Origin of the sequence: Paenibacillus sp. 1001270B_150601_E10 (assembly GCF_015558675.1) — a bacterium.
Classification (GTDB): Bacteria; Bacillota; Bacilli; order Paenibacillales; family Paenibacillaceae; genus Paenibacillus_B.
This window is the reverse complement of the sequence record NZ_JADMOL010000002.1, coordinates 334988-450330: the sequence shown is the minus strand read 5'-3', so window position 1 is coordinate 450330 and position 115343 is coordinate 334988. Positions and strand designations below refer to the sequence as shown.

Sequence of the window (115343 nt, the reverse complement as noted above, 5' to 3'; positions counted from 1 at the left end):
GAGCAAGATGAAATGTTTGATCAGTTCCAATTCGTATTCAAGGATGGTACGATCGCTGCCGTAGGCGAACGTGAAGGATTGCGCGTGTATGTGGATGGCACATATACGATAGAAAATGAACCGGAGCATGCGATTCGATTCCACGTGGAACGGCTGCAATTCAACGGTTTAGAGCTGTCAGAGTCCACTCGTAAGGAGCTCGAGAAACAATTCGACTTGAATTTCTATCCGCAGCAGCTTGTCTCGTTTATTGTCGCCAAAGAAGTCAAGCTAGAGCAGCATCAATTAACGGTAAAGCTTGCCGTTAAGCTAAAATAATGAGGATATCACGCACTTATCACTCTATTTATTCGTAAGCTTTGCATATCGCAATGTCGATATACAAAGCAATAGACCCATCTATACAGCGAAAGAGCCCGCTCCTATACTTGAGGAGATACGGGCTCTTTCTCTTTTTCCTGTTCTTTATCATGCTCTGAGGGCTGCATGAGCCATAGTTCATCCCACTGCTTCAACAGTGATTCAGTGGTGATACCACTCTGAAGCCAGCGACCAAGCTGTTTGCCGAATTGGAGCAGCTGTTCTGTTCTCAACCGCAAAGCAAGCATTTCATCGTTGCGATTCAGAAAGACTTCCGACAGGTATCGACGCTGAATCGTCCCCTGCAGTTCGAGAACTCTTCCATCTGCTGGCAGCAAAGAAACCATCTCCCACATTTCTTGAAGCTGCTCATGCTCGGTCATGAAGCTGATCCACGTCTTCGCTTCCTCTTCAAGCGCAGAATCAGCGGAAATAACATAACTGCTGCCTCTTGCGAACGTACCATAGGGATACTTTACCTCTCGCTGTTCTTCATAGGAGAAGGGTTCCTTCATGCCTTGCATCGCTTCTGAATACGGAACCATAGCGAACATGGCCTTTCCCTGTTCTAAAGCATCCCATACATGCTGCCACTGCACATCCTGCATCGAATGAAAAGCGCTATCATATTCTTCGACCTGAACGAATGCCTCCAACCATTGATAGGGACTGTTCTCATTCCCCGCATCACTTTCCTTCTCCTGTGAAGGAGAGGACAAGCTGCTGCCTGCTGTCGATGTTATGGTCCGACTCGAATTCGTCACGACAGGTGGTCGCCATGAGGATAGATCAGGCTCGCCTAGACGTTCTCCAGGCAGGTTTGGCTGTATGAAGCCGATCCGCCACATAAAAGAGAGAAGAGCTGCGGGATCCTCCTCCTGCCAGGAAAATAAGAACTCTGGCTGCTGTGTCGACGCCGTTTGACTTTCCGTTTGCCCTCCAGCTGCTTCCTCAAGCGAATGAGCCGTAAACCATGTGGTCATCAAATTCATCCATTCTGTATTTGTAGCTGGCGGAGCGTCATTGTGAGTAAATGAGCTTAACGTCTTCTTGTTCCATACAAGAACATAAGGATCCACATACGCGGGAACTCCCCATGTCAACCCATTCCAACGCACATCCTCTTTCATCCAGAACGGGACGGTTTCTAAGTTATTAATGGCAGACTCATATGGAAGAAGCCAGCCCTTTTGAGCAAGCCTCTGCACAGATTCGCTATGTACAAGCAGCACATCAGGAGGTTGTCCCAAGCGGAACTGGTCCTCTACCGTCAATCTGCCATTTGCTTCCTCATGATTGATAAGCTCTACTTGAATGCCGTAGCGTTCCTTAAAGGTCTCATTGAGCTTCTGCAAGCTTAGGAAGGAAAGTCTTGGCATCGACACTTCTACCCGTAGCACCCGCTTCTCGGTATCCAAATCAAGGCGGCTCCCGCCAACATTTTGCATTTCTTTTGGATCACGGGGATTATTCAACTTAACAAACTTATTATTCAATTGTGAGAAGAGCAGCACTGAGACGAATACCATCATAACCGCGACCATCAATTTCTTCGTGCTGGGCATGTGATACTCCCTTCCAACCGTGTAATGGAAAAGTGGGTACGACTTAAATCACACCATACGCATAAACCGGGCTGTCTTTTCATTTCACTATTTTAACACTAAAGATATAGCCCTGTCTGTTACATTTCCATTACCTAGATAGTATCCCTCAGCGTGACGCCTCTCTTGAAATCACCTTATTAGGCCTGCTTATGAAAAACACTTTCACATAAGAGGCATTCCTTTCTATTGCCCTAGTGAACATCAATTGATTGCTTCATGAAAAGCCAATCCTCCTTCCAGGCAACAAAAAAAACGCCTTGCAGCGTTTTTTTGTGAGCATCTATTGCTGTGTCATACGACTATTTTTTATCTTCGCAATATACCAATAGGACATTCCGACAAATAGGATCCCTCCTACCATGTTCCCTAAAGACACCGGAATCAAGTTTGCAGCAAGTCCTGCCCATGATACAGTGTCTGGATGAGGGACCAGAAGCGAAATGGAGAGAAGCGTCATATTGGCAACGCTATGCTCAAAGCCAGAGGTGATAAAAGCGAATAAGCACCAGAAGATCATAATCAGCTTCGCTGTTTCTTCCTTCAGCTTCACCGAGCACCATATCGCTAAACATACAAGGATATTACATAGAATCCCCCGCATGAACAGTTCCATAAATGGAGCGTTCATTTTCGCGCTTGCCACCGATTGAATGAATTCAGCAACACTGCCTGTTACAAGTCCTGTGAGGACAAAGATCAAGGCAACCAAGAATGAGCCAGCAAAATTTCCGACATAGCTGTATAGCCATATCTTGAGCGTGTCGAGCCACGTCGTCTTCTTCTCTAACGTACTAACTGTCATAATAAAATTGTTTCCCGTAAACAATTCCCCGCCAGCCATAATGACAAGACTCAAGGCGATTCCAAACGAAACACCCATAATAATCTTGGTGCTTGGAACTTGAGCAGGCGTCAGCAGTCCTCCTATCGTAAAGATAAGAATAATGCCAAGTCCTACGAATAACCCTGCAAGCATGGAAGAGACGACATATTTGCCCTTGCTCTGATTAAGCAAGTTTACTTTGCCAAGCCCCGATCGGTTGATTTGCTGAATGATCTCATTCATCTACCTGGCACCTCCGACATAGACATAGCCATCGATGATTTCTGTCTCGTAGGTTTGAATACACCCGTCATCTGGCTTCTGCACTTCACCTGTCACAAGCGATATCTTCCAGTCGTGAAGCGGACAGAACACGAACTCCCCAGATACAATCCCCTCAGCAAGAGGGCCGTTCTTATGAGGACAGCGATTGCTTACTGCACGAATATCTCCATTCGATAAACGAAAGATCGCGATCGACTGGCCATTTACCTGTACCTCCTTCCCAATCTGTACAGGCAGTTCATCCAGCTTCATTACTTTCACCTTATCTGTCGTCATGCTCATCGTGATCTCCTCCCTTATCGCTTCTCAACTGTATAGAGCTGCTTACGCTGCTTGTTCACTAACGCTTCGCCCCATGCCTCTTTATACGTGTCTCTTGCATGCTCGAATCTCGCAGCGAGTGAGGCTGCTTGCGCTTGATCAGCAAGCGTCGTCCGAACGGTGTCCACTCCGACACGCTCCACCCAAGGCGCGGTACGTTCCCCATAAATACCGGTCTCGCGATACATTTGCACATAGGCTTTCGCCATGAGGATGACTTCGTCCTCCGTTGTTACCGTCGTGAGGCTGTCGCATTCACGCACTTCCGTTCCGCCATTGCCTCCAACATAAAGCTGATAGCCATTCTCGACGCAGACAACGCCAAAGTCCTTTGTCAGCACCTCCGCACAGTTGCGTGGGCATCCCGATACCCCCATTTTCATTTTGTGCGGGGTATCTACCATTTCAATCTCTTTCTCCAAGCGAATGCCAAGACCAAGTGAATCCTGCGTGCCGAAGCGGCAGAACTGCGAGCCGACGCATGATTTCACATTGCGAAGCGATTTGGAGTAAGCATAGCCTGAGCGCATCTCGAGATCTGCCCATACTTTTGGCACATCTTCTTTCTTAACCCCGTAGAGCCCAACACGGGCAGCACCTGTAATTTTCACGAGTGGAACATTGTATTTCTTCGCGACTTCGCCTATTCGGATCAGATCCTCTGGTGTTGTCGTACCGCCATACATGCGAGGGATGACCGAGAAGGTGCCATCCTTTTGAATATTCCCTTCCATTCGTTCATTCACAAAGCGCGACGCTTTATCATCCTCATACTCGTCAGGATGGAGCATGCGCAAATAATAATTCAGTGCAGGCCGACACTTGGAGCAGCCCTCTTCATGCTTGAAGCCAAGCACGTTGCGTACCTCTCTAGGCGTATGCAGGCCTTTCTCTTTAATGGCAGCTACAACCTCATCCCTTGACAGCGATGTGCATCCACACATCCCGGTCGCTTCTGCAGATGCATCGAATTTATCGCCAAGGGTATGGGCAAGAATCGCTTCAACCATACCGCGGCATTTTCCGCAAGAACCGCCTGCCTTTGTGATTGTCTTCACTTCATTGAATGTCGTAAGTCCATGTTCAAGGATCGCGCCTACGATTGTTCCTTTGGTTACCCCATTACAGCCACACACCGTCTCATCAGCACTCATGGTGGCTACGTCAAGCCCGCTTTCCTCGCCAGCCTTATGAAGCACTGACGCGTTTGTAAATTCAGAGATGTCAGATTGCTTTTTCAGCATACTGAATAGCCGTGTACCCTCGGAAGCATCGCCGTACAGCACCACGCCAACAACCTTGTTGTCGCGCACCAGCACTTTTTTATACGTCCCTAAGCATTCGTCCTGCACAACGATTGCCTTCGTGTTCTCACAAGGATGAATCTCTCCTCCAGAAAATAGATCGCAGCCGGCAACCTTAAGCTGTGTCGACAAAATGCTTCCTTGATACCCTGTTGTCGGCTTGCCGGTTAAGTGATCGGCCAACACAGTGCCTTGCTCATAGAGGGGCGCGACCAGCCCATAAGCAATCCCACGGTGCTCCGCGCACTCGCCCACTGCATAGATAACAGGGTCTGACGTCTGCATCAGATCATTTACACGAATCGCACGGTTTACATCTAAGCCTGCTTCTCTTGCAATGGCAACATTCGGGCGTATCCCTACAGCCATCACGACTAGATCGCACTCGACACTCGTTCCATCCTCGAACCGAATCCCTTGCACACGACCCTCGCCATAGATTTCGGTTGTCTTTTTCTCCATGAGGAATTTCATGCCCTGCTTCTCCAGATCACGCTTTAACAGGGTCGCTGCCGCATGATCGAGCTGCATCTCCATCAAGTCACTCAGCAAATGGACAACATGAACATCCATCCCACGATCAAGCAAGCCGCGAGCAGCCTCTAATCCAAGCAGTCCTCCACCAATGACAACAGCCTTTTTGTACGTTTTCGCCGTCTCCATCATTGCCTCTGTATCCGCGATTGTACGGAAGCCTACTACACCTTCCAAGCCATGTCCTGGAACGGGAAGAATGAAGGCGCTTGATCCCGTTGCAATAATGAGTGTATCATACGACATAATGGTTCCTTTATCCGTCTCAACCTGCCGATCTTCACGGCAGATGCGTGTGACATGCTCATTCGAGATCAGGCGGATATGGTTTGCTTCGTACCAGTCCCAATCGTTAATGTTTATTTCATCAAAGGTCGTCTTGCCCTGCAGTACGTTTGAGAGCATAATTCGGTTGTAGTTTGGGTAAGGTTCATCCCCAATCATCGTGATGTCATACAAATCGGGATTTCTCTTTATAATCTCCTCGATACAACGCGCACCCGCCATGCCATTGCCGATCATCACCAAATGATTTTTCATCCCTACTCCTCCAATAATTTTGTGAATTAAATCACATATATTTAAAAAGTATATTACCTAATATTCGGATATTTTAGAGTGATTAGGATCACTTTTTATATGGACATTTTTCTAATTTTTTCATTCGATGAATCGAATGAAACTTGCTTTTATAACTCTCCTTTTAATTCCAAACATACAATTTGCCGATATAATTCGCCGATCATGGTATCCGGGATCAAGCAAAAGTCTTTTATACACAAAGACGCTTATCGCCCTCTATGAGCAATAAGCGTCTTGCAGCATTAATGATCGCACTGCCATTAATACTCGCTTGCCTAAAGTATGATTAATACCTCAATCACTCGTTCATTATCGTGCCGATGATCGCTAAACGATAATATAAATGATTCGTCTCTGTTTAACCTGCTTTTACGTTGAGAACCTTATAATAAATCCGCCGCCACTTGAGCCAATTTCGACCGTTCTCCACGTTCTAAGGTGACATGGCCGCTTATCGACTCCTGTTTGAAGCGCTCGATCAGATACGTTAAGCCATTGCTTGTGGAATCGAGGTATGGGTGATCGATCTGCGCAGGGTCCCCCATAAGCACAATTTTACTTCCCTCCCCAACCCTGGACACGATCGTCTTCACCTCATGCTTGGAAAGATTCTGTGCCTCATCGATAATGATAAATTGACCTGGAATTGATCTTCCTCGGATATAGGTTAACGCCTCCACTTGGATGCTGCCCATTCCAAGGAGAATCTTGTCGATATCCCCTGACTTCTTCGTATCAAACAAATATTCTAGATTATCATAGATCGGCTGCATCCACGGCCGGAGCTTTTCTTCTTTCTCCCCAGGCAAGTATCCAATATCCTTCCCCATCGGGACCACCGGCCTTGCAATAAGCAGCTTCTTATATTTTCGCTCGTCTTCCACCTTTAAAAGACCGGAAGCAAGCGCCAAGAGTGTCTTCCCTGTGCCCGCCTTCCCAGACAACGTGACAAGTGGGATATCATCATTAAGCAATAGTTCAAGCCCCATGCGCTGCTGCGCATTGCGGGCTGTAATTCCCCACACGGGATCATTGCTTAGGTATAACGGCTCAAGCTTCGTTCCATCAGCACTCACTTTAAGCAGCGCTGATTTGCTTGTGCCCATCTCATCCTTTAAGATGACAAACTCGTGAGGATAAAGCTTCATTTGGATCTGAAGATGTTTAATTTGCAAATACCGATAGGTGTAAAACTCATCGATAATTGCCGGGTGCACGAGAATCGTTTGGTGGCCGGAATAAAGCTCATCTCCAGACCGTACCGTGCGGTCGGATAAATAATCTTCGGTCATCAGGCCAAGTACATCTGCCTTTACCCGGACCAGCACATCCTTGCTCACCAGAACAATGGACTTGGCCATCCCTGCCTCTTGCTGCTCCATATTATAGTTAAGTGCAACCGCAAGTATGCGATTGTCATTGGACATCTCTCCGAACATTTCCTGCACCTTCAAAAAGCTGCGATGATTCAGCTCAACCTTTAACGTGCCTCCATTCGGCAGCGGTACCCCGCTATGCAAATGACCAAGCTCTCTTAATCCATCAAGAACACGCGAGACGGTTCTTGCATTGCGGCCAATCTCGTCCGCATTTCGCTTCTTCGAATCGATTTCTTCGAGAACAACAGCTGGGATAATGACTTCATTGTCTGCAAATGCGAAGAGCGCATTTGGGTCATGCAGGAGCACATTCGTATCCAATACAAAGATCTTATTCATGAATTCCCCTCCGCTTTTATGCGGCATCACACAAGCACAATCGTCTCGCGAACCATCTATTAGCGCGTACATAAAAGCCGAGTTCGTCGCTCACACTATGGTTTGAGTAATGCCGCAAATGTTGTTTCATGAATGGATGTGAAAGGATTGATTCTACATGCGCAAGATATTCATCATTCTCCTTGTTGTAGGTGTTATTGCTGGATGCGGTACTGCCAATAAGAACGCCTCTCCTAAGGCTCAAGCGAAGACACCTGGGACCATCATGCAACAAGATACAGGGGCAAGACAGCCTATTTATGATCGTGAATCGGTCAGAGCACATCTTGTTGATATTACCAAGCATGTTCCTGGAGTGCAGGGCGTGAACTGTGTGGTCTTCGGCAATACTGCGATCGTCGGTATTGATGTTGATGCACGCTTAGATCGCTCCAGAGTTGGAACCATTAAGTATTCCGTTGCTGAAGCACTCAGTAAAGATCCTTATGGCGCGAATGCCTATGTGACAGCCGACATGGACCTTAACCAGCGCCTTAAAGAAATTGGCGAGGATATGCGAAACGGACGACCGATCGGTGGATTAGCCGATGAGCTCGCTGATATCATCGGGCGAATCGTTCCACAGATCCCAAGTGACGTTAAGGATCTCCAACCCTCTAAGGACACTGGAATACCAAAGCAGCAAAGCAGCACTCAACCCCCATCTACGAAGCGTTAAATCTCTGCCTACCGATAAGGCTCCTTACTCCTCCATGGACATATGAACAAGTACCAAAGGAGCACGAAAAGCCTAGTGAGCAACTCACTAGGCTTTTTTCTGTGACTTGATATACAGCTCAATAGGAAGGTCAGATATAGCAACCTTCCCCGGCATTTCTTTAACCACTGGACCATCTGCAGTCATAACCATACGCTCGCCATAGAAGCACCGCAATGGTAGGTTGAGGCGCATCTTCATGCTATGGAAAGGATGAATAACAGCTGCAAAGGTTACAGGCATCTTGTGACCTCCTACATAAGTTCATGGTTACAATTCATTGTATTAAGACAGGACCAAAAAATTGCATGAACTTTGAGCCAAACTCTCTAGGTTGTCTCTTTTGCCTAAATCCATTTTTCAAAAAAAGCGCTATACATTACTCTCCTTCTGTCGATGAGGAGCCTGACTCTCCATCCTGATTCGTGCTATCCAGAGGCGGAGGATTCAAACTTTTCCCATCAAGTACATCTTGAATCATTTGCTTCGCTTCTTCAAGCTTATTTTCATCGACATAAATGTAAGGACTTACCCAATTGCCATCGACAGAAAGATAATGGATATTGTCACGGTCAATCATCAGATAGGTAGTCAGCACCGAACGAATCTGATCTGGTGTCATATCAACGCTGAAGTTGTCAGCAACCGCATCAATCAACGAGGTAACCTTTGTGATACCGCCGAACGATTGCATCTTGCCAACAAGTTCCTGCAGGACCGCATTCTGACGAACATTGCGATCAAAGTCAGTCGTACCCTTTGTCATTGGACTGCAATTGGACTTGCGATAGCGAACAAAGTCAAGCGTCTGTTGACCATTCAGTGTTTGCTGGCCTTTTTTCAAATTAATATTGGTACCGTCAGCTCTGTCGCGATAGCACATATCCTGATCGACATTTACATTTACGCCGCCAAGTGCATCTACGACATCAACAAAGCCCTGGAAGTTAATAACGGCAGCATGGTCGATATCAATTCCTATATATTGACCAAGCATGATCTTCATCTCATCCTCAGGCGATGCGCTATCCAGCTTCCCATTTTTCATTAAAGTATGGAAATTCGGATAGAAGTGATTGAGCTTATCAGGCCCATATCCCGGAATCTGGAAATACGTATCGCGCGGCAGGGATACGAGAACCGCTTCTTGCGAATCAGGGTGAATCGCGCCGACCATCACAACGTCTGTTCTTAACCCTGGAAGCTCCTTACGATAGTCAATCCCCATCAGTACGAAGGAAAAAGGTTCTTCCTTGACCGTTACGGTCGGTTTTTCCGTCTTTCCTCCACCCATTGTCTGAGTCACTTTTGAGATCTTGCCTAACGAATCATTTCCATACTTGATCAAGTAGCCTGCATAAGCCAAAATGCCAATCAACAAAATGAGAATAACCGTAAATAATACCTTAACCCAGGTTGCCATTCCTTTTTTCTTCTTTGGCTTGGTCTTGCGTTTACTTTGAGTGTGCCTAGCATGTCGCGGTGGGTAGTTTGCTTGATGATTCATGCGTAACCTCACTTACTCGTTATATTTCGGATTAGATTCAATATCATGCCAGAGCTGTTCAGCGCTTACGCGGTCAATTCTGACATGAGTTTGCTGTCCGTCCAGCTCATAAGTGATCGTATAAGTGTCATCTTGCTTTGAATCTTCTTTTGTTTGGATATGGGTTAGTCGATGATCCTCTGCTAGCATCGAAGTAAAAAAATGAAGCGTATCCAAAGCAGCTTGGTCATGAGGTCTTTTCTTCGCCACAATATCCATCTGCAACCAGTTAAACAATGCATCTTGAAGCTTCATTAATTCGAAACCTCCCCCAACATCATGATCCTCTTACGAATGCTGTTCCTTCTTCTTTTGCCGCGCCTCTACAAAGTAGCGAATGCGAACCATAAACATAAGTCCCACAGCTACCAGCAGGCATTGAAGAATCGGAAGCTTGTCGATTTGGAATATCAACAGCAAAAAGCAGCCGAGTGCCATGAGAACATGGACAGCGACTTCTTGTAAGATAGGCAGCTTACGTACTCGAAAGACCTTGTTGAATATGTAAAGCACACACAGAAAAATGAGTACGTAACTGACAAGCGGGTGTTCAGCCAACCAGGTTTGCATGATCTTTACACTCCTTTGAATTCAAAAGTGTGATCTCTCTAGGATGCCTGGCGACGTTAAAGGAGGGATTGCCCCTCCTTTGTCGCACCTCATGATGTCTGTTGTTAAAATGGTTTCGTTGCGATTCTAAACAGCCCTTGGATCAGGAAGCACGTAATCGTTACGCGCCTGCGTTCTTGCGATTCTTCTCAGCGCGCTCACGCTCACTCTTATTTAGAATCTTTTTGCGAAGTCGAATAGACTTCGGCGTAATTTCACAATACTCATCATCGTTCAAATATTCAAGCGCTTGTTCCATAGAGAACAGACGCGGAGTCTTCATTTTGACCGTATCATCCTTAGTGGCAGAGCGAACGTTCGTGAGCGCCTTCTCTTTACAGATGTTGACTACGATGTCATTATCACGAGTATGCTCACCCACGATCATTCCTTCATATATCTCTGTACCTGGATTCACGAACAACGTACCGCGGTCTTCTACGGACAAGATGCCGTACAGCGTGGTACTACCTGTCTCGGTGGACACAAGCACACCTTGATGGCGTCCGCCAACTTGGCTTCCCACATAAGGACCATAATGATCAAATGCGTGGTTCATAATGCCATAGCCGCGAGTCAGGGTAAGGAACTGTGTGCGATACCCGATCAGGCCGCGTGCCGGAATGATGAATTCAAGACGCACATTGCCATTGCCTTGGTTAATCATATTGACCATTTCCGCTTTGCGAGTTCCAAGGCTCTCCATAACGGCGCCCACAGAATCTTCTGGAACGTCAATCAGCAAGCGTTCCATCGGCTCGGACTTCTGTCCATCGATTTCTCGAATGATAACCTCTGGCTTCGATACTTGGAGCTCATAGCCTTCACGACGCATATTTTCAATCAGAATACTAAGGTGAAGCTCGCCGCGTCCTGATACAACGAACGCATCCGGGCTGTCCGTCTCGTCTACACGAAGTGATACATCTGTCTCAAGCTCCTTGAACAAGCGCTCGCGAATCTTGCGGGATGTAATCCACTTGCCATCGCGTCCGGCGAAAGGACTGTTGTTTACAAGGAACGTCATTTGAAGCGTCGGCTCATCGATATGGAGAACAGGAAGCGCCTCAGGCTTCGCTAAGTCTGCAATCGTTTCACCAATGTTAATATCCTTGATGCCTGCGATCGCGACGATATCCCCAGCCGCTGCCTCTTCACGCTCAATGCGCTTCAAGCCTTGGAAGCCGAACAGCTTCTCAATGCGGGCCTGCTTCACTTGACCTTCACGATTAATAACCGCCACTGGCTGTCCTTGACGAATCTTACCGCGATTGACGCGACCAATTGCAATACGACCAAGATATTCATTGTAATCAAGCAATGTGACAAGGAACTGCAGCGGTTCTTCCGGATCTTCTGTAGGAGCTGGGATATGCTCGACAATCGTTTCATAGAGTGCCTGCATGTTATCATCTTGCTTCTCTGGATCAAGACTTGAAGTCCCGTTCAAGGCAGAAGCATATACGACGGGGAATTCCAACTGCTCTTCGTTCGCATCAAGTTCGATGAATAGATCAAGCACTTCATCAATAACTTCATTTGGACGAGCATTTGGACGGTCAATTTTGTTAACAACAACGATCGGAGTCAAATTGTGTGCAAGCGCCTTACGAAGAACGAACTTCGTTTGCGGCATACAGCCTTCAAACGCATCTACAACGAGGAGTACACCGTCTACCATCTTCATAATACGTTCAACCTCACCGCCGAAGTCGGCGTGGCCTGGTGTATCCACGATATTAATCAAATGGTTTTTATACGTAATAGCTGTGTTTTTGGCAAGAATGGTAATTCCGCGTTCGCGCTCCAAATCATTGGAATCCATTACGCGCTCTTGTACCGCTTCGTTGTCACGATAGGTTCCGGACTGCTGAAGCAACTTATCGACAAGTGTTGTTTTGCCATGGTCGACGTGAGCGATAATGGCGATATTACGAATATGATCTCTCTGATGCATACAATCAATCTTTCCTTTCTTCTACTTACAAAATGAATGGAGCTCTAACCACCGGGATTGTTATCTTCGCCAAAGTCCGAATCGGTTTCCAAATACAAGGAAAACACCGACCACAATGAGGAAAATAGCAATCAGATAAACGCTTAGACTAACAAAGAGCGTAAATAGCAGCAGCACGATGCTGATTCCAGCCAGCGCAATTGCAAACATATAAACTCTTCGATCAGCATATGGATCCAGTTGACAGTAGCCAAATAATCCAAAGGCTAGTCCAAACGGAATAAACGGCCACAGGTAAGCAAACATCCCCCAGCTTATCCAATGACAGAGCATGAATAGCAATCCGTAAACCAATAAAGCACCTGCAGGCACGAAGGCTACCGCGGGCAGCATTCTAAACCGAATCAGCACAAAAAGCGCCACACCAGCTAAGAATACGAACAACGGCCACAATGTCCCTCCCAGGAAGGAGAAGAACCCCCACTTCCCAAGCAAAATAAACAAGCCAGCTGCAATAATGACGATACCAATTGCTGGTTCTCTTCTGTTCAAGCGTAGATCACCTCTTACATCCATGACAGAAATGGACAAGGATGAAAGGGCGCAACCGACGTTTTTCGCGCCCATTTTACTTTTACTAGTGTATATGATCCATTAAAAAATTACTACCTTCCACAAAAAAAACTTCCCGCTGCCACGTAACACGGCTCAAGACGGGAAGCTTCCTTATTATACAAGCATACGCGCTATCCAATTTCGTACGTTTGCTAAGAAACAAGCCAAGTCAATCTTTTACCGATGACGTGTTGCCGTCATTTGCCGCTTCATCCACATGCCAAGCAGGAGAACGAGAGCGGTCATCATCCACGGCAACGTTCCGTGCATGGACTGCCATAGATGAGGCATCCATAAAGCCAGCCTCGTGTCTCCTAGAATCATCTCGCCTGCAGTATAGCCGAGAATCCCTGCACCTGCATAAACGAGAATCGGATACTTCTTCAGCCACGTGCTAATAAGGGTGCTTCCCCATACAATAATCGGAATGCTAAGCGCGATACCGATGACAAGATAAGGAAAGTGTCCTTTTGATATTGCCGCGATCGCGAGTACGTTGTCTAGACTCATGACGACATCAGCCACAAGGATCGTGCGAATGGCACTGAACAGACTTCCCGTTGCTTCTCGTTGATTGGCAGCATGCCCACTGTCAGCGAGCAGTTGGACGGCGATGACAAACAGCATCACGCCTCCCGCCGCTTGTAGAAGCGGTATACCCATCAGCTTCATCGCAACGACCGTAAGCAGAATCCGTAGAAGAACGGCTCCAAATGCTCCCCACCACGCGGCACGCTTGCGGTCCTTTTCCTCAAGATGCTGGGTCGACATCGCAATCACAACGGCATTATCTCCGCTTAGAACCATATTGATGACCAATATCTCTGCTAATAACCAGATCGATTCCACAGCCCGTCCCTCCTCTGTTGTACAGGTGTATGACAGCAAAGGCTAAGGTATGACTATGAAATCCATCCGATTTGTTGCATGCATGAATCCAAACACGCTTGACGATTCAATTCAACATTAGAACCAATCGCCAACCTCTTGTTTCTGTGCGGATGAATTCGCGTCCGTCTCTTCTTTCGAAGAAGGCATGTCCATAAGCTCATCAATCTCTGCAGAAGATGCACTTGCATCTTGGATCAGCGCATGAGGTGATTTCTGGCCCGCGTAAAGGGTGATCATCTCCGTACGATCCACGGCGTCTTGAATCAAGTCATCAAGCTCAGGAATGCGCTCCTCAATACGCTCTACGACTCTTAGATTGGGATTGGTTGCTGGAGACTTCGCAACAAACAAGGTGCAGCAATCCTCATAAGGCAGAATCGACGTCTCAAAGGTGTCAATCTGATGGGCAATCTGAACGATTTCTTCCTTGTCCATCGTAATTAATGGACGAAGCAGCGGAAGCTCGGTTGCTCTCCCGATCACATTCATGCTGCCAAGCGTTTGGCTTGCTACTTGTCCAAGGCTGTCGCCTGTTACAATCGCCAGAGCTTTTCGCTTATCGGCAAGCATAGACGCAATGCGCAGCATGGAACGACGCATCAAGGTGATTGTAAGATGCTCTTCGCCAGCCTGGTGAAGCTTGGTCTGAACCTCGGTAAAAGGTACCATATGCACGCGTATACGACCTGCATAATTGGACAAGATCTGTGCAAGATCAATAACCTTCTGCTTTGCACGCTCGCTGGTGAATGGATAGCTGTGGAAATGAACCGCCTCTATCTCAAGCCCTCTCCGAAGAGCCTGATACCCTGCAACAGGGCTGTCTATACCTCCTGATAATAGAAGCATCGCCTTGCCATTGGAGCCAAGCGGAAAGCCTCCTGCTGTGTGAATCACTTCGTGAAACACATAGGTGCTCTCCTCACGGACTTCCACATGCAGGTTGAACATCGGTTCACGAACATTAACGGACAAGTTCGGGAAGCGCTTCAGGATTGGCGACGCTACTAGATGATTCAGTTCCTGAGAAGTGTGCGGGAACTTCTTCCATGCTCGTCTTGCCGTTACCTTAAACGTTGTTCCTGGCTTCGGGTCGTACTCCTCAACCATCTCGATTGCGGTCTGCAATACCTCATCGAAGGAGGACGGTGCGCGCTTTACAGGACTCAAAGACACAATCCCAAATACATGGCGCAGCACTTTTATCATTTGATCAAGCGGCTCGCCATTGACTTCTACGTACATGCGCCCAAATTCTTTAATAATGCGAACATTAGGAAATGGAGCCAATACCGCCTTTACATGATCATAGGCCGCTTTTTCAAATCGATGGCGGTTTCTTCCTTTTATCGTAATTTCGCCGTAGCGAAGCAATATCATATCGTATTCCATAATTACAGACACCCTTTCTTAACGAATAAGCCCCTTTAGCTCTTCTACCGTATTACGCAGCGCCGTACATATCTGTTCCATATCCTGAAGGGACATCTCCGCTGCTAGGCTGATTCGGAGCCCGCTGGAAGCCCTTGTTAGGTCGTTCGTTGCCGCCATTAGCACACGGCTTGGCTTATCAAGCTTTGACGAACAGGCAGACTGGGTCGAGAGCACAATACCCTTTCGCTCCATCGCATGCACCACGACCTCTGGCTTCATGCCAACAAATGATACATTTATAATGTGCGGAGCAGCATTTGACTCCTCTACAGGGCTATTCAGCGTGAGCTCTGGAATCGCTTGAATGCCTTCAATCAGCTTATTCCTTAATTCCCATAGCTGTTTATAGGCCGTTAGCTGTCCTTCGGCTGCAAGCCGTACCGACTTAGACAGCGCCACGATGCTTGGAACATTCATCGTCCCTGGGCGAAGCCCATTTTCTTGAGATCCGCCGTGCAATAAGGGCTTCATTGGGAATTTGCCCCTGCGTACCAAAATGCCCGCTCCCTTGGGACCTCTAATCTTATGGCCGGACAGGCTGTACAAATCCACCTTCCAGCGTTCTAAATCTATCGGAAGCTTGCCTAAGCCCTGAACACCATCCACATGGAAGATGGCGCGGCTATGATCTTTAATGATTGCCCCCAGCTCTTCAAGCGGCTGGATGCTTCCTATCTCATTATTAACATGCATAATACTTACCAAAACCGTATGTGGCCTTAATGATGCCTTAAGCTGATCCGGCTCTACAACACCTTGTGCGTTTACCGGGAGAAAGGTGACGTCTACTCCTTCTCGCTTAAGTTCTTCATAGCAGCCATATACAGAGGCATGCTCCACCTGGGATACAATGACATGCAGGCGCTTGTCCGGTGCTTGCAGCGCTCTAACAACCCCGAAGATCGCCAGATTGTTGCTTTCTGTTGCACCTGATGTAAACATGACCTCACTTGGCTTTACGCGAATCGCTTGTGCAATGATCTCGCGTGCACGCTGTACGAGCTGGTCTGCCTGTCCTCCAAATTGATGGATGGAAGACGGATTCGCATATATGCGCTCAGTAACCTCAGTCAATGTTCGGATCACCTCAGGATGAGGAGGTGTTGACGCGCTATGATCGGCATAGAGCAGGGATTGACTCATGGAATGCCCTCCTATCTTCATGATGACCTTATTATCAGCATGGCTCAAAAATAACAGAAAAAAAGATCAAAACAGTGCAGATGCTGCAGCCGTTGTTGATCCATCATTAGAATCAATATAACAGTCCTATTGTACACGTTTTTGTACTAAATCTCCATCTTTTTTGCCTGCCAATGCTTATGTAGAAAAAGAGCGCAAATGACATCTGCCTCATCCGCGCTCATATCCCTTTGCTATAACAGAATGATGCCAACCATAAAAGCAACGAGTCCAAGGACGGCACCTGTCATTCCTGCCAAGCGGCTTCCTTGTAAATATGCATACAGTCCAAACGCAATACTCGTTACCCCCATGACAATTGGAAAATAAAAAAAGGAAACGACGGCAAAGATAACCGCTACAATGCCGATGATCCTCGCAAAGCCTGTAACGGGGGTATCTTCATCTACAGCCAAGCGATCAATGACCGGAGTAACTGGGGCAACAAACTCCTGGGCAATCTCTTCGTTAAAGTCTTGTTCAGGGTGCTGACGGACCCTGACACGCTTTACTCGTCGATCGCGGAATCGGTAATCATGCTTCATATTTGATCACACTCTCAGCAGCCACTGTTGCTTTTCGGTTTAAAGGTTTGACAGCAGGTCACAGACGAGGTTGATGCACAGTCTTGATGAGAGCCGCCCAACTCGTCAGCATACTCTTCTAGCCAACTGCTTGCATGAGCATCAATATCAATGGCTATGGCCTCTGCACGGCACTTATTGCCCTCGCCCCAAAAATGACAATTCGACACACTGCATTTCACGTTCGTATCCTTTGTCATATTATCACCTCCACTAAGAGGTTCTCCTGAATGACCTTCCTCTACTCAAGACAACTGATTCCAAACCCAAAACAGCAAAAAGAGCCGCCAACATAGGCAGCTCTCTACATACGAATATCGCTATCGTTCAATTAGCTTGCATGATTTTTATTTGGTGCCCTGCATCTTGCGCTGGGTCAAATAATCGCTTTCATAATAAGAAAGCTCATCACGCAGCTCTTCAAAGATTTTGTTGATGTCCAGGATAATGTCTCGCACCGAACGAATCGGTTTCATCCGAAAACGAATCGCGTCCTGCCCTGTATAGGCATAGCGTCCGTCCTCCGAATAGCACTCATTTTTGGGATAAAAGTAAGCATTCACAACCTGATGATACACATCGTACAAAGCACGTTCTGCAAAGTCAGCATCAAACTTGGCTCTGCGCAGCGTAACCCCTAATTTCTCATAGCTTACTTCTGAGAACACAAGCAGATGACGAAGATCACTTAAGAATCCTTTATAGAAGCTTACCGTTTCTTCCTCGTTAACGTCTTGAACGAGCTCCGGCAGCGTGTGAGCATTAAGGAATAATTCCAATTTTTCATTCACATATTTCAGTTTCTCTCTTGAGACTTCACAAAGCTGCTTCGCATTGGATGCTGGCATGTCTGCTCCCCCTTAAACGGTCCTAAAAAATGTTCAATAAACGTTTATGTAGCGCTAAGTCAGAATGATTGCTCGACAACACCATCCTACCACAATTTTATAGGAAAGGGTACTCCTTTCCACCCAAACTTTCCCTAATTTATACACCTGCATAATCTGTATCTCTTCGTTTAAACCTACACATTAAGTAATGGTTTACGCCCCTTGTAAACAAATTGAAGAATCGATGGAGGGATACGCAATGCGTCGAGGAACCGTCGTTGGCCTAACTGCCTTAGGAATTGCCTTTTTAGCTGTTCCCCTGCTTTGGAATGGATCAGGCCAGCACAATCAGCAAACGAAGCTTCAAAGCGCTTCGGCTGAACGCTATTCCAAGCAGCACATTTTGCAGCAAGACGTCAACATCACAAGAAAGCTTTCGCAGCACGATGCATCCAATGATGTTCAAAATTCATTAGCTAAATGGTCGAATCTTAACACGCAGCAGTTGACAGCCAAGATCCAGTCCTTTGTTGCAGCGCATCCTCATGTTGAATATATGTATTGGATCAATCAGCCCAAAAAGCAAGCCATTGTAAGCGGCAGCATTCCGCATAAGGACAAGCCAGAGGTTTACAAACAGCTCACGACCTATATTCGTGCAGCAGAACGCCATATTCGTCAAGGACAGGAATACCGCTCGCCCAACCTTGGAATCAATGGCAAGCAGCATGTCGTGCTGGGCATTCCTAAGAAGGACAGCGCTGGAACACAAGGACTTGTTACTTTAGTCAACCATGAAGTCGTTGATCATATCCGCAATCATCAGCTTCGGAATCTGAGGATGGTTCCCTATCCTCGCGAGCAAAAATTCCAGGTAAAATCTGTTGACACCAATTCCATGCAAGATATTACAGTTAAAAATGGTGAGGACAATCAAGGGACGAGCCATTATTACAAAGATGAGCTTGTTGTCCGGTTCAGCACGCATCCTACTGAGCAGCAAATGAATCAAATCAAGCAGGATATCTCCTGCAGTCATGTGCGAAAGACAGGATACACCTACATTTTCAAGTCAAAAAATATGGGAATGGAGCAGTTAAGACAATACTTTTCCAAGTATAAGCCTATGTATATGGAGCCGCATTATCTGTACATGACCAATGATGTGAAGCGGCCTGACGGTACGCCTACCAGCTTGAATGCCCGTACGATACGTCCAATGGCAGATACGGCGAACAACGAGCCTAATGACGTGTTTTACAAGCCGTATCAATGGAATCTACCCTTGATTAAAGCCAATCAAGGCTGGACCCTGACTAAGGGAAGCGGCGATGTCGTAATTGCTGTAGTGGATACCGGTGTAGATACATCACATTGGGATTTAAAGTCCAAGCTTCTTAAAGGATACAATGTGATCGATACGAACGCTGCTCCTAAAGACGATGTGGGCCACGGCACGCATGTTGCAGGCATTATTGGGGCAGAAGTCAACAATCTTGAAGGCATCGCAGGCATGACATGGAACAATCCGATTCTCCCTGTAAAGGTGCTGGACAGCACAGGTGCGGGAACCTCCTACTCTGTCGCAGAGGGCGTGATCTGGGCGACCGATCAAGGGGCGAAGGTTATTAACTTAAGTCTTGGCAACTATGCAGATGGGGCCTTTCTCCATGACGCCATCAAGTACGCCTATGACAGAGATGTCGTGTTGGTAGCGGCTACAGGGAATGACAATACAAGCCAGCCAGGCTATCCTGCAGCTTACCCTGAGGTGTTCGCCGTGTCTGCTACCAATCAGGATAACACAAAGGCCTCTTATTCCAACTATGGGGATTATGTCGATGTTGTCGCGCCAGGAACATCCATTGCCAGCACTTACCCCGATAATCAGTACGCTGCTCTATCAGGCACTTCCATGGCGGGTCCTCATGTGAGCGCGTTAGCGGGACTAATCCGTTCGATCAACCCATCGCTCAAAAATACGGAAGTATATGATATTATGCGTCAAAGCGCAACCGATCTGGGAGGCAACGGAAAGGATAACGTGTTTGGATACGGAGAGATCGATGTAGAGCGAGCACTCAGCATGGCCTCGCAACGTGAAAGTTCCTTGTCTATGTATCCGCAAAATGTAGATCGCGAACTGTCTGGCATCGTGTCAAAATTCCTAGATCAGATTGGAAACCGTACAAGATAACGAAGCCCGCTACATCGTTTTATCCAAATATGCTCTAACACAATAAACGGTAATACCCTAATATTATTGATGATATCAGTTAAACGTAATATAGGCATGCAAAAAGGGGTGCGCTGATCGTCCTAAGACGTCAAGGCACCCCTTGTGTTTGTATACCATGTGGTTGCAGTTATGGAAAGTTTGGCATAAGCCGGGTTCTGTACCGTTCGTGGTATCACGGGAACAACCCTTCCACTAGTAGGAGACAATCATCTATCTAGGCGACATATTGCTATGCCGCTCAAGCGACCAACCCAGACACGCCTCGGGCAAAGGCTGCCCCTAAGGGCATGTGTCTCATTAGGTCTTGCTCCAGATGGGGTTTACCAGGAACAAAGTCACCAGTGTTCCTCGTGGTCTCTTACACCACGGTTCCACCCTTGCCTGTGCCGCAAGCGGCCATCGGCGGTCCATTTCTGTGGCACTATCCTTCAACTTGCGCTGACTGGACGTTATCCAGCATCCTGCCCTATGGAGCCCGGACTTTCCTCTCGTGAATCAATCACCAGCGATTGTCTGACAAACTTTCCGGCAACATTCGTTAGTATACTAGGTTCGAAAGAGAAACTCAACACTCAACTTTTACATAAATTGAAAGGGTTCGGTAGCGATATGAGAAGCATGGAAAACTGTGCTTGCCCCATTCTCTTCTGCCATGGCTTGAAGTCGAGCTGCAACGCTCTTCTTCATAATCTTCTCCGCATTGTGACCTGGATCAATGATGCACAAGCCTGCTACGAGCGCATCATGTGCCGTATGATAGTCAATATCACCTGCCACCAGCACATCAGCTCCGTGGAATAAGGTATGGTTTACACTGCGTCCGCCAGATCCGCCAAGCACCGCTATCTTGCGAATCGAAGTGTTCAAATCCCCCACCACTCTTACATATGGCACCTCAAAACGTTCTTTAACCAACTCTACGACTTCAGCAAGCGGCTTTGGCTGCTCCAACTTGCCGACTCGCCCTAATCCGTATGGCTTGCCGTTGAGGCTTACCGGATAAAGATCGTACGCAGCTTCCTCATAAGGATGCGCCTTCAGCATTGCTCTTAAGACGCGGCTTTTGATGGATGATGGTATAATCGTCTCAATACGCACTTCCTCAACCTGCTCAACTGTCCCTGTAGAGCCGATAAACGGGTTTGTACCCTCAAGCGGCTTGAAGGTGCCTTCTCCCTCCACATTGAAGCTGCAATGGCTGTAGTCGCCGATATGGCCTGCTCCTGTATCTAAGATCGCGGTGCGGACACTGTCAGCATGCGACTTTGGAACGAATACAACCAGCTTCTCCAACTTGTCTTCGCCTGTCTTCCACAGCACCTTCGTCTGCCTAAGGTCAAGCGCCTCTGCCATGAGATCATTCATGCCGCCCTCAGCAATGTCGTAATTCGTGTGGCTGATGTACACCGCAATGTCATGCTTAATCAGCTTTTCATATAAGCGCCCTTGAGACGTATCGGTCTGCAAATCCTTAAGTGGTCGGAAAATAATAGCATGATGTGCAATGATGAGTTCCGCACCCAAAGCAATCGCTTCGTCTACGACTTCGTCCGTAACATCCAGCGCTACAAGTACATTGCTTACATCACGCTGCAAAGATCCAAGCTGCAGCCCAATCCGATCATCAGGCATGGCAACCGACTTTGGTGCTAATTTTTCCATCCATTGAGTGATCGTTTGTCCTTTTGCCAACATGCTACAATCTCCTCCAATGCTCTTTTATAGGCTTCAAAATGCTCACGCTTCTCCTTGACTTCATTCGAATTCGTCGCAGCCATTGTAGACAGGATTCGTTCCTGCTTGCGAATCTCGTTCGACCACTTCTTGATCAGCACCTCATCAGGCTGACGCACAAGATATGGTCCAAGCTGCATCAGCCAGCTTCGATCTAAAGTCAAGGTTCCGAGCGGTTGATCCTGATAAAGATGCTGCTCCTCTTTCATAAAGGTATCGGAATCCACCTTACTCGCAAGAAGGATCTCGTATATTTTCCCATCCTCCTCTAAGATGTGCTCCTCCTGCAGAAGCCAGCCATTCTCGCTTAGCCATCTGCGTACAAATTCTTCCCCTACGTTTGGCTGAAGAATGAGCGTATTTACACCTTCAAGCTTTGCTTTATCTGCATTTAAGATGCTTGCGATGAGGCTTCCGCCCATGCCTGCAATCGTAATACAATCGACTTCACCTGGCTTGATAACGGCTAGGCCGTCCCCTAATCGGACACTCACTTTATCCTCGATTAGAGTGCCTTTTACTTGGCGAAGCGCAGCTTCATAAGGTCCTTTATTCACTTCCCCTGCTATAGAGAAAGTTACGATGCCCTCTTTCACCAAGTAAGCAGGCAAGAGTGCATGATCAGAGCCAATGTCAGCTACTTTGCTACCTTGTGGCACCAGATCTGCAATGCATTGTAAACGTCTAGATATTTTTATTGTCACGAATCCATTTCACCCACTGTTTTCTAAAATAAAAGCCTATCAGCATGATGCTAAGCACTTTAACAAGCAGCACACTCTCTACTTGGATTGCCCAGGAGGGGTTGATATCCGACCGCATAAGCTGCATCATCTCAGGGGCGAGCACACATGAGATTGCAGTGAGCAACAGTGCTGCCGACACCCCTCGCTTACGCTTATGTACCATCCATGCCATCCAGATCAGTAGAAGTGCTTCGGGTATCCACAGCCATTGAAGCAGCATGCTGTTCAACTCAGGCATGACATGCATGATAAGTAGCATATAAGCGATTGCAACATGCATTAATCCTATCCATTGAATCCAAGCACTTCTCACAATCATTCCGCACACCAGCCACAATAAGGCTGACGCAGCCAGCAGTGCAATCCGAAAGTAGAATCCAGATTCCTGCATTTGAATCTGAGCTAAGACCCATTGTCCTCCAATGCTGAATGAGACAAGCCCAATTCCCATTAGGAGAGAACGGGCAACCGAATTACCCTCTTTGACCTTAATCGCTCGAATGCCAAACAATAAAAAGATACTTCCAACGGTCAATATTTGCATTGGTAACGGAAAAACGGTAAAATAAATTCCAACAATACAAATGAAGGCAATACTGATAAAAACAGTCAAACATTGTCGAATGGACATGGATAAGATGCTGTCGGTCCAGTGTTTTTTTGTTTCAGATTCAGGTACGTCTTCAACCATCTCTCGCCCGTATAAAGTAAGCAGAAAGTCACAGTACATTTCTGGCAGAATTCGATTTTTCCGCCAGTTCTGAATCTCTTGGGTGATGAATCGTTTTTGCTCTGCGTCCAGTGTCTGCACCCACCTTCCTAACACCATTCATCCAGGATGATACGAGTAAGTTGTTTATCCCTTGAATAAGGAAGAATAGACCTCGCTGTACGAGCCGTAAGCAGCCGACAGAAGGTCTATCCATGAATGAATTATTCTAAGAAATCTTTAAGTCGTTTGCTTCGGCTAGGGTGACGAAGCTTACGAAGTGCCTTCGCCTCAATCTGACGAATCCGTTCACGAGTAACGCCGAACACCTTGCCTACTTCTTCAAGGGTGCGCGTACGGCCATCATCTAGGCCAAAGCGTAGTCGCAGTACATTCTCTTCACGCTCAGTCAGCGTATCGAGCACATCCTCCAACTGCTCCTTCAGAAGCTCATAGGCAGCCGCATCTGCTGGCGCAAGTGCTTCTTGATCCTCGATAAAGTCTCCAAGATGAGAGTCATCCTCTTCACCAATTGGCGTCTCTAGGGATACTGGCTCCTGAGCAATCTTCATAATCTCACGAACCTTCTCAACACTAAGCTCCATCTCAGCCGCTATTTCTTCCGGCGTTGGTTCGCGTCCTAGCTCTTGCAGGAGCTGACGGGACACACGGATCAGCTTGTTGATCGTTTCCACCATATGAACCGGGATACGAATGGTACGCGCTTGGTCAGCAATCGCACGGGTGATCGCTTGACGAATCCACCATGTCGCATAGGTACTGAATTTGAAGCCTTTACGGTGGTCAAACTTCTCAACCGCCTTGATTAGACCCATATTACCTTCTTGAATCAAATCCAGGAACAGCATTCCACGACCAACATAGCGCTTCGCAATACTTACAACAAGACGGAGGTTCGCTTCAGCAAGACGTTTCTTCGCTTCTTCATCTCCGTTTTCGATGCGTTCCGCAAGCTCAATTTCTTCTTCTGCAGACAGGAGCGGTACACGACCAATCTCCTTCAGATACATACGAACAGGGTCATTGATCTTGATGCCTGGCGGCAAGGACAGATCATCATCATAATGGAAATCGTCATGCTCCTCTTGGTCCGGCTCAGCATTTGAAGAGCTTCTGCTCATCTCATCGTTTTCCGTAATTTCGATTCCATTATCGTTTAACTGCTCGTAGAACTCGTCCATTTGATCAGCATCTTGCTCGAAAGTAGACAATTTTTCTGCTATCTCTTTATACGTTAATGTCCCTCGCTTCTTTCCGAGCTCAATCAACTGATCCTTGACTTGGTCTAAAGCAGCTTCGGCTTCTAGTCCAGTATGTTGATCATTCGCCATATTCCGACTCCCTCCTCCCTAGACTCCTCGGCTAACGCTTCAGTTGTTGCTCTAGGGCGATAATTTCTTGTGCAATCTTTGCTGCAAGCAAGACATCTCCAGCACGTTCTGCTTGCACGATCTGTTCTTTTTTGCTTTCAATCTCGCGCTGTCTTGGAACCTTTTTGATAAGATCAATATAATCATCGAGCAGCGCATGATCGTAACTCAAGGGTACTTCTGCGAGTGAGATCGAAGCAGCCGTCTGCTCTAGCCGATCGTCATGCAGGGTAGCCAGGAATCGGCTGAAATCCGGCTCTTTCCCTTGCGTGTAGTAAGCATATAGATAAGCGGCGAGCGCCGCATGATCATCTACATTAAATTGTTCACCGAGCCGTTCCTCAACATATAACGCAACCTCGGCATCCTGAAACATAAGAGCAAGCAATCGCTGCTCCGCATAAACATAAGCAGGCTTCAATGTAGGTGGAGCCATACTTCGCTTATCATTCCTATCATTATTCCACCAATTGTCTGGATTATCCCCGGCATGATGCATTTTTTGAAGCTTCTGGCGAACCTCGAAGCATTCTTGCTTAAGCGCCTCCAGTGATATATCGACCTGACCGGAGAGTTCCTTTAAGTGCATCTCACGCTCAGCAGGCGAGTCAATTGGGGCAATGACTTTCATCGCTTCTTCCATGTAACGCCGTTTGCCATCATCTTCTAGCAGTATATGATGTCTTCGCAAACTTAGCAGTTGGAATTTGACCGGTGTAACCGCCGCATTTAGAATGGCATGTCTGAATCGTTCTGCTCCATATTTCTTCAAATACTCATCTGGATCTAACCGATCTGGCAGCATGGCAACAGCAACGTGCAGTCCACCCGCTTCTAGCATAGGCACGCTCTTCAAGGTTGAGGCTTGTCCAGCATCATCCCCGTCAAAGCAAATCACCACTCGATCTGTTAAACGCTTCAAGGTGGTTACATGCTCTTGTGTAAGCGCGGTGCCCATCGTGGCAACTCCGTTGAACACTTCCCCATTCCAAGCTTGAATCACATCTGCAAAGCCTTCGAACAGCACAACTTGTCCTGTTCGCTTAATCTGCGGTCTAGCTTGATGTAGATTGTATAAGAGCTTAGACTTATTAAAAACCATCGTCTCAGGCGAGTTCAGATACTTCGGTTGGCCTTCTCCCATTATCCGACCGGCAAAGCCAACGACCTTGCCTTTGCGATCCCATATCGGGAACATGATCCGGTCTCGGAAGCGGTCAACAAATCCTTCTTGTTGGTGTCTAGCAGAGATTAGGCCACCTTGCTCCATTAAGCGGAGAGGAAAATTGCGCTTTGTGAGCAGCTGCACAAGTGTATCCCATTGAGGGGGTGCATACCCCATTTGGAATTGCTCGATGAGCTTGTCAGAGAAGCCGCGATTCCTTAAGTAGGATAGCGCCTCCTGGCCATGAGCAGTGTTCATCAAAATATAATGGTACAGCTTCGCTGCCAGCTCGTGTGCCTCAATAATCTGGTCTCTCGCTTCATGCTTAGGATTTCTCTCCATCGAGAGCGTGTCCCATTGAAAGTTAAGCTCTACATCCTCTGCTAATTGTTTGACGGCTTCCGGGAAAGAATAGCCTTCAATCCCCATGACAAAATGTATCACATTGCCACTCGCCCCACAGCCATAACAATGGTAGATCTGCTTGTCCGGCGTCACAGTGAATGACGGTGTCTTCTCGGAATGGAATGGGCATAGTCCCTTCAAATACTTCCCCTGCTTTGTCAAATGCACGTACTTGCCTACTACATCGACAATGTCATTATGCTTCAGTACCTCGGAGATGAATTCCTCAGGAATAAGTCCTTTTCCGTGCACAGCCTCATCACCTTCAATCGAACAAATATACTATTCGCTATGTTGCATGGTTCTCCTGCAAACGAAGCAAAAGTTTTGTCAATTTATGTTGGAAAAACTTGCGATCATCATCCGTCATCGGTTTAGGACCTTTGGTCTTCTGCCCCGCACGACGGGCTTTAGCCGCTACATGCCTGCTTGTGAGCAGATCATCAAGATTCGACGCATCGAGTTCCTTGCCTCTTGGCGTTAGGACTTTAGCCCCTCTTGGCAAACAGAGCGCGGCCAAACCATAATCGTTCGTTACGATTATATCCTCTGACCGCGCATGATTTGCAATATACATATCTGCCGCCTGATAATCTTGATCAACAAACACCCACTTTACACGATCAAGCTGGGGTTGATCATGCATATAAGCTGCATAGGACGCCACAAAGAGCACATCGACATGATAATCATGACTGACCCTTTGTATCTCATCCTTAACAGGGCAAGCATCTGCATCTACGATGATTGTTGTGACTCGCTTCATTTACCATCACCAATCTGAGACTACAACGTATCGGCAGGTACCAATTTTTAGAGATACCACGCCTACGTTAACGTCATGTCACTTTTGAAACGTACATGATTCGTATATTATATACGCTGTTTGTTCGTAAAATCCTGCAACTAAAAATAGCTTTTCAAAAATTGGACCTCAATATGTGTCAAATGCCCACAAAAACCGCGAAACATGTCAGAGAATAAAACATCTCTGTTGTTTCGCGGTTCTATAATCTACGATAAACAGGATTCATACTTGCTCAGCATGGCTTGTGATCTTGCTACTTCATCTGGGTTATGCCCATACCAGCTTCGAGAAATCCGCAAACTGCTTCAAATCCTCTGCGATAGCCTTCAAAAGACTCAAGCGGTTATTCTTGACCGCTTCATCCTTAGCCATAACCATAACATGATCGAAGAACTTCGTAATAGCTTCTTCCATGCTGCAGAATGCAGCCAGCGCTTCGTCGGTATTCGCTGCCTTCACATATTGATCATGTGCAGCTTGCCAGCTGGAATATAGCGCACGCTCTTCTTCCTGCTCAAACAACGCTGCATCTATATCAGATACTGAGGCTTTAGCAGCAAGATTCGCTACACGATTGAACGATTCAACAGTCGTCTTGAATGCTTCTTTCGAAACGGCACTCATCAGCGTTGCCCCACGTTCAACCGCAAGCTTCACATCATCATAGCCAGCAGCCATGACAGCATCAACCACATCGTAACGAACTTGTTCGGAAAGTACATTTTTCACGCGAAGCCCAAAGAACTCATATAAGTCTTTACGTACGTCATCGCGATTACGTTTCAACAATTGTGCATTTTCCAATACTTGAATCGCAATATCGAACAAGGTTGTCAATTGAACTGGCAGCTCACGCTCGAGCAATATTTGTACGATGCCCGTTGCCTGTCTGCGAAGCGCGTATGGATCCTGCGAGCCCGTAGGAATAATGCCGATCGCAAAGCATCCGACCATCGTATCAAGCTTATCGGCCATACTAATAAGTGCGCCCACCGTTGTTGCAGGAGCAGGATCTCCAGCGTAGCGAGGCTTGTAATGCTCGTTAATCGCTCTTGCTACCGCTTGATGCTCGCCGAGCTTCAAGGCGTAATCCTCGCCCATAACACCTTGGAGCTCAGGGAATTCATACACCATTTGAGTAACAAGGTCGAATTTACAGATCTCGGCTGCGCGATTCGTCAGCGTACGAGTCTCTTGTTCTGCTTGAATCGCTTCTGCGAGCTGATCTGCGATCGACTGAATGCGTCGAACCTTATCCCCAAGCGTTCCAAGCTCTTCATGGAAGACGATGGAATTCAGCTTCGCGTTGCATGCTTCGATTTGAAGCTTCTGATCCTCTGCGTAGAAGAATTTTGCGTCAGACAAGCGTGCGCGAAGAACTTTTTCATTGCCTCGCGCTACCTGATCGATGCCTTTCTCATCCCCATTTCGTACGGTGACAAAGTGAGGCAGCAGTTCCCCAGCTTTGTTGAATACAGGGAAATAGCGCTGATGCTCACGCATGGATGTGATCAGCACTTCCTTCGGAATGTGAAGGAACGATTCATCGAAGGAACCGTACAATGCTGTTGGATATTCCACGAGGAACAATACTTCTTCCAAAAGGTCCTCTTTCATTGCAATATCCCACTGATTGCTGTTAGCTAGAACCTCGATTTGCTCAACGATAAGCTTCTCGCGCTCTTCCACGTCCACCATTACATACTGCTCACGAAGACGCTCTACATATTGGGAAGGCTCTTCAATAATGGTATCCTGCCCTAAGAAGCGATGTCCGCGCGATACATTGCCTGCCTTCACTTGAGCGAATTCAAGCGGAATAATGTCTGTTCCGTGCAGCGCCACGATCCAACGAATCGGACGCACAAAACGCATCTCATGAGCGCCCCATCTCATATTTTTCGGGAAAGTCATCGCATGCACGATGCTTGTCAGCCCTTCAGCCAGCACGTCGCTCGTATCCGCACCGATGCTGCTTTTATTCGCATAAATATATTCAACGCCGTTCAGCTCTTTAAAAAAGAATTGGTCTGGTGAAATGCCTTGGCTTCTTGCAAAGCCTTGAGCCGCCTTTGACCATTCTCCATTCTCATCGAGCGCGATCTTTCGTGCAGGCCCTTTTACTTCTTCATGAACATCGCTTTGCTTATCAGCAGCATTCTGTACGAGCACCGTCAAACGACGAGGCGTAGCATAAGCTAGAATATCGTCGTGCTGAATTCGAGCTTGTTCCAGCCACTCAGCAGTACGCTCCTTGAGCTGTTCCATAGCAGCACGCATGAAGCGAGCAGGAACCTCTTCCATCCCAATTTCTAAAAGGATGTGCTTAGGCATGTTGATCCTCTCCCTTCTTTAAGAGTGGGAAGCCAAGCTTCTCCCGTTCCTCATAGTAAGTAGCCGCTACTTGACGCGCCAAGTTACGAACACGAGTGATAAAGCCTGTGCGCTCCGTTACGCTGATCGCACCACGCGCATCCAGCAGGTTGAACGCATGTGAACACTTCAACACATAGTCATACGCCGGGAATACAAGGTGCTCAGCCATCGCACGGTTCGCTTCTGCCTCGTAGGTGTTGAACAGTTGGAACAGCATCTGAGCATCGCTTACCTCGAAGGTATATTTAGAGTGCTCATATTCTGGTTGATGGAAGACATCCCCGTATGATACTCCTTCCACCCATTCCAGATCGAACACATTTTCTTTGTCTTGAATGTATGACGCAAGGCGCTCCAAGCCGTACGTGATCTCAACAGCAACAGGATGAGCGTCAAGCCCCCCTACTTGTTGGAAATACGTAAACTGGGTTACTTCCATTCCATCAAGCCATACTTCCCAGCCAAGTCCCCACGCGCCAAGTGTTGGTGATTCCCAGTTGTCCTCAACAAATCGAATGTCATGGACGGATGGGTCAATGCCAAGACGATTAAGGCTTTCCAGATACAGCTCCTGAATATTATCCGGAGACGGCTTCATAATAACTTGGAACTGGTGATGCTGGTACAAGCGGTTAGGGTTCTCTCCATAACGACCATCACCTGGTCTTCTGGACGGCTCCACATAAGCCACATTCCATGGCTCTGGACCAATCGAACGCAGGAACGTCATTGGGTTCATCGTTCCCGCACCTTTTTCCACATCATACGGTTGAACGATGATGCAGTTCTGCTCTGCCCAGAATTGCTGCAAAGTCAGAATCATCTTTTGAAAATTCATGCTACACACTCCTTCTGGTTTGATGAATATTAAACGAGAAGGCTTCTGACGTAAGCGGTGCTGTCATGGAGATTTCCTGACACGCAAAAAACTCCCGCCCTTACGCCTGATGCCAGACGTAGGGACGAGAGGGATCTCCCGCGGTTCCACCCTACTTGATGCATTCCGATTCATCCTTCACATAAAGCTCAGATGAGAGAATCCATCCACTTTCTTCAAGGTCCCTGCTCCGAAGTGCCTTTTCATTCGTCCGTTCGTCCAGGCTTCCACCGCCCCTGAATCGCTTTAGCGAACTGCAACCAACTACTCTCTTCCTCATAGCAAGGTTATTTACTTCATCAATATTAATAAATGATATCATATCGAAACGAAGTTGATTCGTCAAGTTTCTTGTCTGTAAATGCCGAATCAATCGGGTTCCAGGCCAGATTCCTCGCTCATTTTTCCTTCTACTTTCATATCTTGAGGGGTATCCATAGTCCGATTAGAAGGTGGAGCTGCAAGGTCATACTTCTCCATTTGTTCGATAAATCCAAGTGATTTGCAGCGCACACCGACATGGGTATCCATATATCCCCGCATACATGCTCGAAGAAGCTGCTTGGTTTCAGGCTTGACATTGACATTGCCTACCCTCCGCAAATCCATCTGGGTAAAAAGCGTCAGCAGCTTTAGGATGGATGAAGGTGATAAATATTGGGTATGCTCCCTTGTCTGGCAGCTAGGACACAAAGCCCCGCCTAGGCGCCAGCCAAACGCGGTTAACGGCTCCTGCCTGCCGCATACGACACAGCTGGTGAGCTCCGGTGATACCCCAACCGTCTGGCACAGCTTCATTTCAAACAAGTGCGTCAGCACCTGCTCGTCCTTGCCCTCTCGAAGTCCCTCCAGATAAGCAAGCAGCTGCTCATACATATACCCTCCGGCTTCTTCATCCTGAAGGGCCCGATCCATAAGCTCCATAACATAGGAAGCATAAGCGGCTGTATGTAGCTGTTCACGAATCTGATGATTGGATTCTAGAATCTCGCATGCATTCATGGTGCCAATCTGACCCATTCCACGAAAGAATACATATTCTCCATATGTAAATAATTGAGTGGCCGCAGCATGGCGACTGCGCACCTTTTTCGCACCACGGACCAGAACGCCCATTTTCCCATGCGATTTGGTGCACAGCGTAATGATCTTGTTGCCTTCCCCATAATCCATACTGCGGATGACGATACCCTCAACCCGATACAGCATCCTTCGTCTCCGCCTCCCATGCGACAAGCCATATTTACTCTACGGTTTGCTCTAGCGTTTCATGTTCTTCCAGTTCAAGCTCCATCGGCTCGTCTAGCTGTCGAATATGTGAATAAAGCAAGTAAGCATCCACATCACCAGTCATTGCAAACACGTTCCACGAGAAATCACGCATCCGTAAATCCCCCTAATCAAAATGACTTTGTCATAGACTTATGATGTTTCCATCCAAAGGGGATTATCCGTTGCAATAATTGGCTGGTGTTAAACCTTCCATTTTCCTTGACATTAGAAAAATAATTTGCTTATTCCGACCTAAACATCAATATAATACGGTCCCAAATACTAAGCATCATGCCTGAAGCCAAGGTCTCTAAGTACACGGTCTTGGTTGCGCCAATCCTTCTTCACCTTGACCCACAGCTCCATAAACGTTTTGGAGCCCAGTAAAGCCTCAATATCCGCACGAGCGAGCTTGCCTACTTCTTTTAGAAGAGCTCCCTTTTTGCCGATAATAATCCCTTTCTGGGAATCTCGTTCCACATAGATGACTGCGGCAATATAGACGACTCCATTATCTTGAACTCTCATATCTTCAATCGCAACAGCAATAGAGTGAGGGATTTCTTCACGTGTATTTTGCAGGATTTTTTCACGAATGAGCTCAGCTACGACAAACTGCTCCGGATGGTCGGTAATTTGATCGGTCGGATAATATTGAGGACCTTCTGGCAAATAAGCTGAAATAACATGGAGCAGGCGATCCACATTGTTGCCGGTAAGCGCAGAGATCGGTACAATTTCCGCAAATTCATGCAGCTCATTATAGGCTTGAATCATCGCTGGAAGCTGATCGGTATGAATCTGATCAATCTTGTTCATGACAAGAATAACAGGAGTGTTGACCTTCTTCAGCTGTTCAATGACATAGCGATCTCCGCCTCCAAGGCCGGCACTGACATCGACAAGAAACAGAATCGCCTCTACCTCATTCAGCGTGTTTAAAGCGGTCTGGTTCATATAGTCGCCGAGCTTCGATTTGCGCTTATGGATTCCCGGTGTATCCAAAAAGACGACTTGCGAGGAATCGGTTGTATATACGCCGTGAATTTTATTTCTAGTTGTCTGCGGCTTGTCTGACATAATCGCGATTTTTTGTCCGATTACATGATTCATTAGGGTCGACTTCCCCACGTTAGGTCTGCCGACAATCGCAACAAAGCCGGATTTAAAGGAATGTTTTGGTTGCTCCATTCTATTTTGTATCTCCTCTTCTGATCGGTTCTTGATAAGTTGAATATCCTCTATCATACAGGCAAGAGGCGCCCTTTGTCTTCATCGACTGTCAGGACGCCTCCACACCAGTTTATTCCATTTGCTCTTGTCTGGACGTAGAGCTGTCAAGACTCGTCTGGTCGAAAGCACCTGGAAGAAGCTCTCCGACTGTGGTCTGAACGAAATCCCCATTCAAGTTGCCCATATATACAGGCATACTAGGGTCGCAAAGCTCTACAAGCACTTGTCTGCATACTCCGCAAGGCGTGATTGGAGTAGAGGTATCGCCGATTACCGCGATCGCTTTGAAGCTTCTTGCTTCGCAGCCATCCGCAATCGCACGGAACAAAGCCGTACGCTCTGCGCAATTAGTTGGTCCGTACGCTGCATTTTCAACATTGCAGCCTGCGTGTACATGCCCAGTGGCATCAAGGAGTGCAGCGCCAACTTTAAAGTGGGAATACGGCGTATAAGCCTTTTCCCTTGCAAGTTTCGCTTGTTCCATTAATTGTTGTCCATCCATCTCTACTGGTCCTCCTCTGTGTGGGTCTTCCATCATTTGCATTTTTAAGGAAGTAAAGAAAGCAAAAGGTGCCATAACGGCGGTGCAAAGATGATTGCACCTACAAATACGGCAAACACCGCCGTGATGAGTACAGCACCAGCGGCGGTGTCTTTCGCAATTTTAGCAAGTGGATGAAGGTCTGGCATGACGAGATCCACCACCGCTTCCACAGCCGTATTCATAAGCTCCATTGCTAACACAATCGCGATAGCTGCTATGATCCATAACCATTCGTACGATGATAGTTGTAACCCTATTCCTAATGGGATGACACATGCCGTAATCATCACATGGACCTTCATATTTCTTTGGGTCCGATAAGCATAGCATATGCCTTCCCATGCAACACGAAACGTATCTCGCCAAGACCGCTTCATTATCTTGTTAATCCAATCTTTTGCAGCACTTTTTCCTGCTTGTCCATCATAATCTTCTCGCTGGCTTCATCCTGATGGTCATAGCCAAGCAAGTGCAGGAAGCCGTGAACAAATAAAAAACCTAGTTCCCGCTCAATCGAATGACCGTATTCCTCCGCCTGCTCCTGGGCACGTTCAACCGAGATTATAATATCTCCAAGCATGTCCCCTATGGAAGCAAGCTCTAGCTCGTCCTCTACCTCATACAGAATATCCAATTCTTCATCCGTCGATTCGTTTAGGGCAAATGACAGGACATCCGTCGGACGATCAATGCCACGATAGTCGCGGTTCAACTCATGTATTCGTTCATTGTCCACAAACGTTAGCGCGACTTCGCCCTCAGTCACCGACTCTGCTGCTGCAGCCTCTTGCAGAAGCTGCTCCAGTTGGGCTACAAGCCCTGGCGATATGGGATATTTGTCTTGTTCGTTGTTCCACTCAATCGTTACACTCATAATTCTCAGCCTCGCTATTCTCCTTTGTCCTCGGAATCCCCTTCTTTAGGATTCACAGAAGCATCTGATGATGTTGGTTGAGCTGAACTTGTGCTCTCCGCCTTCTCTTCTAGCTGTTTGGTTTTATTCGATTCTTGAACGGCTTTAGGCTTATTCTGCTTGTCCTTCACCATATCCGGATATTCGATTCGAGAATGGAAGATTCCCATGACCGTTTCTTTCAGGGAATGAGCAATCGTATCAAGCTCTCTCATCGTCAGGTCACATTCGTTGAATTGATTATCCTCCAGACGATCACGAATAATCTTTTGAATCATCGACTCAATCTGATCTACCGTAGGATGACGGAGCGAGCGAACAGCCGCCTCCACGCTATCTGCGATTCCAACGATAGCCGCTTCCTTGGACTGTGCTTTGGGCCCAGGGTATCTGAAGTCATCTTCCGTGAAATCTGGCTCAACGCCTTCTTGCTCAGCCAGCTTCAAAGCTTTGAAGTAGAAGAACTTCAAGAACGATGTGCCATGATGCTGCTCAGCAATATCGCGGATCGGCTTTGGAATCTTGTATTCCTTCAGCATTTCTGCTCCATCGCGAGCATGTGCCGTAATGATCGAGGCACTCAGGTCTGGATCAATAAAGTCATGCGGATTGTCCATATTGGTCTGATTCTCAATAAAGTAACTTGGACGCTTCGTTTTGCCGATATCATGATAGAAGGCACCTACTCGGCAAAGAAGGCCATTCGCTCCAATTGCTTCAGCTGCTTGCTCAGCGAGATTCCCTACCATCACGCTGTGGTGATATGTACCTGGCGTTTCCGTGAGCAGCTTGCGAAGCAGCGGCTGGTTCGGGCTTGACAGCTCAACTAGCTTAAGCGCCGACAGAATGCCAAAGGTTGCTTCGAAGAATGGCATTAGCCCTAGCACAAGTACGGCCGTTACCAATCCGCTCGCAAAGGCGAAGCCTGCAGCAAAGAGCGTTTCACGGCTCGTCATAAGACCATCTTGCAGGATCGACAGTAAAAAGACACTCACTGTTCCGAAAATACACACCATCATGCAAGACTTGATAATCGTAGATCGCTGGCTTGCTCGGCTCAATGCGAAGATTGCAGCAAAGGATACGACCAGGCTCAATAAGCCATAGTTAAAATCAAACAAGGTATCCTGCTGACGATTCAAAATAATGCTGCCTACTAAGCTGAGTACGACAGCAGACACATAGGCCAACGATACATCCAACAGCAATGTTGCCAGTATTACGCCTAGTGCAGCGGGAGCAAGGAAGCCCACATACAGCACTGTTGCGGACTGTGCGGCCGCTACAATCATATAGAGCACAATCTGGATCAAAAAGATCAGCGCCAGCATGAGCAGCTGCGTATTGTTGTACTTGAACCGATGCAGGCTGTTCTGGCGAATATACATGTATATTGCAAATGTAAAGAGCAGTGATAGAATGAGCAGCCCGAATTGCGGCCACAAATTCACTTCTGTCTTCAATAGATCGTTTGCTTTCAGAAGATCATAGGTCTCCTGCGTGATCACCTGACCACGCTTTACGATGACGTCGCCCTGTTTGATAAACACAACAGGCGTCTTCTCACGGGCTTCATCCTTCGCGAGCTGCGTGGCTTCCGCATCGAAAAACTTGTTCGGCGTGATTGCGAGCCTTACCAGCTCTTGCACGACCTCACGAGAAGAACGCTTCGACAAGCTGCTTGCATTGACATGCTCGGCGACCTTCGTACGCGCCGCGCTTGCATCAGCAACCGAATCAAGCATCAGCTTGCTCACAATCTCTCTGCCGACTGGACGCATCTCTTTTACGTCCTCCGGAGTCAAGCGAGCGATCTTGATATAGGTTTCCTCGGGAATAAGATAAGCTTGCTCCTCGATTCGCTTCTGGATCTCATCAAGAAGCGTGCTTGAGTATGTATCAGCGTTACGATTTTCCCGAACAAACTTGCTAAAGTGTTCGTCAAACATTTGCGGAATAACGCGTCGGAATAAGTCCACCTTCTCCGAGAAGGAGATCAGATCATCCTTGTTGATATCTTCAATTCTCGTGAAGATGTCGTCAATAAGCTTATCGTTACGTATAGACACAATAGTGTACATCGGCGAGATCGCCTCGACCGCCTCTTCTTGTGCCTTTAACGTCGCTTTTTTATCTTCTATCTGCTTTGGGGATACGATGTCCTTTTCACTTTTATGTCCAACCTCGATATCAAACTTCTCAGGCAGGACACTTTCGGACATCCCAAAGTAGAAAAGTAGTGCCATGCATACAAAGATAATCACTCTGACGCCGACACTATATTTCCAGCCTGCCTTTTGAGCAGGCGTCTTATCGCTTCCGTTGCCGGAATGATGTGCTTGCAGCATAGAGAACAGTCCTCTCTATTCTTGGTTTTCGCTTTCCTTTTGGTAAGCCACAATGATCTTCTGTACTAAGGAATGACGAACAACATCCTGCTCGGCAAAATGCACCATTCCAATCTCTTCGATGTCTTTGAGAATACGAACCGATTCTACAAGACCCGAATTTTTGCCTCTTGGCAAGTCAATCTGCGTAACGTCACCAGTGATCACCATCTTCGATCCAAAACCAAGACGAGTCAAGAACATTTTCATCTGCTCTGGAGTCGTATTTTGGGCTTCATCCAAAATAATGAATGCATCATCTAATGTTCGTCCACGCATATATGCGAGAGGAGCAATCTCAATTAAGCCGCGCTCCAAAGCCTTGGCCGTCTGATCTGGCCCCATAACGTCATACAAAGCGTCGTACAGCGGTCTTAGGTATGGATCGACCTTCTCCTGCAAATCCCCCGGAAGGAAGCCTAGATTCTCTCCTGCTTCTACTGCGGGTCTCGTCAATACGATACGCTTCACAGCGCTTTCCTTAAGCGCCGTAACCGCAAGGACGACAGCCAGATAGGTCTTACCCGTACCTGCAGGTCCAATACCAAAGACAATGTCTTTCTTCTTAATCGTCGAGACATAATGCCGCTGCCCGATCGTCTTCACACGAATCGGCTTGCCACGATATGTCGTCGCGATCTCACCCTTGAACAGGTCAAGCAGTTCCTCAGTCTTCCACTCATGAGCTAACTCGAGCGCATACATGATGTCTCGCTCAGAGAGAACAATGTTGTTGCGTACCAGCTCCAGCAGCACTTCAAACAGCTGCTTGTACTTCTCTACTTCTTCCATCTCCCCACTAATCGCGATCTCCGCTTCGCGGGAGGTGATCTTCGCGTTCGTACGGCTCTGGATGAGTCGGAGAAACTTATCCTGCGGTCCAAATACAGCAAGACCCTCCGCAGTGTTCAGTAATGCAAGTTTAGCAGTGTATGGTTGCGACAAAAACCTCAGTCTCCTTGCCTTAAGTCTTCAGGTGCCGACACAATTGGCCGTTCCACAGCAATCGATTGTTCAACTTCAAATAGCACCTTTAGCTTCACTTTACCATTGTCAGCCTTCTGATGCAAAATTTTTTCCGTTACGATTCGGGAATCTCCGCCATGTTTTGCCGCGATATCAGCGCGCGCCTGCTCTAGTCCTGCCTCGACTGCCTCTTCCTCGCTGCGCTCTCTTGACACCTCTTGAACTTCCATAATTTTCTGATGGACCCATTTAATTGGCAGCTGCCATTTATATACGCCAGCCTGCTGCTCATCTTCTTGAATTTCATAATGGGTGAAGTCGATTTCGCCGTATCCGCTGACCTGAAGCCTGCGATCCCCCATTTGAATATACTGTCGTTCTTTAAATTCTCCTGTAAATGTTTTCTCCTTTGTAATCAAAGGCGTGCTGATATTGTATTCATGCCAGACCAGTCCTTTAACGATCCCCTCTGCCGGAACGATGCGAGGCATGTCCGTGGACCCGATTATGCCCGAGATCAGCACATTGCCCTTTTTAACGCGTGTATTCGGCCTTACGACGGCTTTTCCTTGGGAAGCGATAATTTGCGTCACCACTGCATCCGTATTCGCTACGAGATGCCTTGGATTCACGAGCTTGCGATCATCTGGCATAGCGGATTCCACAATGTGGATGACGATCTTCGTGCCCTGCTTGGCTACACCAACCCAAGTTGCATCTGGCAAATGGGCATGAATCTCCTTCGACAACTCGTCCATTTTTTTGAGTCGAAAGGACCATTGAAAAGGATATACCCCTTCCTCCTTGGCTGCCGCAAGAACCTCTTCAGCATGAATGCGCTCATTCCCCTTTACCTCGATCGTCCATACGAGCGAAGAAAGCATGTACAATCCGAAAAGAAATAAGAAGAGACCCGTAATAAAGAAAGTACGCTTGCGCACTTGTTTAACTGAAAAAGGAAGTCCATGTCGCTCCATCACATGCACTCTGCAGCCTGTCCGCTTAAGCAAAGGACGAAGCCGGAAAAAATCAGGCAGCATCAGCATCATACTGACCTGATTCTCACCGATACGGCTTATATCCCATATCATCATTTCCTTCGTATACAGCTCATTGATAAATTGCTCTGTGTGCTTGCCACGAACTGCTATTCGAATATAACCTCGCCACTTGGCTGAAGCAGGTGGTTTCACGACATTAGTCCCTCCATTCCATGTAGCTTGACTTCTAGGATCTCACCCTCTATAAATACTTCCTCTGTCCAAATCCCCTTGATCACGAGATTCTGGCCACGCACTTCAAGCTCTCCTGAGGAAAGAGCGAGGCGCATAAGCTCATTTGAGAAATGTATAACTCCTCGATGATTCTCCACAAACAATTGTCGATTGCCGATCATGGATAGCCGGGGCACTTCTAACATCATCTCTTGCGGCAGATCGAACAGTTGCGCCGTCCATTGGCGTACTTTGCGAGTGAAGCGGCTCATGTGCGATAAGGCCCCCTTCCTGTACTTTACAACTTATGCGCCAGATGAAAGGTTTATGAAAGCTCAGAGAGACAAAAAAGCTCTAATCCCTTAACTGGAAACTTCCGTATCCAGAAAAGAAATTAGAGCGAGTCTGATCCATATTCTATTTGATTTGCCGACGTCCATAAGGACGTTTCGCACGCGGCGGACCTAATATCTCCGCCCAGATCACACCTTGTCTTGCCTGCTCCGTCGTGATCTTCGTCCCCTCACCGCGAGATTCAGCTTCTAGACTGTACATATTCGGTTCAGTCGAAGTCCTTGACTGAACCGGCGAAGACCTTCTAGAATCTTCTCGTTCCCGATTATAGCCCATCGATTCAGAGCGATCGGCATAAGATACAAACCCTCTATCATCCTCTTGATAAGGCTCGTGTGTCGTCATAGAAGGGTAAGACGAGTATGTGTTCTCCTCCTCTATCGAGTCTTGACGACCTGAAGCCGGCTGACCCCTGGAGGGATCTCCGCCAAAGTTCGGCATCCCATTCGCCATCTTTTTCCCCTTTTTACCGAGCAAGGAGAACAGACCTCCAAGAATGGCAATCAGAATAAGAGGATTGCTAAAAATAAATTCAATTAGTTTTTCCATGGCTCATCGCCTAGCCTTCTGATTTTGGATTGCTGCCTTTGTTGTCGCCGCCAATTGAATCACGCATATGTGTATCTGCTTCAATGTTCTTGAAGTTCATGTAATCCATCACACCGATATTCCCTGTCTTTAAGGCTTCAGCCATAGCAAGCGGCACTTGAGATTCCGCTTCCACCACTCGCGCTCTCATCTCGATAACACGAGCTCTCATCTCTTGCTCCTGCGCTACCGCCATCGCACGACGCTCTTCCGCCTTCGCTTGCGCGATTCGCTTATCGGCTTCCGCTTGTTCCGTCTGCAAGTTCGCACCAATGTTCTTGCCTACGTCAACATCCGCGATATCAATAGACAGAATCTCGAACGCTGTACCAGCATCCAAGCCTTTGCCCAATACCGTACGCGAGATCAGATCTGGATTCTCCAGGACATCCTTATGGGACTCCGAGCTACCAACCGTTGTAACAATACCTTCGCCAACACGCGCGATAATCGTCTCTTCACCAGCACCACCGACGAGTCGATCAATATTCGCACGAACCGTAACGCGCGCACGAACCTTAACCTCGATCCCGTTTTTCGCCATTGCGGCAACAATCGGCGTCTCAATGACACGCGGGTTAACACTCATCTGTACCGCTTGAAGAACATCACGACCTGCAAGGTCGATCGCAGCAGCACGTTCAAATTCCAAATTAATGTTGGCACGCTGTGCTGCAATCAAGGCATTAACGACACGGTCCACATTACCACCAGCCAGATAGTGACTTTCAAGCTGGTTAATATTAAGACCTAGACCTGCTTTCGTCGCCTTAATCAGGGGATTTACGATACGGCTTGGCGTAACGCGACGAAGTCGCATCGCAACAAGCGTAATAATCCCGATGCGCACGCCAGAAGCAATTGCGCTAATCCACAGCATGACTGGGAAGAAGCTGAAGAATACGCTCAGTACGATAATGACGACTGCAGCGATAAGTAAGAATGAAACAATCGTTGGATCCATATTTTGCACAACCTCCGTTATTCTATTTCATCATTTATCCTTATACTCCTACGTAAGCGAGTGTAAAGGTATACCCCTAGAAACCATTATTCCTCAATCGCACGAACCACGATACGCGAACCCTCGACTTGGATGACGGCCACTTTCGTTCCCTGCTGGAGAAACGCACCGTCTGTCACAACATCAAGCTTCTTCTCTCCAATGCGGGCAACACCTGCCGGACGAAGCGTCGTCAAGGCTACGCCTTCCATGCCGATCAGCTCGATATCATTTGGATTCGATACATAGCCTTCCTCAGTCGTAAGCTTCTCCTTTAGAATAAATCGATTCCATATGCCCCGGCTCTTAAAGACGTAGCCTACGATAACCACAACGATCACGGCAGCTACAAAAGCAATGCCTAAGGACAAGAAGGCGTTGGATGTGTCATAAGCTGCCCGCACTACGCCGCCTATTAAGCTTGCAGAGCCAAGTAGGCCTAGAATACCAAAGCTTGGGACGAATAGTTCTAATACGAGCAGCACGATGCCTATGCCAAATAGTACGATGGTCTCCACCCCCGCAAGGCCAGCGACATAAGAACCAAAGAAATAAAGACCGAATCCCAGCATGCCTAGCAGACCCGGAATACCGAAGCCTGGCACGATTAATTCAATCGCAATACCCGCAATTCCTAAGAACAGAAGAATGGTCTGCACGACTGGCTGATTAATAAATTCAGCAATCTTCTCTGTCGTCTTCATTTCCATCTTGGTGCTGAGCGCTTCACTCAAATTCAGCTTATTGAGTAAATCACTCATGGAAGAAGCCTCATATTCTGCGTAGCCTGCCTGAATCGCTTCATTGGTATTCAGAGACAACACTTCACCAGCAGGCTTTACTTTATTCAACTTCTTGAGCTCAATCTCAGCGTTGACATCGACCATAGCGCGAGCAATTTCTCCATCCCTGCCGTTTTTCTCAGCAGCGCCTGTCATTAGGCTGATCCAGAACGCATTGGTCTTGGGATCCTCGATCAGCTTATGATTCACATCAACGATGGCAGCAGAGCCAATGGCAGCGCCTGGCGACATGGCAATCTGATCCGCCGACAGCGCGATATAGCTTCCTGCCGAAGCCGCTTTGTCATGAATGTAGACGACTGTATTCATCGGGCTATCAGAGATCAGCTTTCCAATGTCCTCCGCGCTTTTGAGAAGTCCGCCAGGCGTATCCATCTCAATGATTACCGTGTCAGCTCCCATGGACATCGCTTCATCAAAAGAGCGCTTTAAAAAGGAATAACGAGTCGGATTAACCTCTCCCTCCAGCGGAACGATGAACACGATATCCCCTTGACTTGTCGCCTTTACCGATTCCGCAGAGGCAGTGGGAAGATTCACAATTCCTGCGAATACCGTTAAGCACAAGGCAAACAGCATAAAGACAGCGATTACAGCAGAGCTTAAGGACCTCATATGCTGTTGTTTCACAAACGTACCTCCTTTGATCTTTCTTTATACAATGAGCGCGCTTCTTTCTTTTCATTATATGGGGTAATACGTGCCCACTAGCCACTACGTTTCATCTGTTTTTAAGATTCCTTATTCATCCTTTCCAACTTCTCTGCATCCTCTTCATCAGAAAATAGAAAAAAGCACTCCTTATTCAGGAGTGCTTTCTTAAAATATAAGAGTTTATACCATGTACGGTATAAACCAAGCTTATATTTTCTCGTAAGAAACGCTATCGTCCGGTAAAGGACCTGTGAAGCGTTCCCTGGCGCTATTCGGTTTACTGCAGATACTGTTGCACAATAGCATTGACAAGTTTGCCGTCGGCACGTCCTTTGACCTTAGGCATAAGGGCAGCCATAACCTTACCCATATCGGACTTCGAAGAAGCACCGGTTTCTTGGATGGTCCCTTGTACAATAGCTTTTATCTCTTCTTCGGAAAGCTGAGCAGGAAGGTATTCCGACAAAATGTCAATTTCTGCTTTAACATTATCCGCAAGATCGACTCGATTCGCTTTCTCGAACTCTTGGAGGGCATCTTTCCGCTGTTTGATTTCACGACTCAGAATATCAAGCACTTCATCGTCATTCAAAGTTCTTTTAAGATCTATCTCAACATTCTTGACTGCCGAACGTATCATCCGGATGGTGGAGAGTTTGAACTTGTTTTGACTTTTCATCGCTTGCTTCATATCTTCGTTCAATCGTTGGCTAAGATCCATTGGTGCTTATCCTCCTAAAACTTTCTCTTACGAGCAGCCTCGGACTTCTTCTTGCGCTTGACGCTTGGCTTTTCGTAGTGCTTACGCTTCTTAACCTCTGCCAAGACTCCGTCTTTTGCGATGGAGCGCTTAAAGCGACGAAGAGCCGCATCGATTGTCTCATTTTTGCGAACTTTAGTTTCAGACACCAGTTTTCCCTCCCTCCGACCAGACCGTCCAAGAACAAAACACGGTTACACGGTTCATCAAACTACATTATATGTGAAAGAGAAATCAAGTGTCAACCTTGCATCGTTCACTGTAAACAATTGTTCATTGTAACGGGTGCAATTGCTTCATTTTCATGCATAAGGAAACATGAACATTTATGCTTTTGGACCAACTACATCGCCGAGCGATTCGCCACCCAAGAGATGATAATGCAAGTGGAATACAATTTGGCCGCTGTCTTTGCCACAGTTGTTAACAAGGCGATACCCGCTCTCAGCAATGCCAAGCTTTTGCGCAATAACCTGAGCCACTTCATGGATTTTGGCGATAAGCTGGAACTGCTCTTCACCCTCGACGTCATTCATCGTCGGAATATGTACCTTTGGAATGATGAGCACGTGCACAGGCGCTTTAGGCGAGATATCTTCAAAAGCTACGACCTGATCGCACTCATAAACCTTTTTGGAAGGGAGTGACCCTTCTGCTATTTTGCAAAAAATACAATCCATGTGATGATCCCTCCATCAATTAACTACTCGTACTGTTATCATAACCAAAAAGACACGCCTCGTCCAATGGGTTTCGGTCAACTTGATATTGGCCTTCCATTTACGATAAAGTGAAATAGACATTGAATTCTTGCAGCTAAGAAGGAGCGTACACTGATGATTCACAAAAGAAGAAAGATTCTATCAATCGTTCTCTTAATCCTCCTCATTGGAGGCAGTGTCGGCATTTATTACTACCTATACCCCTATCACGCAGAATCTGAAGCGATTGACGCACTCAGCAATACCTCTACCATCACGGTCACGAATAAATCAGCCTATGTTGCTTTTGAGGCTGCGAAGACGCCAAAAGCGAATCTTATCTTTTACCCTGGAGCGCTCGTAGAACCCGAAAGCTATGCCCCTCTTGCCAAGCGTCTAGCAGAAATGCAAGTGAACACCTATATTGTAAAAATGCCACTGAACCTTGCAATCTTAGGCGTAAACAAGGCCCAAAGCATCTTGTCCGAAATTCCTTATGCGCCCCTTAATCTCATTGGAGGTCACTCCCTCGGAGGGGCGATGGCAGCATCCTATGCGAGCAAGCATCCTGATCAGGTTGACGGCCTTGTATTGCTCGCCGCTTATGCGAATGACGATCTGTCCGGATCCAACCTTCAGGCGTTATCTTTATTTGGCTCCAAGGATCAGGTACTGAACCGTTCGAATTATGAGAAAAACTGGAGCCTGCTTCCTTCCACCGCAATGGAGCATATTATTGAGGGAGGCAATCACGCACAGTTTGGCGATTATGGATTTCAAAAGGGCGACGCCCCTGCTTCCATTTCCTCTGCCGAGCAGTGGGATGAAACAGCGAAAGCAATCGTCGATTGGCTTAGTGCCTTCAAATCCTAACTCTGTTAGATCCGCATCGAAATATAAAAAGCGAGTGATGATCATCACTCGCTTTTTTTGATATCTAGTTTTACTCAGCAAAATCACCAAGGGATCAGTGACAATGCGACAAGCGTGGCTAAGGGAAGGATAATGGGGTTATATCCATACCCGTAGCTTGGATACCCATAACCATATCCCGGATATCCGTAGCCTCCATATCCATAATAAGGCGGCCTTGGACGAGGCCTTGGATACGAACCGCCATAAGGTGCATATGCCCTTGGATCAGGGTATTCCGCCCACATACCGCCAAATGAAGCGGCATAAGGATCCGGATAACCATAAGACGGAACGGGTACAGGCTGAGACAGATGAACGTATTGATCATCTACATACGTAATGATACCTGAATACATCTGATTGTCTGATGTATGAAGCTGAACGTAATGGTGCATATGATGTTTGCACAGGTGATGCATAGCATCAACATGCGGAATAGACGGATTGCTTTGGTCTCCTTGAACAGCACCTTTGCCCTTGCCCGCTGGAACATCTGCTGGCAGCGTAACGGGCTCTTGAACTTGGCCTGCTGCAGTAACCGACGATTGATTCATGTTACTTACACGATCCATGTTGGCCTCCTCATCGCAAGCGAACTCATTTTGGTACATGATATTCGCCTAGAGCCAAACGGTGACAAAAAAAAGACACCTCGTTCCTGTTATTCACAGGCAGCGACTATTGCGCTGTGAGCGTATTGATTCTACAAGCTTCTGTTGAAGATCTATTTGTAGAATCAATACGATCATCGAGGTGCCATCCATAAGATGTCGGCATCTGTATTATAACAGTCGCCTGAAACTGTTACTGTGATATTCCTCACAAACTAATCATGATATGATCAACTGTTATATAACAAAAAAAAAGACCAGCACTGCTCTTCCCTAGCCTGCCATAAACAAGGGTGGCATGGAAATAGCACATGCTGATCTGCATAAACAACAAGAACTCTCGTTTTTGATTGTGAATAGATCACTTGCCATACCAGTGTTCAGTATAAGCTAATAATCCATCGACGTCGCGCACGGAAACGTCCTCACAGAACAAAGGACTGTCGAGCCTCATAGAAATAGAGCACCTTTTGATCGACAGGGCGTCCCCAAATCTTTTCTATCGCCCGGCTGTACAGATCAAGCTGGAATCGATAATGGTCAACAAGCGCCTTCGTACCGCCTCGGTGAGCGAGAACTGTGTCTGTTTTATAATCGAGCAGTATAAGCTTGCCATCCCATTCAAACAAACAGTCGATAACCCCCTGCACGAGCACCGTCTCCTGATCAAGCAGTCCCGATTCATCCTTTGCTGCAAAGGTCGGTGTCGCTACAAAGCGAAGCTTCTCGCCAGTGTCAGTATCCTGCTGCAGCTCAATGGCATATGCCTCCGCTGCAGTAAGCCCAAAGCTGAATGGCAGCTCACGCTTGGCCCAAGCAGCCTCTATAAGCTGCTTTCCTATCGTGTCCTCGAAGAAGGCGTGCACAGAAGCAGCATCGATGGCTTGCGCTTGAGCTTCTGTCATGATTTCCTTGCCAACCATCCGTGCCAAGGTGTCCTTAATCGTGTCTATGGTCAGACCTTGCTGGAGTGGCAAATGCTGCATAAGCAAATGGTAAGCCGTTCCTCGCTCAGCAGGAGTAAGCTTTTGCCTTTCCATAAAGCGAGGTCTTCTCAGACGGAGTGTAAAATCCTGCTTCTCATCATGCTTTGGTGCGGAAGACGGAGATTCGCAAGAAGCTGCTTGGCCCGTCTCGGCATGCTGCTCCTCATAAGAAGGAACTTCAGGCGTAAATGATCCTGTTGAATCAGCATTAAACTTGGCTTGATCCTCTAATAATCTCGCGGCCTCAGACGCATCATGCTCCATGGAGTGCGCTTCTATAGGAGGGGCTTCAACCCAATTCGAGCTGGAAAGGTCATCGCTTGCAAACAATCTCTTCATTTCCGTCACAGTAGTCTTGGCGGGCAGTAGCTCTGCGATACGATATGGATTGCGCCAGGATAACCGCTCGTCAATAACGTTCCAATAAAGACTGGACGCTACCCCCTCCTCTTCCAGCGCCTCCACGCGAACAAGCCGCTCGAGCCGTTCTGCTCTATCTGTATCATCCTCAGCCGGGGAATGCTCAGGCAGATCATGAATAGAGCCGATAATGGATGCTGGCAAGAGAGTCAGCTTCCACTCTGAAGGATCATCCATCAGGCATGCTCCGTTTCGATTCGGCAGTCCAGCAAGCTTTCGCCACTCTGAAGCAGCAGCTAGTCGAATAACTGCAGGCCCAATCCAGTCCAAATAGGATCTTGCCCGTGCAACGAGATAGTCTGGCAGCAGCAAGGATTCGATATCCAGTGCTTCTCCAAAGCGCTGGATGGCCTTCTCCGCATCCGATACGGTCCCGATCAGGATCATTCTCTCTTTCGGTCTTGTTAAGGCAACATATAATACACGAAGCTCTTCTGCAAGCAGTTCCAGCCTCATCTGTCTTCTGATTGCTAGATTCCCAAGAGTTGGATAGGTTACTCTTGTATCCTCATCCACATACCTCGGACCAAATCCAAGCTGCTTATGCATGAGAAACGGAGCATGAATATCCTGTTGGTTAAACAATTTGGCAAGCCCCGCCACAAATACAACAGGGAACTCCAAGCCTTTGCTCTTGTGAATCGTCATGATACGAACAACATCCTCTTGCTCCCCTAGTGCACGAGCTGTACCTAGATCTCCGCCTGTCTCCTTCATTCGATCAACGAATCTCAAAAAGCGATACAAGCCCTGAACCGACGAGGACTCGTATTGGCATGCGCGATCATATAGAGCTCTGAGGTTGGCCTGACGCTGATGTCCGCCCGCTACACCGCCAATCCATTCATAATAGCCCGTCTCGCGATAGATGCTCCAGATCAGCTCAGAGAGGCTTCCCTGGCGTGCCTCATCGCGCCAGCGCTCTAACCGTTCTAGGAAATGCTTCAATCGCAGAATGGTCTCCTGAGATAGCGATGGTCCATTTTGATCTCGAGCCCCCTCTTCAATCTTAGGGCCACTAGATGAACTTAGAGTATGATCACCCACACCTGCATCAAGGATTGGATTCGTAGTCAATAAGTCTAATGAGGTCGTCGGCTGCGCTGCTGGGTCTTCACAAGCCCTTCGCAGCGCTTCATAAAACGGAAGCCTAGGACCAAATAGACGAACCTGAGCCAGTTCCTCCGCAGATATGCCGATAATTGGCGAGCGAAGCACACCAGCAAGCGGAATATCCTGAAAAGGATTGTCTATCACCCTCAAAAGAGAAATCATGACTTCTACTTCCGTCGCTTGAAAATATCCGGTGCTGAATTCCGCATAGGCAGGAATACCTTCCAACCTAAGCTCCTCGACCATCAACGGCGCCCATGCCTGCGTTGCCCGGAGCAGGATGACCATATCCTTGTAGGTTGCGGCTCTATGGCCTCCCTTGCCATCGAACACTTGGTAAGGCTTCCCGCCTTCATCGCCTAGCATCTGACGAATTCTTGCCGCAATGGCTCTTGCCTCAAGCCTAGCCGTCTCCATCTCGGCCGCGTTCAATAGATCATTCGATGATGAGTCTTCGATAGACTCATTCTCGCTGTCATCTTCTGATGCTGTCTCGCCGTCCAGATCATAGACAGAGCCCCCTTGGCCCTTCTCTATCAAAATGAGCTCAGCTGCTAATCTCCCCTTACTATCCTCGGTCTCCGGTAGTTCTGGAAAGTAAGACGCCCCGAACTGAAGTTCAGCAGCCTGATCATAGTCGAGCTCTGTAACCTGCTTATTCATTAGCTGTCTAAAGAGCATATTCACCGCATCGACGATTTGTCTTCTACTGCGGAAGTTCCTTGCCAGATCAATCCGGGTTCCATCGGCTTGAGCATGACGATCCGATTGATAAGCTTCATATTTTTGAAGGAACAATCCTGGCTCTGCCAAACGGAACCGATAGATGCTCTGCTTCACATCACCAACCATGAATCGATTTCCTATCGGTTGACGTGAAATAAGCGCCACAATCGCTTCCTGCACCATGTTCGTATCCTGATATTCATCAAGAAGAATCTCCTTGAATTGCAGCTGATACTGAAGCGCTGCTTCCGATGGTCTGATCTCTTCAGGCGAAGAATCCGGCGTTCTCAATATTCGAAGGCAGTAATGCTCCAAGTCCGAAAAATCAAGCAATCCTTTTTCACGTTTTGCCTTCTCGTAACGAGTGCCAAATTCAACAACGAGTCCGACCAGTTCCCCCATCAGCGGCGCCATGCGGTGCAGCTCCTGCAAAAATTGTTCCGGAGCACGAGAAAACAACTCATCCCTCAGCTTGTTGAATCTGGCCTTTGCTTGGTCGCGCAGTCCCTTTACTTCCTCCTGCAGGGATTTCTCGTATTGATCCCCTCTGCATGCAGGAAGGCGTCCGAACGTAAGCCCCTCCAAATGCGGGCTCATCTCATGCCACACCAGAGACTCTGCCTTATCCTGAAGCTGAATTGCTGCTTGAAGCTCGGATTGCAGCGTCTCCCTGTATGGCTCTGGCCCGCCTGGAACAGTCGTTAGACGCGAGGCTTGACGGAGAAGCTGCACAACGGCATGAATGGTTAGCTTCGCATCCTGCATAATGCTCTGTGCCCACGGCGTATTGGATAATTGCTCCACGGAATGGGCTTCAAATGCGCCTGCCATCTCAGACAACCACTCCTTCGGCCATGGATGGCTTCTAGAGAAGTCATACAGCCTCTGGATGAGGCGAAATGCCGCATCGTCATTTCGCTCGCCGCTAAACCAATCTACCAGGCGATGAAAAAGCTCCTCCTCTGCCGCATATTTTTCCTCGAACAGCTCAGCGAGCACATCCTGCCTAAGCACCTCTGTCTCCGTCTCGTTGGCTACACGGAAGGATGGATCGAGTTCGATCGTCTGAAAGTAACGCTGAATCACTTCAAGGCAAAAAGAGTGCAGCGTCGTAATTGACGCTCGATTGAGCAGCGCTAATTGGCGTGCAAGATGTTCCGAATCCGGTGCTAGCGATAGTTCCTTTTCAAGAGCGAGCCTTATACGCTCACGCATCTCGGCGGCGGCTGCCTTTGTAAAGGTCGCTACGAGCAGTTCATCCACATGCACGGGCTCAAGCACATTGCTGATCTTACGAATAATGCGCTCAACGAGCACAGCGGTCTTCCCTGAGCCAGCTGCGGCAGCAACAAGTATGTTCCGTTCACCGTCTACGATAGCCTGCCACTGCTCGTCCGTCCACCTGGAATCGGCAGGCTTAGGCGGCAGCTTAGTCGGCTTCACAAAAAGAGCAGCGCGGCCGTCAGCCTGTTCATCAATTAGCCCTTCAAATGCTGCTGGGTGAGCATCGCTGAAAGCTGGTTCATTTACCTTTTCATCGGATCGATCTGATCGATCCATCCATTGATCAAGGTCTAGGTCAAGCTGTTCATAGGCTTTATCTTTACTTGACTTCTCCATCCTTGTCTCCTCCTTCCCCTAGCTTCATCCACACTTCATCCTTCGACATGCGTGACAGCTGGTGGTATTGGTTCCCCTCGATCAACTCATCGAATTGACATACCGGCTTATACGAGCAGTACGTGCAGGCCTTGCTCGTCCCCATTCGATAAGGTTCAATGTGCACGTCTCCATCGGTAATTCGTGTTCCAATGCGCTGGATAACGTCCCTTACATTATGGCGGAGCACATCCCACTGCTCTGTTGTGGCTACGCTGGCATTGCTGTAGAAGGAGCCGTCCTGCTTGACGGCTACCGGCAGAATATCGGAATACCCTTTTTCAAGAGGAGCATCCATCTTGGATACAACTTCCCGATCTGCTAGCACAAGACCTTTGAGCTTGAATTTCTTCAGCATTTGCTCATCTGCTTGTTCCTTAGTCAATCCGTTAGAGGAAGCAAGCAGCGGATTATGCACATGGAAATAAAGCGTTCCTGCAGGAAGTACATCCTGCCCAAGCCATTCCTCTGCATTGGAAAGCAGGACATCGAGATACGTAAGCATCTGAAGCGAAAGGCCATAGTATACCTCATGCAGCTTCAAATCGGTCTGACTTGATTTGTAATCTATCACCCGAAGCAGAATGCCTTGCTCACTATCCGCGCAATCCACTCGGTCAATACGTCCGATAATTTCCATAGTACATCCATTCTCGAGCGTGAACGTAAGCGGCGGCAGCGGCTTGTCCGGCCCAAAGTCCATCTCAAGCGCAAGCGGTTCGAATTCGCCTCGCTTCGAATGCTCCCCAAGCACCACAACCGCGCGTTCTACAATCCGCTTCAGCTTGCGGGAGATATGCTGATATCGTTTCGTACTTAATAGAATCTCGCCTTGAAGACGCGGAGCGAGCTCATCGACGATACGGTCGGCTTCAGCCCTGCATTCCTCTGCCGTAAGCATGGACCACTCTTTCCCTCCTGCCTTCAGGTCCATTGCAAATCGCGTCAATGCCGCGTGGAACAGCTGACCAATATCTGGCGCCTCCAAGCGGTACACCTGGCGCTCCTTGAGCTTCAAACCATGAGAGGCAAAGTGGGAGAATGGACAAGCAACAAAACGCTCCATTCGCGAAACGCTGGTCTGCAGCTTTTTGCCATACAGCATTCGGCTTGTCTTAATCTTTAACGGCTCCACCTGATTGTAATAGACAAGCGAGCTTGTCAGCGTACGCAAGCGATCATGCCACTTTGGCTGACCTTGGAACCATCGATACACTTCCCACCATACCGGCTGAATGGCCCGTCCTCTTCGCCACTCTCTTAGTTGGCCGATTAGATATCGCAATGCAGCCTCTGGATGAGTCACATAGCTTAATTGTTCGATTTCATTCATAAACTCATTAGGCTCAGCCAATATCAAATGCTCCTCCATCGCAGGGAACAAACGGCGCAGCATGCGGACTACCTCAGAAGCAAGCAGCGCCTTCCCTTCCTCATCGGCAAGGGCATAGCTGACCCATAGGCTGTGGCTTGGAGCAGTCAAAGCAGTATAAATCAAGAATCGTTCATCCAGCAGCTTTCTGCGAATGCCAGGCGCAAGCTCCATTCCGATATCTTGAAGAACATCGCGCTCATGCTCAGTCAGGATGCCATCTTCGATTGGTCTTGCTGGAATGACGCCATCGTTGACACCCAATACATACAGATGCTTGAGCTGATCGGAACGAGTGCGATCCATAGAAGCGATCAGCACCTGATCCAGCGCAGGCGGGACAAGCGCCATCTTAACACTTTCTAGACCCGTTTCCAGCATCCCGAAAAATCGCTCGGCGCTCATTTCCTCCTCGCCAACCATCTCTACCATTTGGTCCAATATATCGATCATCGCTCCCCACAACTGACGATGCTCTCTGGAACGCTCTACATCCCCGTTGAACAATGCATCCTTGCTCATCGTTTCGAGTCGATCGGGCACTTCTAGTTCCATCCAAAACTCATACAGCGCCTGGCATTTTCCTTGAACCGTCTTGGCCTTCGACAGCTTCTTCTCAAAGGCTACAATCGGCTGAACCACGAGCTTACGCAAATGCTCAATCCATTCTGGAGCAACCTTCGCCCCTTCTTGGGGCATTCCTTCTCCATCCTCAATCTCAAGCGACAAAGAGGGAACGGCAGGCCAAGGCTTGCCATTTGTCCACCTTGAACCCTCTATTCCTGTCGCCAATACATAATTCTCCAGTCTATCGAAATCAAGTCTAGTGATTGATCCGTCCGACGGGAGAATAAAGCCTGTTTTAACAAAGCGAATCACAGAATCCGCTCGCCAGTAGCCTAGCAATATATCAAACAGCGACCTTGTCATCTCAGCAAAAGGATGGTGAAGGACACCGCGCTTTTGGTCCATAAAGTAAGGGATCTTCGCATCCTGAAACACCGTCTTAATGAGCTCAGCATAATCGCCAATGTTGCGAACCATGACGGCCATATCCCGCCATCTGGCTTCGCCTGTCCGAACCTTATGCAGCATTTTTGCGGCACAGGCCTCTACTTCCGTTCTGCGATTCACAGCGGCATGCAGACCGATAGCCTTTCTGCCAGTCACAAGAGAGCCACTAAGCGGCTTCTCTTCTGCTGTTCTAGCGGCATCAGTCGAACGATCGGAGCGAGCGTCCTTTTCTGTCACCGCAGCTTCGCTTGTTCCCTTCCAAGGGATCGGCCGCTCAAAATGACGCTCCAGGTGCGCTAGCTCAGGAGCTTCCTTCGTACGCGGCAACTTCTGCCCTTTTCCCGCATGAAGGTGAATCGTATCCTTCATCGGAACCGATAACGTCTCCGCCATTTCCCGAATCTTGCAATAGGTCGTAGCCGTCGGATGGAATACATTCAGCTCATGAGGCGTTTCACCCTGCTCGTAAGGCCGATCAAGCGTTAGAGCAAGCTTCACATCCTTGGCATGGAGAAGCAAAGAAGCCAGCACCGACAGCTCTTGAGGAGTAAACCCGTGGAAGCTGTCAATCCAGATCTCTGCTTCCTTCACGTAGCTCGATTCCGGAACATGCTCAGCTAGACGCATCAGTACGTCTTCCCCATCTAAATAATGATTGGCAAGCTCGGACTCAAACTCATGAAGAACACTACCGATATCCTGTAGCTTTGCGGACAACAGTGGCTGTCCAGCTCCTTGTCCTAAGAACGACAGATGCTCATCAATATCAGACGCTTGAATCCGATATCGCTTCATCTCATCAAACAATTTATTCAATTTCTCAATAAATCCAAACTGCTCCGCTGCCGAGGAGAACAAGGGCAAATCCGACTTGCGCCGCTGCAAAATCTTGTACAGCAGCATCTTCTTCCCTTCCTCATTGATCGGTGTTAATGCCGTTCCTCCCGTCTCCTGCATTACACGGTAAGCGAGACGTCTGAAACTAAGCACTTGGGCTCTTAACAAGCCGTGGAGCCCTTCGGTCTTCACCAGCGCATGTTCCATCTGGAAGGTTCCCTGCTCGGGTACAAGCAGGATAATGGGCGGCCCTTCGGGTGAGCGCTTCAGCTCTTCGCGAATGGAATTCAATAGATAAGTGGATTTCCCACTGCCTGATCGTCCGATGATGAACGTAAGTGACATCTCATTCATCCTTCCCCATAGATCTAATAGACCAATTATAGCATGACAAAGTTATAGAACACACGTTTGTAAAGTTTGGGCATCCACCTTCTTCTATGAATAGCAACCTCAATTTAGCAAACTATGAATCTACTTTTGCCACAATACTGCTAGATTTGGATGTAGCGTAAGGAATCAGTGCCTGTCAACATAAAGTTGATGAGATCATGGCCCTTTCCCTTCTGAAAAATAGAAAAAGCTCCTTCACAGGCCATGATCATGACGTGTGAAGCAGCTTTTTCTTCTTAAGGGTCTCGCAGTCTGAGGATACAGGTTGAGCGACCCATTATGAATTTCCTTTGCTTCTAACTTCGAATACAGCAAATTTCAAGTAATGTCCTTCGTCTACGCCCGCGATCTGCGGATGATCATAGCCAGCCGTACGCCATTCAATTAGACGAAGCACCTTTCCCGCATCATGAGCCGCGTCAAGAATCGCATTCATAAACAGCTCAGGACGCATATGATAGGAGCAGCTTGCTGTGACAAGATAGCCGCCTTCATTCACGAGCTTCATGCCCTGAAGATTGATATCCTTGTAGCCGCGAGTTGCGCCAGCTACCGCGCCTCTTGTCTTGGCAAAAGCCGGTGGGTCCAGAATGACCACATCCCACGTGCGGCCTCCCCCTGCTGTTAGCGGCTTGGAGGTATCCAGCTTTTTGCCTTCTTTCACATGAGAACGCTCCGTACGCTCCTGATGTCCGCGAACCTGGGCACGCAGGTAAGCAAAGGCATCCGCTACGACAAATTCAACTCGGTCCGTGAAGCCATTCAGCTCCACATTGCGTTTTGCGCTTTGAATCGCATGATCCGAGATATCAAGACATGTAACCTTCTTCGCGCCATATTTGCAGGCATGAAGCGTAAAGCTTCCTGTATGTGCAAAGCACTCAAGCACAGTAGCTCCATCCCACCATGTGAAGGTTACTACCTTGCCATTCGCATTAACAGGCAAACGGCTTATGCCTGCTTCCGTCTCAACATCTTGAAGGCGAATGCCGCTTCTTTTTCCCCAGCCCGTCATTAGAGGCGCGATCGAAGCACGATTCTCCCTTTGGTCAAAGAAGTAACCGGTCTTCTGGCCTTCAACGATGTCTACCTCAATCGTCAACCCATTCTCTTGTACCTGGACATGCCGTGGACAACTTCCATACAACACGCCTGTACGCTGCTCTAAGCCTTCTCGCTCGCGAATAGGCACATCACTGCGCTCATAAATGCCCTCTGGCTTCAGCACCTCGACAAGAGCCTCTACAATTGCATCACGGCGAGCATCCATGCCGAGGGTTAATATCTGCACTACCAAGCATTGATCGAAGCGATCGACAATGAGCCCTGGCAGGAAGTCTGCTTCGCCATAAACAAGGCGGTAGGCTGTAACCTCCCCTAAGAAGCGTTCTCGATGATTTAAGCAATCTTCAAAGTGACGAACAAAGTAGTCCTTGTCCATGGTTACGTTGGGCTCATAAGCAATCACCCGGACCGTAATTTGAGAAGCAGGATTATAGTATCCTGTTGCCGCATACTTCCCCTTTTCCGTATATACGTCTACCAAATCTCCCGGAACAGGTTCCCCTATAACATGATCAATTTCTGTTTTATATACCCACGGGTGCGAACGCTCTATGCGCTTCTTGCGCGCTTTCGACAGCACCACTTGCGGGCGGCTCATTTCTACCGATTCGATAACATTCTCCTCCTCAATCCATGCCTCAGGCTTCAGCCCATCACGCTTGTCATGGTTGTCCCTTAAGGCGCATACAATGGTGTAGATTGCAATTATCAGTCAAACGACGTTGCCTCTCTGCAATGGGCAAAACGTCCCTGCAATACGCAGTTGGTTGATCCTTTCTAGCTTAAAGGATCAGGACGGAACAAGCATATGTATACACAGCTTTCTTCTCAAGCACAATTCCTAGTCGCATCGATTCATCAAGCCTCTTATTGAAAAAGAAACAGACAAGCCCTTACGCACACCTGTCGTTCACATGCATTCTCCGATGCCTATTAGTCAGATGAATCATATACATCCAGCGAGAGTTGCGCTGTAGTCCCCTAGCAAAGGAGTGGCCTTTATGCTGCAAGACATCATTCTCCCCCTTATCGGTGGGCTCGCCATATTTTTATTTGGAATGAAAACGATGGAATTCGCTCTTCATCTTTGGGCTGGGCCTTATCTGCAGCGAGCTCTTCACCGCTTCACGAAGACTCCTGTACACGGTATGGTATTCAGTTCGTTAATGACTGCTGCGATGCAAAGCAGCACGGCCATTACCGTTATAGCTATTGGTCTTGTCAACGCAGGACTTGTCACCTTTCCACGCACATTAGGCATTATCTTGGGCACCAATATCGGCACCTGTCTAACGACAGAGCTGATTGGCCTTAACATAACGCATTATGCGCTCCCCTTGCTGCTTGGTTCGATAACAGCTTGGATGTGGGGAGTGATTGCCGATGATATCATTCCGAATATTGTGCCCCGAATTCAGCATTGGTGGAAGCCTCTTCAATATGCTTCCATCGCCACAGGCGGCTTTTCTCTCATCTTGCTCGGGATGGAGTGGATGAAGAAAATAAGCGAGCCTCTCCAAGAGCGAGGCATGTTCTCCTGGTTCCTGGAGCGCTCCCAGGAAAGCCTCCTGTGGGCGCTATTAGCGGGCATAATAATTACGGCGCTCGTTCACAGCAGCGCTGCGATCATCGCGATGGCAATGGGACTCGCTGCGACTGGGGCACTGCCCGTTGCAGTCGGCATCGCCATTGTGATCGGCTCCAACATTGGCACATGCTTTACAGCGATTATCGCCTCCATCGGCGGAAGCCGCAGCGGCCAATTCGTCGCTTGGAGCCATGTGGTGCTGAATGTCGGAGGCGCTCTATTGTTCTATCCTTTTATCGATCAGCTTCTTCACCTGTCTCAGCTTATGAGCGGCCAAGAAGCAGGACAAATTGCAAGAGCGCAAACGATTTTTAATATTGTGAGTTCGGTTGCTGCCCTTCCGCTGTGCTACCTGCCGGTCTGGAAGCGTCTCCGCTGACAATTTGAACGCCAGAGCTTGTTCCAATGCGCGTTGCGCCAGCTTCAATCATTTTTACAGCAGTGGCATAGTCTCTTACGCCGCCGGAAGCCTTCACACCGATAGAAGGTGATACGCTTGCTCGCATAAGCTTAATGTCCGCTTCAGTAGCGCCGCCGGCACCGAATCCTGTGGACGTCTTGACGTAATGGGCGCCAGCTGCCTCTGACAGCTTGCAAGCTGTTACCTTTTGCTCATCGCTCAGCATGCCTGTCTCAAAGATGACTTTGACAATGGCTTTCCCTTCTGTCATCTTTACTACTGCTGCAATATCTTGCTCCACTAAGGAGTAGTCGCCAGCAAGAAGAGGACCGATCTGCAGAACCATATCAATCTCTTCAGCACCATCCTCAACTGCACGAGCGGCTTCAAAGGCTTTGGCAGCCGTCGCATTCGCGCCGAGCGGAAATCCGCATACAGCTGCAATTTTCACATCCGTACCCTGCAGCAGCTCCTGACAGGCTCTTACCCAAATGCCATTAACACAAACGCTGTAAAACTGATGCTCGCGCGCCTCCTGGCAGAGCTGTTCAATCTGGGTGCGATTCGCGTCAGCCTTAAGCAGGGTATGGTCAATGTAGGTTGCTAAAGATGCTCGTTCCATCCTATGATCTCACCTTTCGTCTACGGAAATATTCAGCTTCTCAAGTGCTTGCTTTAAAATATGGTCGTTATTATTATAGCCTGCCTCTTTTTGCTGTTTCCATGCTTCAAGCGGCAAAAACCAGCTTACGCCGCGGATTTCCTCAACCTGCGCCTGATGCTGCCCGCTTTCCGCCTCAACGAGATAATAGTGAACTTCCTTGTCTACTGTACCATGCGTGGGATGCTCATATTGATATCGGATGACATCAATATGAGCCTCGATACGTCCGGTGATGCCTGTTTCTTCCCAAATCTCACGAAGCGCTGTTTGCTCAACCGTTTCTCCCGGCTCCATTTTTCCTTTAGCAAAAGATATCTTTCCATATCGATCTTGGATCAGCTGAATCCCCAATGCACCATTATGGGTACGATACACGACCCCACCTGCTGAAATTTCCTTCATGACGCGAACCTCCCGTATTGGTTTATGACCTTATGTTATCGCAATAGAAGAAGGATTTCATCCTCTCTTCAATAGAGAGCCGAAATCCTCCTACACAACTGTCATTTACATGTTCGCCGCTTGATTCATCGTTGGGTCCATAACGCGCACAAGCACGCCTTCGCACTCGTTAACGCCTGCTTCGGTCAGCTTCACACGACATACTTTACCGATCATTGACTCGTCGCCTTCGAAAATGACTTGCAAGTAATTGTCAGAGTACCCCATGATAAGCCCCGCTTCCTGTCTGCCCTTCGCAGGACCCTCAGGAATAACGTCCACGACTTGTCCTACAAAGGACTTTGCATATTCAAGCTGCATTTGCTCAGACAACTCGATCAGCTCATGCACACGAGCATGCTTCACTTCCTCATCCACCTGATCTTCCATGCGAGCTGCCGGTGTACCGGTACGCTTGGAATAGGGGAAGACGTGCATTTCGGAGAAGCCTACATTCTTCATGAATGCATAGCCCTCCTTAAATTGCTCATCCGTCTCACCTGGGAAGCCTACAATCACGTCAGTCGTAATTGCAACATCTGGCATGGCCTCACGAATACGCGCAATCTTCTCAGCAAATTCTTCTGTTGTATACTTGCGGCGCATGCGCTTCAACACTTCGCTATTGCCCGCTTGAAGCGGAATGTGAAGATGTCTGCACATCTTGGAGGACTTATTCAACACCTCAATCATGCGATCATCAATCTGGCTCGCCTCGATGGAGCTGATGCGAATACGCTCAAGTCCTTCGATCTTATCGAGATCCCATAAGAGATCAGTCAGATCATAGCTTTCAAGATCATCGCCATATCCGCCTGTGTGGATACCGGTTAATACAATTTCCTTATAGCCTGCCGCAACGAGCTGACGCGCCTGCTTCAATACACTTTCCGACTCACGGCTTCGGGACAAGCCGCGGGACCATGGAATAATGCAGAACGTACAGAAGTTGTTGCATCCTTCTTGAATCTTCAGGAAGGCGCGCGTGCGATCCGCAAAGTCCGGCACATCCAGCTCTTCAAACGCACGAGTCTTCATAATGTTGCGAACTGCATTGATCGGCTCACGCTTCTCTTGAATTTCTTTAACATAATCAAGGAGCTTGTCACGGTCTTGATTCCCAATTACAAGGTCTACGCCTGGAATATCGAGAATCTCGGCAGGGGAAGTCTGCGCATAGCAGCCTGTAACCGCGATAATCGCATCAGGATTACGGCGAACGGCACGTCGAATAATCTGACGGCTCTTCTTATCCCCTGTATTCGTAACCGTACATGTATTGATCAGATATACATCCGCGGTTTGTTCAAAGTCAACTTGCTCATAGCCTTCCTGCTTGAACAGTTGCCATATCGCTTCTGTATCATAGAAGTTTACCTTACACCCTAACGTATAAAAGGCGATTGATGGCATGGCTTAGATTCCTCCCATTTCTCCAGTCTCATAGAGAAGACAGCCCAAGGCAAGCATGCCTGCTGTCTCCGCACGAAGTATACGACGGCCCAAACCTACGCACTGGGCACCTTGGCTTATCATCTGCTCGACCTCACGGCTCGCAAACCCGCCTTCCGGACCTACAATGATCAGAACGCGAGCAGCGTCTTGATTCTCAGCACGACGACGCTCAACAAAAGGCCTTACAACATCCCGAAGCTGTGTTCCCTGCTCATTCTCATAGCAGAACAGCACAAGATCGTATGAAGCAATCGACTGCAGAAGCTCATTCCAGCTCATGCTCGCTTCAATGCTTGGGACGCGGTTGCGATGCGACTGCTCCGCCGCCTCTTTCGCAATCTTGCTCCAGCGTTCAAGCCGCTTCGCTTCCTTCTTCGCATCATATTGAACGACGGTACGCTCAGACACGAATGGGATAAAGGAAGCGGCGCCGATCTCTGTGCACTTTTGAATAATAAGCTCCATCTTGTCGCCCTTGGGCAGACTCTGCGCAATCGTAATAGCGTAGCTTGGCTCACGGTCCAGCTCGCGATGCTCCACAATGACAGCACTTACGACCTTATCCTCGATCGATTCTAGCTGAACCAAGGCTTCACGAGATACCCCATCGCTGACGATGCAGGCATCCCCAGGCTTCTGGCGCATCACCTTCGTGATGTGATGGGCGTCCTGCCCCGTAATTTCAATATATTGCTCACCGAATTGCTCGGGAGACACAAAGTATTTTTGCATCGTACTCAACATTCCTCATCATACAACGTTTAGAAGTGAAGTGCTAGAGTTGTTAAAATTTAAGTAACACCTAACCGCCTGTTATGAAAAAGGCGGCTTTGCTGAATGCAAGAAGAATATCTTGGCTTAAGCCAAACAATGGATCAATCGTCACCTTGCGAAGCGGCGGAATAAACACGATTAATAAGAAAATAAAGACCGACCACTGCTCATATTGCGAGAGCTTCGCTTGGATTCGTCTTGGAGCCAAGTCTTCAATAATCCGATAGCCATCAAGCGGCGGCAACGGAATCAAGTTAAATAGGAACAAGACGATATTATATTGAATAAAGAGATTCAAGAATATCATAAGCGCCTCTTGAGCGCGCGTCATATTCTCTAAAGCGACCCAACCCATATTGAAGCTGACATGCAGCATGATTGTTCCGATAAAGGCTAGGAACAGGTTGCTTATCGGTCCCGCTGCCGATACGACAATCCCCATCATGCGGGGGTTCTTGAAGTTCGCTCGATTAACGGGAACCGGCTTCGCCCAACCAAATCCTGCGATGATGAACAGCAGCGTGCCGAGCACGTCCATATGCTTCGCTGGATTCAGCGTTACGCGTCCAAGCATCTTCGCAGTCGGATCGCCAAACTTCCAAGCGAAGTACGCATGCGCAAATTCATGCACAGCAAAGGCAATCATGAGCACAAGTAGGACAAAGGGCAGCATTTCAAGCTTGATCCTTAGAAGATCGTTCAATGCATCCATTCACATACCGCCCTTCTATTGATCTTTGCGAGCGACGATGGCACACCAGTCTTCATCATGATGCTTCTCTTGGATGGTAAATCCACTTTTCACTAATGTGTTCGTTACAAGCTCAATTTTATCTTTATAAATACCTGAAGCGATATAGATTCCACCTGGTGCCAACGCTTCGAATACATCGTCTGGGAACAGAATAATGATCTCTGCAAGGATATTCGCAACGACAACCTGCACAGGAAGGTTAACGCCAAGCTCCTCCTTAGATGCTGACTCGCTCGTCTTCAACACTTGCAACAAATCGCCTTCGCGCACAGTAATGCTGCTGGTCAGATCATTCAATGCAGCATTCGCATTTGCACTTGTTACGGCGATTGGATCCAGATCAATTGCGAGCACTTGCTTCGCGCCAAGCTTCATTGCGCCGATCGCTAGAATGCCTGAGCCTGTGCCCACATCGATAACATCCTCGCCGCCTTTAATGACAGATTCCAATGTGCGAAGGCAGAGTGCCGTTGTTGGATGCGTACCTGTGCCAAAAGCCATCCCTGGATCGATCTCAATGATCTTCTCCTGTTCGGTTTTCGGCTCGTATTCTTCCCACGTAGGCTTAATGGTCAGACGCTCAGAGACACGCATAGGCTTGAAATATTTTTTCCAAGCATCGGCCCAGTCGTCCTCATGAACGGTCTTCCAGCTCATCTCAGCAGAGCCTGGATCAATCTCGTATCCGCGAAGCTCTTCGATGCGCTCTCGCACCTCTTTCTCAATCGCTTGAAGGTCAGTGCCATCTGCAAAGTAGCCTTGCATCACAGCTTGTCCTTCTGGAATGTCGTTGAGCGGTCTTTCGTACCATTGCCCAAAGGAAGTATCACGCTCTTTGTTCAGCGTGCCCGACTCCTCAATGGATACGCCGCCAGCTCCTGCCTCATGAAGGAAGTTGCTGATCATCTCGGTCGCTTCCTCAGTTGTATGTATCGTCAATTCATGCCAAAACACGCATGATTCCCCCTTCTTCTACTGTTCAAGTCTTAATATCCACATTCTTAACATTGTACACAAAAAGCAAACTCCTTACAACGACGACGGAAGCTACAAGTCCGCCTGTACAATGTAAGGAGTTAGCATAAACGGGGGAGTGCTCTAAAATTAATACAGCCCATGATGATCCTGAGCAACAGCATTCACCTGAGACATAAGCTCTAATGGCACATCCGCCTGCACTACATATGCGGCCATGCCAGGATTCGACGGGTCAATCATACGCACGCCATCGATTCGAAGTGCTTGCAGCTTCATTTCAAACAATCTCGCTTCTACATCATGCTGGAACTGAACATTTAGCTGTGCTCTAGCGTCAGCTGCTTCGGCACGTGCTTGTGCAGCAAGATCTTCAGCATCAGCTAGCTCCTCTGAGTATTCAACATCTTCAGACTTTCCAGTCGGAAGATGGTTCGATGCAAAAGCATCCTCCGAAGATTGTGCATGGTTCTTGTTCGTTGGTGTCGGCATAGTTTCCCTCCTAATCGATGTAAACGCTTAACTATTATTTCACAAACCATTTCAAAATATTCACATTTAATAATAAGCATTGCTCGTTTTTCTTCAAAATATAATAAAATTGTTTCACCACTTGAGGATAGATTTTGAATACGAAAAGGAGCTCATTTACCACTTAATAGTGGAATTTGAGCTCCTTTTATGAATGAGGTGGGCTGTTCCCATCATGTGAGAACACTTTTGGGACAGTCCCTCTTCGTTTACGATCTTATTTCCGCGCATCATGCACTTGTACAATATTACTCCTCGATATTTGGTGTCTTAATCATGAAGGCAAAGATGCAGATCAAGGCAGTGAATACGATGAGCAGGTTGAACCCATTCTGAATTCCAAAGATTGTTGATACTTGACCGATCAGAATACCTACAACCGCCCCGCCGAGACCCGATGCAACGTAGATCAAACCTTGCAAGGAACCTGCTTTCTTTGTCAGTTTTGAGGCGATTCCTTGTGCTGTAGGGAATAGTACGGACATCGCAAGTCCGAACAGCATCATCAAGTAGCTCGAGTCCTTCATGAATATGCGACCAATGACCAAAGAAACAAGGGCAAAGAGTGAGAAAAATACCAGTGTGCGGCGTTCGCCCAGCTTATAAATGATATAACCGCCAGCGAATCTTCCGATGGTGAATAAAAAGGCAAAGCTCGCTATAATATATCCTGCTGTCGCCGCCTTCTGCGCGGCATCCATTCCTGCAATGTCCAGCGATGTGTAAAAAATCGGGAAAAAGTTCAAGAAGCCAGCTTCCGCAGCAACATAGAATAGAATAAACAGAATGACGAGCACGATTTGACGATTTTGGAAGAGCTGCAAGACAGACTTAATGGTAACGTCATCCTGCCCCTTTGCGGAAGCAGCCTGTGACTGGTTGAACAATATTAGCGCGAACAAAATAATAGCAATGAGGACAGCAACTCCGATGTAGAACGCACGCCAGCTAATATTTTGTGCAAAAATGACATTTAGAATCAGTGGTGTTACGATCATTCCTACACCGAACAGTGCATTAGCTAGGTTAAAAATAACACCTGCACGTTCCTTAAAGAACGTAGGGATCAAGGTAGCAACCGATACCGTCATCGTACCGATCCCAAAGCCAACAATAAGATAGAATCCTAAGAAGAAGGATACTACAGAAGCTGCGCTGGTTCCGATAAGGCCTAACATCATAAGGGTCGTACCGGCCATCATGACTATTTTAATGCCTTTGCGGTCTGCTAGAATCCCTGCAACTAAGCTTGCTAATAGAAACCCGATTTGGAATATAGACACCATCAATCCGACTTGACCTAGATCGAGTTGAATATCGTACTGTACCTTCTCAAGGATGATACCCTTCGTATTCTGGATCCCGCCAAGAACGAACATCGTAGCAAAAATCAGGAAGTAAATGATCGGACGCTGTAGTTTTTGCATGATTATTTCGTCCCTTTCTCACGATAATGTTGAATAGCCTCGAATAAATCGTCGGTTGCCCATCCATAACAGTAATACAACAGATCGTCTGCTTCGCTTTGTTCCCCAGCTTGGATTGCTTCAAGTAAGTTATCCGGTGACAAGTTCCACATTTGAATGCCGCTGAAAATCCTTGTATTCGTTGATGATTTTTCACGCACAAGATTATTCTGATCGGCTACAAACTGAATCGGGAATCCTTCGTTCTTGAACATCTCATAAGACAAATCATACGGCAGATAGAAGAATCTCTTAAAAGCTTGGAAGGCTGCCTCTTGTTCCTCTGATGTGGTTGCAAGGTAATGTATGAGGCCTTGTACATCAGCACCCCCACCGAGCTTATGATATGGGAAATGCTTCAAAGCTGGAGAGAGCTTCGTTAAGCTTGTATAATCTTGTCCAAGCATCCATCCGTAGGAAGGTGGCCACAGGTCAAGCCAAATCGTAAAATCATTATTTACTTTTCTTACTCGTGAAATAAGGCGCTCTACGAATTCCGATACACTATCTTGGCGGAATTGAATCCAAGCTTTAATTTGTTCATTGTCACTCGCATAGTTAACAGCATCATCAAATTGCTTCGCTTTTAGCTTCGTACTCCATATATGAATTGCATCTTTGATGGCGCTTACATCTAAATGCTGCTCATGCATCTTCGCTTGGCAGTGCGGACAAAAGCAAGTAAGTAATTGTCTTGGATTAATCTCTTCACCTGCCCAATCCGGGTAACGTATTCTATCAATCATATAGGAAGTGAAGCCGTATCGTTGATAGAGATCAACAAAAGCCTTCTCCCAAAAGTCAATGACATCGGGAGCATTAGGACAAAGCCAGTGGTTAATGACTTGTCCTGTATAGTCAGTCACAAGATTATTATTCAGGTTGCTGCCTTGAAAATGTCCGTTCAATATATTAATCCATGGGATTATTTCGAATTCTCCATCTTCCAGTGCTTCTTTTACGATCATAAGCGGGTCCTGTTCTGGCGATAGAGTAGGTTCTCTGCGCTGATCTAGACCATATTCCTCATAAGAAGGCAGTATGGCATGCATTGTGCCTGTCCCGAAGACAACCTCATGAACGGGATTTCTCGGCAAGATGCCGACAGGAACTGGATTGCGTTCAAAGATCGTATTCACTTCAGGAAATATATAACGAACGTCTTTCAGTTTTTTAATGTACGAAATGATCTGCGGCATCCCTTCATCAATAATGTCGTGTGGATGTATTTGAATACCTGACATTTGCGACACGCTCCTCTTAGTTGTCATTCCAACAATTACTATTTGATTGCGAAATAGCGGTTAAAATTATAACTGTGAAAAAGCTATTGCTTTGAACATTGACTTCAAAGACTAGTACAGCTGTTTATCTTTTAAAAATTGCAAAGTAGGAAAAGCTTTATTTAGTCCAAGTATTGCGATCCCCTGCAATGAAGAGTGATGCTGTAAGTCCGAAATTTCAAACGTAACGTTCGTAACTTCCGTCGTATGCAGCTTCACCTTACGTGTTAGCTGTTCGAGTGATAATGACTTTGTAACCCCCCCCATTAATACAATCTTCTCAGGATTAATTAGCGCGATCATATTCAAAATACCCATAGCAAGATTGTCCTCGAATTGATCAATGAGATACTTAGCTTGAAGATCGCCAAGCTTGGCTTGATGAAAGATCTCGCTTGCAGTCATCTTCTTATGAAAAAGGGATCGAGCAAGTTCTTCCAAACCAGATCCTGAGCAAGACATCTCCAAATGTCCTTTCGTCGAAGGCGCATACAACTGATCGCGCTTAACAACCATGTAGCCGATTTCGCCAGCAGCATTATTTGCACCTCTTATGACCTTGCCATCCATAAGCATTGCGGAACCAAGACCTGTCCCGATACCGATTAGGACTGCGGAGTTAACATTTTGGAACGCTCCAGAGTACATCTCGCCGACAAGCGCTGCACGCACATCATTTTCAATAATGACAGGCACTTGAAAAATGTTCTGAAAATATTGCGTGAGATGGATATTCCTCCATTCAGGTAAATTCGGTGAACCTTCTAACACGATCCCAGCAGTAGGATCTACAATGCCTGGCGTTGCAATGCTAATGAAGGAAAGTCGGTCAAGTGGTTGATCTGCTTGTTCGATGAAAGCTTTTATATCGTCAACCATCTGAAGTAGGAAAGCTTCACTTGTATCCAAATCATAGGTTGGAACAGAATGCTCCATAAACAATTCTCCTGCCAGATTGAATAATCCAAGATTAATCGAGGTGCCGCCTAAATCAACAGCGATACCATAAGTCGCATATTTAGAGAAATGTAGATTCGTGCCCCTTTTGCTGTTATCATCACCTTCTTTCTCATCATATATGAGCTTTTCTTCAATAAGCTCTTTAACAATTTCCGAGATCGTTGCTTTAGTTATACCGGAATGCTTGGCGATCTCAGAACGCGGCAGAGGACCGAGATCCTTGATAATATTGAGTACAATTTCTTTGTTCAATTTACGTATTGTGCTTGGTAAATGGACATTCATCGCGATGTAACAACTACTTTCTTCTTGGATTTTGAATATTAAGTTTATTTACTAAACTTATTTAAGAAAATAAAAGAAAAATTCCGTTAGATATTCAACTTAATGATTATATTATTCCGATTTAAGTTTATTATATATCCTTATTGGAAGCGCAGTCAAGAACAATATTTCCTATTTCCCTTTATAGATAAGCTCATTTCTTATTTCTTAACATCACATATATATTCTTTTCAAAAAAATGAACGATAAGTTTACAATCCTGACCATGTCTACGATTTTCCCGTAAATTGCTGATAATTATACGAAGGGATGCTTTAACACCTTCATTTCAACTTTGAAATTGGCAACATCCGCAGATATCTATATAGAAAAAAGATGACTCCTGTTCATTACTCGCTACAGGAATCATCTTTATATTTAGATCAATACTTATTCTCCTCTAAAAGCACGCTTCATACGATCAAAGAAGCCTTCTTCGTGCGTTCCACTCGGTGCTTCGCCGCTTAGGTCTGCAAAGTGACTAAGGGCATTCTTTTGCTCTTCGTTAAGCTTTGTAGGTGTGACGACAACAACCTTCACGTGCTGATCCCCGTTGCCGGTACCGCGCAGATGCGGAACCCCTTTGCCGCGAAGACGGAAATTCGTTCCCGTTTGAGTGCCTGCAGGGATCTTCAGCTTCACCTTGTCATGCAGCGTCGGAATCTCTACTTCATCTCCAAGCGCAGCCTGTGCAAAGGTAATCGGCACTTCACAATAGATGTCATCATCCTCACGCTGGAAGAACTCATGATCCTTCACGCGAAGCACAACATACAGATCTCCGCTCGGACCTCCGCGCAAGCCCGCTTCCCCTTCGCCTGTCATACGGATTTGAGCACCGTCAAATGCTCCCGCAGGAATACGAACGTGAATTTTACGCTGCTTTTTAAGCGTACCGTTGCCGTGGCATGTGTTACATTTATCACGAATGATCTTTCCGCGCCCCTGGCATGCGGAGCATGTACGGCGGTTAACCATGCGGCCAAATGGCGTATTTTGCGCCACTTCCTCTTGACCTGTACCACGACAGCGCGAACATGTTTCCGGCGTTGTGCCAGGCTTGGCGCCAGAACCATGACATGTATCGCACTCTTCGGTTCTAGGAATGGTAATATCCTTCTCCACACCGAATGCCGCTTCCTTGAATTCCACAGTCATTGTGTATTGAAGATCATTACCACGCTGCGGCGCATTCGGATCACGCTGTCTGCCTCCGCCGCCAAAGAACATATCGAAAATATCGCCAAATCCTCCGAAGTCGCCAGAGAAGCCGCCGCCTCCCATGCCTTGGTTCGGATCGACATGGCCATATTGGTCATACATATTGCGTTTTTGAGAATCACTGAGGACGTCATAAGCTTCTTTTACTTCCTTGAACTTCTGCTCAGCATCATCCGCCTTATTGACGTCCGGGTGATATTGACGCGCAAGCTTACGATAAGCCTTTTTGATCTCATCGTCACTAGCGCTCTTGCCTACTCCTAGGACCTCATAATAATCTCGCTTTTCTGCCACTCTTCCACCCCCATAACGATTCATCGCGTTCATGACACTCTATTTTGGATCAGAACAAAAGGAAAGTCAAAGCCTGGTTATCCCAGACTTTGACTGCTTGTTGCGACTCTGATTATTTCTTGTCTTCGTCAACAACTTCGTAATCTGCGTCAACAACATTATCCTTGTTTGCCCCGCCTTGTGCTTGACCTTCAGCACCTTGCGCTGCTTGCTCCGCTTGTGCAGCTTGCTCATACAGCTTCACAGACAGCTGCTGAACGATTTCCATCAGCTTCTCTGTAGCAGCCTTGATCTCGTCCACATTGTTTGATTCAAGCACTTTTTTCAAGTTGTCCTTCGCTTCGTTCGCTTTCGCTACTTCAGCTTGATCTGCTTTGTCGCCAAGGTCCTTGATGGTTTTTTCAGTTGTATAGATCAATTGGTCAGCGTTGTTTTTCACTTCAACCATTTCTTTGCGTTTGTTGTCTTCATCCGCATACATTTCCGCTTCCTTCATCATGCGGTCGACTTCATCATCCGTCAATCCGCTGTTGGAAGTGATCGTGATGTTTTGGCTCTTTCCTGTACCTTTATCCATTGCGGATACTTTTACGATACCATTCGCATCAATATCGAAGGATACTTCGATTTGTGGCAAACCGCGTGGTGCTGGCGGAATATCGGACAGGATGAAGCGTCCAAGCGTTTTGTTGTCTGAAGCCATGGAGCGTTCACCTTGCAGCACGTGAATTTCAACGCTTGTTTGGTTGTCTGCATAAGTGGAGAACACTTGAGACTTGTTCGTTGGAATCGTCGTATTGCGATCGATCATCTTTGTGAATACGCCGCCTGCTGTTTCGATACCAAGGGACAATGGCGTTACGTCGAGAAGCACAACGTCTTTCACGTCACCAGTCAATACACCAGCTTGAACAGCCGCGCCAAGCGCAACCACTTCATCAGGGTTTACGCCTTTGTATGGATCTTTGCCGGTAAGCTTTTTAATCGCTTCTTGTACAGCTGGGATACGAGTGGATCCACCCACCAGTACGATCTTGTCGATCTCGGAAGCGCTAAGACCCGCATCTTGCATCGCTTGGCGAGTAGGTCCAAGCGTACGCTCTACCAAGTGATGGGACAATTCTTCGAACTTCGCACGAGTAAGGCTAAGCTCCAAGTGCTGAGGCACGCCATCCACAACAGTGATAAACGGCAAGCTAATGGAAGCTGTTAGAACGCCAGAAAGCTCTTTCTTCGCTTTTTCAGCTGCATCTTTCAAACGTTGAACAGCTGCCTTGTCCTTGCTAAGATCTATGCCTTGTTCTTTTTTGAACTCTGCTACCAAATAATCGATGATTACTTGGTCAAAGTCGTCACCACCAAGGTTGTTGTCACCACTTGTTGCTTTAACTTCGAAGAAGCCATCGCCAAGCTCAAGGATGGACACGTCGAAAGTACCACCACCAAGGTCATAAACGAGGATTGTATGGTCGCCTTCTTTGTCAGCACCATATGCAAGCGCAGCCGCAGTTGGCTCGTTCACGATACGAAGAACTTCAAGACCTGCAATTTTACCTGCATCTTTTGTTGCTTGACGCTGAGCGTCGTTGAAGTAAGCTGGGACGGTAATAACCGCTTGTGTTACCGTTTGGCCCAAGTAAGCTTCTGCATCGGATTTCAGCTTATGCAAAATCATTGCAGAGATTTCTTGCGGGCTGTAGTTTTTGTCATCAATAGCTACTTTGAAGTCAGTACCCATATGACGCTTAATGGAACTAACCGTGCGATCAGGGTTTGTGATCGCTTGACGCTTAGCGGTTTCCCCTGTAATGCGCTCGCCGTCTTTTTTGAAGCCTACCACGGATGGAGTGGTGCGCGCACCTTCTGGGTTAGGGATAACGACAGCCTCGCCACCCTCCATAACTGCTACGCATGAGTTTGTTGTTCCTAAGTCAATACCAATTACTTTGCTCATGATGAATAACCTCCTTATTCAGTACGTTTCCTATTTAAAATCAAGCTCAAATGGCCTCGCTCGTTATCGCTTAACCACTTACTTTTACCATTGCTGGGCGAAGAACGCGGTCCTTCAACATATAGCCTCGTTGTACCTCTTCAACCACGATGCCCTCGTCATACTCATCGGATTCCACTTGCATAATCGCTTGATGGAATTCAGGATTGAAGGCTTCACCAACCGTCTCCATAGGGGTTAACCCTTCTTGCTCCAATACTTGCTGAAGCTGACGGAAGATCATATCCATCCCTTTTGCAAAGGACTCAACCTCGCCTGAAGCAGGCTTGGTTGCCATCGCACGCTCAAAGTTGTCGAGAACAGGAATAAGCTGTTCAACGAGCTTCTGTGATGCGTATTTAGCAAGGTCTTCCTTCTCCTTTAGCGTGCGGCGACGGAAGTTATCAAAATCCGCTTGCACACGGAGTAAACGCTGATAGTTCTCCTCTGATTCTTTCTTCGCCTGCTGAAGTTCCTCGTCTAGAGCACTTGCTTCCTGCTCAAGCGATTCACCTTCTACATGGGTTGTATCAGAGCTTTCCATATGATCATGAGAAGCGTTTGTCTCAACTTGATCCAAATCGTTCTCTTGCTCTGCCGTATTTGTTTGGCTTTGTTCTTGTTCTGGTTTCAAACCATTCACCTCCCATTTGGAATACATTGCATCTATCGATCAAACCTTATATAGGTTAGATATCATATTTTATAAGCTGTGTCTAACAATAGGCGATAATCTTGCTTCTACAGAGTCTTATGCCCTGTACATTTTCGTAAGCATCAAAGGCATTCATCTCATATCGATTTAGCTCTTCATCTTAATTACCGTATGAATCCGGAGTACGGCACAGGCGACTTCACCCGCGGCAGCCAAAGCATGAAGCTTCACTTGCGCAGGATCTACAATACCTGCCTGTAACGTATCGAGCAGATTGCCAGTATCGCAGTGAATACCAATCGTATCGGTTCCTTGGCTTGCTTGTGCTGCTCTAGCCTCCTCCAGCTTCTCCAGAGGATTGAAGCCTGCGTTCCATACGATTTGGGACATCGGCTTTCGCAGTGCCTCTGCAACTGCTGCAATGCCAAACGCTTCCATTCCGCGAACCGTTTCGCGGTAGCGCTCAAGCTGATAAGCGAGTGCCAGCTCAGAGGCTCCTCCGCCAGGAAGCACTCCGCCTTGAACGGCTGCCTGAAGGGCTGCTGCAGCATCTGCTGCGATGCGGGCTCGCTCCCCGACAACTTCCTTCGTGCTAGCTCCTACAATCATCGTCACAAGCTTGTCAGCGCTCTGATTCAAAGCTCGATCCTTGGAAGGGTATAGCCGAACCCTTTCCAATCGGTCATCGTAGCACACAAGCTCCGTATGGCCAAGCATGCTGCCTAAGGCATTCGCATCCTTGTGCAAAGCTGACCGCTTAAGCGGCTTCGCTCCGGTAAGCTTGGCAATCCGCTTAATATCCTCACGCGCTGAATGACCATGATCTCATGATCAAGGCAGAACTGTTCCGCTTCTGGCGCAATGCCTCGCTCAAGAACAATGAAGCCAACTCCAAGCGATTGCAGCTTGAGAAGCTGCTCCATAAAGCTGGACTTAAGCTTCATATACTGCTCGAATCCTGCTTCTGTAGTGAGCAGGTGCTCATCCATCGATTCCGGCTCCAAGCTGTCCTGCATGACAATGACTCGGCAATGTTCTCGCTTGCTGTGCCATTCCTGCTGCAGCGGCTTCTGCTTAAGCAGCAGTCCTTCAAACCATTCATTGCTTGCTTTCTCATGTGCGACAATGCTATCTGCGAAACGATACTGCGTCTGATTAAGCCGCTCCATGCCAACGGCACGAGCTGCGTCCAGCACGAGCTGCACAATATCGTTGTGTTCTCTTCCTGCAATATGTACCGCCTGATGAAGCAGCGGATCATCAAAGCCTTGTACGGGAATCGCACGCTCTTGCAGAAGTTGTCTTGCGATGCTGACACCGTGCTCGACTCCCGCAGCAACCTTCGCTGCCGGCACACCGCGCACGACCTGCTCCACACCAGCCTGTACAAGCGCACCGGCCAGCACGGTCGCCGTGGTCGTCCCATCGCCCACCTCATGCTGCTGAGCTCTTGCAACTTGAATGACTAGTTTAGCAATCGGGTGAGTGACGTCCATCGATTCGAGAATGGTAACACCATCATTCGTAATAATGACGTCACCGTTCGAGCCAACCAGCATGACGTCCAATCCCTTAGGCCCTAAGGTTCCTTCAATAGCAGAGCAAAGCGCCCGAACGGCCTGAGCATTGTTCAACAATGTCGCATGCCGTTCGTCGCTCTCATTCCAAGTGTTTGATCCTTGCGTCAATTCGCTGACCTCCTCACTTGACGAGTATCCTTATTCATGAACGGAGGGCCCACCTTAGTGGGGCCAGCGATTCAAAAACAAATTAAGCTGCGATGAAACCACATTGAGCAGATTCAATACACGCGCATATTCCATTCGAGTCGGTCCGAGAAGCCCGATCGTGCCAAGCGGCTGACCATCAAAGGTATACGTTGCTGTAATCAAACTGCAATTGGCAATGGCTTCGTGTCCATTTTCCTGCCCGATTCGGACCTGTATTCCTGAAGGAGCGTCACCGATCACCTTGATCAGGGCTGGGGTCTCCTCCAAAAGGTCCCATATCGTCTTAATCTTATCAACATCCTTAAATTCCGGCTGGAACAGCATGTTCGAGGTACCATTCAAATACACTTCGCGGTGAGAATCAGGGCCTCCCACTACACTTTCAAGAAGACCGATCATTTCTTGGGCATGGCTGACATACTTGTTAAGCTCTGCACCTACCTCTGTATACAGCTGTGAACGAAGTTGGATTAATGGAATTCCTGCTAGCTTTGCATTTAAGATATTGACGACCTTTTCCAGCTCTTCCTTCGATACGCCCGGAGGAATCGAGACCGTCTTATTCTCAACATGACCAGTACTCGTTACAACGATCGCAACAGCCGTCTCCTCATTAAGCGGGAGCAGCTGGAAGTGGCGAAGCGTCGTGCTGAACATCTCTGGTCCAAGCGCAATAGACGTATAATTCGTCAGCTGAGCCAATACGGAAGAAGCATGCTGAACAACCTGCTCCATTGCGGTTATTTTCTCCGCAAACATTGTTTTCAGTCGCTTCATCTCTTCAGACGACAATGTATCTAATCGTACGAGGTGATCCACGTAATAACGATATCCCTTTTGCGACGGGATACGTCCTGCCGAGGTATGCGGCTGCTCCAAGAATCCAAGCTCCTCAAGGTCCGCCATCTCGTTACGAATCGTTGCAGGACTATACCCTACATCTCCTCGCTTCGATATGGTACGCGAACCGACAGGCTCTGCCGAACTAATATAATCATCGACAATGGCTGCAAGTATTAAGCGCTGGCGTTCTGTTAACATGCGCATCCCTCCTTCTTGGCTGTCACCGCGTCGAATGCTGTACAATTCAAAGCCATCCATGCTGCATGCTGTTAGCATATGCAGCTCAGCTTCATTTCGTTAGCACTCATCTTTAACGAGTGCTAAACATTAATACAAAAATACCAAACGGACGAGACGATTGTCAAGTCGGTTCGGTAGGTTTGACGAAGATATTTAAAAGCTTATTCGCTTCATGATTCTAGAATTTTAAGCACAGCGATCTCATCACAAGCGTGACGCTTGCTGCAGTGAATGCAATCCGTCCACACTTTTTCAGGAAAAATATCCTTTTCCACCACTTCAAAGCCGTTCTTTTCAAAAAAACGAACTTCATACGTAAGCGCCATGACCCGAGTAAGATTCCGGTCTCTTGCCATATCAAGCAGCTCGTCCATGATCATAGTGCCAATCCCCTTGCCTTTATAGGACGGCGTGATGCCAAGTGAGCGAATCTCCACTAGCTCCTTGCCAAGTTGCGTGAGTGACCCACATCCGATCAGCTCGCCTTCCGCCTCCGCCACTACAAAGTCGTGGAGTTGGTTCCTCAGCATATCACGACTCCTTGGCAGCATGATCCCTTGCAAGGAATAGCCGAGAATCAATTCATATAAATGCTCCACATCTTGTTCTGTAGCACGTCTGCACACCGCTGTCATCTATGGTTCCTCCCTGTGTTACGAGTGATCTTCATCACGATAGATGTGTATGAATATACATCAGGTTGCATACTATTGCAACCATTTTTTATCACTCTTCATGGGGAATATAAACGCCTATCGAAGTCCTCGAGGTGAACGGACGCACTGTGAGGTTGTCTTACCCACATATAGTATTGTGATGAGGTTCATGAGTCTTCTCTTATAAACTCTATAAATAGTAAAAAAAGATGCGGTCCCAGCATGCCGGAAAAGAAAATCCTCCTTAATCATTCAAGGACGTTCTCTTAACCGCCAATGCTTAAACCACATCTAGGTATAAGGTATTCCATTTAGTTTGCTTTATACTTCTGCCTGCGCTTAGGCTTCACTTTCACTCAAGGCCCCAACAAAGGTGCCAAATACGTTATTTCCGAAAAGAATACCCTTCTCCGTTAATCGATAGCCGTCCTCAATCTCTTCAATCAGTTCCATTTGGAGCAGCTTCGATAGCTCCGAATGAAAGACAGCATCCATTTGCTTGCCGTCAAACTGACCAGCAAATCTCGACTTGCTGGCGCCTTCATGCATGCGGAGACCGACCATCATAAAGTCCTCCATCGCCTCATCCTTATTCACCGAGAAGGAATCCAGTCGAGGGAGCGCCTTAGAGGCCGCTTCAATATAAGGATTAACCCCTTTAATGTTGATGTGCCGCTCATGAGCCATATAGCCGTGTGCTCCTGCACCGATGCCATAGTAATCTTCGTTCCGCCAGTAAGTCGTATTGTGTCTGCTCTCATATCCTGGCTTAGCGAAGTTGCTGATCTCATACTGATGATAGCCGGCACTGCGTAAGCGATCCATAATCATTTGGTACATTGCAAGCTCATCATCCTCACTTGGCAGCGGCAGCTGATTTCGCTGATATAGGCGATGGAACAGCGTATTCTCCTCTACCTTAAGGCTATAGATGGAGTAGTGAGGCAAATCCAGCTCCAAGGCCCGGTCAAGCGTATGGGACATAACGTCAAGCGTCTGATTCGGCAAGCCAAACATCAAATCGATTGACATGTTATCAAATCCAACCGCTCTGGCATTCTCCAAGCTGCGATAGACATCATCCGTATTATGGATTCTTCCTATATCATGCAAAAGCGTGTTGTTAAAGGATTGCACGCCGAAGCTGATTCGATTGACGCCGCCATCTCGCATGGCCTTTAGCTTTTCCTTATCCGTCGTACCTGGATTAGCCTCCATGCTGAACTCGATGTCACCGCTCCAGTCTGGAAAGTGGCGTCGTACGGAATCAAGGAAATACGTCATCTGATCGGGCTCAAGCACGGTTGGCGTTCCTCCACCAACAAAGATGGTCTCAATCGTCTTTGGAGGGATACGTTCAACCGTTCTTGCCATCTCCTGATCCATGGCATTCAGGTAGTCCATGACAGGCTGTCCCTTCAGCACATAGGAATTAAAGTCGCAATAATGACATTTATTCGTGCAAAATGGAATGTGAATATAAACTGCGTGCGGTGCAGCTGACATGTAGCTCCCTCCTTCACCTTTACCTGTGGTTATCTATCATATAGAACTATGGTTTCTAAAGCGAACATGGAGGCCTAATTAGCCTCCATGCAAAAGTTCATCTTATTTGCTCTCGTCAATCTTGAGAACCGCCATGAACGCTTCCTGCGGAACCTCTACGCTTCCGACCTGCTTCATGCGCTTCTTCCCTTCCTTTTGCTTCTCCAGAAGCTTACGTTTACGGGAGATGTCACCGCCGTAGCACTTCGCTAAGACGTTCTTGCGCATTGCTTTAACGGTCTCGCGAGCAATAACCTTCGTTCCGATCGATGCCTGCACAGGCACCTCGAACATTTGACGAGGTATAAGCTCACGAAGCTTCTCGCAGATGAGTTTGCCGCGGTGGTAAGCACGCTCGCGGTGAACGATGACCGAAAGTGCATCGACTTGTTCCCCGTTCAGCATAATATCCATCTTCACAAGGTTCGAGCGGCGATAGCCGGACAGTTCATAGTCAAAGGACGCATAGCCCTTTGTGCTGGACTTCAGTTGATCGAAGAAGTCGTATACGATCTCAGACAATGGAATTTGGTACGTAATCGTGACGCGCGTCGTATCCAAATACTGCATGTCTACAAACTCTCCGCGCTTGCCTTGGCAAAGCTCCATAATGGCGCCGACAAAGTCATTTGGCACGATAATTGAAGCTTTAACAAACGGCTCCTCAACAAATTCAATCTTCCCTTGCTCTGGGTAGAGGGATGGGTTGTCAATTTGAAGCTCTTCACCATTAGTCAAAGTAACGCGGTAAATAACGCTTGGCGCCGTTGTAATCAATGGAATATTGAATTCGCGTTCGATGCGCTCTTGGATGATCTCCATGTGGAGAAGCCCCAAGAATCCGCAGCGGAAACCAAACCCTAAGGCAGTTGAAGTTTCCGGTTCAAATGTCAAAGAAGCGTCATTAAGCTGCAGCTTTTCAAGCGCTTCACGCAAATCATTGTAGTCCGAAGTCTCGATCGGATAGAGTCCGCAGAATACCATCGGGTTGATCTTGCGATAGCCCGGCAGCGGCTCAGTCGTTGGATGCTTCGCATCTGTGACCGTATCCCCGACACGAGTGTCTCCTACATTTTTAATGCCTGCAACGATAAATCCAACATCGCCGACGTTCAGCTCGTCAACGATTGTCATGCGAGGCTTGAAGGCACCGACTTCAATGACTTCGAACGTTTTGTTCGTCGCCATCATCTTGATCTTGCTGCCTGGCTTGATTGATCCGTTCACGACGCGAACGTATACAATAACCCCTTTGTATGGGTCGTAGTGCGAATCGAAGATCAACGCCTTAAGCGGTTCCTTTGGATCTCCTGTTGGTGCAGGTACTTTTTGTACGACCTGCTCCAGGATCTCCTTAATACCAATGCCTGCTTTTGCAGAAGCATGAACCGCATCGGAAGCATCAAGCCCGATCACGTCCTCAATTTCCTGCTTCACTCGCTCAGGCTCTGCGCTTGGCAGGTCAATCTTGTTGATAACCGGAATAATCTCCAGATTATTATCAAGCGCCAAGTATACATTCGCGAGCGTCTGAGCCTCGATCCCTTGCGCAGCGTCTACGACGAGCAGAGCACCTTCACATGCCGCAAGGCTTCTGGATACCTCGTACGTAAAGTCGACGTGTCCAGGTGTATCAATCAGATTCAAAATGTATTCTTCGCCATCGTCCGCTTTGTAGTTTAAGCGAACCGCTTGCAGCTTGATCGTAATGCCGCGTTCCCGCTCCAGATCCATCTGGTCAAGAACTTGGGCCTGCATCTCACGGGATGTGAGCGCACCTGTATATTCCAAGATCCGATCGGCAAGTGTAGACTTACCATGGTCGATATGCGCAATAATACAAAAATTACGAATTTTCTTTTGTCTCGTCAGCAGTTCCGTCATTCGTCATCCATACCCCCACTACTGGCCAAATATTCAATCAACATATTATACCGAAGATGGCGCTTCACATCAATGTTTGGTACTTTCTGACTTCATGGAATCATTCACCAATCCTTTCATAAAACGCGAAAAAAGGCCTTTTTGGCCCTTTTTCAAAGTTATTGCTAAGAAAAAAATATCTTTTTGCATCCATGCGTGTCTGGCATTCAATCACTTTTAAAACGCAGCTTCAGCTCTTTTTAAAAGTGATCGATCGTTTAAAATAGACCTCCGAACATCCCAACGACCGCTTTAATCCCGGTCTCAGACAAATGCTGGAGCAGTCCAGCTGTCTGATCAGCCAGCTTATTGACAGGGGCATCTTCTGCCGCTTGGAGCGTTAGCTGATTCTGCTTGGCTTGAAGCTCCTTCGCCAGCTCCGCAACCGTCTCCTCGTCCCACGCCTCGCTTCCAGCTTTTCTTCTTTGCTCACGAAGCTCCTTAATCTTCTGCTCCAGTTCCTCCAGCTCTTTATCTTGTAACGCAAGCTCCTCCTCTTTTTTACTTTTCTCCTGGAGGATCTCGGCCGCACTTGTCTCATCAGGCTTCTCCGCCATGGAACGCTCCGCAAGGGAGTCAACAAATGGCCCTTGAACCCGCTCAATCCCTGCTTGAGTCATTTCCATTCCAATGAATACACCCATGCAAAGGAAAAGTATAAGAGCCATTAATCGCTTTGCGTATCGTTTCATAGGGATTCCTCCTGTTCAACAAGTTATTTTAATAGAGAAGCTGCTAACTTTTATGAAGATCGTTGATGCGAGACATGCGTTATGAATTTGCACTCGTCTTTTCATTGGTCTTTGTATTCATCTTTGTATTTGTCTTTGTCTTCGATTGTTTGGCTGTTTCTGTTCCCTTCTTCTCATGCACAATCTCTGCAATCAGCTCAGCCAGCACATCTGCAGTACGATAGTTTTCCTCCAATGTGTTCTCAATACCGCCAATCTCGATAATGACGCTGTTGGGAGAGAGTGATTGATTATATTCCCCATTGCCTGTGCTCGCTGTCTTTCCCCATATCCCCTTCGAGATACCCGGATATTCCTTCTCAAGTCGATCGTGTATGCTCGCGGCAAAGTTTTCATTTTGCTTCCAGTTCGGATTTTTATGGCCAATAATAAAGTACACCTTAGCGTAATCCTTGCCATTAATGGTTACCGTGGAATTTTCACGTTTTGATGAATCGCGATGAATATCGAAGAAGAATCCCAGATTGCTATTGTTCGCCATTGCCTTTTTCACCGTTTGATTCGAATATTGATAGGATCGGTTCCAATTGTAATTTTTAACCGTCGATTTATAATCCACGTTGGAATGCTGCGTACCGACGCCTCGCTTCTCTAGCTGCTGCTGCATCCGTTTGCCTACGAGCGTAATGTTGACTTTCGGATCGTTTGGATTGTCTGTAGGCTTAGAAAGCTCCGGCTTCCACGATTCCTGATTGTGAGAATGATAGATGAAGACGACCTTATTCTTGTCCGCTTCCTCACCCGTGCCTTCGTTAGCAGGTTCCTTGTCGGGAACTGGATCTGGTTTAACGGGCTCAACCGTTGCTGGATCATCAACAGGAGCTCCGCCATGGGAGAGATCGCTTCCTTCTTCTGTATGCGGCGCCATGTCCGACGGGGCAAGATCCTCTGGTCCCTTTGCAATCTGATTGCCAGTGCCAAGCCTAAGTGGTACGGCCACTTCCCGCATTCCCCCAGGCAGCTCGCCTGCCACCAAGGATTTCGGATCGTCAAGGCTTACGTTCGTCGCAAGGCGGAACAGCATCTGGCTTACCTGCTTGGCTGATAGAGCCTCTTCATTCTCTTCCCCTTTCATCGAAGGTATCTCCATTGCAAGCATATTTGAGAACCAGCTCGACGAAAGCTGTGCGGTAATCCCTCGCATCGAAGAAAAAGGGGACGACTGGCCTTTTTGTTCAAGTATTCCTCCAACACCGACGACGATAATGAACACAGCAGAAGCGATAGCCATAAGGACGAAGGTTCGACCCGTCGTCAGGATGGTCATCCACTTTTTTTTCCAGCGAGCGACGTTTATCGTTTTGATCGTTGATTTCATAACAAAAAGCCCTCCTCTTCTAGCTGACGGATCCCTTCAACTCTACTCCACAGTCAACAAGGGGCACGTGAAAGATTCGCTATTACTAGAATCTATGAGGACTTTTTATTTGATAGAACTACGAATTCAAGCACATCTCTACTTTTTTGCTTTTGGTATATTTATAGAGTTGTTCCAAGATCGTGCTTAAGGTTTGCAGATTGTTTTTTTTCGTATAAAAAGGCATTCGCGATTCGAAGAAGCTCCGCTTTATAGTTGTTTGCTAACCTTGTGACAGCGACATCGCTAATCTGCTTTCTGCTGTAGAAGATGTTCATGTAGAGGATGCCTTTCATCACCTTGGCAACAAATTCGATCTCATACGCTCTCTCGTTGTCACCGTGAAGCATCTGCCCAAGCCCGGCCCCGTTATCGATAAGCTGGAACCATTCGTTATCCGCTTCGTGACCGAACTGGCCCATATAATTAAAGAAGATCGAGGGCTTCACGAAGCCTAGCGTCTCACCATATGGGTTATCCTCAGCTCGCAAATATTTAATCACACCGTAGCTGATCCCTTGATCCGGCACCTCCTGAAGACTTTTGCGAACTCTTTGCAGGATGTTTGTTGGGTCCGCTGTCTGCGGGACACTCAGCACAATAGGATATATGCATGTGAACCATCCAACCGTCCGAGACACATCCCTGTCTTGGCTCGCGAGCTGGCGTCCATGACCAGCAATATCGAGCAGGAACATCTCCCCGCCGCACCATTTCCGAAGGGCAAGGCCCAAGGCGCCAAGCAGAACCTGCAGAACATCCGTCCCGGCAAGATTATGAAGCCTGCGTATGATGAAGTCGGTCTCCTCCTGCGTGAAGGAGATGCCTACATGCCCAACATCGCATATACGATTGCTTCCGATCGGCTTGTCTAGAGGGAGCATTGCACTTGGTGTTTTTTCAACCTTATGCCAATATTCCATCTGCTTCAGAATCGCTTCATCATTCGCATACTGTTGAACCGCTCGCGACCATTGTCCCCAATCGTCTGTCTTGGATTTGATCCGAAGCGTAATGCCGTTAACGGCTTGCTCATACCATTCGGCTATATCCTCTAGCAGCATTCGCCAGGAATAGCCGTCCACCACCAGATGATGAATGGTTAGCAGCAGTTCATCTCCCTCATCAAGCTGAAAGAGTGCCGCCGCAACAAGCGGTCCTTGCTTGAGACCCGTCTTTCTTTGAACGCGAGTGGCTAGCTGCTGCATTTCCAGGCGTGCTTCCCTATGTCCACGGAGATCATATTGATCATAACTGTACAGCGTTCCTTCTCCTATTGTGCGATATCGCTGCACAACCTTCCCCTTCCCTTCTTCTGAAAAGGACAGTCTAAGCGAATCATGATGGATAACAAGCTGATCCAGTACTTGCTTCAATGCAACAGGATTGCACCGATCGTGAAAGCGGAGAATGTAGCCTTGATTCCACCAATCTCTTTGTACGATTGGCTGTCTCCAAAACCATGCCTGCATCGGCGTTAGCGGCACCTCGCCTTTAGGCGTTGATATTAGATCAGACACAAGATTCAGCGGCTCTAGCCTGATAGCAAGTTCTCTAATGGTTGGATAGCGATAGACGTCCTGTACCTTCAGCTTAAACCCCGATGCATGCAGGCTTGCAGAAACATGCATGACTTTAATAGAGTCCCCGCCAAGGTCCCAGAAGGATGTCATCACTCCAATCGGTTGGATGTGCAGGACATCCTCCCATACCATAGCGAGCAGCTGCTCTTCACGGGAATGAGGGGGTGTATAGTCCTGAGCCGCCTCCCACTCCTCGGCAAGCTTCAAGAGCGCGTGATCATCTCGCTTGCCGTTCGGCGTCTTAGGCATACTCGTCAAGGCAATGACCGTTGTTGGTATCATGTAAGAAGGAAGCCGCTCTTGAAGCCATGAGCGGCAAGCTTCTATATCCAGTCCTGTACGACCGACGACAAAGGCCGCAAGCTGGTATTCCTCATCGTCCGCTCTTCTATGAGCCAATACAGCAGCTGTCTCCGCATAAGGATATTGTTGCAAAGCCGCCTCAATCTCACCCAGTTCCAAGCGATGGCCGCGAATTTTCAATTGATGATCTACTCTCCCTGTAAATGCAATTTCCCCATTCGGAAGCCAATAGCCAAGATCCCCCGTTTGATACAACCGTTCTTCGCCAAGCTTATTTATCGCCTCTCCGCTTAAGAACCTTTCCTCCGTTAGATCTGGACGGCCATAATACCCTCTTGCAAGTCCAGCTCCTGCAATATAAAGCATGCCTTCCATTCCTATGGGTTGAAGCTTAAGCTCATCATTGAGAATATATATCCGCTGATTGGCGATTGGACGCCCGATGCTGTACCTTTCCATAGGCTTCGCATCGCGCTTTATTGTTGTAACGACGCTATTTTCTGTAGGTCCATATTCGATCATGACCTTCATACTCGGAAAGTTTTGATTAACCTTTGTTAGCAGCGCATTCGATATCCGTTCTCCTGCAAGCGTCACGCACTGAACCTTCGCAAGCAGGGAGAGAGCCGCTGTCTCCGTAAAGGCCTGGAACAATGTAGGTGTCATCACGAGATGGTTGACCTCGTAGTCCGGGATCATGGATGGAATATGCGTTAAATCTCTCATTTCGTCTTCATCCGGCAAAACGACCGCTCCTCCCGCAATAAGCGGTGTCCAGTAGGAAATGAAGAAACCATCAAACGCAGCGGAAAGCACCGGCAGCACAACATCACTTTCTTTGAGAGAATACTCAGCAGCTCGCCATTGAAGGGTGTTGCTGAATGATTGATGCTCAATCATGACGCCTTTTGGAGTCCCTGTAGAGCCGGACGTATAGATCAGATAGGCAAGCTGCTCAGGCTGAATGCTCCCGGAACTTGCAGATACATTCGCTAGAGTCCCCGCAGTCTGGCTATCCGTCTTTGCCTGCCTCATTGGGCCAGAAGACGCCATATCCGAGAGAACACATATCCTCATGCCTTGCAGGGGGAACTGCGCTGCATCCACTTGATGGTCAATCAATGCCACAAGCGCTTCGCTATCTTCGAGCATATAACGAATTCGATGGTCAGGATATTGTGGATCAATGGGAAGACATGCTCCGCCAGCCTTCCAGACCGCAAGCATCGCTACAAGAAGCTGTGGAGTCCTGCGCGTAAGGATTGCCACCACGCACTCCTGCTTTACTCCAAGCGAGATGAGGCTTGCTGCGAGTTGATCGCTGGACTCTTCTAACTCCCTATAAGTCAATCTTCCCTTTCGGCTGATGACAGCTGGTGCGTTAGGAGATCGCTTTGCTTGTTTTGAAAATAGCGCCGCCACATTTTGAGCAAAATCATATTCCACTTGGGTGTCGTTAAATCCGGCTATTCGCAGCTTGTCTCGTGCGGTGCAAAGCTCTAGCTGGCTAATCTTCCGTTCAGGCTCCTGAATGACCTGCTCGATCATCGACATCATCGTTTCAACAAGCGTCTTGATGTCCTCGTACGTATATTTGCTTTTCCGATAATCCAGCTGAAGCCTGATTTCTCCGCTTTCTTTGATCTGATGGACTCTTAAAAGAAGGTCATTCTCCTCATATCCGCTATGAATATGCTCCCACTCATACTCAAGCTCAGGATGTCCATGCTGGTTGAATGAATCCGTCATGCGATATTCGATTGATAGATTGAAAAGAGAATGAGAGATTTCTGCCTGCTCGCGAAGCAGGGACACCAATTCGTTATACGGATAGCGCTGATGTCTCGCAAGTTTGAACTGTTCCTGAGAAACGGCTGAAATGAACGAAGAAGCGGATTGTTCGCTCTCCACTTTCATTCGAAGCGGGAGAACGCTGACGCACATACCAGGCATTTCCTTTTCCTGCTTGGTTGTACGGTTGCTGATCGTAATGCCTACAACCTGTGAAGGATTCGACGTTTGATAATAGTGATGCAGGAGAAAGAGTGCTGTAAACAAGGTTGAAATACTCCACTGTGATTGTGCACAGAACGCCTTTATTTGTTCATTGAGCACGTTAGAAAGAGGGTAGACATAACGCCCCGCTTCTGGCTCTAGGATGCGCGCTGAAGGCTGTTCTAGCATCATATCCTGCATATGTTCACGATCTGCTGTCATATAGTTGAGCCAGAACTGCTCATCTTGCAGCTTGCGCTTCGATTCGTTATAGCGCGCTTCACTTTCCATATAAGCGGTATAGGAAGGTCTTTCAATCAGGCTTATTGTCTCTTGATCATGCTCGCTATACACTTGCACGATATCATCAATGAATTGCTGAATGGTGATTCCATCTGAGATGATGTGGTGTAATCGGATGAATAGAAGGAGCTCTTGGGGTCTTGTTAATATCGAAAATTGATACAGGGGGGCGTGATTCCATTCCATCGGTTCTTTGGATCTCTGCTGCAGCCAATCGTCTACTGCGCGCTGATCACATTCCATCATATTAATATGTTCTATCGGTGCAGAGGCATAAGGATGAAGATATTGATAGGGTGCAGAATCTATGGGGTCGATAATTCGATAGTTGAGGCTTCTGCTGCTTTTCATTATGCGGTGCACACATTGCTCTAAACGGTTCGGATCCAAGGATCCCCGCTTCGACCTTAAACGCAGTGCCACCGAGATCACGCTTATGCCTGTGTTCGGATACAATTGCTCCAAGTACCATATCCGATGCTGAGGTGCCGTTAATGGGAAATGAACAGCTGTGTTCATCAATACTACCTCCTTACTTGGAATGTATGAGTATTGAAGCACATGGGCGAAAACATTGTCAATATTTAGGATGAAAAACCAAAAGATGACGAATCCTGCGATCCGCCATCTTTGCTGTCCGTTGTCTTCTTTTAGGTTGTCCAATTGATGATGTTTGCCTTAATGGGTATAAGCCGCCACATTATTTTTGTCGACTGCTTCATGAAGTGCTGCGTTCAATCCGCTCGCGATGATGTTGCCCATATCCTCCATGAACTCATCCACTTCCTTCGGTGTCACAATAAGATCGTGTCCGAGTGGCTGAAGCACCTCTTTAACCAGCGCTAAGCGCTCATCTTCCGTAATATCGTCCAACATGCCCAGAATGTCTCTCGTTTGGCTGGTTTCCTGGGCAAAATGAGACTTCATCATTTCGATCGCATTGTTCACAATGGTTGAGGCGTAGCAAACGGTTGGCACACCAATCGCAATGCAAGGGATGCCTAAAATTTCTTTAGTCAATCCCTTGCGCTTGTTGCCAATGCCTGAGCCCGGATGAATGCCGATGTCCGCTACCTGAATCGTCGTATTCACACGCTCAAGCGACTTTGAAGCTAAGGCATCAATGGCAATGATGACATCTGGCTTCGTCTTCTCCACGATTCCTTGAACGATCTCGCTGGATTCGATGCCCGTAATTCCGAGCACTCCTGGCGCGACGGCGCTGACTTGGCGATAGCCCGGACTTACTTGATCAGGCATCAATTCAAAGTAATGTCTTGTCACAAGAACATTTTCTACAACCATCGGACCTAATGCATCGGGCGTTACATTCCAGTTTCCGAGACCAACGATCAATACCTTATGGTTTTCTTGAACGCCTACTTCCTTCAAATATTCTGCAAAGAGCTGGGCGAATTTCGTGGCGACTCGGTCCTGAAGCTTGGAATCCTTACGGCGCAGGGCAGGAACCTCGATCGTCAGGTAGCGTCCTGGAAGCCGACCAATCGCACGGGCGCCTTCCTCATTTTGAACATGTATGCTGGTAACCTTTATCCCCGCTTGCTCCTCTACTTCCTCTTGAACGCCTGGTATAGGAATATGGGCATCCGGTTGAACCAGCTCTCTTGCTTCAAGCGCCAGGTCTGTTCGCACGGAATAAGCTTTAAGATCAACTGTCATGATTGTTCCTCCCGCTGTCTATCTTCTTTTTCTCGTATTTTGCGTAAGGACAACGAAAGTTATTCCAAATGATTGAACGAGAAAAATGTTTACCTGTGTCAAAGCTGACAGCTGCCTGCCCATCCTCTCTTGCTGGGGGCCTCCCTTCGCCTCTTTCCGAAAAGGAAAAACAGATGATGTTTGGTATGTGTGTATCCCCTTCCAAATCTAGACCTGAAGCGGGACATGTATTGCAATTTACTATACATCATGATAGAATACTTTAAGTTGTGAATCCTTTTCATTTGATTATATAGGAATGGATTCTGTTGTCGCACTACGATGCAACGGAGGTGAAAGCAATGCCAAACATTAAATCCGCTGTTAAACGCGTAAAGACATCCGACAAGCGTCGCATGCTTAACGCTTCCCAAAAATCCGCACTTCGTACAGCAGTTAAAGCTGCAGATGCTGCTTTGGCTAATAACGAAACGGAAGCTGCAAAGACAGCCGTAGCTTTGGCTTCTAAGAAATTGGATAAAGCTGTGACTAAAGGCTTGATCCACAAGAATGCAGCTGCCCGCAAGAAATCTCGCTTGGCACAAAAATTGAACGCTCTGCTTGCTCAAGCGTAAGAGAGCCTTCCATACTTAGAAACTAAGCGAAGAAGCCGTAAGTAATCGCCTATGCGACCTGCTTACGGCTTCTTTTATGTGTTGGCTGCTCTAACCCAAACAGGGTCATTGAGCAGCCATTTTCATAATCAGCATTTCAAGACCTAACGTCTTCTCCACGCGTCCCGTCTTCATTGCATAATCTACGTCTGCAGCCTCTGACAGCCACTTTGCAAGCGATTTGCTGTCATGCTTTCTCGCCTGCTCGGCTGCAACCTTCACCGCATACGGGTGCAGCCCTAATTGTGAGGCTGCCTGCTGCTGACTGAAGCTTCGGCCGGTGAGCTCCTTCACCTGAAGCATAATTCGGACTTGACGGATAATGAGAGCAAGGATCTTAATAGGCTCCTCCTTTTGCTTCAGCAGCTCATACAGCATAGACAACGCAGAATCCACTTTTCCATTAATGACATCCTCTACTAAGCGGAACACATTTTGCTCGGTCGTTCGAGAGATGAGCTGCTCCACCATATCGTGTGTGATCGTCTGGCCTTTACCCGCATATAAGCTCAGCTTCTCCATTTCGACAACCAGGGTTTGAAGATGAGTGCCTGCATTGTTAAGCAGCGTTTCAATCGCAGCTTGATCCATGGGCGTTGAACGGCTCTCCGCCTGCTTTTTCACCCATTGCATCAGTTCATCCGCACTGAATGGCATAAAGGAAAGCACGCAGCCCTCAGACTTGGCCGCCTTTACCGTCTTCTTGCGCTCATCAAGCTTGTCCGCCTGGATAAGGAATACAAGAATGCTTGTCTCCAGCGGAGACTCGATATACTTGAGCAGCCGATCCACCCGGTGCTCCATCTTATCCTTGCCGGAGGCGAAGATCGTCTGATCCTTAACGAGAATAAGTTTGCGTTCCACGAGAAAAGGCATTGTTTCTGCTTCTTCCACCACCAGCTCGATCGGCGTTTCAGCGGTATCCATCTTCGTAATCGCAAGATCCCGATTCTCCTCTGGGACGGTTCTTGCAATTAACTCCGAAACGAACTCCTGCAGGCGGTATTTCTCTGTTCCATATAATACATATAAGGAGCGAGGCTCTCCTCGCTTGATCTCTTTCAGCGCTTCTTTTGCGTCCACAGGTGTACCTCCTTAAATCGTACGCCCTTCATGATAACAAACTTCAGCATAAAAACAAAGGGATTGAACGACTTCCGTCGAACAATCCCTTTGTCCCATAACATCTATGATAAACATTAGCAGCACAGGCCTAGGTCCTGCCTACTAATGGTTACACGACGTACGGGAACGTCTTGGCTTCATGTATACCATACTATACGTAGCAGCACGCAAAAGTGTGCATAAGAAGCCATGACATCAATATGTTTTAATCGTGAATGCGGATCAATTGAAGCCGCATAAAGAGCTACTTCGAATTATCTTTCGATTCAGGCTTCGATGCATCTTCTTTAGTCGCTTCCTTATCCGTTAAAGAGGGCGTTTCGGTATTGCCAATAACGCTATCCGGAGCCTTGGAGGTTTCTGCCTTCTTAAACCCTTCTGTGCTTACATCGTACGACAAAGTAAACACTTGTTTTTCAGCATTCGTAAAGTGAAGCTGTACTTGCTTGCTGTCCTCGGACCAAGTCATATGCTCAGGCTTCGTTTGCCAAGCTATGGTCGAGATCAAGCTAGAAGCATCGCCAGACTTTTGAAGCAATTTAAGCTCGCCGTTGTTCCAAACAACCTCAAAGGCTTGATTTGGCGACACCGAGTACATCTCGCTTAGCAGATTGAAGGCACTCTTCGGATCATCCTTAGGCAAGTTCTCTGTTGTCGTTGGAACCTGGTCATTCAAGGAACCTTTCTCAATAGGAGGCTGTTCAGCGATTCCCTGCTCTGGATTCCCGTTCTCCGAGCTTCCATTAGAGCTGTTCGGCTTCGCTGTTTCCCCACCTCCAGCAGCAGGTGTCGGCCGATGGGAATCCGTTGGCTTCAAGCCTTTGTTTCCCGATTCGTGATCTGTTGAAGGGTTCACAGAACGCTCCTGCTGGCTGCTGACAGGCTGATCATCCTGCTTTTTCACTTGATTAGCCGCTCCCTCATTCATGTCCATCGTTTCTGTTGAGCCTTCATTATCCGGCACAGCAGGTGTGCTCGTATCGCTAGCAGAGCCATCACCTTTTGGTTCAGTTGTATCCGCGATGCTTTCATCATGCTGCTGTATACTTCTGCTCTCAACTGAAGCTGAGGAAGAATCGCTCTCTTTGTTTTGCGAGGTTTGAGTCTTTATACTAAGTCCTGCAAAATCAGCCGCTTCTTGCGTCTTCGGCAATTCTGCGTTTACCAAGATAAGTCCAAATACAGCTGCGGCTGCCACTACAGCGCTAGCTGCCTTCCAATTGAATCGGTTGACCTTCTTGGACGCTGCAAGCTTCTTCGCTTGCTCTGTATTCGTTTGTTTCTCAGCAATTGGTTGATCCATTTGCTGTTCCTTTACACCTGTCGTGAACGATGATGCTATAGCTGCCGCTTGTTCACGATCCATTTCATCAAGCTTAGGCAGAATGGAATCTACGATACTAAATGGAGGCGTTACTTTAGGCAGCATCTCCAAATCTTCATTCAACATCTTTAATCGTTCATACATGTCGGAACAGGCGGAACAGCGATTCAAATGCTCTGCCAGAAGCTTCTCTTCTGCATCATTCAAATCCTGATCCAACTCACGCTGCATAAGTGTCACCACCTCTTGGCAGTTCATCCTCGCACACCACCTTTCTCATAATCTTGCAGCATCGTCTGCAGTTGTTGTCTTGCACGGAACAAGTAGGACTTTACCGTATTCAGCGGCAAGTTCAGACTCTCCGCAATCTCGTTGTATGAAAAGTCTTGTAAATACCGCAGAACGACTACCGTACGATGATGTTCAGGAAGGCGATTGATCGCCTCGCGTATATCCTGAGCTGCATAAGATGACAGCACTTCTTTTTCTACATCTTCTTTCCCTAGAAACACGAGATTGTGCTCATCGATGGACACCGTTGGCTTCGCCCGACGGAACTTGTCAATCACGATATTCGTCACAATTCGCTGAACCCATGTTTTGAACTGAGCTTTCTCTTCGTACGAATTAATCTTGGTATAAATACGGATTAAGGCCTCTTGGGACGCGTCCATTGCATCTTGCTCATTGTGTACCAGATAATAGGCCGTACGGTACACGTACGGTTCTATTTCTCGCAAAAGAGTAATCAGAGCATCGCGATCGCCGGATTGAGCAGCTCGGATGAGTTCTTGCTCTACCACTTAGATCCCCCTCTCTTGCATATCCATTGACGCAGACAAGGCGAAAATGGTTGCAGGTTCGCTTCATTTTTTTATTTTAGGTGTCGATATCGTGACATGCTTATGCATAAACATGAGCATTCGTTTGATTCGTATTGGATGAATCTATTATTCGTGATGATTTGGTATTAGCATAACAGGAATCAGCCTAAAAGTCTGTTGCTTTCTATGTACTCCATTTTCATGAAAATGTTGGTCAAGAGTAATTGCAAAGACCGTATAATCATGACCTTGCGCGTATATAAATCTACTGAGACATCCTATCATGTTTTGCTCTTAGCTTCAAACCTTCAGGATGAATCGAGAGCTGGATTTCACCGTGCAGATCTGTCCTCCACACCTCGCTGTTTGCACGCTTCAGAGTTTGGAGCGTTCCCTCATTCGGATGTCCATAACGGTTATTTCTTCCCACCGATATCACACTTGCTCTAGGCTTCCAATAGTCAATCCAAGAGGTTGATGTTGACGTCTTGCTTCCATGATGAGCCACTTTAAGCACATCAAGGCGATCATCCGCTTCGCGCTCGTGCTTCATCATAAGGATCTCCTGCTCCTGCGCAGTGCCAATATCGCCTGTCAGCAGTATCGTCCCTCTGCCTTCTCCTTCTGTTAGCGTTAGCATGATCACAAGCGAGGCGTCGTTCTGATCCTCTTCCTCGACAAGCACTTGTTTATGCTCTTTCGGATACAACACTGTGAATTGCGCCGAATCATCCACCTGCCACTGGTCTCCAGCCTTCCAAGAAACGATCGGAATGCTGCGATCCAATGCTGCTTGATATAGATCAGCCAGCGTAGAGGAGGATTTCCATGTTCCATTCACCACAAGGCGATCTGCGCCGATCTGTTCAATAATGGCTTTAAGGCCGCCTGCATGGTCGGAATCGCCATGGGTCAGAACAACAGCATCCAGCTGTCTGATCCCGCGCTTTTTCAATAAAGGAACAATTCTGCTCGCCCCTACCTCATAAGGCTTTCTTCTCTGCTTCCACTCCTCCCCCTTACGGGAATAATTTATGGTTCCTCCTCCGTCAATGAGAATGCTCTGCCCGCTCTTTGTCTGAAGAAGCAAACTGTCCCCTTGTCCGATATCCAGAACCGACAGCGTCGTGTGGGAGGGAGGTCCCTTCGTATAGCCTATGAATAGCAGCAGTACAAAGACCATAGAAGATGCGGCAGCTATTAATTTTGGCTTGCGGCTATGATGTGTGCGAACAAGCTGGAATGCATCAAGCGGCACCGTATCATCAGGACTCAAGCCCGTGAGCATAGACTTCTTTTTGATGATAGAAATCGAAAATAGCATGGACAATAATGCAGCATAGTAGCCTGCAATCCACCACAAATCTGGAGATGCCCATATCATTGTAGTTTGCTCAAAGCGAGATAGGCTATGGATCAGCATAAAGGTGAGATCATTGCACTGCTTGGTAAGCCACGCAACTGGAACTGCTCCATTGAACCACACCACGGCGACAAGTAAGGTAATCGTGCCTAATGGAAGAACAACCCCACTAATGAAAGGCACAAAGATCAGATTCGCGAACAGCGATAGCATGGATACTTGATTGAAGTAAAAGATCGTGAGCGGAAACGAAATAAGCTGCGCCGTGATCGAAACAGATAACGAAGATCGCAGCCACATCGGCCACGATGCAGGCCACAGTGCTTGAATAAGGGGGACGCCGATAATAAGTCCTGCTGTCACGATAAAGGATAGCTGAAAGCTGACATTGAGCGCAAAATAAGGCTCGATCAGCAGCATGGCAAGCAGCGCGCCGCACAGCAGATGCAAGCCATCCTTAACCCAACCTTGTCTTAATCCAATTAAGGCAAGGATGGACATCATTCCGGCTCGAACGACAGATGGCGACCCGCCTGTAAAGAGCACATATAAGGGAACAAGTCCTATCACAATCGTTAAGGACATTTCCCTTGTGAGGCGAAATGCTTTCAGGACCAACAAGCATGCACTGACAAACACCGCCACATGAAGACCAGAAATAGCAAGTACATGTGTTAGCCCAAGCTGTGCAAAATCATCTTCGATCTGTACATCCAGATCACTTCTCATGCCAAGCACCAGCCCCTGCAAATAGGTGCTCTGCTCCTTAGGTAATAATTGATCATACAGCGAAGCCGCATGCTGTCTCCAAGCCTCGATAAGACCAAGCACGCCTGCAGGCATCCATCTCGGCGATTCACCAATTACCGTTAAGGATAAAGCACCTTCTCCCTTGAGCAGCCAATACATATGCTCATACTGCAAATACTTACTGTAATCAAACGCGCCGAAGTTCGTGCTTGATCCAGGACGCTCCAGCTCGCCTTGAACCTGTACAACCATTCCCCTTGACCAACCGCGGATCGTCTCAAGCTCCTTTTCCTGCTTTAGCTTAATCTGAACGAGCAGCCGCTCTCCGTCAAGATTCGTTGTCGTGCCTTTGCTATCTTTCCATCTCTTCGTACGGAGCTCAAATTGTACGCGATCCCCATCTCTCTCGACCGGGGAGTCGATAACTCCCTCCGCATGCCCCTGTAGCGCTTGGGCATCGATCATGGTGCTATCAGGGCGTTCTTCTTCCATTCGCTTGCCTGCCTCAGCATTTACATGGGCATAAGCCTCCCCTGCTTCAATTGGATAGGGAAGCACCGATACTTGCTTCGCATCATACCAATTGAAGTACAAGTAAGAGAAGATCAAGGTTCCGCCATATAATAGAGCAAGCAGCAAAGTTACCTTTTTTCTATAGGTTAATAAAACGGACATCCCTAATAAGCAAGCCATCATGACCCAAGCCTGGAACGCTGAATATTGAATCGCAAAATGAATGCCGACAATCCATAAACCCGCACACACAACAAGCGGACGCCGCATTAGCATCTTATCACACTCCTTCACCTTATCATCCAGTCAAACGAAAAAGAACCTCCTCCAGCTGTAAATCTTACAGCCAGATGAAGGTTCTTCCTCATCTCGTTCTATGAAAATCACTCTTAATGTACAGGCTCCATAATCGTCTCTGCCGGCGGGTGGTAGTGATCCAAGGATCGGAACGTAATTCCCAGCTGATTCATCATCGCCGTTACCTTATCCGTATCCTTCGGATATGGGCGGTGGAATACAATTTCCTTTACCCCGCTGTTAGCCAGCATGTTTGCACATGTCCAGCAAGGCTGATCAGTTACGTATACCGTTGCGCCTTCACGATCCATTCGATCTGTAAAGAGCAGCAGATTCTGCTCTGCGTGAATCGTGCGTATGCAGCGCTCCTTCTTCACCATCTCTTCCGTCCCATCCGGATGCGTCACGAGCTCGAACTGCTCTGCAATCATACAACCTGCTTCCGAGCAATCCGGCACTCCCATCGGGGCACCGTTGTAGGCTGTTCCCAGCAGCTTCTTTCCTTGCACAAGCACAGCTCCAACATGGCGTCTTGGACATTGTGATCGCGTGGAGACCATGTATGCAATATCCATAAAATAAGTATCCCAGTCTTTTCTTATCGTAGCTGTCATATGTCCGATACTCCTGTCATTGATAAAATCAGTTGGTACTGCATGGATAATGGATATCAGTACGATCCGTCATTATGCTTCTATTGTAATCATCTTATATCGATTTCTGCAACAGCTAAGGATACAGAACGTTCTCCCTTTCGTTCAGACAATGTATCTGACCACCTGAACTTGTACGTTCAAGTGTGCGTCTGTTATTCACCAAAGTACAGTCTATCCTTGATCTTAGCTAGCATCTTGGGGCCGATTCCCTTCACCTCTAATACATCCTCTGGAAAACGAAACGGGCCATGCTGCTTGCGATAAGAAATGATGGCCTTGGCCTTTGCCGGACCAATACCTGGCAAGGTGGTCAATTCATCCTCTCCCGCTGTGTTTATCGCAACACTTCCCTCAGGGGCTTTTTGAACAGAAGATGATGACAAGGGTTCTGATGCCGGTGGATCCTGGCTCTTCTGCTGGACAGTTCCTACAGAGGATGCGTCATTCTTTAATGAAGATGCGCCTCCTTGAATGGAAGACTTGTACTGCCCTTCAACTTGACCCTCTGACGAAGATGCTCCCTGTGCCAGATTCGGGGTGCCAGCCTTCTCTGTTTCCTGGGCTGTACCTTCATCGTTTTGAGGTGTCTTCCCCATCTCTGATCCCACATCTTTCTGGTCCTTTACAGGTTCCGATGTTACCCCCTGTTTGCTGGACTCCTCCCATAGCCGTTCTTCTACCAGATCATTCAGAGGCTGCCAGCCAGCCTCCTTCTCGTTGAACTGGGGAAGCAGCCACATGAAAGCAAAGCATAGCAGCCCCGCACCACTGCATAAGATAACCAGCCATTTCATCGCAGATGGATTCTGTTTATGTATTCCTCGTTTCATCCGTATCTCTCCTCATTGTACCTCTCAGCTGAGCTTTCCTATGTCAAGTTAACCTCTTGTGTTTAATCACGAAGAAAGAGATACAGCCATCTTGTTGCGTGCACACTCCCAACCATTCAAATCTTGGAGAAGACTGCCGACCTAATAATCTCGCATGCACAAAGGTTAGCTGGAATATTGGCCAACCATGTCGACATATAGTGGTGCTATCATGGAATATTAGCGTTCGCCACCTTGCCATTATAGGGCTGCTGCAGCTCAAGCACTTGTATCCATGGGCGGACAATTCTGTTAAGGAGGGATACCCCCGTGAAGGTCGGATTCATTGGAACAGGTAGCATGGGAACGATACTTATCGAAGCCCTGATCCAATCAGGTGCGCTTGAGGCTAAGCAGATCATGGCTATAAATCGCACTCCGCAAAAGGCGCAGCTTCTAGCCGTTCGATATGAGGGCATGCAAATAGCCTCTTCGATCGCTGAAGTGATTGAGAATTGCCATATTGTATTTTTGTGCATTAAGCCGTTGGAATACAAGAAGGTTGTCGATGAGATTGCAGCATGTGAACGCAAGGATCTTATTCTCGTGTCGATCACAAGTCCAGTACTCATTGAGCATTTGGAAAGTCAGCTGGAATGTAAGATTGCTAAGATTATTCCTAGCATTACGAACTATGTGTGGAGTGGGGCGTCCATTGGAATGTACGGCTCCCGTATACTAACAGAGGATCGATTGCTGCTCGAGCAGCTGATGATGTCGATCAGTAGACCGATTCAAATATCGGAGGAATACACGCGCATTACGAGTGATTTATGCAGCTGTGGTCCTGCGTTCCTCGCGTTTTTCCTGCAAAATTGGGTGGATTCCGCAGTCGAAGTAACAGGCTTGGATCGAACAGAAGCAACGCGCCTAGCCTGTGAGATGCTTCTTGGAACGGGAAAGCTCCTTACCGAAGGAGGCTTTACGCCTGAGCAGCTGCAACAGCGCGTAGCCGTCCCCGGCGGCATTACCGCCGAGGCGCTTCGCTTGCTGCAGAACAAGCTGGAGGGAGTATTCCACCAGCTTATTCAAGTTACCCATGCCAAATATGAAGAAGATTTGGAAAAGGTAAATACGATTTTTTACGGTCAGGAAGTTAACCGACCACAATATTAACAAGACGACCTTTGACAGTGATGACTTTGCGAACGGTCTTGCCCGCGATTGCGGCTTGAACGTTAGCAGAGTTCATTGCTGTTTCTTGCATTGCAGCTTCTTCTGCATCCGGTGCAACCATAACACGGTCAACGATCTTGCCGTTCACTTGAACAACGATCTGCACTTCTGCATCAACCGTGAGGCGCTCATCATAAGTCGGCCAGGATACATATGTGATCGAGCCGTTATGGCCAAGCTTCTCCCACAGTTCCTCTGCAATATGCGGTGCATATGGAGCAAGCATTTGCACGAAGCTCTCCATTGCTGCGCGAGGAAGGATATCCTGCTTGTTAGCATCGTTAATGAAGATCATCAGTTGGCTGATTGCCGTATTGAAGCGAAGAGCATCTGTGTCCTCTGTAACCTTCTTCACGGTCTTATGCCATGTACGAATGAATTCATCTGTACCGCCGTTGTCGACAATCTTCGGATTCAATTCATTCTCTTCATTAACAAACAAGCGCCAGATCCGGCTCAAGAAGCGATGCATGCCTTCTACGCCGTTCGTATTCCAAGGCTTTGTAGCTTCAAGAGGCCCCATAAACATTTCATACAAACGAAGCGTATCTGCACCGTATTCATAAACGATATCATCCGGGTTGATGACATTGCCACGGGATTTGGACATCTTCTCATTGTTCGTACCCAAGATCATGCCTTGGTTGACAAGCTTCTGGAAAGGCTCTTTTGTATTTACCACACCGATATCGTACAGAACTTTGTGCCAGAAGCGCGCATAGAGCAAGTGAAGAACCGCATGCTCGACGCCGCCGATGTAAAGGTCAACCGGAAGCCACTTCGCTTGAAGCTCTGGCGAGCAGATCTGCTCATTATTCTTCGGATCGATGTAACGCAGATAGTACCAGCAGCTGCCTGCCCACTGAGGCATCGTGTTTGTCTCGCGACGCGCCTTCATGCCCGTCTCAGGATCGATCGTGTTCACCCAATCCTCAACGTTCGCAAGTGGAGATTCACCTGTGCCGGATGGACGAATATGATCGACTTCCGGCAGCACGAGCGGAAGCTCGGATTCAGGAATCGTCTTCATGGTGCCGTCTTCCAAATGGATGATCGGAATTGGCTCTCCCCAGTAGCGTTGACGGCTGAACAGCCAATCGCGAAGACGATAAGTAATCTTCGCTTCGCCTACGCCCTTTTCAGCAAGCCATTCAACCATGCGGCTGATCGCTTCTTCCTTATCAAGGCCATCCAAGAAGCCGGAATTCACATGTTTGCCGTTGCCTGTATAAGCTTCTTCTTCCACGTTGCCGCCTTCCACAACTTCAACGATCGGAAGACCAAATTGCTTAGCAAACTCCCAGTCGCGCTCGTCATGGCCTGGAACCGCCATAATGGCGCCTGTGCCGTAACCTGCAAGCACATAATCCGCAATCCAGATTGGAAGCTTCTCGCCATTCACAGGGTTAATGGCATAAGCACCTGTGAACACACCTGTCTTGTCTTTTGCAAGATCTGTACGCTCCAGGTCAGACTTTCTGGCAGCTTGATCTTGATAATCCTTAATCGCAGCCTTCTGAGCCTCCGTTGTAATCTTTTCAACCAGATCATGCTCAGGCGCAAGCACACAGTACGTTGCACCAAACAGCGTATCTGGACGCGTTGTGAATACGACGAGCTCTTCAGCATCGACACCATCAATCTTGAAGCGAACTTCAGCACCTGTAGACTTGCCGATCCAGTGGCGCTGCATATCCTTGATGCTTTCTGGCCAATCCAGTTCTTCCAGGTCTTCTAGCAGACGTTCAGCGTATGCCGTAATCTTCAGCACCCATTGGCGCATCGGCTTACGAACGACTGGGAATCCGCCACGCTCGGACTTGCCATCGATAACCTCTTCATTGGCAAGTACAGTTCCAAGCTCTTCACACCAGTTGACTGGAATCTCATCGACATAGGCAAGGCCTCTATTGTAGAGCTGGATAAAGATCCACTGCGTCCACTTGTAGTAGTCTGGATCTGTCGTGCTGATCTCACGATCCCAATCGTAAGAGAAGCCAAGCGACTTAATTTGGCGACGGAAATTATCAATATTGCGCTTCGTAAACTCACGGGGATGCTTACCCGTATCAAGCGCATATTGCTCTGCAGGCAAACCGAATGCGTCCCATCCCATCGGATGAAGGACATTGTAGCCCTTCATGCGCTTATAGCGAGAAAGGATATCCGTTGCCGTATAGCCTTCTGGGTGACCAACGTGAAGTCCCGCTCCAGATGGATATGGGAACATATCCAAGGCGTAGAACTTCGGCTTGTCATTATCCTCAAGCGTTGCAAATGTTTTATTTTCATCCCAATACTGCTGCCATTTTGGCTCAATCTTTAGCGGCTGGTAGCCGGATGGCTGTTTTTCTTCTGTAGTCATCTCGTACAGAGCCCCCTTCTCTTTTGTTGTTAACCGCTCTCCATCATCGGAAGCTAAGGTGCCTATACGGCTCTCGTGCTTACTGTCATGATGAGAATTTATGGTCAAAAAAAGCCTCCCATCCCTAGCGAATTCGCTAGGGACGAGAGACTTTACGTTCCCGCGGTACCACCCTAGTTAGCGCAATGCATGCTCTGCCATGCGCTCCCTTAAAGCTCTTAACGCGAGCTTCACGGCATCGTCTAGTAGAATCCCGAGGATTCTGTTCAATGATGCGACTCCTAGGTGAGTTCACTTGTCCTTGACTATCGGCTTGCACCAACCGCCGACTCTCTGATTGTCACTAGACACAGCTACTAGTCCCAGTCTTAGTCCAATTCGTTATAGGCCTTCATAAAAGAATTACATCCATCATAAGAAAAAAAAGGACTAATGTCAATGTATGCCGAATAGGCTTCGTCATTCCGACTTGATGATGGCATAAAGGCTTAGTTCTCCGCCTTTTTGGCTGCGACGAATAAACGTCTCGTCTCTTGCGTAGGCTCCTCCAATTGGAAGTCCCCGTACCAATCCACTTGGGCAAAGCCAGCAAGTCGAAGCTCCTGTTCGATCCAATCAGGATCATAGGCGCGCTGAACATGGCTTTCATCAATCCGCTCGTATTGATTAGTCGCTTCATCTCGGGCAAAGATCGTCAACTGATGCTCGATCTCTTGGCGATCCTCATCATATTCACTGTACCAAATATAAGCCACATCCCCTTCATCCAAGGTAAAGGGCTGTTCTTCTGCATACGCTTCAAACTGGCGAACATGGTGCATATCCATAAGCAGGAGACCGCCAGGTCGAAGCTGTTTAGCGGTTTGCTGAAGCATCGCGTGAACGTCTTCTTTTTCCGTCAAATAGTTCAAGCAATCACAATAGGAGATTACCGCATCGACAGGCTCAGGAACCTCCCATGCGCGCATATCCTGATGCACCCACTGGATGCTGCCGGCGAGTCTACCCGCCTCGTTCTCCTTCTCCCGGCCCATAGCAAGCATAGCGTCTGAGAGATCCAGTCCAATCATGCTATAGCCTTGCTTTGCTAAAGGGATGGTTAGACTCCCTGTTCCACAGCCAAGGTCAACAACGGACCTCGGCTTAAGACCATAATGCTTCCAGGCCTGCTCCGTAAATGCCAGCCATTCAGCATAAGGCATGTCCTCCATCAACCTGTCATAGACCAGTGCAAATCGGCCATATGCTTCCATCCTTTTCCCTCCCATCTATCGTCACATTCCTACCCCTTAGCGCTTCCATACCACGGGATGAGGGCAGAACAATTCTAAAGAACGAACAGAATCCGATGGCGTCACCTCGGTTTCGCATCCTAGATTGAGCAAATCAATCTTGTCAACGAAGGACCGAAAGTGAGCCAGTCTTATCTGCTTTAGAATCACTCTGCCCTCTCTATTCATGTGATCAGCACCACCCTCCGAATGATGATTCAGATGGTCGCTGCTCATTCACTTCTTAAATGGTTTTCTTGGAGAAGAAGTCGACGGTCTTGAAGCAGCTCCGGAATGCTCCGCTCGTGGACGAGAGCCTCGACCTCCTTTAAGTAATGGGCGGTCTCCGCGTGAAGAGCCTTGAGCCGGCTTCCCATTAGGAGCCGGACGCTTGCCTTCTGGCTTGCGAGCCTGTTCCTTCACCGTATTCAGCTTTGCTAGCGCATCGTCAATTTCCAATTCTGCACCTAGCGCCGTAAGCTTTGTCCAGTCCCCATCCTGCTCGATAAGACCTGCCTTCATCAGGCGTCCCATCGCACGCTTAAAGGCTGACTTGCTGATTGAGAAACGCTGCTTCAGGATATCCGCAGGCGTAGCATCGGAATAGGGCATCGCCGCATTCGGACGCTCTTTTATAAAGGTAAGGAGCATTCTCGAATCATGATCCATGCCAACTTCCTTCTTCTCTGCAAGCGTCACATTGACTCTTCCGTCCTCACGCACATGAGAAATGCGGACCCGCACTTGTTCTCCTAGACGAAGCAGGTGAGGCCGATGTGATTCGTGCAAGAAGCCAATTGCCCCGAAGCCAAGCACGCCACCTTCCACAATCATAAAGGTTCCCATACGAAGCGGCCGGTAGACTATGGCGTCCTGCCACGTATTCAGCCAGTTGGATGGGGCATGGAACGTGTAGCGTTCCAAATCCTTCTCTTGCGCCGTCCTAGCAACGAGACGTCCTACTTTGTCGTGGTTAAGCACGACAAAGACCTTTTCCCCTAACCTTGGGTGCAGATCCTGAAACTCTGGAAGCTCCGACTTAGGCAGCAGGAGCTGGCGTCCAATCCCCATCTCGAGGAAACAGCCATAACGAGGATGGATATCTGCAATCTCGAGCAGGGCAACTTCGCCCAGGGTAATATAAGGCTTTTTCATCGTTGACGCAAGACGATCTTCGGTATCGAAGAACAAGAATACGTCGATGTCCTCGCCAATCTTGATCTCACGCGTCAGCTCTGTATAATGCAGAAGCACATCCTGCTCCCCATTCGTCAAAAAGTAGCCGTACGGTGAAACCTCGCGGTCAATTCTAAGCCGCTGTATGGTTCCCGGTGTCAATGTCATGCCATTTCAACAACCTTTGCATCTGACCAAAGCTTCTCGATATTGTAATATTCACGCTCTTCACGGTGAAATACATGCGCGACAACATCCCCAAGGTCGATCAATACCCAGCGAGCTGAATCCAGCCCCTCGGTTCCGCGAACATCCACACCGGCTTGGTGAGCATTTTTGCGGATCTCAGTAGCGATCGCCTGTACCTGTGTATCGGAGTTACCGTGGCAGACCACAAAGTAGTCTGCAATAAGTGAAATTCCTTTCAAGTCTAACGCGATTACATCCATCGCTTTTTTATCTTCTGCTGCTGTAACCGTCATTTCAAGCAATTGTTCGGGTGTAACTGTCATAATAAGCCTCCATTCTATCCTTATCCCTATTTTGTATATCCATTGTCCTTAATAAACTTAGAACCTGATCATAAGTCACCAATAATCATCTGTTCCAAGAAAGCGGAGCAGCCAAGCTATGCTTGATTATTCTCCATGGAGAGCAGCAAGCTATTGCGGGCAATCACGGTCAACGGGAAGATCCGGCGCTTCTTCTCAAGCAGAAATGAAATCGTCGAATCAAATCCAGCCACCAGCGCTTGATCCAAATGGTGCTCAGCCAATTCACGAATATGATCAACGCCTGGAAAGTCACGACCAGGCTCAATATAATCAGCCAGGCATACGATGCGGTCCAATAGGGTCATGTTCTCACGGCCAGAGGTATGATAACGTATCGCATCCAAGATTTCAGGATCGGTGATCCCGTATTCATATTCCGCTACAAACGCCCCAACGGGCGCATGCCATAACGACTTGTCATGCTCAAGGAGCTCTGCCGGCAGCAGCTGCTCGCGTATAATCTGCTCCATCTTATCCGTTCGCCAATACTTAGCAACGTCGTGGAGGAGGGCTGCAAGATCCGCTTTAACGGGATCCGCTCCATAACGCTTAGCGAGCGCCACTGCGGCATGCATGACACCCTCTGTATGTGCCCAGCGATGTTCAGGCATCTGTTCACGAACAGCCTTCATCAATTCCTCACGGCTTCTGTTCATACAACTCCCACCTTTGTATGTAATGAAGAACCGAATCCGAAACGAAGTAACGGATCGACCGGCGATCCTTCACTCGCTTGCGAATATTCGTCGAAGAGATATCAAGCTTTGGCATATCTGCTTCCAGAATGCGGCCTCTCCATTCAACGGGGAGCGCCTCGAGTGGCCATGGCGTACCCGGCCGGCGCACCCCGATAAAATGGATCCGTTCGATCAGCTCTTCGATTCCATGCCATTGGGGCAAAAAGGCCACCATATCGGCGCCGATGATCCAATACCATTCCGTATTCGGATATTCCTCTTGCAATGCCTTTACCGTATGAAGAGTATAAGACACTCCGCCTCTATCCATCTCCCATGAACTTGCTGAGAACCGTGGCTCCCCACTCACAGCAAGCGCAGTCATCTCCAAGCGCTGCTTGGCCGATGCCTCTGGCTGACGACTCTTATGAGGCGGGACATGTGCAGGCATGAACCACACTTCATCAAGGCCTACACATTCGATTGCAGCTTCTGCTGCAATTAAATGTCCGATATGTATAGGATCAAAGGTTCCACCCATAATCCCAACACGTCTCGTGGCATGACCCATGCTATAAGCCTCCTGATCTGGTCATCCAGGTGCGCATATTAAGGCAGCTCGATCTCCTTATGATCCTTAGACTCTTTATAAAGGATAATCGTCTTGCCAATCACCTGCACAAGCTCAGATCCGGAACCAGAAGCAAGCGCCTCCGCAACTTCTTGACGATCATCCATATTGTTGTTCAAAATGGAGATTTTAATCAATTCCCGCACCTCAATGGCTTCTTCAATATGGCGGATCAATTGGTCATTCACTCCACCCTTTCCTACTTGGAAAATCGGTTGGATATGGTGTGCGAGTGAACGCAAATAACGCTTTTGTTTGCCAGTTAGCATCTTGTTCTTCCTTCCTGAAGTACCAACGTACTGTTGTTCCTATTGTTTTTCGAATATATAGAGCGTCGTATGCGGCGCATACTCGCTTATAATGCTTGAAGCACCGCTTCGCGCATTACTTTAACCGGTGCCTCAATCCCTGTCCAGAGCTCAAAGGCTATGGCGCCTTGGTACACAAACATCCCTAATCCGCTGTGAGTAACAGCTCCCACTGCTTCGGCATCCTGAAGAAGCTTGGTCTTCAGTGGATTATAGATAATATCACTGACAATCATATGAGACTTCATCCAGTCTTTCGCTACCGACGAGTCATCCACATGCGGATGCATACCAACTGAAGTCGTGTTAATCACAATATCCACGTCTTCGGGATTCATTTCTGGCCATCCATTCTCGATGCGAGCAACCTGAATCGATCCATCATCACGAAGCTCATCTGCGATGGATAGCGCACGTTCCACGGTACGATTCGCGACTGTCAGCTGCTTGCATCCTTCCTTAAGCAAGGCGTAGCACAGCCCTCTTGCCGCTCCGCCTGCACCAATCATCAGAATACGGCTCACTTGAAGATCGACACCCGTCTCTTCTTTTAAAGAACGAACAAACCCTAGCCCGTCCGTGTTATAGCCAATCAGCTTGCCCTGATCATTGACGATTGTATTTACGGCTCCGATGACTGCGGCACTGCTGTCGACCTCATCCACCATTTTCATAACATGCTCTTTATGAGGAATGGTGACATTCATGCCACGAATGCCAAGCGCTCGCATCCCTGCCACACAGGCTTCTAGCTGCTCCGGCTTTACATGAAAAGCTGTGTAGACCGCATCTATTCCACAAGCTTGAAGCGCGGCATTCTGCATGAGCGGAGACTTCGAATGATGAATAGGGTCCCCGATAACCGCATAGAGCTGTGTCGAGCTTGTAATCGAGCCCTTATTGTCAGCTAAAGACGATACGTTTCCCATGAATTCCCGTTCCTCCGATCCCGGATTGTCTAGATCATCGTAGGGCGCAAGAGCACCTTAACACCCTTCGGCGCGTGTACATTGATCAAAGCCCCAGACGTTCCATTGCACGTAATCCATCCAAGTCCAGAGATAAAGACGTCCATCTCTCCTCCACGTGGAACACGCAGCTGATGCTTCGTCCAAGCCGGCAGTTCGGCAAGGCGTTCCTTCGTTGGCGGAGCCAACAGTTCTCCTGCATGGTTCTCGTACAGCTCGTCCGCACGTTCAAGCTTCGTCCGATGAATCTTCAAGGCGTTAGACAGATAGCACGTGAACGATTGTCGCTCCCCTTCAGCGAAATCAAAGCGAGCCATCGCACCAAAGAACAGCGTTTGCCCTTCATTAAGCTGGAATACCGCTGGCTTAAGGGTCTTGTCGGGCAATAGCGCGCCCAGATCCTTGCGATCCACCAGCTCCGTCAGGCGATGTGTATAGACGATACCCGGTGTATCAATAATATTGCGTCCATCGTCGAGCGGAATGTTCACAAGATCAAGCGTGGTGCCAGGATAGCGAGATGTTGTCAATTCACGATCCAAATCGCTGTAATCGCGAATCAGGCGGTTGATTAAGGTAGACTTCCCTACGTTTGTTGCTCCAACCACATATACATCTCGGTCCCCGCGCCATTCTCCTACCGCTTCTACTAAGCGATCAAAGCCAAAGTCTCGCTTCGCGCTAACGAGCAGAACGTCGACAATCTTGATTCCAATCTCCTTGGCTTGATGCTGTACCCAGTTGCGAATTCGGTTCCAATTCATGCCTTTAGGCAATAGATCCACCTTGTTTACGACCAAAAGCACGGGATTATTCCCTACAAAGCGCTGAAGGCTTGAAATCATGCTTCCTTCAAAGTCAAACAAATCCACAATATGAATGACAAGCGCATCCTCATCGCCAATGCGGCCCAGCATCCGCAGGAAATCATCGTGATCCATGGCGATCGATTGCGCTTCGTTATAGTTCTTAATTCGGAAGCAGCGCTGGCATATAGCCGGCTCCCGCTCCAGCGCTTTTTCTGGTATGTAGCCTGCCTGCTCCGCATTCGTCGTTTGCAGTGCCGCTCCGCAGCCTGCACAATGTTTTGTTAATTGTTCCGTCATAAAATGTTACTCCTCCTCGTGCCAGAGACCTTGTTTGCGCAGCCGTGATGTTACAATACGCTCGATGCGACGGTTTACCCGCGTGCCAAAGCCTTCGTCCTGCAAGGCAATGGGTTGGACCAAGATGGTAAATAGATTCAACCGATTGCCGCCAAGCACGTCTGTCAGCATCTGATCCCCAACGACCACTGTCTCCTGAGGCTTCAGCCCCATAAGCTCCATTCCTTTGGCAAAAGGTTTGGAGGAGGGCTTGCGTGCTTTATGAACGAACTGAATGTCAAGCGGCGTACAGAACTTCGCTACACGTGCCTGCTCGTTGTTAGAGACAACAACCAGCTTAAAGCCCTCTCGCTTTACTTCCTCTAACCAAGCTGTCAATTTGGGTGTTGCCAGCGGGTCTTTTGCCCCGACCAATGTATTATCAAGGTCCGTTATAATCCCTTTATAACCTTTCGCTTGAAGCAGGTTAAGGTCTATATCGTATACCGTACGTACTCGAAGTCTTGGAATAAGCACTTCAAACAATGAGGTCACCTCTTTTTTATACGAAAAACTATACCATATTCTTTGATTTACATGCAAAAAAATACCGTATCCGAACCATGCAGTACGTTTCGAATACGGCAATCTTGATCATCTTATCATAAATTGCACATCATGTATGCTTAAATTGGTGAATCGCTTCTTTAAATTGCTGCCAATTCTCGGAAGATACATCTCCTCGCCCATACTTCGCCTGCTCAAAGCAAGCGACAATGATATTCGCATAAACCGCAAGAGTAGGCTTGTCCTCGATCCATCTGTTCACTGCCTCGCGCACCGTCTCCGAAGGCTGCTTCTTCATGCCCTTCAATCGGCAATAGCTTAGCCACATTTCAGTCTCAACAACGATTCGCTCTTTAAGCGTCAGCTTGCGATTCCACAATCGTATCCAGCGAAGTGAGAAGCCAACCGCATACCAGCGGATGAGCAGGGTGATAAGGCCTGCACCAACCGCGATCCATACGATAGCTTTGGCTGTAACAATTACCCAAGCCGACAGTTCCTCTGATGAGGTGGAATCGGTTGTCTGAACCTCTTTCTCCTCAGGTGTTGCTTGCTGTTGCGTATCCTGCTCCTCTTCCGTCTCCGCCGCAGATGCTTCAGCCATTGTGAACCCAGGTGTCGGCTCGAAAGCGATCCAGCCGTAATCACCCAAGTATACTTCAACCCAGGAATGAGCATCCGCATTCGTCACACGGTACTGACCCTTGCTGTCAATCGTATCAAACACGTCACGATTTGTAATCCATTCATTAGAAGGAATATCTCTTGTTCCTGGGGCAAAGCCCTTAACCCAGCGGGTTGGAACATCAAGGGTTCGAAGCATGACAGCCATTGCAGAGGAGAAGTAATCACAATATCCCTCTTGGACTTCAAATAAAAAGGACTCTACAAAATCAGCACTAACCCTCTTGTTAATGTTCGGCTGTGTTGTATAGCGAAAGCTCTTCCTCAAATACTCCTCTATCCTCTTCGCGCGGTCATAATCGTTGTCCGCATCCTTGACAATCTCTCTTGCAAGCTCCGCTACACGCGGAGAATACTGATCGGGAAGCTCAAGATAAGGCTCCCATAAGGGACGCGTATAAGATGTCGAACGTGTTGCATTCCGAAGCTGGTCCGGCGTATAGATGGGCACTTCTGAAGTAAGGGTATAGGAGGTTGGATAATCTTCCACCTTGCCAAAATGCCGAAGCTCACCATCATAGCGATGCCAGAAGATCGGCTCTCCTGTCTCGGACCTAGCCTCCTGAACAGATTGAATGGTGCCCATTCCGAATAATGCAGGATAATTGGCACGAGTCTGCATCGTCACCTTCTGCTTCACAAGCTTTGTTTTCACTTGACTGCCTCGAGTAAAGGCATCACGAAGCTTCGACTCCATTTCCACCGCTTCATAAGGATCGCTGCTGTATTCCTCATAGTCAATCCAGCCATCCCCTTGATAAATGGCCTTCGTCTCAGCACGCCAATAACCGATCTGATCCGCATCCACCGTCATAACAGGCGAATAATTAAGACGAAATCCGTCTCCCAGCTTCTTATCGTTCGTACTGTAGCCAGAGTCGGCAAGAGCACGATTGGTGCCAGATTGCCCTTCAGAGCCAAGATTGGTTAGCTGTCCAAATGATTGAGGTCTTTCTCCTTTCATCACAAAAGCGGTATAAGGGTCCATTAGAATGGGCTGCACGCCAGGCATGCTGACCCCGACTGTAATGACAACGGACAGCAGAACGGTGGCACTTACAAGGATCTGAATCGCATATCGAGGCTTCATGTGCCAGTATTCAGGGAATCGAGCCTTCATGCCTTTGAAATGAATGCAGATGAGCCATAGCAGGGAAGCCCCGATCGTCCAAGCCACTTGATCCCACAGCATGTCCACCGTAAAAGAGTCTAGTATTCCAAAGACAATCAGTTGAATGACAAGCAAAAAGATAACATGCCAGCCTGTACGAACGGATCTCTTGAAGATCTCGTACGTCATCCAGATGAGACCAACGAGCCAGATGTAAGGATGCAGCTGAAGCCACGCTTCCTTCCCCAGTGCATCAGCAGGAATCCACAGCTGATAGGCTTTCAATTGATGAATGACCGAATAGATGACAACGACTATGCCTAGCGGAATGCGTATACGTGCATGCGCTGGGAAAACCATGCCCACACCAAGCATCATAAACAGCATAGAAAGCGTCATCTGGATCGTTTCCTCATACCAATAAGGAATAAGCGCTTTCGTCCATTGTGATAAAATAACGAATAAGCACAGCCAAATCAAACGATCTTCCCAATGCAGACGGAATAGCTCTTTCCATGGATTCGGACGTTGTTCAACAGTTGCTGCTCGGATATCCCTCATGCGCTATTCCCCTCCAATCGTTCAGAGAGCTGATGAAGCTCCTTCACAGGGACATAAGCATACGGATATCGCGATAGCTTCGAGCGAAGCTTTGCATCATCTGTTCCTGCATGATCCCCCGCCACAAAATAGCTGCCCTGCCAATTGAGCTTAGAGAGGTGGCTCAGGATTCGCTCCTGCTCCAAGGTCAAATGACCGGACACCCAAGCAAGGGTTCCTCCTCGTTTAAGGTCAGGGTGCTTCTGCCAGGCTTCAAGCCAGCTATCTTCAGCCCCCTCATCTGTTCGTTCCATTTGAATAGAGGAGAGCCACTGACGAAGACTTGATGTTTCATGGCGAACTGCGTCCGTCCCCCACAGCTTAAGCTCCTTGCCGACGCCAGCCACAATAACCCGGCGCTGCTGTCTAGCTGCATATCGCATCAATGAGGCTGTGATAGAGACGGCTAACTCAAATGAGGCAGCATCCTTGTACGATGCCTGTGACAGATCGAGAACAATCGCAAGCATAGGCGTCCCTTCGGGTTCGAATTGCTTCGACTTCAACGATCCGCTTCTTGCGGTCGCATTCCAATGGATGCGGGATAAACGATCTCCATGAACATAGTCCCGAATCCCATCTGCGACCGTTGATTCTCGGCGATGCTTCGTATACGATGCCTCAGGATCAACCGAACCCTTGAACGATGAAGACTGCTTCCAGCTTGCAATAGGGATCATTTTAGGAAGGACGTAGAGCATCTGCTCATTCCGAAAAAGCCCTTGATAGCGAAACAAGCCAAATAAATCTCGTGTGCAGCACGTTGTTCTTGCGAATTGATAGCAGCCTCTTTCAAGCTTAGGCGTATGGTACTCTATGGTCGCCAATCTTTTTTGATCCAAAAAGACAATCGTTTCTTCTTTGTGAACAAGCTGATCAAAGCGATAAAGCTCATCGCGAACTTCTACATATGGAACAGGCATCCACCCTGGAATCTGGATCGCAAGCTTCACTGGAATATGAGACTCTGCTTGAAATTGGCTGAGCCGCTCACCGCCAAGCTGATGTTGGCCCTTCGCCTTGCGGACACCGCCAAACAAGCCTAATAACCAATACACGCCAAGTATGGTTGCCATAGCAAGCACCATGAACGAGGTCTTGCCCCCCTGAAATAAGAAATAGAAGACGAGTCCAATATAAATAAGCAGGGCTGCATAGACAACGAAATACGTTCTAATATGAGATTTCTGGCTGCGCCCTGTCATCGCTACATCCCAAGACGTACAGGAACCGTCACCGAATCCAGAATCTCACGCAGCACCTTGTGAGGCTTAACGCCGTCGATCTTCGCATCGATCGTTAACACTAGCCGATGTCCTAACACATGCGGAACAAGCATCTTCACATCATCTGGCGAGACATATTCGCGTCCGCTGAGCCAAGCGTATGCTTTGGCAGCCTGCATCAATGCGATGGACGCTCTAGGACTAGCGCCGAGCAGCACATGAGCATGTTCTCTTGTTCTTCTTGTGATATCAATAATGTAAGAGCCGATCGCATCGTCCATATGCACCTGCTCCACTAGACGCTGCACTTCTTCTATCATCGATACATCTGTAATCACATCAACGCGCTCAGAAGGCAGTCCCTCTACATGCCTAGCAAGCATTTCACGCTCTGTCAGCTCATCCGGATAACCCAGACTAATCTTCATCATGAATCGGTCCATTTGCGCTTCTGGCAGCACATAGGTGCCTTCGAATTCAATGGGATTCTGGGTCGCAAAGAGCATAAACGGGCTAGGCAGTTCGAACGTCTCCCCCTCAATCGTCACATGACGCTCCTCCATCGCTTCAAGCAGCGCAGATTGTGTCTTGGTCGTCGCACGATTAATTTCGTCAACGAGCAGGACATTGGTCATCATTGGGCCAGGACGGAAGATGAACTGTTGGTCTTTTGGATGAAAAATAAACATGCCGGTAATATCGGTTGGAAGCAGGTCAGGATTACACTGTACTCTGCGAAATTGGCCATTTATCGTACGAGCGATGGATTTAATGAGCTGTGTCTTACCAGTGCCCGGAACATCTTCAATAAGCACATGTCCTTTAGCGAGCATCGCTGTCAATAACAGATTTATTTCTAACGGTTTGCCTAATATGCTGGATTGTAAGGACTCTTGAAGCTGCTGTATGATGGAGTGCAACGTGATTTGCTTATTCAAGACAACGACCCCCTTTAAAGTTCTTAAAATGAGTAATCCGCTTTCATTTCCTCATTTTACAACAAGTCGGGAAGATCGACTATTCACCATTTCCACAAATAATTTCAGCATTTCCTAATTCTTACGCTTGCCTTTCGCTGCGAAACCTTTGATGTTATGCGATATTTCCGATCCATATGAAAAAGGCCAGTTCGAAAGAAACCTCGACTGACCTCGCTTTGAGATGCATTTTTTAAAGTGTAAATAAGATTGTAAAGCTTGGGTGAGCTGTATTACGATTAAAAGCTATCCCTTCGGACGAACCAGCAGCGCGGCTAAAAAAGAAAATACAATCGCAGCCGATATCCCTGCACTCGTCGTCTTGAAGATTCCCGTTACCGCACCAATCCACCCATCCTTATGCAGATCCAGGATGGCACCGTGTACAAGAGAGTTGCCGAAGCTCGTAATTGGAACTGTAGCCCCAGCACCTGCAAAGTCAATAAGCGGCTCATACCAGCCAAAGCCGTCAACGATAGCACCTGCTACCACAAGGATCGCCATCGTATGCGCAGGTGTGAGCTTCGCTATGTCGAACATAAGTTGTCCGATCACACAAATCAATCCACCAACTACAAAAGCCCAAAAGAATATCATGTCATTATCCCTCCATCTCAAGCGTCACAGCATGGCAAATGCACGGAATCGTTTCACCCTGCTGATAAGACAGCGGTGACAGCAAAGCGCCCGTAGCTGCAATCATCACGCGCTTAAGCTCACCCTTTTGCATGCGCTGAAGAATATGGCCATAGGTCACGACAGCAGAGCATCCGCAGCCGCTCCCCCCAGCTTGTACCGCTTGTGTCTCAAGATCGTACACCATGAGTCCACAGTCATTGAAGACGGTCCCCTCAATGGACAGGCCATTCTCCTTAAAAAGATCCTTCGCGATTGGAACTCCTACGCTAGCCAAGTCCCCTGTCACGATAAGATCATAGTCTGAAGGCGTCCGATTCAGGTCCGCAAGATGAGCCTGAATCGTATCGACAGCCGCTGGAGCCATCGCTGCTCCCATGTTGAACGGATCGCTTAAGCCAAAGTCCATAATCTTTCCAATCGTTGCAGCATGTACGCGAGGGCCTGAGCCACTCGCTGCAACAATCGCTGCACCAGCACCCGTAACGGTAAACTGAGCATAAGGCGGCTTTTGAGAGCCGTATTCGGTTGGGTAGCGGAACTGCTTCTCAGCTGTGCAGTTGTGGCTGCAGGTTCCCGCCATCACATATTCCGCATTGCCGCTGTCAATGAGCAAGGAAGCGATCGCAAGCGACTCCATTGAAGTGGAGCAGGCTCCAAATACCCCTATGTAAGGGAGCCCCATCTTTCTTGCTGCAAATGTATTGCTTATGATCTGGTTCATCAGGTCGCCGCCAACGAAGTAGTTGATCTGATTTTCCTGAATGGTTGATTTTTGGACAGCAATCTGAGTCGCCTGCTCCAAGAGCTTACGCTCAGCCTTCTCCCAAGACTTCTCCTGCATATCCAGATCTTCATGTACGTAATCAAACGTATCAGCGAGCGGCCCCTCTCCTTCATCAGGACCGACGACCGTGCCAGTGCTTATAATGACCGGCTTGTTTTTAAAGAGCCATGTTTGTCTTCCGACGTGCATAGGTTCGCCTCCTTACCGTAAGCTCGAATTACCCGTGCTTGATATTAATGCCAAAGATCAAGTAGATGAGCGCAATAATAAACGCTGCCACCGTACCAAACACGATGACGGAACCAGCAAGTTTAAACATATTGGCGCCTACACCAAGGACGAGCCCTTCACTGCGGTGCTCGATCGCAGCAGAGCTCATCGAGTTCGCAAATCCAGTCACAGGAACCGCAGAACCAGCTCCAGCCCACTGGGCAAGCTTGTCATATACACCGAAGCACGTTAAGATGACGGACAGAAAAATAAGCAGTACAACCGTTGGGCTGCTTGCCTGCTCCTTCGTCATGCCAAACCATGAGATGAACATCTGCTGGAAGGCTTGTCCAATCAGGCATATCGTTCCCCCTACTAAGAACGCTCGGATGCAATTCTTATAGATGGAACGCGAAGGTTCGCGCTTGCTTGCGATCTGCTTATATTGCTCCTGCGTCATATTCCATTCGCCGGTCTTCCAAGCAGGAGACTTCGATTTTGATTTTGTCGCCATTGGCATACCTCCTTGTTGTAATGGCTACATGCGGCGGCAGTATTCTTGATTCCCATACAGTATTTGTACTTTGCGGCGAGATTATGTTATTCCGTCAGGACTGCTTGCTATGTTACATTTTGCAAAAGGAACCAAAGACATAAGGCGACAAGAAGAACAAAGAGGATTAAAGCAAAGATTTGAAACAACCATTCCTGCTTCCCCAGCTTCGTGATCTCATGCTTTCTTTTCGTACGGCTCATTCGCGGCTGTGCTTTCATCAGACTGAGCACCTCCTTCGCTTGTTTGAGAACAAACAACTTCTGTTAATCCTTATTGGCCTATTACACGTTATGCGGGCAGACTCGAAAGTGCGACACAGAGGTAAGAAGCATAATCCATTTGTGACTGACGGTTCGCACAGACGAATTACGAGGGATAACAAAATGGGGAGCTTCATAGGATCAAAAAAACCGCCCCTACTGTGGGACGGTTTCGTTGGTTACTTCATCGTAGATGGAGCGCTGTTGTGGTTAGTAAGCTATACAAACTGTATTCGTCCGAACCGAGCTGGAACATGAAACTTGATTTCCCCTGTGTGGGACCAAGCTGTAAAGGTTCGTGCTCCCTCTTGATCCTGATCGATGCGGAACATATTCATTCTCCATTCCGTGCCTGGAGCTGCAGTTGCGCCTAGATCCGCAAATGGTATTGATAAATCGTACACCAGAACCTTTGCCCCAGCTTCATGTTCTGCCTCAAACAAATAAGCAAGCGCATCTTGTTCTGCTTTCGCGACCTTCGTTTCTAAGCCTTCCGCGTTCCACTCCGTCTGATAAAGGCGCGGCTCTCCATGTTCATTAATAATCTTTGCGTCAAAAACAACATTATGCGGGCTCAAGTTGAATTCATAATGAAAAGAAGCAGCGCCTTCCGGGTCGATGAAGCATTCTACAACATCTGCCTCATATAAAGGGTCATCGTGATCTGTATATGGGCTGTACACATGATCATCAAGGCACCAGAAGCGAAGATGAATGGCTTGTTCGGAATAGCATAGGCTTACTTTCGTTTGAAGTCTAGGCGCCTTGCCCGTTACAACATCAACAAGCGAGAGATGCGGCAGGCTCAGCCATTGTTCATCGGTTAACGGCGCTTCAATTCTCGTACAAGAATATGCAGGTACATCCTGCTTGTCCGAAGTTCCTTTATTGCTGGTTGAATTTGAAGGCATTGACATGGGATCCACTCCATTTGTTCATTGATCTGTGTTCTTATGGTAAGCGATTCTATTCACAAATGGAAGTACAGATCGAAGACATTTCTCTTCACAATGTATAGAAAAATATAGAAAAACCCTGTTCTTGCTCTTATCCTCAGAACAGCTTTAGCTGCTCTGGCTCCATATCTTTCTTATAGGAAGCGATAATGTCTGGCATCCGATAGAGAATGCCCTGCTGCTCGCACTCTTCTTGAAAGGCTCGCTCCAGCTGTCTGCGACGCGTAGACATGCAGCCATAGCGCGTGCCATAAGTGCGGATATATTGCTCCTTCAGTCCAGGATACAGCTTATCCAGCCAGCGAAAGTAATGCTCGCGCTGGTTCTCGCGAAGCGTCATGCCAAACGACGGATACACATACTTTGCTCCTGCATCAGCAGCAAGACTTACGATCCTACGAACGTTAGATATCTGGTCTGTGATGAAAGGCAGAATCGGCATGAGCAGCACACCTGTAAAGATTCCTGCTGCGGATAATTCCTGAAGCGCACGGAATCTTGTTGATGAAACAGATACGCGCTGCTCGATGCGCCTGCTTAGCTCATCATCTACGGTTGTGATCGATAGGCTAACATTGACTGGAGCCTGCAACTGTATATCGGATAGGATGTCGATATCCCGTGTAACAAGCGCGCTCTTCGTTGCGATGGATACGCCAAAACGATAGTGTTGAATCAGCTGAAGCGCCTTTCTTGTCAGCTGATGCTCTTCTTCATCATGGTTGTAGGGATCGCTCATCGAGCCCATTCCAATCACTCCCTTGCTGCGCTTGCTTGCAAGCTCGCGGCGAAGCAGCTCTTGGCTGTTCTCTTTTCCACGCACGATATCAAAATGATCTATACCATAACAGCTGCTTCTTGAATCACAATAGATGCAGCCATGATGACAGCCACGATAAACATTCATTGTATAATCATGGCCGAACCAGTCTGCATGTTTATTTTTGATCAGCAGGCTCTTGGCCGTTATCCATTCCATCGTATCACCCGTTCAATACTTTATCTTAACTGAAAAGCAGAAGATTCATCTATGTGCGGGTGTCCAGCGCTTCAGCTTAGGAAAGAACGCCTTCATGCTAGAACGCGCCGCTTCCTCCGTCATGCCTTGGTTGCCTTCAACCATATGAGGCACACAAAATTCAATCATTTCCTCCATTGACACATCGGCAATAAATGCGCCATCCTTGTAGCAGAACGTACAGTATTCTTCATTCTTGCTTCCGTCGGCATTTGATCCGAGAAGCTCCTCCGATCCATTTAGAGGCATTCCACAGCTTTGGCAAAACGTTGTTTGTTCCATCTCTTTTCTTCCCCTTTCGTTGTCGTTAAGGATATTGTACGAGATGGAATATGACAGCTGAGTGTCATATTATGATCTATTTTTTTGAACGAATAATGAGAGCACAATAAGCCTACAACAACCATAAGGTTATTACCTTTACCATCATCCGTTCATATTTCCGTTTATCATTGTATACCACCTCCCCTGTCACAACGCACAGGTTCTATGGCTGAACAAGATATTGCATCCTATTGTGTTAGATAACGTTCTGCTGCAAGCCGCAGGCGCTCGCGAATGATATCACGAATATGCTGTGGCGATATGACCTCTGCATAATGTCCGTATGACATGACATAGCCGTATACCCATTCATCCTCTGGATAATGAACCGTAACGACAAAGCTGCCGTCTGGGTCTTTTATATATTGATTGTCATCAAACTCATCATAAATGCGATATGCCTGCGAGCTATCAACTTTTAGCACAAGCCGAACGGCAGATGACCCACGAGCAAGCTGCAACTCATTTGCAGCCTCAAGCGCTAACAGCATTCTGTCTTCATGAAAATGCGCTTCCGTTACAACGATATGCCTCATTCTCGTCAGCTTGAACAGCCTTAGCGCCTGCTTGTGCTGACAGTACGCGCGCAAGTACCAGGTTTTATTTTTAAACCAAAGCTGAAGGGGCTCAACCGTTCGTCTAGCTTTTTCCCCAAAGCTGTTAAAATAGTCAAACTCAATGATCCGATGCTGCAAGATCGCCATACGAAGCTGCTGATATTTATCCGAGTCATTGTCTCCCCAATGAGAGAGATCGACTTCAATCCAGCTTGGGCTTGTCTTATTGAACAACCCGCTTAGCTTGGCAAGCACCTGCTCCGTATCGCCGCTCACGGCACTGAGTCCATATAGCGAAGAAAGAATCTCCGCTTGCTCTTGTTCTGAGAGCATGGACTTGTTCAGCACATAGCTGTCAATGAGCCGAATGCCTCCCCCTTTACCTTTTGTCGTATATATCGGAATGCCCGCTTCGCAGAGTGTATCAATATCCCGATATACCGTGCGTGGAGAGACCTCGAAATGCTCAGCAAGCTCCTTTGCCGTCATCGTCTTCTTATGCATTAAGAGATAAATCATCTCAAACATTCGGTGGATTTGCATGCACCTATCACCTCCTCGTCAATATATCACAGGTTAGGGTATAGCACGAATATTTAAGACGGCAAATCAAACAAAAAAGCCCTATCTCACTATAATGAAACAGGGCTGGAGAAGAGGCTGAACGAATCTATAAATGCTTAGGCCTTGCGAATAAGCAGCTTATACA

At 47.8% G+C, this 115343-nt stretch carries 101 protein-coding genes, 1 other RNA gene, 2 pseudogenes and 1 other annotated feature (2 of these 105 running past the window's edge); of the genes and pseudogenes, 7 read left to right on the top strand and 97 right to left on the bottom strand.

From position 1 onward, the window contains the following. A protein-coding gene (locus I2H74_RS06960) for a hypothetical protein (RefSeq protein WP_195572751.1) crosses the window boundary here: on the top strand, positions 1 to 318 show its end. 801 nt of this gene lie to the left of the window's left edge; only the last 318 of its 1119 coding nucleotides appear in the window; its start codon lies off the left edge, out of view; it ends in the stop codon at positions 316 to 318. Positions 319 to 422: 104 nt separating this feature from the next. Here the strand turns inward: I2H74_RS06960 and I2H74_RS06955 are convergent, their stop codons facing one another. The 5 genes from I2H74_RS06955 to I2H74_RS06935 all read right to left on the bottom strand — a co-directional run bounded on the left by I2H74_RS06955 (position 423) and on the right by I2H74_RS06935 (position 7534). Continuing rightward, on the bottom strand, positions 423 to 1925 hold the full coding sequence (locus I2H74_RS06955; protein ID WP_195572750.1) for an extracellular solute-binding protein: 1503 nt from the start codon (positions 1923 to 1925) through the stop codon (positions 423 to 425). Positions 1926 to 2247: 322 nt separating this feature from the next. Next, positions 2248 to 3033: a formate/nitrite transporter family protein gene (locus I2H74_RS06950; protein ID WP_195572746.1), complete on the bottom strand. Its 786-nt coding sequence runs from the start codon at positions 3031 to 3033 to the stop codon at positions 2248 to 2250. Next, positions 3034 to 3357 carry a nitrite reductase small subunit NirD gene (nirD, locus tag I2H74_RS06945; protein WP_195572744.1) on the bottom strand — a complete coding sequence of 108 codons (324 nt, stop codon included), beginning with the start codon at positions 3355 to 3357 and terminating at the stop codon, positions 3034 to 3036. A gap of 14 nt (positions 3358 to 3371) precedes the next feature. Beyond that, positions 3372 to 5774 carry a nitrite reductase large subunit NirB gene (nirB, locus tag I2H74_RS06940; protein ID WP_195572742.1) on the bottom strand — a complete coding sequence of 801 codons (2403 nt, stop codon included), beginning with the start codon at positions 5772 to 5774 and terminating at the stop codon, positions 3372 to 3374. A gap of 425 nt (positions 5775 to 6199) precedes the next feature. Then, positions 6200 to 7534 (bottom strand): PhoH family protein, encoded by a 1335-nt coding sequence (locus tag I2H74_RS06935; protein WP_195572740.1) that lies wholly within the window; start codon positions 7532 to 7534, stop codon positions 6200 to 6202. Between the two features lie 157 nt (positions 7535 to 7691). On the opposite strand from I2H74_RS06935, the gene I2H74_RS06930 reads away from it, so the two are divergent. After that, positions 7692 to 8252, top strand: coding sequence for a YhcN/YlaJ family sporulation lipoprotein (locus tag I2H74_RS06930; protein ID WP_195572738.1), 561 nt, complete (start codon positions 7692 to 7694; stop codon positions 8250 to 8252). 87 nt (positions 8253 to 8339) lie between these two features. Here the strand turns inward: I2H74_RS06930 and I2H74_RS06925 are convergent, their stop codons facing one another. The 12 genes from I2H74_RS06925 to I2H74_RS06870 all read right to left on the bottom strand — a co-directional run bounded on the left by I2H74_RS06925 (position 8340) and on the right by I2H74_RS06870 (position 17957). After that, positions 8340 to 8534: a hypothetical protein gene (locus I2H74_RS06925; RefSeq protein ID WP_195572736.1), complete on the bottom strand. Its 195-nt coding sequence runs from the start codon at positions 8532 to 8534 to the stop codon at positions 8340 to 8342. Positions 8535 to 8670: 136 nt separating this feature from the next. Then, entirely contained in the window at positions 8671 to 9798 is a 1128-nt protein-coding gene (locus tag I2H74_RS06920; RefSeq protein ID WP_195572734.1) for an LCP family protein, read from the bottom strand. Between the two features lie 12 nt (positions 9799 to 9810). Beyond that, positions 9811 to 10092, bottom strand: a complete 282-nt coding sequence (locus I2H74_RS06915) for a hypothetical protein (RefSeq protein ID WP_195572732.1) — start codon at positions 10090 to 10092, stop codon at positions 9811 to 9813. A gap of 33 nt (positions 10093 to 10125) precedes the next feature. Continuing rightward, a complete protein-coding gene (locus tag I2H74_RS06910) occupies positions 10126 to 10407 on the bottom strand; it encodes a YlaH-like family protein (RefSeq protein ID WP_195572730.1) in 282 nt (93 codons plus the stop codon). Between the two features lie 160 nt (positions 10408 to 10567). Beyond that, positions 10568 to 12403 carry a translational GTPase TypA gene (gene typA / locus I2H74_RS06905; RefSeq protein ID WP_195572728.1) on the bottom strand — a complete coding sequence of 612 codons (1836 nt, stop codon included), beginning with the start codon at positions 12401 to 12403 and terminating at the stop codon, positions 10568 to 10570. Positions 12404 to 12463: 60 nt separating this feature from the next. Next, the gene (locus I2H74_RS06900; RefSeq protein ID WP_229106435.1) at positions 12464 to 12955 is read right to left on the bottom strand and encodes a glutamate synthase; all 492 of its coding nucleotides are present in this window, start codon (positions 12953 to 12955) and stop codon (positions 12464 to 12466) included. Between the two features lie 240 nt (positions 12956 to 13195). Continuing rightward, positions 13196 to 13867: a TerC family protein gene (locus I2H74_RS06895; protein ID WP_195572724.1), complete on the bottom strand. Its 672-nt coding sequence runs from the start codon at positions 13865 to 13867 to the stop codon at positions 13196 to 13198. A gap of 117 nt (positions 13868 to 13984) precedes the next feature. Continuing rightward, a complete protein-coding gene (gene thiI / locus I2H74_RS06890) occupies positions 13985 to 15301 on the bottom strand; it encodes a tRNA uracil 4-sulfurtransferase ThiI (protein ID WP_195572722.1) in 1317 nt (438 codons plus the stop codon). Positions 15302 to 15319: 18 nt separating this feature from the next. Further along, the gene (locus I2H74_RS06885) at positions 15320 to 16486 is read right to left on the bottom strand and encodes a cysteine desulfurase family protein (RefSeq protein WP_195572720.1); all 1167 of its coding nucleotides are present in this window, start codon (positions 16484 to 16486) and stop codon (positions 15320 to 15322) included. Between the two features lie 233 nt (positions 16487 to 16719). After that, complete coding sequence (locus tag I2H74_RS06880) at positions 16720 to 17070, bottom strand: hypothetical protein (RefSeq protein ID WP_195572719.1); 351 nt, start codon at positions 17068 to 17070, stop codon at positions 16720 to 16722. 14 nt (positions 17071 to 17084) lie between these two features. After that, a complete protein-coding gene (locus I2H74_RS06875; protein ID WP_195572718.1) occupies positions 17085 to 17309 on the bottom strand; it encodes a DUF1540 domain-containing protein in 225 nt (74 codons plus the stop codon). Between the two features lie 147 nt (positions 17310 to 17456). Continuing rightward, positions 17457 to 17957 carry a YpuI family protein gene (locus I2H74_RS06870; RefSeq protein ID WP_195572717.1) on the bottom strand — a complete coding sequence of 167 codons (501 nt, stop codon included), beginning with the start codon at positions 17955 to 17957 and terminating at the stop codon, positions 17457 to 17459. A 241-nt stretch (positions 17958 to 18198) separates the two neighbouring features. Here I2H74_RS06870 and I2H74_RS06865 point away from each other — a divergent pair, with 241 nt between their 5' ends. Then, positions 18199 to 20136 (top strand): S8 family peptidase, encoded by a 1938-nt coding sequence (locus I2H74_RS06865; protein WP_195572716.1) that lies wholly within the window; start codon positions 18199 to 18201, stop codon positions 20134 to 20136. A gap of 171 nt (positions 20137 to 20307) precedes the next feature. On the opposite strand, the gene rnpB is transcribed toward I2H74_RS06865, so the two are convergent. The 25 genes from rnpB to I2H74_RS06740 form a co-directional block, all read right to left on the bottom strand. Continuing rightward, positions 20308 to 20703, bottom strand: an RNA gene (gene rnpB / locus I2H74_RS06860) — RNase P RNA component class A. 54 nt (positions 20704 to 20757) lie between these two features. Further along, a complete protein-coding gene (locus I2H74_RS06855; RefSeq protein WP_195572715.1) occupies positions 20758 to 21873 on the bottom strand; it encodes a Nif3-like dinuclear metal center hexameric protein in 1116 nt (371 codons plus the stop codon). Continuing rightward, positions 21828 to 22616 (bottom strand): class I SAM-dependent methyltransferase, encoded by a 789-nt coding sequence (locus tag I2H74_RS06850; protein ID WP_324254021.1) that lies wholly within the window; start codon positions 22614 to 22616, stop codon positions 21828 to 21830. Before I2H74_RS06850 ends, I2H74_RS06855 begins: the two co-directional genes overlap by 46 nt. Continuing rightward, complete coding sequence (locus I2H74_RS06845; RefSeq protein WP_195572714.1) at positions 22597 to 23469, bottom strand: hypothetical protein; 873 nt, start codon at positions 23467 to 23469, stop codon at positions 22597 to 22599. The genes I2H74_RS06850 and I2H74_RS06845 overlap by 20 nt, the downstream gene beginning before the upstream one ends. Positions 23470 to 23591: 122 nt before the next feature. Further along, positions 23592 to 24719, bottom strand: a complete 1128-nt coding sequence (rpoD, locus tag I2H74_RS06840) for an RNA polymerase sigma factor RpoD (RefSeq protein WP_195572711.1) — start codon at positions 24717 to 24719, stop codon at positions 23592 to 23594. Between the two features lie 31 nt (positions 24720 to 24750). Beyond that, positions 24751 to 26580 carry a DNA primase gene (dnaG, locus tag I2H74_RS06835; RefSeq protein ID WP_195572709.1) on the bottom strand — a complete coding sequence of 610 codons (1830 nt, stop codon included), beginning with the start codon at positions 26578 to 26580 and terminating at the stop codon, positions 24751 to 24753. A 37-nt stretch (positions 26581 to 26617) separates the two neighbouring features. Next, complete coding sequence (locus I2H74_RS06830; protein ID WP_195572707.1) at positions 26618 to 27094, bottom strand: YaiI/YqxD family protein; 477 nt, start codon at positions 27092 to 27094, stop codon at positions 26618 to 26620. Positions 27095 to 27403: 309 nt separating this feature from the next. Next, positions 27404 to 29470, bottom strand: coding sequence for a glycine--tRNA ligase subunit beta (gene glyS, locus I2H74_RS06825; RefSeq protein WP_195572705.1), 2067 nt, complete (start codon positions 29468 to 29470; stop codon positions 27404 to 27406). After that, positions 29463 to 30350 (bottom strand): glycine--tRNA ligase subunit alpha, encoded by an 888-nt coding sequence (glyQ, locus tag I2H74_RS06820; protein ID WP_195572703.1) that lies wholly within the window; start codon positions 30348 to 30350, stop codon positions 29463 to 29465. Before glyQ ends, glyS begins: the two co-directional genes overlap by 8 nt. A gap of 408 nt (positions 30351 to 30758) precedes the next feature. Continuing rightward, complete coding sequence (gene recO / locus I2H74_RS06815; protein WP_195572702.1) at positions 30759 to 31598, bottom strand: DNA repair protein RecO; 840 nt, start codon at positions 31596 to 31598, stop codon at positions 30759 to 30761. Between the two features lie 34 nt (positions 31599 to 31632). Next, positions 31633 to 31773 (bottom strand): YqzL family protein, encoded by a 141-nt coding sequence (locus tag I2H74_RS06810; protein ID WP_195572701.1) that lies wholly within the window; start codon positions 31771 to 31773, stop codon positions 31633 to 31635. 170 nt (positions 31774 to 31943) lie between these two features. Next, a complete protein-coding gene (gene era, locus I2H74_RS06805; protein WP_195572700.1) occupies positions 31944 to 32852 on the bottom strand; it encodes a GTPase Era in 909 nt (302 codons plus the stop codon). Between the two features lie 112 nt (positions 32853 to 32964). Further along, complete coding sequence (gene cdd, locus I2H74_RS06800) at positions 32965 to 33396, bottom strand: cytidine deaminase (protein WP_195572699.1); 432 nt, start codon at positions 33394 to 33396, stop codon at positions 32965 to 32967. Positions 33397 to 33440: 44 nt separating this feature from the next. Further along, entirely contained in the window at positions 33441 to 33815 is a 375-nt protein-coding gene (locus tag I2H74_RS06795; protein WP_195572698.1) for a diacylglycerol kinase family protein, read from the bottom strand. Further along, complete coding sequence (gene ybeY / locus I2H74_RS06790; RefSeq protein WP_195572697.1) at positions 33815 to 34312, bottom strand: rRNA maturation RNase YbeY; 498 nt, start codon at positions 34310 to 34312, stop codon at positions 33815 to 33817. Before ybeY ends, I2H74_RS06795 begins: the two co-directional genes overlap by 1 nt. 14 nt (positions 34313 to 34326) lie before the next feature. Next, positions 34327 to 36699, bottom strand: a complete 2373-nt coding sequence (locus I2H74_RS06785; protein ID WP_195572696.1) for an HD family phosphohydrolase — start codon at positions 36697 to 36699, stop codon at positions 34327 to 34329. Positions 36700 to 36714: 15 nt separating this feature from the next. Then, positions 36715 to 37683, bottom strand: a complete 969-nt coding sequence (locus I2H74_RS06780; protein WP_195572695.1) for a PhoH family protein — start codon at positions 37681 to 37683, stop codon at positions 36715 to 36717. Between the two features lie 5 nt (positions 37684 to 37688). Further along, on the bottom strand, positions 37689 to 38897 hold the full coding sequence (yqfD, locus tag I2H74_RS06775; protein WP_195572693.1) for a sporulation protein YqfD: 1209 nt from the start codon (positions 38895 to 38897) through the stop codon (positions 37689 to 37691). Then, complete coding sequence (yqfC, locus tag I2H74_RS06770) at positions 38894 to 39190, bottom strand: sporulation protein YqfC (RefSeq protein ID WP_195572691.1); 297 nt, start codon at positions 39188 to 39190, stop codon at positions 38894 to 38896. The genes yqfD and yqfC overlap by 4 nt, the downstream gene beginning before the upstream one ends. Positions 39191 to 39335: 145 nt before the next feature. Next, positions 39336 to 39821 carry a hypothetical protein gene (locus I2H74_RS06765; RefSeq protein ID WP_195572690.1) on the bottom strand — a complete coding sequence of 162 codons (486 nt, stop codon included), beginning with the start codon at positions 39819 to 39821 and terminating at the stop codon, positions 39336 to 39338. Positions 39822 to 39831: 10 nt separating this feature from the next. Beyond that, on the bottom strand, positions 39832 to 40824 hold the full coding sequence (gene floA, locus I2H74_RS06760; protein WP_195572689.1) for a flotillin-like protein FloA: 993 nt from the start codon (positions 40822 to 40824) through the stop codon (positions 39832 to 39834). Positions 40825 to 40910: 86 nt separating this feature from the next. Beyond that, positions 40911 to 42296 carry an NfeD family protein gene (locus tag I2H74_RS06755; RefSeq protein ID WP_324254020.1) on the bottom strand — a complete coding sequence of 462 codons (1386 nt, stop codon included), beginning with the start codon at positions 42294 to 42296 and terminating at the stop codon, positions 40911 to 40913. Between the two features lie 301 nt (positions 42297 to 42597). Next, on the bottom strand, positions 42598 to 43041 hold the full coding sequence (locus tag I2H74_RS06750) for a GatB/YqeY domain-containing protein (RefSeq protein WP_085492615.1): 444 nt from the start codon (positions 43039 to 43041) through the stop codon (positions 42598 to 42600). Between the two features lie 14 nt (positions 43042 to 43055). Next, a complete protein-coding gene (gene rpsU, locus I2H74_RS06745) occupies positions 43056 to 43229 on the bottom strand; it encodes a 30S ribosomal protein S21 (RefSeq protein WP_005547957.1) in 174 nt (57 codons plus the stop codon). Positions 43230 to 43406: 177 nt separating this feature from the next. Then, the gene (locus tag I2H74_RS06740) at positions 43407 to 43760 is read right to left on the bottom strand and encodes a histidine triad nucleotide-binding protein (protein ID WP_195572688.1); all 354 of its coding nucleotides are present in this window, start codon (positions 43758 to 43760) and stop codon (positions 43407 to 43409) included. 156 nt (positions 43761 to 43916) lie between these two features. On the opposite strand from I2H74_RS06740, the gene I2H74_RS06735 reads away from it, so the two are divergent. Further along, the gene (locus I2H74_RS06735) at positions 43917 to 44654 is read left to right on the top strand and encodes an alpha/beta fold hydrolase (RefSeq protein ID WP_195572687.1); all 738 of its coding nucleotides are present in this window, start codon (positions 43917 to 43919) and stop codon (positions 44652 to 44654) included. Positions 44655 to 44737: 83 nt separating this feature from the next. Here the strand turns inward: I2H74_RS06735 and I2H74_RS06730 are convergent, their stop codons facing one another. From I2H74_RS06730 to I2H74_RS06715, 4 genes are all read right to left on the bottom strand, one after another. Continuing rightward, a complete protein-coding gene (locus I2H74_RS06730) occupies positions 44738 to 45268 on the bottom strand; it encodes a hypothetical protein (protein ID WP_229106434.1) in 531 nt (176 codons plus the stop codon). A gap of 464 nt (positions 45269 to 45732) precedes the next feature. Continuing rightward, on the bottom strand, positions 45733 to 50172 hold the full coding sequence (gene addA, locus I2H74_RS06725) for a helicase-exonuclease AddAB subunit AddA (RefSeq protein WP_229106433.1): 4440 nt from the start codon (positions 50170 to 50172) through the stop codon (positions 45733 to 45735). After that, a complete protein-coding gene (addB, locus tag I2H74_RS06720; protein ID WP_195573403.1) occupies positions 50156 to 53779 on the bottom strand; it encodes a helicase-exonuclease AddAB subunit AddB in 3624 nt (1207 codons plus the stop codon). Before addB ends, addA begins: the two co-directional genes overlap by 17 nt. 325 nt (positions 53780 to 54104) lie before the next feature. Further along, positions 54105 to 55490, bottom strand: a complete 1386-nt coding sequence (locus tag I2H74_RS06715) for a class I SAM-dependent rRNA methyltransferase (RefSeq protein ID WP_195572686.1) — start codon at positions 55488 to 55490, stop codon at positions 54105 to 54107. A 403-nt stretch (positions 55491 to 55893) separates the two neighbouring features. On the opposite strand from I2H74_RS06715, the gene I2H74_RS06710 reads away from it, so the two are divergent. After that, on the top strand, positions 55894 to 56859 hold the full coding sequence (locus I2H74_RS06710) for a Na/Pi cotransporter family protein (RefSeq protein WP_195572685.1): 966 nt from the start codon (positions 55894 to 55896) through the stop codon (positions 56857 to 56859). Here the strand turns inward: I2H74_RS06710 and deoC are convergent. The 22 genes and pseudogenes from deoC to gpr form a co-directional block, all read right to left on the bottom strand. Further along, on the bottom strand, positions 56792 to 57502 hold the full coding sequence (deoC, locus tag I2H74_RS06705) for a deoxyribose-phosphate aldolase (RefSeq protein WP_195572684.1): 711 nt from the start codon (positions 57500 to 57502) through the stop codon (positions 56792 to 56794). The two genes, I2H74_RS06710 and deoC, sit on opposite strands and share 68 nt — an antisense overlap. A gap of 9 nt (positions 57503 to 57511) precedes the next feature. Then, positions 57512 to 57946, bottom strand: coding sequence for an NUDIX hydrolase (locus tag I2H74_RS06700; RefSeq protein WP_195572683.1), 435 nt, complete (start codon positions 57944 to 57946; stop codon positions 57512 to 57514). Positions 57947 to 58051: 105 nt separating this feature from the next. Continuing rightward, on the bottom strand, positions 58052 to 59398 hold the full coding sequence (gene mtaB / locus I2H74_RS06695) for a tRNA (N(6)-L-threonylcarbamoyladenosine(37)-C(2))-methylthiotransferase MtaB (protein ID WP_195572682.1): 1347 nt from the start codon (positions 59396 to 59398) through the stop codon (positions 58052 to 58054). Positions 59399 to 59401: 3 nt separating this feature from the next. Beyond that, a complete protein-coding gene (locus tag I2H74_RS06690; RefSeq protein WP_195572680.1) occupies positions 59402 to 60172 on the bottom strand; it encodes a 16S rRNA (uracil(1498)-N(3))-methyltransferase in 771 nt (256 codons plus the stop codon). Positions 60173 to 60242: 70 nt separating this feature from the next. After that, positions 60243 to 60926: a site-2 protease family protein gene (locus I2H74_RS06685; RefSeq protein WP_195572677.1), complete on the bottom strand. Its 684-nt coding sequence runs from the start codon at positions 60924 to 60926 to the stop codon at positions 60243 to 60245. Positions 60927 to 60941: 15 nt separating this feature from the next. Continuing rightward, positions 60942 to 61922 (bottom strand): 50S ribosomal protein L11 methyltransferase, encoded by a 981-nt coding sequence (prmA, locus tag I2H74_RS06680; RefSeq protein ID WP_195572675.1) that lies wholly within the window; start codon positions 61920 to 61922, stop codon positions 60942 to 60944. Positions 61923 to 62072: 150 nt separating this feature from the next. Then, a complete protein-coding gene (locus tag I2H74_RS25110) occupies positions 62073 to 62435 on the bottom strand; it encodes a YfhD family protein (RefSeq protein WP_195572673.1) in 363 nt (120 codons plus the stop codon). A 287-nt stretch (positions 62436 to 62722) separates the two neighbouring features. Further along, positions 62723 to 63901, bottom strand: a complete 1179-nt coding sequence (locus I2H74_RS06670) for an MFS transporter (RefSeq protein ID WP_195572671.1) — start codon at positions 63899 to 63901, stop codon at positions 62723 to 62725. Between the two features lie 2 nt (positions 63902 to 63903). Beyond that, complete coding sequence (locus tag I2H74_RS06665) at positions 63904 to 65184, bottom strand: hypothetical protein (RefSeq protein ID WP_195572669.1); 1281 nt, start codon at positions 65182 to 65184, stop codon at positions 63904 to 63906. 111 nt (positions 65185 to 65295) lie between these two features. Next, a complete protein-coding gene (locus I2H74_RS06660; protein WP_195572667.1) occupies positions 65296 to 66468 on the bottom strand; it encodes an ROK family transcriptional regulator in 1173 nt (390 codons plus the stop codon). Positions 66469 to 66897: 429 nt separating this feature from the next. Beyond that, positions 66898 to 68022, bottom strand: a complete 1125-nt coding sequence (dnaJ, locus tag I2H74_RS06655) for a molecular chaperone DnaJ (RefSeq protein ID WP_324254016.1) — start codon at positions 68020 to 68022, stop codon at positions 66898 to 66900. A 112-nt stretch (positions 68023 to 68134) separates the two neighbouring features. Then, positions 68135 to 69976 (bottom strand): molecular chaperone DnaK, encoded by a 1842-nt coding sequence (gene dnaK, locus I2H74_RS06650; RefSeq protein ID WP_195572666.1) that lies wholly within the window; start codon positions 69974 to 69976, stop codon positions 68135 to 68137. 70 nt (positions 69977 to 70046) lie between these two features. Continuing rightward, the gene (gene grpE / locus I2H74_RS06645) at positions 70047 to 70649 is read right to left on the bottom strand and encodes a nucleotide exchange factor GrpE (RefSeq protein ID WP_267490712.1); all 603 of its coding nucleotides are present in this window, start codon (positions 70647 to 70649) and stop codon (positions 70047 to 70049) included. A gap of 168 nt (positions 70650 to 70817) precedes the next feature. Further along, positions 70818 to 72358, bottom strand: a pseudogene (locus I2H74_RS06640) (TCP-1/cpn60 chaperonin family protein). 54 nt (positions 72359 to 72412) lie between these two features. Next, entirely contained in the window at positions 72413 to 73441 is a 1029-nt protein-coding gene (gene hrcA / locus I2H74_RS06635) for a heat-inducible transcriptional repressor HrcA (RefSeq protein WP_195572662.1), read from the bottom strand. A gap of 212 nt (positions 73442 to 73653) precedes the next feature. Then, positions 73654 to 74118 carry an N-acetyltransferase gene (locus I2H74_RS06630; protein ID WP_195572660.1) on the bottom strand — a complete coding sequence of 155 codons (465 nt, stop codon included), beginning with the start codon at positions 74116 to 74118 and terminating at the stop codon, positions 73654 to 73656. A 360-nt stretch (positions 74119 to 74478) separates the two neighbouring features. Then, the gene (hemW, locus tag I2H74_RS06625; protein WP_195572658.1) at positions 74479 to 75645 is read right to left on the bottom strand and encodes a radical SAM family heme chaperone HemW; all 1167 of its coding nucleotides are present in this window, start codon (positions 75643 to 75645) and stop codon (positions 74479 to 74481) included. Between the two features lie 102 nt (positions 75646 to 75747). After that, complete coding sequence (gene lepA / locus I2H74_RS06620) at positions 75748 to 77568, bottom strand: translation elongation factor 4 (RefSeq protein ID WP_195572657.1); 1821 nt, start codon at positions 77566 to 77568, stop codon at positions 75748 to 75750. 257 nt (positions 77569 to 77825) lie between these two features. Then, positions 77826 to 78299, bottom strand: a complete 474-nt coding sequence (locus I2H74_RS06615) for a hypothetical protein (RefSeq protein ID WP_195572656.1) — start codon at positions 78297 to 78299, stop codon at positions 77826 to 77828. 79 nt (positions 78300 to 78378) lie between these two features. Beyond that, positions 78379 to 79677, bottom strand: coding sequence for a stage II sporulation protein P (spoIIP, locus tag I2H74_RS06610; protein WP_195572655.1), 1299 nt, complete (start codon positions 79675 to 79677; stop codon positions 78379 to 78381). A gap of 161 nt (positions 79678 to 79838) precedes the next feature. Further along, positions 79839 to 84419, bottom strand: a complete 4581-nt coding sequence (locus I2H74_RS06605) for a non-ribosomal peptide synthetase (RefSeq protein ID WP_195572654.1) — start codon at positions 84417 to 84419, stop codon at positions 79839 to 79841. A 159-nt stretch (positions 84420 to 84578) separates the two neighbouring features. Then, on the bottom strand, positions 84579 to 85580 hold the full coding sequence (gene gpr, locus I2H74_RS06600; RefSeq protein ID WP_195572653.1) for a GPR endopeptidase: 1002 nt from the start codon (positions 85578 to 85580) through the stop codon (positions 84579 to 84581). Positions 85581 to 85921: 341 nt separating this feature from the next. Here gpr and rpsT point away from each other — a divergent pair, with 341 nt between their 5' ends. Continuing rightward, positions 85922 to 86194 carry a 30S ribosomal protein S20 gene (gene rpsT / locus I2H74_RS06595; RefSeq protein ID WP_195572652.1) on the top strand — a complete coding sequence of 91 codons (273 nt, stop codon included), beginning with the start codon at positions 85922 to 85924 and terminating at the stop codon, positions 86192 to 86194. A 105-nt stretch (positions 86195 to 86299) separates the two neighbouring features. On the opposite strand, the gene holA is transcribed toward rpsT, so the two are convergent. The 6 genes from holA to I2H74_RS06565 all read right to left on the bottom strand — a co-directional run bounded on the left by holA (position 86300) and on the right by I2H74_RS06565 (position 93915). Further along, a complete protein-coding gene (holA, locus tag I2H74_RS06590) occupies positions 86300 to 87316 on the bottom strand; it encodes a DNA polymerase III subunit delta (protein WP_195572651.1) in 1017 nt (338 codons plus the stop codon). 286 nt (positions 87317 to 87602) lie between these two features. Next, positions 87603 to 88940: an anti-sigma factor family protein gene (locus I2H74_RS06585; protein WP_195572649.1), complete on the bottom strand. Its 1338-nt coding sequence runs from the start codon at positions 88938 to 88940 to the stop codon at positions 87603 to 87605. Continuing rightward, complete coding sequence (locus I2H74_RS06580; protein WP_195572647.1) at positions 88937 to 89485, bottom strand: RNA polymerase sigma factor; 549 nt, start codon at positions 89483 to 89485, stop codon at positions 88937 to 88939. Before I2H74_RS06580 ends, I2H74_RS06585 begins: the two co-directional genes overlap by 4 nt. Positions 89486 to 89771: 286 nt before the next feature. After that, positions 89772 to 92408 (bottom strand): ComEC/Rec2 family competence protein, encoded by a 2637-nt coding sequence (locus I2H74_RS06575; protein ID WP_195572645.1) that lies wholly within the window; start codon positions 92406 to 92408, stop codon positions 89772 to 89774. Positions 92409 to 92521: 113 nt separating this feature from the next. After that, a complete protein-coding gene (locus tag I2H74_RS06570; RefSeq protein ID WP_195572643.1) occupies positions 92522 to 93043 on the bottom strand; it encodes a deoxycytidylate deaminase in 522 nt (173 codons plus the stop codon). Positions 93044 to 93237: 194 nt separating this feature from the next. Further along, a complete protein-coding gene (locus I2H74_RS06565; protein ID WP_229106432.1) occupies positions 93238 to 93915 on the bottom strand; it encodes a ComEA family DNA-binding protein in 678 nt (225 codons plus the stop codon). A 309-nt stretch (positions 93916 to 94224) separates the two neighbouring features. Between I2H74_RS06565 and comER the strand changes: the two genes are divergently transcribed. After that, positions 94225 to 95070 (top strand): late competence protein ComER, encoded by an 846-nt coding sequence (comER, locus tag I2H74_RS06560; protein ID WP_195572641.1) that lies wholly within the window; start codon positions 94225 to 94227, stop codon positions 95068 to 95070. Here comER and leuS read toward each other — a convergent pair. From leuS to I2H74_RS06445, 23 genes and pseudogenes are all read right to left on the bottom strand, one after another. Further along, positions 95051 to 97495: a leucine--tRNA ligase gene (leuS, locus tag I2H74_RS06555; protein WP_195573397.1), complete on the bottom strand. Its 2445-nt coding sequence runs from the start codon at positions 97493 to 97495 to the stop codon at positions 95051 to 95053. The two genes, comER and leuS, sit on opposite strands and share 20 nt — an antisense overlap. Before the next feature lie 135 nt (positions 97496 to 97630). Further along, positions 97631 to 97874: a binding site (T-box leader), on the bottom strand. A gap of 109 nt (positions 97875 to 97983) precedes the next feature. Further along, the gene (locus tag I2H74_RS06550) at positions 97984 to 98748 is read right to left on the bottom strand and encodes a class I SAM-dependent DNA methyltransferase (RefSeq protein WP_195572638.1); all 765 of its coding nucleotides are present in this window, start codon (positions 98746 to 98748) and stop codon (positions 97984 to 97986) included. A gap of 36 nt (positions 98749 to 98784) precedes the next feature. Beyond that, positions 98785 to 98955 (bottom strand): hypothetical protein, encoded by a 171-nt coding sequence (locus I2H74_RS06545; RefSeq protein WP_195572636.1) that lies wholly within the window; start codon positions 98953 to 98955, stop codon positions 98785 to 98787. 288 nt (positions 98956 to 99243) lie between these two features. After that, positions 99244 to 100110 (bottom strand): annotated as a pseudogene (locus tag I2H74_RS06540) (S1 RNA-binding domain-containing protein); the annotation flags it as partial. Next, positions 100107 to 100454: a ribosome silencing factor gene (gene rsfS / locus I2H74_RS06535; RefSeq protein ID WP_195572632.1), complete on the bottom strand. Its 348-nt coding sequence runs from the start codon at positions 100452 to 100454 to the stop codon at positions 100107 to 100109. The pseudogene I2H74_RS06540 and the gene rsfS, both read right to left, overlap by 4 nt. A gap of 116 nt (positions 100455 to 100570) precedes the next feature. Further along, positions 100571 to 101152, bottom strand: coding sequence for a bis(5'-nucleosyl)-tetraphosphatase (symmetrical) YqeK (gene yqeK / locus I2H74_RS06530; RefSeq protein WP_195572630.1), 582 nt, complete (start codon positions 101150 to 101152; stop codon positions 100571 to 100573). Further along, positions 101136 to 101744: a nicotinate-nucleotide adenylyltransferase gene (gene nadD, locus I2H74_RS06525; protein ID WP_195572628.1), complete on the bottom strand. Its 609-nt coding sequence runs from the start codon at positions 101742 to 101744 to the stop codon at positions 101136 to 101138. The genes yqeK and nadD overlap by 17 nt, the downstream gene beginning before the upstream one ends. A gap of 38 nt (positions 101745 to 101782) precedes the next feature. Then, a complete protein-coding gene (yhbY, locus tag I2H74_RS06520) occupies positions 101783 to 102073 on the bottom strand; it encodes a ribosome assembly RNA-binding protein YhbY (RefSeq protein ID WP_195572626.1) in 291 nt (96 codons plus the stop codon). Positions 102074 to 102159: 86 nt separating this feature from the next. Then, positions 102160 to 103041, bottom strand: a complete 882-nt coding sequence (aroE, locus tag I2H74_RS06515; protein ID WP_195572624.1) for a shikimate dehydrogenase — start codon at positions 103039 to 103041, stop codon at positions 102160 to 102162. Positions 103042 to 103070: 29 nt separating this feature from the next. Beyond that, positions 103071 to 104186, bottom strand: coding sequence for a ribosome biogenesis GTPase YqeH (gene yqeH, locus I2H74_RS06510; protein WP_195572622.1), 1116 nt, complete (start codon positions 104184 to 104186; stop codon positions 103071 to 103073). A gap of 6 nt (positions 104187 to 104192) precedes the next feature. Further along, the gene (locus I2H74_RS06505) at positions 104193 to 104711 is read right to left on the bottom strand and encodes a YqeG family HAD IIIA-type phosphatase (RefSeq protein ID WP_195572620.1); all 519 of its coding nucleotides are present in this window, start codon (positions 104709 to 104711) and stop codon (positions 104193 to 104195) included. Positions 104712 to 104841: 130 nt separating this feature from the next. Continuing rightward, a complete protein-coding gene (locus I2H74_RS06500) occupies positions 104842 to 107088 on the bottom strand; it encodes a DUF4129 domain-containing transglutaminase family protein (protein WP_195572618.1) in 2247 nt (748 codons plus the stop codon). After that, the gene (locus tag I2H74_RS06495; protein ID WP_195572616.1) at positions 107085 to 108332 is read right to left on the bottom strand and encodes a DUF58 domain-containing protein; all 1248 of its coding nucleotides are present in this window, start codon (positions 108330 to 108332) and stop codon (positions 107085 to 107087) included. The genes I2H74_RS06500 and I2H74_RS06495 overlap by 4 nt, the downstream gene beginning before the upstream one ends. Positions 108333 to 108334: 2 nt before the next feature. After that, on the bottom strand, positions 108335 to 109291 hold the full coding sequence (locus I2H74_RS06490) for an AAA family ATPase (RefSeq protein WP_195572614.1): 957 nt from the start codon (positions 109289 to 109291) through the stop codon (positions 108335 to 108337). Between the two features lie 285 nt (positions 109292 to 109576). Next, on the bottom strand, positions 109577 to 109927 hold the full coding sequence (gene spoVAE, locus I2H74_RS06485; RefSeq protein ID WP_195572612.1) for a stage V sporulation protein AE: 351 nt from the start codon (positions 109925 to 109927) through the stop codon (positions 109577 to 109579). Between the two features lie 4 nt (positions 109928 to 109931). Next, positions 109932 to 110942 (bottom strand): stage V sporulation protein AD, encoded by a 1011-nt coding sequence (spoVAD, locus tag I2H74_RS06480; RefSeq protein WP_195572610.1) that lies wholly within the window; start codon positions 110940 to 110942, stop codon positions 109932 to 109934. Between the two features lie 28 nt (positions 110943 to 110970). Then, positions 110971 to 111477 carry a stage V sporulation protein AC gene (spoVAC, locus tag I2H74_RS06475; protein WP_195572608.1) on the bottom strand — a complete coding sequence of 169 codons (507 nt, stop codon included), beginning with the start codon at positions 111475 to 111477 and terminating at the stop codon, positions 110971 to 110973. Between the two features lie 107 nt (positions 111478 to 111584). Next, positions 111585 to 111737 carry a hypothetical protein gene (locus I2H74_RS06470; protein ID WP_195572606.1) on the bottom strand — a complete coding sequence of 51 codons (153 nt, stop codon included), beginning with the start codon at positions 111735 to 111737 and terminating at the stop codon, positions 111585 to 111587. 260 nt (positions 111738 to 111997) lie between these two features. Then, a complete protein-coding gene (locus I2H74_RS06465; RefSeq protein WP_195572604.1) occupies positions 111998 to 112696 on the bottom strand; it encodes a carbohydrate-binding family 9-like protein in 699 nt (232 codons plus the stop codon). 136 nt (positions 112697 to 112832) lie between these two features. Further along, the gene (locus I2H74_RS06460) at positions 112833 to 113714 is read right to left on the bottom strand and encodes an SPL family radical SAM protein (RefSeq protein WP_195572602.1); all 882 of its coding nucleotides are present in this window, start codon (positions 113712 to 113714) and stop codon (positions 112833 to 112835) included. Between the two features lie 45 nt (positions 113715 to 113759). Further along, positions 113760 to 114035 (bottom strand): zinc ribbon domain-containing protein, encoded by a 276-nt coding sequence (locus I2H74_RS06455; RefSeq protein WP_195572600.1) that lies wholly within the window; start codon positions 114033 to 114035, stop codon positions 113760 to 113762. Positions 114036 to 114265: 230 nt separating this feature from the next. Beyond that, positions 114266 to 115177 (bottom strand): helix-turn-helix transcriptional regulator, encoded by a 912-nt coding sequence (locus I2H74_RS06450; RefSeq protein ID WP_195572598.1) that lies wholly within the window; start codon positions 115175 to 115177, stop codon positions 114266 to 114268. Between the two features lie 137 nt (positions 115178 to 115314). Beyond that, on the bottom strand, positions 115315 to 115343 hold the 3' end of the coding sequence (locus I2H74_RS06445) for a DinB family protein (RefSeq protein ID WP_195572596.1). The gene runs 442 nt beyond the window's last position; the window shows 29 of its 471 coding nt (coding positions 443-471); its start codon lies beyond the right edge, outside the window; it ends in the stop codon at positions 115315 to 115317.

Coding starts and splice junctions, on each gene's coding strand:
- rpoD (WP_195572711.1), bottom strand. CDS start 24,719: ATGGCGAATGATCAACATACTGGACTAGAAGCCGAAGCTGCTTTAGAC.
- yhbY (WP_195572626.1), bottom strand. CDS start 102,073: ATGCTAACTGGCAAACAAAAGCGTTATTTGCGTTCACTCGCACACCAT.
- spoVAC (WP_195572608.1), bottom strand. CDS start 111,477: ATGGCGACAAAATCAAAATCGAAGTCTCCTGCTTGGAAGACCGGCGAA.
- nadD (WP_195572628.1), bottom strand. CDS start 101,744: ATGGGTCATGCCACGAGACGTGTTGGGATTATGGGTGGAACCTTTGAT.
- I2H74_RS25110 (WP_195572673.1), bottom strand. CDS start 62,435: ATGCCGACACCAACGAACAAGAACCATGCACAATCTTCGGAGGATGCT.
- I2H74_RS06795 (WP_195572698.1), bottom strand. CDS start 33,815: ATGAAGCGGTCTTGGCGAGATACGTTTCGTGTTGCATGGGAAGGCATA.
- I2H74_RS06925 (WP_195572736.1), bottom strand. CDS start 8,534: ATGCCTGTAACCTTTGCAGCTGTTATTCATCCTTTCCATAGCATGAAG.
- lepA (WP_195572657.1), bottom strand. CDS start 77,568: ATGACGGAACTGCTGACGAGACAAAAGAAAATTCGTAATTTTTGTATT.
- floA (WP_195572689.1), bottom strand. CDS start 40,824: ATGGATCCAACGATTGTTTCATTCTTACTTATCGCTGCAGTCGTCATT.
- I2H74_RS06605 (WP_195572654.1), bottom strand. CDS start 84,419: ATGAACACAGCTGTTCATTTCCCATTAACGGCACCTCAGCATCGGATA.
- yqfC (WP_195572691.1), bottom strand. CDS start 39,190: ATGAGCCGCTTCACTCGCAAAGTACGCCAATGGACGGCGCAACTGTTC.
- I2H74_RS06450 (WP_195572598.1), bottom strand. CDS start 115,177: ATGCAAATCCACCGAATGTTTGAGATGATTTATCTCTTAATGCATAAG.
- I2H74_RS06830 (WP_195572707.1), bottom strand. CDS start 27,094: ATGAAGCGAGTCACAACAATCATCGTAGATGCAGATGCTTGCCCTGTT.
- ybeY (WP_195572697.1), bottom strand. CDS start 34,312: ATGAGTGTAACGATTGAGTGGAACAACGAACAAGACAAATATCCCATA.
- rsfS (WP_195572632.1), bottom strand. CDS start 100,454: ATGACAGTTACACCCGAACAATTGCTTGAAATGACGGTTACAGCAGCA.
- nirD (WP_195572744.1), bottom strand. CDS start 3,357: ATGAGCATGACGACAGATAAGGTGAAAGTAATGAAGCTGGATGAACTG.
- I2H74_RS06855 (WP_195572715.1), bottom strand. CDS start 21,873: ATGTTGGCAAAAGGACAAACGATCACTCAATGGATGGAAAAATTAGCA.
- nirB (WP_195572742.1), bottom strand. CDS start 5,774: ATGAAAAATCATTTGGTGATGATCGGCAATGGCATGGCGGGTGCGCGT.
- I2H74_RS06670 (WP_195572671.1), bottom strand. CDS start 63,901: ATGCAAAAACTACAGCGTCCGATCATTTACTTCCTGATTTTTGCTACG.
- I2H74_RS06915 (WP_195572732.1), bottom strand. CDS start 10,092: ATGAAGCTTCAAGATGCATTGTTTAACTGGTTGCAGATGGATATTGTG.
- era (WP_195572700.1), bottom strand. CDS start 32,852: ATGGAGCAACCAAAACATTCCTTTAAATCCGGCTTTGTTGCGATTGTC.
- I2H74_RS06565 (WP_229106432.1), bottom strand. CDS start 93,915: ATGAAACGAGGAATACATAAACAGAATCCATCTGCGATGAAATGGCTG.
- I2H74_RS06545 (WP_195572636.1), bottom strand. CDS start 98,955: ATGAATAGAGAGGGCAGAGTGATTCTAAAGCAGATAAGACTGGCTCAC.
- yqeH (WP_195572622.1), bottom strand. CDS start 104,186: ATGACGGAACAATTAACAAAACATTGTGCAGGCTGCGGAGCGGCACTG.
- typA (WP_195572728.1), bottom strand. CDS start 12,403: ATGCATCAGAGAGATCATATTCGTAATATCGCCATTATCGCTCACGTC.
- hemW (WP_195572658.1), bottom strand. CDS start 75,645: ATGTCAGCTGCACCGCACGCAGTTTATATTCACATTCCATTTTGCACG.
- aroE (WP_195572624.1), bottom strand. CDS start 103,041: ATGGGAAACGTATCGTCTTTAGCTGACAATAAGGGCTCGATTACAAGC.
- I2H74_RS06460 (WP_195572602.1), bottom strand. CDS start 113,714: ATGGAATGGATAACGGCCAAGAGCCTGCTGATCAAAAATAAACATGCA.
- I2H74_RS06690 (WP_195572680.1), bottom strand. CDS start 60,172: ATGCAAAAATACTTTGTGTCTCCCGAGCAATTCGGTGAGCAATATATT.
- addA (WP_229106433.1), bottom strand. CDS start 50,172: ATGGAGAAGTCAAGTAAAGATAAAGCCTATGAACAGCTTGACCTAGAC.
- I2H74_RS06930 (WP_195572738.1), top strand. CDS start 7,692: ATGCGCAAGATATTCATCATTCTCCTTGTTGTAGGTGTTATTGCTGGA.
- I2H74_RS06880 (WP_195572719.1), bottom strand. CDS start 17,070: ATGAAGCATGATTACCGATTCCGCGATCGACGAGTAAAGCGTGTCAGG.
- glyQ (WP_195572703.1), bottom strand. CDS start 30,350: ATGAATTTTCAAAAGATGATTCTGACTTTGCAGCAATTCTGGGCAGAG.
- mtaB (WP_195572682.1), bottom strand. CDS start 59,398: ATGCCATCAATCGCCTTTTATACGTTAGGGTGTAAGGTAAACTTCTAT.
- spoVAD (WP_195572610.1), bottom strand. CDS start 110,942: ATGCACGTCGGAAGACAAACATGGCTCTTTAAAAACAAGCCGGTCATT.
- I2H74_RS06910 (WP_195572730.1), bottom strand. CDS start 10,407: ATGCAAACCTGGTTGGCTGAACACCCGCTTGTCAGTTACGTACTCATT.
- I2H74_RS06685 (WP_195572677.1), bottom strand. CDS start 60,926: ATGGATGCATTGAACGATCTTCTAAGGATCAAGCTTGAAATGCTGCCC.
- leuS (WP_195573397.1), bottom strand. CDS start 97,495: ATGACTACAGAAGAAAAACAGCCATCCGGCTACCAGCCGCTAAAGATT.
- I2H74_RS06465 (WP_195572604.1), bottom strand. CDS start 112,696: ATGTCAATGCCTTCAAATTCAACCAGCAATAAAGGAACTTCGGACAAG.
- I2H74_RS06885 (WP_195572720.1), bottom strand. CDS start 16,486: ATGAGTCAATCCCTGCTCTATGCCGATCATAGCGCGTCAACACCTCCT.
- I2H74_RS06495 (WP_195572616.1), bottom strand. CDS start 108,332: ATGACAGGGCGCAGCCAGAAATCTCATATTAGAACGTATTTCGTTGTC.
- I2H74_RS06710 (WP_195572685.1), top strand. CDS start 55,894: ATGCTGCAAGACATCATTCTCCCCCTTATCGGTGGGCTCGCCATATTT.
- I2H74_RS06570 (WP_195572643.1), bottom strand. CDS start 93,043: ATGACAGCTACGATAAGAAAAGACTGGGATACTTATTTTATGGATATT.
- I2H74_RS06615 (WP_195572656.1), bottom strand. CDS start 78,299: ATGAAACGATACGCAAAGCGATTAATGGCTCTTATACTTTTCCTTTGC.
- I2H74_RS06765 (WP_195572690.1), bottom strand. CDS start 39,821: ATGGAAAAACTAATTGAATTTATTTTTAGCAATCCTCTTATTCTGATT.
- I2H74_RS06715 (WP_195572686.1), bottom strand. CDS start 55,490: ATGAGCCGCCCGCAAGTGGTGCTGTCGAAAGCGCGCAAGAAGCGCATA.
- I2H74_RS06730 (WP_229106434.1), bottom strand. CDS start 45,268: ATGGATCGTGTAAGTAACATGAATCAATCGTCGGTTACTGCAGCAGGC.
- spoIIP (WP_195572655.1), bottom strand. CDS start 79,677: ATGAAATCAACGATCAAAACGATAAACGTCGCTCGCTGGAAAAAAAAG.
- I2H74_RS06870 (WP_195572717.1), bottom strand. CDS start 17,957: ATGCCAGCATCCAATGCGAAGCAGCTTTGTGAAGTCTCAAGAGAGAAA.
- addB (WP_195573403.1), bottom strand. CDS start 53,779: ATGTCACTTACGTTCATCATCGGACGATCAGGCAGTGGGAAATCCACT.
- I2H74_RS06470 (WP_195572606.1), bottom strand. CDS start 111,737: ATGAAAGCACAGCCGCGAATGAGCCGTACGAAAAGAAAGCATGAGATC.
- rpsT (WP_195572652.1), top strand. CDS start 85,922: ATGCCAAACATTAAATCCGCTGTTAAACGCGTAAAGACATCCGACAAG.
- thiI (WP_195572722.1), bottom strand. CDS start 15,301: ATGGAATACGATATGATATTGCTTCGCTACGGCGAAATTACGATAAAA.
- recO (WP_195572702.1), bottom strand. CDS start 31,598: ATGCTGTATCGGGTTGAGGGTATCGTCATCCGCAGTATGGATTATGGG.
- I2H74_RS06575 (WP_195572645.1), bottom strand. CDS start 92,408: ATGCTAATGCGGCGTCCGCTTGTTGTGTGTGCGGGTTTATGGATTGTC.
- I2H74_RS06935 (WP_195572740.1), bottom strand. CDS start 7,534: ATGAATAAGATCTTTGTATTGGATACGAATGTGCTCCTGCATGACCCA.
- I2H74_RS06500 (WP_195572618.1), bottom strand. CDS start 107,088: ATGAGGGATATCCGAGCAGCAACTGTTGAACAACGTCCGAATCCATGG.
- I2H74_RS06455 (WP_195572600.1), bottom strand. CDS start 114,035: ATGGAACAAACAACGTTTTGCCAAAGCTGTGGAATGCCTCTAAATGGA.
- I2H74_RS06630 (WP_195572660.1), bottom strand. CDS start 74,118: ATGACAGCGGTGTGCAGACGTGCTACAGAACAAGATGTGGAGCATTTA.
- hrcA (WP_195572662.1), bottom strand. CDS start 73,441: ATGTTAACAGAACGCCAGCGCTTAATACTTGCAGCCATTGTCGATGAT.
- glyS (WP_195572705.1), bottom strand. CDS start 29,470: ATGCCTAAGCACATCCTTTTAGAAATTGGGATGGAAGAGGTTCCTGCT.
- dnaK (WP_195572666.1), bottom strand. CDS start 69,976: ATGAGCAAAGTAATTGGTATTGACTTAGGAACAACAAACTCATGCGTA.
- yqeK (WP_195572630.1), bottom strand. CDS start 101,152: ATGAACAGAAGCCGTGAGGAATTGATGAAGGCTGTTCGTGAACAGATG.
- I2H74_RS06700 (WP_195572683.1), bottom strand. CDS start 57,946: ATGAAGGAAATTTCAGCAGGTGGGGTCGTGTATCGTACCCATAATGGT.
- cdd (WP_195572699.1), bottom strand. CDS start 33,396: ATGGATGGACAACAATTAATGGAACAAGCGAAACTTGCAAGGGAAAAG.
- I2H74_RS06950 (WP_195572746.1), bottom strand. CDS start 3,033: ATGAATGAGATCATTCAGCAAATCAACCGATCGGGGCTTGGCAAAGTA.
- gpr (WP_195572653.1), bottom strand. CDS start 85,580: ATGACAGTTGATCTTAAAGCTTATTCCGTGCGAACAGACCTGGCGCTT.
- I2H74_RS06920 (WP_195572734.1), bottom strand. CDS start 9,798: ATGAATCATCAAGCAAACTACCCACCGCGACATGCTAGGCACACTCAA.
- I2H74_RS06735 (WP_195572687.1), top strand. CDS start 43,917: ATGATTCACAAAAGAAGAAAGATTCTATCAATCGTTCTCTTAATCCTC.
- spoVAE (WP_195572612.1), bottom strand. CDS start 109,927: ATGATATTCTTTTGGGCTTTTGTAGTTGGTGGATTGATTTGTGTGATC.
- I2H74_RS06750 (WP_085492615.1), bottom strand. CDS start 43,041: ATGGATCTTAGCCAACGATTGAACGAAGATATGAAGCAAGCGATGAAA.
- I2H74_RS06665 (WP_195572669.1), bottom strand. CDS start 65,184: ATGTCAGGTATTCAAATACATCCACACGACATTATTGATGAAGGGATG.
- I2H74_RS06810 (WP_195572701.1), bottom strand. CDS start 31,773: ATGCGTGATTTCTCGTGGAACGTGTTTGCAATGACTGGTGATGTGGAT.
- I2H74_RS06660 (WP_195572667.1), bottom strand. CDS start 66,468: ATGAATGTCCATTTACCAAGCACAATACGTAAATTGAACAAAGAAATT.
- deoC (WP_195572684.1), bottom strand. CDS start 57,502: ATGGAACGAGCATCTTTAGCAACCTACATTGACCATACCCTGCTTAAG.
- I2H74_RS06955 (WP_195572750.1), bottom strand. CDS start 1,925: ATGCCCAGCACGAAGAAATTGATGGTCGCGGTTATGATGGTATTCGTC.
- I2H74_RS06550 (WP_195572638.1), bottom strand. CDS start 98,748: ATGGAAGCATATGGCCGATTTGCACTGGTCTATGACAGGTTGATGGAG.
- I2H74_RS06785 (WP_195572696.1), bottom strand. CDS start 36,699: ATGCTGCAAGCACATCATTCCGGCAACGGAAGCGATAAGACGCCTGCT.
- I2H74_RS06585 (WP_195572649.1), bottom strand. CDS start 88,940: ATGAACTGCCAAGAGGTGGTGACACTTATGCAGCGTGAGTTGGATCAG.
- I2H74_RS06875 (WP_195572718.1), bottom strand. CDS start 17,309: ATGACAAAGGATACGAACGTGAAATGCAGTGTGTCGAATTGTCATTTT.
- I2H74_RS06740 (WP_195572688.1), bottom strand. CDS start 43,760: ATGGATTGTATTTTTTGCAAAATAGCAGAAGGGTCACTCCCTTCCAAA.
- I2H74_RS06865 (WP_195572716.1), top strand. CDS start 18,199: ATGCGTCGAGGAACCGTCGTTGGCCTAACTGCCTTAGGAATTGCCTTT.